Annotated in this window: 88 protein-coding genes and 5 pseudogenes (2 of these 93 only partly in view); 31 read left to right on the top strand and 62 right to left on the bottom strand. The window is 63.8% G+C overall.

Translation table 11 applies throughout. The features are described 5' to 3' along the window. The 8 genes in view from pcaF to pobA are tightly spaced (at most 4 nt apart) and all read right to left on the bottom strand, a layout consistent with a single transcriptional unit that may run on beyond the window. Positions 1-303 carry the 5' end (the start) of a 3-oxoadipyl-CoA thiolase gene (gene pcaF / locus GQR91_RS00710; RefSeq protein ID WP_149682401.1) on the bottom strand. It extends 900 nt beyond the left edge of the window, so 303 of the gene's 1203 nt are visible here — the first part of the coding sequence; it begins with the start codon at positions 301-303; its stop codon lies off the left edge, out of view. Continuing rightward, positions 303-1481: a bifunctional 3-oxoadipate enol-lactonase/4-carboxymuconolactone decarboxylase PcaDC gene (gene pcaDC / locus GQR91_RS00705; protein WP_149682402.1), complete on the bottom strand. Its 1179-nt coding sequence runs from the start codon at positions 1479-1481 to the stop codon at positions 303-305. Before pcaDC ends, pcaF begins: the two co-directional genes overlap by 1 nt. A gap of 4 nt (positions 1482-1485) precedes the next feature. Beyond that, the gene (locus GQR91_RS00700) at positions 1486-2631 is read right to left on the bottom strand and encodes a lyase family protein (protein ID WP_149682403.1); all 1146 of its coding nucleotides are present in this window, start codon (positions 2629-2631) and stop codon (positions 1486-1488) included. Next, positions 2628-3287, bottom strand: coding sequence for a protocatechuate 3,4-dioxygenase subunit alpha (gene pcaG / locus GQR91_RS00695; protein WP_149682404.1), 660 nt, complete (start codon positions 3285-3287; stop codon positions 2628-2630). Before pcaG ends, GQR91_RS00700 begins: the two co-directional genes overlap by 4 nt. Beyond that, positions 3277-3978 (bottom strand): protocatechuate 3,4-dioxygenase subunit beta, encoded by a 702-nt coding sequence (pcaH, locus tag GQR91_RS00690; RefSeq protein ID WP_149682405.1) that lies wholly within the window; start codon positions 3976-3978, stop codon positions 3277-3279. The genes pcaG and pcaH overlap by 11 nt, the downstream gene beginning before the upstream one ends. Continuing rightward, complete coding sequence (locus GQR91_RS00685; RefSeq protein WP_149682606.1) at positions 3975-4604, bottom strand: 3-oxoacid CoA-transferase subunit B; 630 nt, start codon at positions 4602-4604, stop codon at positions 3975-3977. Before GQR91_RS00685 ends, pcaH begins: the two co-directional genes overlap by 4 nt. Continuing rightward, positions 4604-5314 carry a CoA transferase subunit A gene (locus tag GQR91_RS00680; protein WP_149682406.1) on the bottom strand — a complete coding sequence of 237 codons (711 nt, stop codon included), beginning with the start codon at positions 5312-5314 and terminating at the stop codon, positions 4604-4606. The genes GQR91_RS00685 and GQR91_RS00680 overlap by 1 nt, the downstream gene beginning before the upstream one ends. Continuing rightward, the gene (pobA, locus tag GQR91_RS00675; RefSeq protein WP_149682407.1) at positions 5311-6498 is read right to left on the bottom strand and encodes a 4-hydroxybenzoate 3-monooxygenase; all 1188 of its coding nucleotides are present in this window, start codon (positions 6496-6498) and stop codon (positions 5311-5313) included. The genes GQR91_RS00680 and pobA overlap by 4 nt, the downstream gene beginning before the upstream one ends. Before the next feature lie 122 nt (positions 6499-6620). Between pobA and GQR91_RS00670 the strand changes: the two genes are divergently transcribed. Then, positions 6621-7502 (top strand): helix-turn-helix domain-containing protein, encoded by an 882-nt coding sequence (locus GQR91_RS00670; protein WP_149682408.1) that lies wholly within the window; start codon positions 6621-6623, stop codon positions 7500-7502. 8 nt (positions 7503-7510) lie between these two features. Here GQR91_RS00670 and GQR91_RS00665 read toward each other — a convergent pair whose 3' ends face one another. From GQR91_RS00665 to GQR91_RS00620, 10 genes are all read right to left on the bottom strand, one after another. Further along, positions 7511-8533: a nucleoside hydrolase gene (locus GQR91_RS00665; RefSeq protein ID WP_149682409.1), complete on the bottom strand. Its 1023-nt coding sequence runs from the start codon at positions 8531-8533 to the stop codon at positions 7511-7513. 175 nt (positions 8534-8708) lie between these two features. Beyond that, positions 8709-9173: a hypothetical protein gene (locus tag GQR91_RS00660; protein WP_149682410.1), complete on the bottom strand. Its 465-nt coding sequence runs from the start codon at positions 9171-9173 to the stop codon at positions 8709-8711. Beyond that, positions 9170-12499 carry a glycosyl hydrolase gene (locus GQR91_RS00655; protein WP_218570827.1) on the bottom strand — a complete coding sequence of 1110 codons (3330 nt, stop codon included), beginning with the start codon at positions 12497-12499 and terminating at the stop codon, positions 9170-9172. Before GQR91_RS00655 ends, GQR91_RS00660 begins: the two co-directional genes overlap by 4 nt. Beyond that, the gene (locus tag GQR91_RS00650) at positions 12496-13803 is read right to left on the bottom strand and encodes a family 1 glycosylhydrolase (protein WP_149682607.1); all 1308 of its coding nucleotides are present in this window, start codon (positions 13801-13803) and stop codon (positions 12496-12498) included. The genes GQR91_RS00655 and GQR91_RS00650 overlap by 4 nt, the downstream gene beginning before the upstream one ends. Next, positions 13800-14687, bottom strand: a complete 888-nt coding sequence (locus GQR91_RS00645; protein ID WP_235904020.1) for an alpha/beta hydrolase — start codon at positions 14685-14687, stop codon at positions 13800-13802. Before GQR91_RS00645 ends, GQR91_RS00650 begins: the two co-directional genes overlap by 4 nt. A 14-nt stretch (positions 14688-14701) precedes the next feature. Further along, positions 14702-17074, bottom strand: coding sequence for a TonB-dependent receptor (locus GQR91_RS00640; protein ID WP_235904021.1), 2373 nt, complete (start codon positions 17072-17074; stop codon positions 14702-14704). Between the two features lie 45 nt (positions 17075-17119). Further along, positions 17120-17965 carry a fumarylacetoacetate hydrolase family protein gene (locus GQR91_RS00635; protein ID WP_149682411.1) on the bottom strand — a complete coding sequence of 282 codons (846 nt, stop codon included), beginning with the start codon at positions 17963-17965 and terminating at the stop codon, positions 17120-17122. After that, positions 17965-18372 (bottom strand): GlcG/HbpS family heme-binding protein, encoded by a 408-nt coding sequence (locus tag GQR91_RS00630; RefSeq protein WP_149682412.1) that lies wholly within the window; start codon positions 18370-18372, stop codon positions 17965-17967. Before GQR91_RS00630 ends, GQR91_RS00635 begins: the two co-directional genes overlap by 1 nt. Further along, a complete protein-coding gene (locus GQR91_RS00625) occupies positions 18369-19925 on the bottom strand; it encodes a bifunctional 3-(3-hydroxy-phenyl)propionate/3-hydroxycinnamic acid hydroxylase (protein ID WP_149682413.1) in 1557 nt (518 codons plus the stop codon). The genes GQR91_RS00630 and GQR91_RS00625 overlap by 4 nt, the downstream gene beginning before the upstream one ends. A gap of 150 nt (positions 19926-20075) precedes the next feature. Then, positions 20076-20969, bottom strand: coding sequence for a LysR family transcriptional regulator (locus GQR91_RS00620; RefSeq protein WP_149682414.1), 894 nt, complete (start codon positions 20967-20969; stop codon positions 20076-20078). A gap of 98 nt (positions 20970-21067) precedes the next feature. Here GQR91_RS00620 and GQR91_RS00615 point away from each other — a divergent pair, with 98 nt between their 5' ends. Genes GQR91_RS00615 through rhaT form a run of 3 tightly spaced genes read left to right on the top strand, consistent with a single transcriptional unit; the run spans position 21068 to position 24081 of the window. Next, positions 21068-21964 carry a VOC family protein gene (locus GQR91_RS00615; RefSeq protein ID WP_211368526.1) on the top strand — a complete coding sequence of 299 codons (897 nt, stop codon included), beginning with the start codon at positions 21068-21070 and terminating at the stop codon, positions 21962-21964. Between the two features lie 17 nt (positions 21965-21981). Beyond that, the gene (locus tag GQR91_RS00610; RefSeq protein WP_160146764.1) at positions 21982-23007 is read left to right on the top strand and encodes a cupin domain-containing protein; all 1026 of its coding nucleotides are present in this window, start codon (positions 21982-21984) and stop codon (positions 23005-23007) included. 18 nt (positions 23008-23025) lie between these two features. After that, entirely contained in the window at positions 23026-24081 is a 1056-nt protein-coding gene (rhaT, locus tag GQR91_RS00605) for an L-rhamnose/proton symporter RhaT (protein WP_149682416.1), read from the top strand. A 429-nt stretch (positions 24082-24510) separates the two neighbouring features. Here rhaT and GQR91_RS00600 read toward each other — a convergent pair. Continuing rightward, a pseudogene (locus GQR91_RS00600) lies at positions 24511-25669 on the bottom strand (IS3 family transposase). A 457-nt stretch (positions 25670-26126) separates the two neighbouring features. Here GQR91_RS00600 and GQR91_RS00595 point away from each other — a divergent pair. Continuing rightward, positions 26127-28991, top strand: coding sequence for a TonB-dependent receptor (locus GQR91_RS00595; RefSeq protein ID WP_149682417.1), 2865 nt, complete (start codon positions 26127-26129; stop codon positions 28989-28991). Between the two features lie 88 nt (positions 28992-29079). Next, positions 29080-31293: an alpha-galactosidase gene (locus tag GQR91_RS00590; RefSeq protein ID WP_149682418.1), complete on the top strand. Its 2214-nt coding sequence runs from the start codon at positions 29080-29082 to the stop codon at positions 31291-31293. Between the two features lie 337 nt (positions 31294-31630). Here GQR91_RS00590 and GQR91_RS00585 read toward each other — a convergent pair whose 3' ends face one another. Then, positions 31631-32539 carry a LysR family transcriptional regulator gene (locus tag GQR91_RS00585; protein WP_149682419.1) on the bottom strand — a complete coding sequence of 303 codons (909 nt, stop codon included), beginning with the start codon at positions 32537-32539 and terminating at the stop codon, positions 31631-31633. Positions 32540-32684: 145 nt separating this feature from the next. On the opposite strand from GQR91_RS00585, the gene GQR91_RS00580 reads away from it, so the two are divergent. Together GQR91_RS00580 and GQR91_RS00575 are read left to right on the top strand one after the other, a co-directional pair. After that, positions 32685-33602 carry an NmrA/HSCARG family protein gene (locus GQR91_RS00580; protein ID WP_149682420.1) on the top strand — a complete coding sequence of 306 codons (918 nt, stop codon included), beginning with the start codon at positions 32685-32687 and terminating at the stop codon, positions 33600-33602. Positions 33603-33937: 335 nt separating this feature from the next. After that, positions 33938-34147 (top strand): annotated as a pseudogene (locus GQR91_RS00575) (transposase); the annotation flags it as partial. Between the two features lie 304 nt (positions 34148-34451). Here GQR91_RS00575 and GQR91_RS00570 read toward each other — a convergent pair. Next, positions 34452-35234: a methyltransferase domain-containing protein gene (locus tag GQR91_RS00570; RefSeq protein WP_149682422.1), complete on the bottom strand. Its 783-nt coding sequence runs from the start codon at positions 35232-35234 to the stop codon at positions 34452-34454. A gap of 30 nt (positions 35235-35264) precedes the next feature. Continuing rightward, a complete protein-coding gene (locus GQR91_RS00565; RefSeq protein ID WP_149682423.1) occupies positions 35265-37646 on the bottom strand; it encodes a TonB-dependent receptor in 2382 nt (793 codons plus the stop codon). Between the two features lie 144 nt (positions 37647-37790). Between GQR91_RS00565 and GQR91_RS00560 the strand changes: the two genes are divergently transcribed. Then, positions 37791-39941 carry a TonB-dependent receptor gene (locus GQR91_RS00560; protein WP_149682424.1) on the top strand — a complete coding sequence of 717 codons (2151 nt, stop codon included), beginning with the start codon at positions 37791-37793 and terminating at the stop codon, positions 39939-39941. A gap of 48 nt (positions 39942-39989) precedes the next feature. Here the strand turns inward: GQR91_RS00560 and GQR91_RS00555 are convergent, their stop codons facing one another. The 12 genes from GQR91_RS00555 to GQR91_RS00495 form a co-directional block, all read right to left on the bottom strand. Beyond that, the gene (locus GQR91_RS00555) at positions 39990-40304 is read right to left on the bottom strand and encodes an STN domain-containing protein (protein ID WP_149682425.1); all 315 of its coding nucleotides are present in this window, start codon (positions 40302-40304) and stop codon (positions 39990-39992) included. A 1017-nt stretch (positions 40305-41321) separates the two neighbouring features. Then, the gene (locus tag GQR91_RS00545; RefSeq protein ID WP_149682427.1) at positions 41322-42245 is read right to left on the bottom strand and encodes an autotransporter outer membrane beta-barrel domain-containing protein; all 924 of its coding nucleotides are present in this window, start codon (positions 42243-42245) and stop codon (positions 41322-41324) included. Further along, complete coding sequence (locus GQR91_RS00540) at positions 42242-44431, bottom strand: ATP-binding protein (protein ID WP_235904022.1); 2190 nt, start codon at positions 44429-44431, stop codon at positions 42242-42244. Before GQR91_RS00540 ends, GQR91_RS00545 begins: the two co-directional genes overlap by 4 nt. Before the next feature lie 82 nt (positions 44432-44513). Continuing rightward, positions 44514-44699 (bottom strand): twin-arginine translocase TatA/TatE family subunit, encoded by a 186-nt coding sequence (locus GQR91_RS00535; protein WP_149682429.1) that lies wholly within the window; start codon positions 44697-44699, stop codon positions 44514-44516. 48 nt (positions 44700-44747) lie between these two features. After that, positions 44748-45755, bottom strand: coding sequence for a P-type DNA transfer ATPase VirB11 (gene virB11 / locus GQR91_RS00530; protein ID WP_149682430.1), 1008 nt, complete (start codon positions 45753-45755; stop codon positions 44748-44750). Next, positions 45752-46870 carry a TrbI/VirB10 family protein gene (locus GQR91_RS00525; protein ID WP_149682431.1) on the bottom strand — a complete coding sequence of 373 codons (1119 nt, stop codon included), beginning with the start codon at positions 46868-46870 and terminating at the stop codon, positions 45752-45754. Before GQR91_RS00525 ends, virB11 begins: the two co-directional genes overlap by 4 nt. Before the next feature lies 1 nt (position 46871). Beyond that, positions 46872-47627, bottom strand: coding sequence for a TrbG/VirB9 family P-type conjugative transfer protein (locus tag GQR91_RS00520; protein ID WP_149682432.1), 756 nt, complete (start codon positions 47625-47627; stop codon positions 46872-46874). Between the two features lie 203 nt (positions 47628-47830). After that, positions 47831-49006 (bottom strand): TrbL/VirB6 family protein, encoded by a 1176-nt coding sequence (locus tag GQR91_RS00515; protein ID WP_149682433.1) that lies wholly within the window; start codon positions 49004-49006, stop codon positions 47831-47833. Then, positions 49003-51423, bottom strand: coding sequence for a VirB4 family type IV secretion/conjugal transfer ATPase (locus tag GQR91_RS00510; protein ID WP_149682434.1), 2421 nt, complete (start codon positions 51421-51423; stop codon positions 49003-49005). Before GQR91_RS00510 ends, GQR91_RS00515 begins: the two co-directional genes overlap by 4 nt. Positions 51424-51435: 12 nt before the next feature. Continuing rightward, the gene (locus tag GQR91_RS00505) at positions 51436-51720 is read right to left on the bottom strand and encodes a VirB3 family type IV secretion system protein (RefSeq protein WP_149682435.1); all 285 of its coding nucleotides are present in this window, start codon (positions 51718-51720) and stop codon (positions 51436-51438) included. A gap of 2 nt (positions 51721-51722) precedes the next feature. Next, on the bottom strand, positions 51723-52037 hold the full coding sequence (locus GQR91_RS00500) for a TrbC/VirB2 family type IV secretion system protein (RefSeq protein WP_149682436.1): 315 nt from the start codon (positions 52035-52037) through the stop codon (positions 51723-51725). Between the two features lie 2 nt (positions 52038-52039). Continuing rightward, on the bottom strand, positions 52040-52651 hold the full coding sequence (locus tag GQR91_RS00495; RefSeq protein WP_235904023.1) for a lytic transglycosylase domain-containing protein: 612 nt from the start codon (positions 52649-52651) through the stop codon (positions 52040-52042). 164 nt (positions 52652-52815) lie between these two features. On the opposite strand from GQR91_RS00495, the gene GQR91_RS00490 reads away from it, so the two are divergent. After that, positions 52816-53580, top strand: a complete 765-nt coding sequence (locus GQR91_RS00490) for a response regulator (RefSeq protein WP_174236643.1) — start codon at positions 52816-52818, stop codon at positions 53578-53580. A 960-nt stretch (positions 53581-54540) separates the two neighbouring features. On the opposite strand, the gene GQR91_RS00485 is transcribed toward GQR91_RS00490, so the two are convergent. Continuing rightward, on the bottom strand, positions 54541-55470 hold the full coding sequence (locus GQR91_RS00485; protein WP_235904024.1) for a dioxygenase family protein: 930 nt from the start codon (positions 55468-55470) through the stop codon (positions 54541-54543). Between the two features lie 263 nt (positions 55471-55733). Between GQR91_RS00485 and GQR91_RS00480 the strand changes: the two genes are divergently transcribed. Together GQR91_RS00480 and GQR91_RS00475 are read left to right on the top strand one after the other, a co-directional pair. Next, a complete protein-coding gene (locus GQR91_RS00480; protein ID WP_160146769.1) occupies positions 55734-56678 on the top strand; it encodes a GHMP family kinase ATP-binding protein in 945 nt (314 codons plus the stop codon). Continuing rightward, complete coding sequence (locus tag GQR91_RS00475) at positions 56662-57780, top strand: pyridoxal phosphate-dependent aminotransferase (protein ID WP_149682439.1); 1119 nt, start codon at positions 56662-56664, stop codon at positions 57778-57780. Before GQR91_RS00480 ends, GQR91_RS00475 begins: the two co-directional genes overlap by 17 nt. 133 nt (positions 57781-57913) lie before the next feature. Here the strand turns inward: GQR91_RS00475 and GQR91_RS00470 are convergent, their stop codons facing one another. From GQR91_RS00470 to GQR91_RS00435, 8 genes are all read right to left on the bottom strand, one after another. Beyond that, positions 57914-59380, bottom strand: coding sequence for a metallopeptidase TldD-related protein (locus GQR91_RS00470; RefSeq protein ID WP_211368525.1), 1467 nt, complete (start codon positions 59378-59380; stop codon positions 57914-57916). Positions 59381-59399: 19 nt separating this feature from the next. Then, positions 59400-60794, bottom strand: a complete 1395-nt coding sequence (locus GQR91_RS00465) for a TldD/PmbA family protein (protein WP_164727716.1) — start codon at positions 60792-60794, stop codon at positions 59400-59402. A 37-nt stretch (positions 60795-60831) separates the two neighbouring features. Further along, complete coding sequence (locus tag GQR91_RS00460) at positions 60832-61686, bottom strand: hypothetical protein (RefSeq protein ID WP_149682441.1); 855 nt, start codon at positions 61684-61686, stop codon at positions 60832-60834. Beyond that, entirely contained in the window at positions 61683-62018 is a 336-nt protein-coding gene (trxA, locus tag GQR91_RS00455) for a thioredoxin (protein WP_164727715.1), read from the bottom strand. The genes GQR91_RS00460 and trxA overlap by 4 nt, the downstream gene beginning before the upstream one ends. A gap of 16 nt (positions 62019-62034) precedes the next feature. Next, on the bottom strand, positions 62035-62862 hold the full coding sequence (locus GQR91_RS00450; RefSeq protein WP_149682443.1) for a hypothetical protein: 828 nt from the start codon (positions 62860-62862) through the stop codon (positions 62035-62037). Continuing rightward, a complete protein-coding gene (locus GQR91_RS00445) occupies positions 62849-64633 on the bottom strand; it encodes an ABC transporter ATP-binding protein/permease (protein ID WP_149682444.1) in 1785 nt (594 codons plus the stop codon). Before GQR91_RS00445 ends, GQR91_RS00450 begins: the two co-directional genes overlap by 14 nt. Next, a complete protein-coding gene (locus GQR91_RS00440; RefSeq protein ID WP_164727714.1) occupies positions 64634-66928 on the bottom strand; it encodes a TonB-dependent siderophore receptor in 2295 nt (764 codons plus the stop codon). 284 nt (positions 66929-67212) lie between these two features. Further along, positions 67213-68340: an acetyltransferase domain-containing protein gene (locus GQR91_RS00435; protein WP_149682446.1), complete on the bottom strand. Its 1128-nt coding sequence runs from the start codon at positions 68338-68340 to the stop codon at positions 67213-67215. Positions 68341-68643: 303 nt separating this feature from the next. Here GQR91_RS00435 and GQR91_RS00430 point away from each other — a divergent pair, with 303 nt between their 5' ends. The 5 genes and pseudogenes from GQR91_RS00430 to GQR91_RS19380 all read left to right on the top strand — a co-directional run. Continuing rightward, the gene (locus GQR91_RS00430) at positions 68644-69339 is read left to right on the top strand and encodes a response regulator transcription factor (protein ID WP_149682447.1); all 696 of its coding nucleotides are present in this window, start codon (positions 68644-68646) and stop codon (positions 69337-69339) included. Further along, on the top strand, positions 69336-70625 hold the full coding sequence (locus GQR91_RS00425) for a HAMP domain-containing sensor histidine kinase (protein ID WP_149682448.1): 1290 nt from the start codon (positions 69336-69338) through the stop codon (positions 70623-70625). Before GQR91_RS00430 ends, GQR91_RS00425 begins: the two co-directional genes overlap by 4 nt. Positions 70626-70740: 115 nt before the next feature. Beyond that, a pseudogene (locus GQR91_RS19385) lies at positions 70741-70994 on the top strand (IS481 family transposase); the annotation flags it as partial. A 6-nt stretch (positions 70995-71000) separates the two neighbouring features. After that, a complete protein-coding gene (locus tag GQR91_RS19210) occupies positions 71001-71192 on the top strand; it encodes a hypothetical protein (protein ID WP_211368524.1) in 192 nt (63 codons plus the stop codon). Continuing rightward, a pseudogene (locus GQR91_RS19380) lies at positions 71174-71819 on the top strand (IS3 family transposase); the annotation flags it as partial. The gene GQR91_RS19210 and the pseudogene GQR91_RS19380, both read left to right, overlap by 19 nt. A gap of 64 nt (positions 71820-71883) precedes the next feature. Here GQR91_RS19380 and GQR91_RS00405 read toward each other — a convergent pair. The 4 genes and pseudogenes from GQR91_RS00405 to GQR91_RS00390 all read right to left on the bottom strand — a co-directional run bounded on the left by GQR91_RS00405 (position 71884) and on the right by GQR91_RS00390 (position 80962). After that, on the bottom strand, positions 71884-74244 hold the full coding sequence (locus tag GQR91_RS00405) for a GH92 family glycosyl hydrolase (RefSeq protein ID WP_149682618.1): 2361 nt from the start codon (positions 74242-74244) through the stop codon (positions 71884-71886). A 149-nt stretch (positions 74245-74393) separates the two neighbouring features. Further along, positions 74394-77441 carry a TonB-dependent receptor plug domain-containing protein gene (locus GQR91_RS00400; RefSeq protein WP_311732272.1) on the bottom strand — a complete coding sequence of 1016 codons (3048 nt, stop codon included), beginning with the start codon at positions 77439-77441 and terminating at the stop codon, positions 74394-74396. A gap of 1075 nt (positions 77442-78516) precedes the next feature. Further along, a pseudogene (locus GQR91_RS19725) lies at positions 78517-79665 on the bottom strand (Tn3 family transposase); the annotation flags it as partial. Between the two features lie 826 nt (positions 79666-80491). Continuing rightward, a complete protein-coding gene (locus tag GQR91_RS00390; RefSeq protein WP_174236644.1) occupies positions 80492-80962 on the bottom strand; it encodes a cupin domain-containing protein in 471 nt (156 codons plus the stop codon). A 149-nt stretch (positions 80963-81111) separates the two neighbouring features. On the opposite strand from GQR91_RS00390, the gene GQR91_RS00385 reads away from it, so the two are divergent. The 5 genes from GQR91_RS00385 (at position 81112) to GQR91_RS00365 (ending at position 88736) form a co-directional block, all read left to right on the top strand. After that, entirely contained in the window at positions 81112-82311 is a 1200-nt protein-coding gene (locus tag GQR91_RS00385) for an AAA family ATPase (protein WP_112382948.1), read from the top strand. Positions 82312-82361: 50 nt separating this feature from the next. Then, positions 82362-83408 (top strand): ParB/RepB/Spo0J family partition protein, encoded by a 1047-nt coding sequence (locus GQR91_RS00380; RefSeq protein WP_149682466.1) that lies wholly within the window; start codon positions 82362-82364, stop codon positions 83406-83408. A gap of 22 nt (positions 83409-83430) precedes the next feature. Continuing rightward, complete coding sequence (locus GQR91_RS00375; protein WP_149682621.1) at positions 83431-84612, top strand: replication initiator protein A; 1182 nt, start codon at positions 83431-83433, stop codon at positions 84610-84612. Positions 84613-85978: 1366 nt separating this feature from the next. After that, positions 85979-87808, top strand: a complete 1830-nt coding sequence (locus tag GQR91_RS00370; protein WP_149682467.1) for a putative bifunctional diguanylate cyclase/phosphodiesterase — start codon at positions 85979-85981, stop codon at positions 87806-87808. A 247-nt stretch (positions 87809-88055) separates the two neighbouring features. After that, positions 88056-88736 carry an acyloxyacyl hydrolase gene (locus GQR91_RS00365; RefSeq protein WP_235904032.1) on the top strand — a complete coding sequence of 227 codons (681 nt, stop codon included), beginning with the start codon at positions 88056-88058 and terminating at the stop codon, positions 88734-88736. A 4-nt stretch (positions 88737-88740) separates the two neighbouring features. Here the strand turns inward: GQR91_RS00365 and GQR91_RS00360 are convergent, their stop codons facing one another. From GQR91_RS00360 to GQR91_RS00340, 5 genes are all read right to left on the bottom strand, one after another. Next, positions 88741-90168, bottom strand: a complete 1428-nt coding sequence (locus GQR91_RS00360) for a porin (protein ID WP_149682469.1) — start codon at positions 90166-90168, stop codon at positions 88741-88743. A gap of 73 nt (positions 90169-90241) precedes the next feature. Beyond that, entirely contained in the window at positions 90242-92053 is a 1812-nt protein-coding gene (locus GQR91_RS00355) for a DUF885 domain-containing protein (RefSeq protein ID WP_149682470.1), read from the bottom strand. 92 nt (positions 92054-92145) lie between these two features. Continuing rightward, positions 92146-92436, bottom strand: a complete 291-nt coding sequence (locus GQR91_RS00350; protein WP_112382958.1) for a hypothetical protein — start codon at positions 92434-92436, stop codon at positions 92146-92148. 64 nt (positions 92437-92500) lie between these two features. Beyond that, on the bottom strand, positions 92501-92908 hold the full coding sequence (locus GQR91_RS00345; RefSeq protein WP_112382959.1) for a DUF4383 domain-containing protein: 408 nt from the start codon (positions 92906-92908) through the stop codon (positions 92501-92503). 73 nt (positions 92909-92981) lie between these two features. After that, positions 92982-93491, bottom strand: a complete 510-nt coding sequence (locus GQR91_RS00340; protein ID WP_149682471.1) for a TspO/MBR family protein — start codon at positions 93489-93491, stop codon at positions 92982-92984. 93 nt (positions 93492-93584) lie between these two features. Here GQR91_RS00340 and GQR91_RS00335 point away from each other — a divergent pair, with 93 nt between their 5' ends. After that, entirely contained in the window at positions 93585-94043 is a 459-nt protein-coding gene (locus GQR91_RS00335; RefSeq protein WP_149682472.1) for a YaiI/YqxD family protein, read from the top strand. A 167-nt stretch (positions 94044-94210) separates the two neighbouring features. Here the strand turns inward: GQR91_RS00335 and GQR91_RS00330 are convergent, their stop codons facing one another. From GQR91_RS00330 to GQR91_RS00320, 4 genes are all read right to left on the bottom strand, one after another. Next, positions 94211-94837 (bottom strand): DUF4198 domain-containing protein, encoded by a 627-nt coding sequence (locus GQR91_RS00330; RefSeq protein ID WP_235904033.1) that lies wholly within the window; start codon positions 94835-94837, stop codon positions 94211-94213. A gap of 71 nt (positions 94838-94908) precedes the next feature. Further along, complete coding sequence (locus GQR91_RS19720; protein WP_260173186.1) at positions 94909-95031, bottom strand: hypothetical protein; 123 nt, start codon at positions 95029-95031, stop codon at positions 94909-94911. A 10-nt stretch (positions 95032-95041) separates the two neighbouring features. After that, positions 95042-98167, bottom strand: coding sequence for a helicase-related protein (locus tag GQR91_RS00325; protein ID WP_149682473.1), 3126 nt, complete (start codon positions 98165-98167; stop codon positions 95042-95044). A 135-nt stretch (positions 98168-98302) separates the two neighbouring features. Further along, on the bottom strand, positions 98303-98554 hold the full coding sequence (locus tag GQR91_RS00320; protein WP_235904034.1) for a DUF3253 domain-containing protein: 252 nt from the start codon (positions 98552-98554) through the stop codon (positions 98303-98305). Positions 98555-98824: 270 nt separating this feature from the next. On the opposite strand from GQR91_RS00320, the gene GQR91_RS00315 reads away from it, so the two are divergent. Continuing rightward, on the top strand, positions 98825-99043 hold the full coding sequence (locus GQR91_RS00315) for a hypothetical protein (protein ID WP_149682474.1): 219 nt from the start codon (positions 98825-98827) through the stop codon (positions 99041-99043). Between the two features lie 10 nt (positions 99044-99053). Here GQR91_RS00315 and GQR91_RS00310 read toward each other — a convergent pair whose 3' ends face one another. From GQR91_RS00310 to GQR91_RS00295, 4 genes are read right to left on the bottom strand one after another with little or no spacing between them, the layout of a single operon-like run. Next, a complete protein-coding gene (locus GQR91_RS00310; protein ID WP_311732271.1) occupies positions 99054-99494 on the bottom strand; it encodes an HIRAN domain-containing protein in 441 nt (146 codons plus the stop codon). A gap of 42 nt (positions 99495-99536) precedes the next feature. After that, on the bottom strand, positions 99537-99929 hold the full coding sequence (locus tag GQR91_RS00305; RefSeq protein WP_112382970.1) for a carboxymuconolactone decarboxylase family protein: 393 nt from the start codon (positions 99927-99929) through the stop codon (positions 99537-99539). Then, positions 99926-100234 (bottom strand): DUF1330 domain-containing protein, encoded by a 309-nt coding sequence (locus GQR91_RS00300; protein ID WP_149682475.1) that lies wholly within the window; start codon positions 100232-100234, stop codon positions 99926-99928. The genes GQR91_RS00305 and GQR91_RS00300 overlap by 4 nt, the downstream gene beginning before the upstream one ends. Before the next feature lies 1 nt (position 100235). Beyond that, positions 100236-101273 (bottom strand): LLM class flavin-dependent oxidoreductase, encoded by a 1038-nt coding sequence (locus GQR91_RS00295; RefSeq protein ID WP_149682476.1) that lies wholly within the window; start codon positions 101271-101273, stop codon positions 100236-100238. Between the two features lie 124 nt (positions 101274-101397). Between GQR91_RS00295 and GQR91_RS00290 the strand changes: the two genes are divergently transcribed. The 6 genes from GQR91_RS00290 (at position 101398) to GQR91_RS19855 (ending at position 110257) form a co-directional block, all read left to right on the top strand. Continuing rightward, entirely contained in the window at positions 101398-102843 is a 1446-nt protein-coding gene (locus tag GQR91_RS00290; RefSeq protein ID WP_149682477.1) for a purine-cytosine permease family protein, read from the top strand. A gap of 11 nt (positions 102844-102854) precedes the next feature. Continuing rightward, the gene (ribB, locus tag GQR91_RS00285) at positions 102855-103997 is read left to right on the top strand and encodes a 3,4-dihydroxy-2-butanone-4-phosphate synthase (protein WP_112382974.1); all 1143 of its coding nucleotides are present in this window, start codon (positions 102855-102857) and stop codon (positions 103995-103997) included. A 66-nt stretch (positions 103998-104063) separates the two neighbouring features. After that, a complete protein-coding gene (locus GQR91_RS00280) occupies positions 104064-105356 on the top strand; it encodes a hypothetical protein (RefSeq protein ID WP_149682478.1) in 1293 nt (430 codons plus the stop codon). A gap of 526 nt (positions 105357-105882) precedes the next feature. Next, positions 105883-106401: a YfiR/HmsC family protein gene (locus GQR91_RS19860; protein ID WP_164727713.1), complete on the top strand. Its 519-nt coding sequence runs from the start codon at positions 105883-105885 to the stop codon at positions 106399-106401. 2 nt (positions 106402-106403) lie between these two features. Further along, on the top strand, positions 106404-108449 hold the full coding sequence (locus GQR91_RS00270) for a TonB-dependent receptor plug domain-containing protein (RefSeq protein WP_149682480.1): 2046 nt from the start codon (positions 106404-106406) through the stop codon (positions 108447-108449). A 2-nt stretch (positions 108450-108451) separates the two neighbouring features. Beyond that, positions 108452-110257, top strand: coding sequence for a methyl-accepting chemotaxis protein (locus GQR91_RS19855; protein WP_149682481.1), 1806 nt, complete (start codon positions 108452-108454; stop codon positions 110255-110257). Between the two features lie 105 nt (positions 110258-110362). Here the strand turns inward: GQR91_RS19855 and GQR91_RS00260 are convergent, their stop codons facing one another. Together GQR91_RS00260 and GQR91_RS00255 are read right to left on the bottom strand one after the other, a co-directional pair. Beyond that, on the bottom strand, positions 110363-111559 hold the full coding sequence (locus tag GQR91_RS00260; protein WP_149682482.1) for an acetyl-CoA C-acyltransferase: 1197 nt from the start codon (positions 111557-111559) through the stop codon (positions 110363-110365). A 102-nt stretch (positions 111560-111661) separates the two neighbouring features. Further along, positions 111662-113956: a TonB-dependent receptor gene (locus GQR91_RS00255; protein ID WP_235904036.1), complete on the bottom strand. Its 2295-nt coding sequence runs from the start codon at positions 113954-113956 to the stop codon at positions 111662-111664. A gap of 217 nt (positions 113957-114173) precedes the next feature. Between GQR91_RS00255 and GQR91_RS00250 the strand changes: the two genes are divergently transcribed. Then, positions 114174-115343: the 5' portion of an MFS transporter gene (locus tag GQR91_RS00250; protein ID WP_160146773.1), read on the top strand. It continues 213 nt past the right edge of the window; only the first 1170 of its 1383 coding nucleotides appear in the window; it begins with the start codon at positions 114174-114176; the stop codon falls past the right edge of the window.

Genomic DNA, 115343 nt, shown 5'->3' with positions numbered 1-115343 from the left:
TGCGGCGCTGCCGACCGCGTTCAGGCCCGATCCGCACAGCCGGTTGATCGTGCCGCCGGGTACCGCTTCCGGCAATCCGGCGAGCAGCACCGCCATGCGTGCGACGTTGCGATTGTCCTCGCCCGCCTGATTGGCGCAGCCGAGCAGCACGTCGTCGACGGCTTCCCAATCGACACCGGGGTTGCGCTGGACCAACGCACTTAACGGGATCGCGGCAAGGTCGTCGGCGCGGACGGTGGACAGCGCACCGTTCAACCGTCCGATGGGCGTGCGGATCGCGTCGCAGAGATAGGCGTCGGGCATCAGGCGTCCTGTTCCAGCATGGCGATGATCTTCTGCGCTTCGGCGAAGCCGGTATTCGCGGCCGGTACCCCCGCGTAGATGGCGGTCTGCATCAACACTTCCTTCAGTTCATCGGTGGTGAACCCGCCTTCGCGAAGCCCGGCACGGACGTGCAGTGCGAATTCCTCCCATCGCCCGAGCGCGCAGGTGATGGCGAGGACGAGCAGACGACGGGTCCGGTCGTCAAGGCCGGGCCGGCCCCAGATCTCTGCCCAGGCAATGCGCGTTATCATCGCCTGAAAATCGGCAGTGAACGGGGTTCGCTTGGCCAGGCTGGTATCGACCCACGCATCGCCCAGCACCCGGCGGCGATTGCGAAGTCCCGCTTCGAACAGTGTGTCGGCGGCCGTATTCGCCGCAGCGTCGCCGCACAGGAAGGTGCGCAGCGCCGCCGCCAACGCGCCCGGCGCCTCGATCGGCGGCAGATGCGCGCCATCGACGCCGACGTGCCGTGCGCCGGCAATGGATAGCAGATGCTCGCCATGTCCGGCATAGGGGGTCGAAATGTCGAGTGTCGCGGTCACCACCAGCGTCGGCTGGGTGATGGTCGCGATCCGATGGGCCAGAGCCATGTCGCGGATCGCCGCCCCCGCCCCGGCATAGCCGGCATCGGCCTGTCGCACGATGCCGTCGCGCAGGCTCGCCGCGACCTCCGGGTGGTGCTTCACAAAGCCCGGGGAAAGGAAACGTCCGACTGCCATGTCGGCGATGGCGGCGGTGCCCTGCGCGCGCACGGTGTCGATCCGGCTCTGCCACGCCGCCGGGTCCATGGTGGCCGACGTGCAGATCAGCGCCAGTGCCGACACCCGCGCCGGATGGTCGAGCGCCAATTGCATCGCGACCATGCCGCCCAGCGACACGCCCGCCACCGCCGCCCGTTCAACGCCGACATCGTCCAGGATCGCGACGACATCGTCGGCCAGCATTGACAGGCTGTAGTCACCCTCCGGCGCATCCGACCCGCCCGCTCCGCGCGTATCGATCCTGAGCAGTCGGAAGGCGGAAAGGAGCAGCGGAACCGTGCGGTCCCACAGCGACATGTCGGTGCCGATCGAATTGAGCAGGACCAGCACCGGACGATCGGCCGCCCCCTCCAGCCGCCAGTGCAGCCGTATGCCGTCGCGCATCGTCATGGCCATGGCGTCACTCCCCCATCCCGCCCAGCAATTCGGCAATGATCGCCGCGCTTTCGCCGATATCGTCGCCGACTGCCGCAGCGCCGAGGTTGCGGGCGATGGCGGCGGTGTCGATCTCCAGCCCCTCGGCCACCACCGCCAGCGCGGCGGCGCTGCCCGATGCGAGCAGGAACAGATCGGCCAGCACCGGCCCCTCGGCCTGCCAGCCGCCCAGCCCCCGCTCCTGTTCCTGCGCCATGCCGCCCAGCAGCGACGCGACCAGCCCCGGCGCGCGCGTCGCCGCCGATAGGGCGACCTGGCAACCGGTCGGGTTGCGCTTGTGCGCCATCGCCGACGATCCGCCGCGTCCGGCGACCTGCGGTTCGCGCACTTCACCAATGCCATTCTGCGCCAGCAATGCCACGTCGCGCGCCACCTTGCCGAGCGCGCCGATCAACAGGCCGACCGCGGCGCCGATCGCCGCCACGCCAGTCCGCCGCGCGTGCCACGGCGCGGTCGGACCCAGTCCGAGCGCCTTGGCCATATGCACCGCGACGACCGCCCCCCTGCCATCCAGATCGGCACGGGTTCCGGCGGCGCCACCCAGTTGCAAGCCCGCATGGCGTTCGACCGCGACGTCCAGCATCACCAGAGCATCGTCGATCCCGCGTGCCGCCTGCGCCAGCCGCAGTCCGAACGCCACCGGCATCGCATTCTGCAACAGCGTCCGCCCGATCGCCGGGCGTTCGGCATGGCCCCGGGCCAGTGCCGCCAGCCCATCGCGCACTCGGCGGCCATCGTCTGCCAACAGCCGATGCGCGGCACGGACCTGTCGCATCAGCACGGTATCGGCAACGTCCTGACTGGTGGCGCCACGATGCAGCGCCTTTGCCGCCTCCCCATCCACCACCATAGCCCGCAGCCGCGCGACCAGCGGAATGGCGAGCGTACCGGCCAGCGCCGCCGCCTCCGCCAGTTCGGCCGTATCGATCCGTGCCGGATCGACGCCCGCGACGATCGCCTCCGCCAGCTCCGGCGCGAGGACGCCGTGCGCCGCCTGCGCGCGGGCCAGTGCGATTTCGAAGGCGCAGGCGTGGGCGATCGTCGCGGCATCGTCGAACACCGCGATCATGTCCGCCGTCGCGACGGGGCGCAGGCGCAGCAGGTCGCTCACAGGTCGAAGAACACCGTTTCGCGCTCGCCCTGCAACACGAAATCGAGCGACCAGATGTCGTCTCTCGCGGCGGTCGCGACCAACGTTGCCCGCCGTTCCGCAGGAACCCGTGACAGCGTCGCGTCACCTGCCTCCAGACCGGCAAAATACAGCCGCGTCGCCAGCCGCTTGATGACGCCGCGCGCGAAGATCGACACCGCGATATGCGGCGCATGGTCCGTTCCGATCGATCCCGGCAGGATGGTGCGGAACCGATAGCCGCCATCCTCGGCAGTCGCGGCCCGGCCAAAGCCCACGAAATGCGGGTCGCTGCCCGTTTCGCCATGATAGCGGCCGGCAACGTCCGCCTGCCAGATTTCAAGCATCGCATCGGGAACCGGGGTCCCGTCGCCATCGAGCACGCGACCGACGATCTCGATCACCCGCCCTTGTGGAGTTCCGGTGGGGGCGGACAGGTTCAGCACATAATGCGCCTCGGGAAACAATTCGGGCCGCGCGCCCATGTCCGATTGCCCGACAAGATCCGCGCCCCCCTTCCAAGGAAGGCCATAGTGGAAGAAGGGGCCAACCGTCTGGCTGGGCGTCTGGCCGAACAATGCCGGATCCTGATTGTCCTGCCGAGGGCCGGGGCGACGGTCGGCGACGTCAATGGTCATGGTCGTCCTCCTCGAACGGCGTCTGCTCGCGGCCTTTGAGCACCACATCGAAGCGATAGCCGAGCGCCCAGTTCGGCTCGGTCACATCCATGTCGAACCGCGCGACCAGCCGCTGGCGATACGGCATCGGCACCGCGTTCGCGATCGGGTCAATCTCGATCAGCGGGTCGTCGGGGAAATAAAGCTGCGTCACCAGCCGCGTCGCGAAGGCGGGGCCAAGCAGCGACAGATGGATATGCGCCGGCCGCCACGCATTGCGGTGGTTGCCCCATGGATACGCCCCCGGCCGGATGGTGACGAAGCGATAGCGTCCCTCCGCATCGGTGACGACCCGCCCAGCTCCGGTGAAGTTCGGGTCGTGCGGCGCGTCCCACTGGTCCTTGCCATGGATATAGCGACCGGCGGCGTTGGCCTGCCAGATTTCCAGGACCGTATCGGGCACCGCACGGCCATCCTCGTCGAGCACACGCCCGGTGACGATGATCCGCTGCCCCTGCGGCATGGCGGCATGCTGTGTGGTCAGATCGGCCAGTGCCGATCCCATCAACCGGTCCCAGCCGGCAGGCCCGGTCGTCTCGGTTCGCGTCTGCGGCACACGGAGCGGTGGATGCAGCGGTGCGCGGGTGCGGGTCGCCCCGTAGTCGGGGAACAGCGATGGCGGCGCGCCGGCGTCTTCGCGATGATAGCTCATGCGGCGACCTCCGTGCCGGTCTTGGCCCGCACCTCCTCGACCGACACGCCCGGTGCGCATTCGATCAGGCGCAGGCCCGGCTTGTCGCAGGCGATGACGGCAAGGTCGGTGATGATCAGGTCGACGCAGGCCTTACCGGTCAACGGCAGCGTGCAGTCGGGCAGAATCTTGGGATCGCCATGTTTCGACACATGGTCCATCACGACGACGACGCGGCGGACCCCGGCAACGAGGTCCATCGCCCCGCCCATGCCCTTCACCATCTTGCCCGGAATCGTCCAGTTGGCGAGGTCGCCGGCCTGGCTCACCTCCATCGCGCCAAGGATCGCCATGTCGATATGGCCACCCCGGATCATCGCGAAACTGTCGGCGCTGGAAAAGAAGCTGGATGTCGGCAGCGCGGTGATCGTCTGCTTGCCCGCGTTGATGAGGTCAGGGTCGGCTTCGCCCTCATAGGGGAACGGGCCGATGCCCAGCATCCCGTTTTCCGATTGCAACGTTACCTCGATACCGTCGGGTACATGGTTGGCGACCAGCGTCGGGATGCCGATGCCCAGATTGACGTAGAAACCGTCCTGCAATTCCTGCGCGGCACGCACCGCCATTTCGTCGCGGGTCCAGCCCATCATTTATTCTCCCGGCTGCGCGTGGTCAGCTTCTCGATCCGCTTCTCGTTGATCGTGCTTTGGACGATCCGGTCGACATAGATGCCGGGCGTATGGATGCAGTCGGGATCGAAGCTCCCTTCGGGCACGATCTCCTCCACCTCCGCCACCGTCATCTTGCCGGCGGTGGCCATGTTCGGGTTGAAGTTGCGCGCGGTCTTGCGGAACATCAAATTGCCCGCCGGATCGGCCTTCCATGCCTTCACGATCGACAGGTCGGCGCGCAGCCACGTCTCGCGGACATAGTCCTCGCCCTCGAACGTCTCGACCGGCTTGCCTTCGGCTACCACCGTACCCACCCCGGTCTTGGTATAGAAGGCCGGAATGCCCGCCCCGCCCGCCCGAATGCGCTCGGCAAGCGTCCCTTGTGGGTTCAGTTCCAGTTCGAGTTCACCAGAGAGATATTGCTGTTCGAACAGCTTGTTCTCACCGACATAGGACGAGATCATCTTTGCCACCTGCCGGCTTTCCAGCAGCATCCACAGGCCGAAGCCGTCGGCGCCGGCATTGTTGGAGATGACCGTCAGCCGCTTCACGCCACTGGCCCGGATTTCCGGGATCAGGCTTTCGGGATTGCCCGACAGGCCGAAACCGCCCGACATGATCGTCATCCCGTCGAACAACAGCCCGTCCAGCGCCGCGGCGGGTGTGTCGTAGATCTTGCGCTTCATGCCGCCTCCAGCGGTAAACCGATATAATTCTCGGCCAGGGAACGCTGCGCGGCGGGGGAGCCGCGCAGATAATCGAGTTCGGCGATCTGGATGCGCCGGTCGAAGCCGTCCATGGTCGGGAACCGGTGGGTGACCGAGGTGAACCACCACGAAAACCGCTCCGCCTTCCAAACCCGTGCCAGCGCGCGCGCCGAATAGCCGTCGATGCCGGCATCGCTGCGTTCGCGATAATGTTCGGTCAGCGCCTCGCCCAGCATCGTCACGTCGGAGACGGCAAGGTTCATGCCCTTGGCACCGGTCGGCGGCACGATATGCGCGGCATCGCCTGCCAGGAACAGCCGCCCCCAACGCATCGGTTCTGCGACGAACGACCGCAGCGGTGCGATCGATTTCTCGAACGATTTGCCTCGCGTGACCTTCGCCGCCGTCTCCGGGCCGAGGCGCAGGCATAGTTCATCCCAGAAACGATCGTCGGACCAGTCGTTGATGTCCTCGTCGAGGCCGCACTGGACATAATAGCGGCTTCGCGTCGCGGACCGCATCGACGCCAGCGCAAAGCCACGTTCATGATTGGCATAGACCAGTTCATGCTCGGCGGGCGGCACATCGGCCAGCACACCCAGCCACCCGAACGGATAGACGCGTTCGAAAGTACGCAGCACGCTGGCCGGGATCGCACCGCGGCTGACGCCGTGATAGCCGTCGCAACCGATGACGAAATCGCAGTCGAGCCTCCGCGCCTCGCCACCTTCGCGCCACGTCACGACCGGGTGCACGCCGTCAAGGTCGGAGAGGCTTACATCCGCAGCGTTCCAGCGAATGTCAAGCCCGCGTGCCTCGGCAGCATCGAATAGGTCGCGCATCACCTCCTGCTGGCCATAGACGGTGACCGTCGCGCCACCGGTCAGCGCTGCCATGTCAATACGGAACATCCGCCCGTCGAGCGACACGTTGGTCCCTCCATGGACTAGCCCCTCCCGTTCCAGTCGCGCCGCGATGCCAAGCCGCCGCATCAGGTCGACGGTGCCCTGTTCGAGCACCCCGGCGCGCACCCGCCCCTCGACATAATCACGGTCGCGGCGTTCGATAACGGTCGCGTTGATCCCCTCGGCGTGCAGTAGATGGGCGAGGAATATGCCCGCCGGCCCTGCGCCAATGATCGCCACCTGCGTGCGGTGCCGCATCCTGTCCTCTCCAATCGGCGTGATCCGCCCTTTCTCCACATTGCTGTCTCGCGATCGCCATGGCGATGGACAGCATGATCGAAAAGTTGGACGATCCGCTCGACAGCGGATAGGCTAAGGCGATGGTCGCCGCTTCGATCCCGCGCTTCTACCTGTACGGTGAACCGCATCGATCCGTCGAGGCGAGCTTCGTCCATGCCGAGCGACTAGACGACCGATCGCGGCCCAGCGAATGGACGATCCTGCCCCATGCCCATGCAGATCTGGTACAGGCGTTCGTGCTCGACCGGGGAGGCGGTACGATGCGGGCGGAGGATGCCCGGTTCGACGTCGTGGCACCGGCGCTGCTGCTGATCCCAGCCGGGATCGTTCATGGCTTTTCATGGGACCCGGCGTCGGTCGGATCGGTGGTGACGCTGTCGGTCCGCCATCTCGCGCTGCTCGACGGTCGTTATCCGGGGCTGGCCGGAGTGTTCGCGCGGGCGCAGGTCGTTGCGCTGAGCAGCGAGGCACTAACCGTGCTGCACGGTGTGACCGTAACGCTGATGCGCGAACTGGGGTGGTCGGCGCCGGGGCACCGCGCCGCGGTGGATGCCGCGCTGCTGACCTTCCTGATCGAAGCTGGTCGCGCCGCCGGTCCCGATCCCGGTAAGGCGCAGCCGCCGCCCGGCCAGCATGGCGCATTGGTCGCGCGGTACCGGGCGCGGATCGACGAGCGCTTCCGCCTCCGCGAGCCGATCGCAGTCCATGCGGCGGCACTCGGCACCAGCGAGAGCCGGCTGCGCGTTGCCTGTACCCGCATCGCCGGGATGTCACCCGCGGCAATACTCGATGAGCGCGCGATGCTCGATGCCAAGCGTGCCTTGCTCTACACCAATTTGTCGGTGGCGGAGGTCGGCTATAATGCTGGCTTTGCCGACCCTGCCTACTTCACCCGCTTCTTCACCCGGCATTCTGGTGTATCACCGCGTACCTTCCGTTCGACGGGCAGTGATGGTGCATGAGCCCCGGGTCAGGCATTGTTGCCGAAACGGCGAAATTTGGCAGTCATGTCGCGGAAGGTCAGTTCTGTATCGATCGCGGTATAAACGCGCATCGCGCGTCCCTGCGGGCGTGCGCGATAACCGCCTTCTTTGGTCAGCATCGGTGTGGGTATCGTCACATACCGGCTCGAACTGGGATCGGGTTGCAGCGGTGGCAATAGCCCGGTCAGCGTAACAAGCGGACTGTCGCCGAGGATCATGACATCCGACGCGGGCAATGGCGGGAAGCCGGGGATCGTCGCCAGCTTCGCCTCCATCGCGTCGACTTCGCCGGCGAGGAACCGGCCGATCGGACTATCGACCAATTCGCTCAGGGCATCGCGCGGGAACAGCATCGCACGATAGGCATCGCGAGGTACCTGCCAGATCTCGATGTCCGCCCGGTTGAAGACCAGTTCCGCCGCCACCGGATCGAGCGACAGGTTGAACTCGATCTTGTCCGCGCCGGGCGGGGGAACGGCGATGCCGGGATGTTCTGGACCACCGATCCACACCAATCGAAGCCGCCGTGCGATACGCGGCTCGGCGAGCCATGCCAGCGCCAGGTCGGTCAGCCCGCCGCCGGCGGCATAGAATAGCGGCGTCGACACATCGGTCCGCATCGCCTCTGCAATGATCGCGGCGGTCGCCGGACTGGGCTGGCGGCGGTCCGGCGACACGATCGCCGTCTGCGAACCTTCGACCACGCGGTGCTGGCCGGTCCGGCCCATCACCTCCAGCAGCGCCCGGACCTTCGCCACCGCCGCCGTTGCCGAGGTAGCGCCGCCGAACTGCGGCGGTAGATGCGACCCGATGAGGAGCGGAATCTCGACCGACCGGCACAGCAGATGATGGGCGAGCTGGAACAGCCCGTCGGGATCGCCGGCGAAATCATTGTCGACGATCACCCGTGCGATCGGCGGATGCCGCCGGTCCGCCAACAGCGGCGCGGCCAGCGTGACACCCAGCGACGCAGTCGCGGCACCCAGGAAGCGGCGGCGATCGAATGCCATCCGCCCGTCTCCGACAAGCGGCCTCAGAACAACAGCCCCGCCATCCAGAACGAACCGACGAACGCCGTAAGCGCGGTCAGTGCCATCGCGGTGCACCGCACGTCGGCCAGGATGGCGGCGCGACGGTTCGACCTGTCGTTCATCTGCATCGGTCCTCTCCCCTCTCTCATGGTCATCATACCGGATCGCGAAGCGCCGCCGTTACCGCGAGCCCCGCGACGGCCATGCCCAACACTCCGCCGTACAGGATCTTGCCGGCGAACACGGCGGACAGCGGCCATGCCGACGGCCCCAGCGGCAACAGCGCGGCGTGCAGACCGCCCGCCAGCACCGTGGCGAGGAGGACGAACGCCCCGATCCTGAGCACGACCGCCGCCGGCCAACGGCTTTCCGTCAGCATCGGGGCGATAGCGCCGTGACGGGTGCGCCGACGGGTCAGCAGCGTCGGCACGAGGCTGCTCATCAGCGCGATCATCGCCGTTTGTGGCAGCGCATCGACGATCAGCCCGTTCCAGCCGGCAACCGCCACCTCGGCCTGTCCGCCGAACAGCAGCGCGACAAACACCCCGCTCAACACCGCGCTGATCGCGGCGGCGACCGCCATCTCGATCCGGCGGTAGCGGCGCTGCGCCGCGGTCATCGCGGTTCGCTGACGACGACCGGCCCGATCAGCCCGGCGGGACGCAGCGGCGCATCCGGGCGATAGGTCGGCATCGACGTCCAAGTGACCTTGGTCGCACCGGGCTGCGCATCGCCGATCAAGCGGTTGATCCAGCGATTGGCGACGCGCACTTCAATCCGGTTACGCCCCGGCTTCGCCGCCGCGCCAATATCGATGCGATACGGCGCATGCCACACCGTGCCCACGCTCCGCCCGTTGACCAGCACTTCCGCCAGATCGCCCACCCGACCCAGATCAAGCGTCAGCGACTTGGCCGTCGTCCGCGGGAGGTTGAAATCGGTCGTATAAGTCGCAAGGCCGGAGAAATAGCGGATGCCGAGTACGGCACTCGCATTGAGCGGGGTGAGCGTCGGCAGCGTCGCACCGGCCGGCGCGCCTCGCCCCGGCTGAAACGAGACGATCCACGGCCCATCAAGTTTGACCACCGGCGTGACCGCTGATGGCGCGACCGTCGCGGTGGTCGTGCTGGTCGGGCCGCGGAACACCACGAACACCGACTCCTCCGCCGCCAGATCAAGAGGCACGATCGTCTGCCCCCCTTCGATCCGGTAGGACACCGGCTTCACGCGGCCGGTATCGGCATGCCATAATGCGAGCACCCGCCCGGTCACGCGAAAGCGGGCTTCGGTGCGTTCGGCACGGTTACGGCGGTTGACGACATAATAGATTTCGCCATCCCCCAGCGTCCGGTGCGCGAACAGCAACTCGCTGTCGGGTGCCGCCCTTGCATAGTCGAAGTCGGGCAGGATCGGGATGCTGCTCAACGCCCGCTCAACGTCGCGTCCGGCGATCACCCGGCCCGCACCGACCGGGGTCACCGCCTGCCCACTCCACAATTGCCGGACCAGCGTGGCGAAGGCGGCCGGATCGTCGCCGAGCGACGGCGTACCCACCGGCGCATCGCCGATCACTGTCGCGCCCGCCTGCACCAGCGCCGCGATCCGTTGCAGCGTCGCCAGCGTCATCCGCGCGCTCGATCCGCCCAGATACAGTGCGCGGTAACGCGCCCCGCCCTTCGCGACGATCTGCCCCTGCTCCACCGACAGGATGTTCGCCAGCGCATCGGCGTTGACGAAGTCATAGCCGTAGCGAACCGGTACGTCCTTGAGCGGCGCCTGCGCGTAGAGCGCGGTCAGCGGCGCTTCCTCGCCATGGAAATACGCGACATCGGCGACGTTGCGTCCCTGTTGCAGCATATAGCTCGACCGCGCGATGTAATCGATCCACGGCCGCGCCATGCCCGACCAGCTTTCGTGCCGGTTGAAATACTGGCCGAAGATGGCGAGGCTGAGTCCCGGCACCTTGTCGTCGACCGGTTGATGGACCGATGTATGGATGACCGGGCGATTGACGCCATGGACGAATTCGAAATCGATCACCCGTCGCAAATCGGCGGGCGCGAACGCCCAGGGGGAGAAGCCCGACGTCATTGATTCCGCCGCAACCAAATTCTGCCCGTACAGGTGCGCAACCGATGCCGCGCCGCGAATGTCGCCGACCAATGTCGGACGTGGTGCCTCGTCCGGGCCGAAGGTCCACATCGCCGCCATCGGAATATCGGCATGGGCGCGAAGCGCGATGTCGTCCCCCAATGCCGGGCGGCTATCCTCCAGCGCCTCACCATAGACTTTCAGGCCATTGGCATGGGCGACCTTTGCGATCGTCCCATAATGTTCGCTGGCCATCAGATCGGCCAGCGTGCGGCGATAGTCGTACAGGAAGGCATCGCTGCGCGCCCGGCTGCCGATGACGATGCCGGTCAACGTCGGCAGCCATGGCGTCGGATCATAGCCGCGCAGCCGCTTGAACTGTTCGACCATCCGCGGCGTCCAGTTGGCGTCGCCTGCCTCGAAACTGTCGGTCAGCAGCGCGCGTACGCCCTTCGCACCGATCAGGTCGCTGCCCGCGGCCTCCCGGTACATGCGCAAATATTGGTCGAGATAGCGCGACACCGCCGCACCGTCATATTTGTCGACCTCCAGTCCGGTGGACTCCGCGGTCGCCGGATGATTGGTCGTGCCGAGCAGCGAACTGCCGATGCGCAGAATCCGCCATCGACCGGCAGGCGGGGTCCAGTCGAGGGTCCCGTCGCTGCGCATCCGGGCGGTCAGGTCGACGACGCGCGCCGGATCGACGCCCGCCATGTCGGGCACCCCGGCCGACAGCGCGTGATAGTCGAGCACGGTCGCGAATCCGGCCTTCGCCTCGAACCGATCGATCCTCGCCTCACCTGACAGGCGCAGTTGCGCGACCGAGATGCCGGTATCGGGCCGGTTGGGGAACAGCCCCTCCATCACCACGCCCGGTACCGGTGCGTTCAGCCCGACGCGCTTGGGACCGGTATTCGGCCCCATGACGATGCGGAACGCGCGCGCGGTGACTGGGGCGAACGACACCGTTGTCGGGACGATGCCGAGCGGCAGTTGCGCCAGGGGACGCCAGCCGCCGCCTTCGTGCACCTCCAGCACCGGCAGATAATCGGGATCGCCGAACGGCGGCAGCGCGCCGGGGATGAACAGCGTCGCGCTGGCGATCGTGGTCGGCCTGGCATAGGCGAAGTCGATCGTCGCGGGGCGGCTGGCCGCGCCCTTCGGCAACAGGACGACCGACTTCGCATCGTCATCGGCAAGCGCTGCGGCATTGACCGGCTTGCCGCCGACGGTCGCGGTCGGCAGCGGGGTCGCGTGCGGCGCGACCGGGAACGCCAGCACGGCGACATCGTGATACGCGACCGGCGGCTTGTAGGACGGCCCGCCGAACGCCGCGAGCGGATCGTCGAACGGCAGCGACTGGAACGGACCTGTATTGCCCGGCGGTGCCGGCAACGCCGCCGTGAAGCGGCGCCCCCCGGTCACGTCGGTCTGGCTCCAAACCAGCTTCTTCATGCCATCGGCGGCGGGCACCCAGGGGCCACCCGTCTCGCTCCACCCCGGCGACGCGGCGATGGCCAATTCGAGGTTCAATCGATCGGCGGTGGTCGCGGCGAGGCGGAAGGCGCGTTTCCACGCCGGGTCCATGTAGACGACACGGTCCTTGACCACCTGCGGCGTCATCAGTTGCGCGTCGAAATTCTGGACCCCGCCCAGCCCGATGCGGTGCATCCATTCGAGATCCTTGACGATCCCGTCCTCGCTGATGTTCCCGTTCAGCCAGTGCCACCACGTCCGCGGCCGCGCCTCAGCCGGCGGGTTATCGAACCCTGCCGCCAGCGGGTCGGGCGCGGCTTGCGCGAACGCAGTGGTGGTCGCCAACAGCGCGGCAGTGAACAGCGCGATCCGCTTCACAGCGCGTTCCCCGCGGCGATGCGGCCCAGTACCCCAGCGCTCGGCTTGGGGGTGCGGCGGAAGGTCGTACGATCGACCGCAACCAGTCCGTATTTGGGCTTGTAGCCGAAGATCCACTCGAAATTGTCGAGCAGCGACCAATGAATATATCCCTGCACCGGCACGCCATCGTCAATCGCCTTCTTCAGATCGGCGAGCGCGGCCGGAATGAAGCGGGCGCGGATTGCATCATCGTCGGTGCCGACGCCATGTTCGGTGACGAGGATCGGCAGGCCGGTCGCCTGATGCGCATAGCGCACCGCCCCGGCCAGCGACGGGGCCCACACCTCGTTTCCGCTCCAGTTGCGGACGGCATCGGCCGGTGCGGCGACCTTGCCGTTCTTGTCCCAGCGGGCACGTTCATAATTCTGCACTCCGAAGAAATCGTCGCCGCGCACCGCATCGGTCCATGCGCCATACAGATCGGCGCGGGCGGCATCGCGTTTGGCCTCGCCACCGGGCAACGCCTGATCGTCGAACATGGCCAGGCTGACGCCGACCGGCAGGTCGCTGCGCACCGCCTTGATCGCGTCGCGCCCTGCCTTGTGCGCGGCGACCATGATGGTCTGCATCGTGTCGAGGTCTTCGGCATTGGCGACGTTGCCGGCGACGAATTTGGGCGTCCCCGCCGCCTTCGCCGCCGCCGCCAGCATCGCGCGCTGCGCATCCAGCAATTGCGGCGGCAGGCCGATCGTCTTCAACAACCGCAGCAGGTTCGGTTCGTTCAGCGTTACCGCATGACCGATGCCCGCGCCCAGATGCCGCGTCGCCCGGTCGCAGAAGCGCGCGAACAGTTGCGGCGCCTGCCGGTTGGTCCAACCACCGGCCGCCGAAAACCATCGGGGTGCAGTAAAATGACTATAGGTCACGACCGGCGTCAGTCCACGTGCCCGTGCGCCCTCGATCATCCGCTTGTAATGATCGAGCATCGCGACCGAGAACATGCCCGGTTCCGGTTCGATCCGCGCCCATTCGATCGAGAAGCGATAGCTGTTCAGGCCCAGCGCCTTCACCAGATCGAGGTCCTGCGCCCATAGTTCGAAACTGTTGCAGGCATCGCCCGATTTGTCGGCAAAGACGCTGGGCGTGACGTTTTCCATCAGCCACGTATCGCTGGCGACGTTATTGCCTTCGACCTGATGGCCGGCGGTCGATGCGCCCCACAGGAACCCTTTGGGAAACCCCGTGGCCCGGCGCGGCTGGCCGAGCGCGGGCGATGCGGCAAGCGCAGCACCGGCGGCCAGGATGACGCGGCGGTCGATCAGCATGTCTCTCTCCCGATGATATCATTGTCGGCCAGAAAGCCGAGGATGTCGTCGCTCAGCCGCGTGTCGGCGGTGCCGAGATGCGCGGCGAGGCTGTAGTGGTTGTGACCCGACAGGATTGCGGCCGGGGTCAGGGTGCCGTGGCGTTCCAGACGCTCGGCGAGCAGGGCGATCGTCTCACGCTGGAACCGGGGCGGGTCATATTGCGCACAGGCGAGGAACAGCGGCAGGGTAGTAGCCGTCACCGCCTCGCGCGGCATTCGTGCCGGATAGCCAGTCGGATCGCCGTAATAGAGTGCGTCGCGAGCGTCGATCGGGGTATGGCCGTACAGTCCCGACAACAGCACTGCCGCGGCCACGTCGAGCGTTGCTGCGCGCAGCATCAGCGCGGTGGCAACATGCACCGCGCCCGCCGACGTACCCATGACGACGATCCGCGCCGGATCGCCGCCATGGCCGGCGACATGGTCGCGCAGCCAGTCTATGGCAGCGGCCACGTCCTCGCCGCCTGCCGGCCAGCCATGTTCGGGTGCACGGCGATAGTTCATCACCGCTCCGACCATGCCGTGCCGTGCCGCCCAGCGCCCGACATGCGCGTTGAATGGGTGGTCCGCGCTCCGCTTCTCACCGCGCACGAACCCACCGCCATGGACGAACAGCAGGACCGGCACATGCCCGCCTTCCTCCACCGGCCGGTACAGGTCGATCTGGTGGCGGGGATCGTCGCCATAGGACAGATCGGCGGCGGCAACGGGCAGGTCGCGAGCGATGCGTGCCTGATCGTCGCCGTACAGTGCCTGCACGGCGGCAAGCACGTCCGGCCCGATCGCATTGCCCATCGCGGCGATCGTCGCCCGGTCCATCGACATGCCCGTCCCCGTCACCGCCCCCTCCCCGATCAGAACCGGATCGCCACCTGACCACCGATGGTACGTCGCCCATCGCGCGTGTTCCAGTTCACCGCGCCTGCCCCGGTCGTGAACGGCAGGCCGATGACCGCGGCGTGGAAGCGGGTGTCGAACAGGTTGCGGGCGAATGCGCCGACGCGCCATGCGCCATCGGGAGCGCCGATCCCGATGTTCAGCCCGACCAGGTCGTAGCCCGGCTGCCGTGCATAGAGTTCGCCGGGATCATATTGCGTCTCGCTGCGGTAATAATAGCTGGCCGACGCATCGAGGGTCAGGCGGTTGGTAATCGGCTGTTCGTAATTGACGCCGGCGGTGACGCTGTGCTTGGGCGCTCCCGACAGCGGTTCGCCGCGCGCCTGGAACAGTGGCGTCGTCGCGGTCGATCCCGGTGCGTTGCACTGTGCCGCCACTGCTGCTGCCCCTGCGGCAACGGTCGAGTCCGGGCATGCGGTGACATAATCGGTGAAATAGGTATCCGAATAAGTATAGGCCGCGTTGATCGACAGGTTACGGTTGAAGCGCCACGTCGCCTCCACCTCGAACCCCGCCGCCTCGAACCCGCCGGCATTTTCGGTCAGGAACTCCAGCCCGTTGAAGACCGAGGTCTGCAGATCCTTGTACCGGTCATAAAAGATATTGCCGTTCAGCGTCAGCTTGCGATCGAACAGCTGCGTCTTGGCACCCAGGGTGATGTCGACCACTGTTTGCGGATCGACAGTGACCTGTGCCCCGGTCAGCCCCGAGAAGGTGACCGTCGGCCCTAGATAGCCACGCGCGACCGTGCCATAGAACATGATGTCGCGCGCCGGCTTTACCTCGAATCCGATCCGGCCTGACCAGTCGCCACGCTTGGTCGATCCGGTCGACAGCGGGCGCGGGGTATAGGGGACGGTAAACCCGTTCGCGCCGACCGTGCCCGATGGATAATCGGGATCGGCGACCGAGAAGCTCTGCGCATCGACCCAATCGTAATTGTAGCGGCCACCGGCCAGGATCTTGAACTGGTCGGTCACCCGGACCGACCCGTCGACGAACAGTGCCGCGCTGTCGGTCTGGGTACGGGTGGTCGATCGGCCCGAGGTGATCGACAGCTGCGGCTGCGCCGAAAACGGCAATGCGGGACGCAGCTGCGCGCTGTTATAGCCATCGAGGCCCGTCTTGAGCCGCGACAGGTAGATGCCGGCGACATATTCGACCGGCGCGCCGGTCGGCGACGTTACACGAAACTCCTGCGACACGAAGGTACGGTCGCCATCGCCGGCGGCGGCGGTGTTGTTGTTGCCGGTGAAGATCGGCAGCGGATAGGAATCGATGCCGAAGGTGATCTGCCCGGTATCATAAACGCGATACGCGCTGATCGAGGTCAGGTTATAGTCGCCAACCGCCAGGTTGAGTTCGAGCGATCCGCCGTAATTCTCGTCGCGCATCGTCGTCGCGGTATTTTCCGCCGACTTGTCGTTGCGGAAACCGGGCGTGATGCCGAGCGCGGTGACCGTCGCGTTGCGCGCGGCGGCCAGCGCATTGCCGGTCGGGAAGCGGTTGAACGTCCACAGCGCGCCTGGCCCAACCTGCGTGCCCTTGGCATAGTCACCGATGAGATAGGCGCTGAACGTATCGCTGGGCTTCCACAGCAGCTTGGCGCGCGTTCCCCACACATCGGTCGCGCCCCAATCCTGGTTGTTGACGACATTCTCGACAAACCCGTCATTGCCGCGCGCGAAACCATAGACGGCCAGCGCCGCGGTCTGCCCGACCGGCACATTGAGCGATGCGTTGAAGTTGTAGTCGTTCAGCTCGCCATAGCTGGCAAAGGCGCTGCCGCCGAACCGGCCCAGCTCCGGCTTCCGTGTGGTGATGTTGACCACGCCTGACGACGCATTCTTGCCGAACTGCGTGCCCTGCGGTCCTTTGAGCGCCTCGACCCGTTCAAGATCGCCCAAGCTCTGCATCGGATTGCCGAACGGGATGACAACATTGTCGACGACCGTGCCGACGTTCTGTTCCGACGAGCTGCTGAAGCCGCCCGCCGAGCCGACGCCGCGCAGACGGAAGCCGGAGTCATTGGGCGAACTGCCGAACTGGACGCCCGGGATTTGATACTGGATGTCCTGCAGGTTCTGAAAGCCGCTCTGCGCCAGCTGTTCGCCGGTCAATGCGTTAACCGCCAGCGGCACGTCCTGCAGCCGTTCGGCACGGCGGGTGGCGGTGACAATGATCTCGCCATTATCGACCACGCCCGGCGCCGTGGCGGCCGGGTCGTTCTGCGCCGCCGGATCGGCGGTGGCACCCGCCTGGGCAGAGGCGGGGGTGGCCAATGACAGCGCGCTGACGGTCCCGAACGCTGCAACCAGCATCTTCTTCATCACTACCTCTCCTGTATCTCGTTGTTCCTGTGGGGGTCGGGCGCGTCAGGCGGCGTCGGCCTCGTCCACGACATGGTTCGTCAGCGTACCCACCGGTCCGATCGACACCTCGACCCGGTCCCCGGATTTCATCCACAGCGGCGGGGTTCGTTTCGCGCCGACCCCGCCCGGGGTGCCCGTGGCGATAACATCACCAGGTGACAGGGCCGTGAAGGTCGAAACATAGGCGATGATCCGCGCGATCGGGAAAATCATGTCGCGGATCGGCTGATCCTGCACGACCACGTCGTTTAGCCGGGTGACGACGTGCACGTCACTCAGGTCGCCTGCCTCCGCCGGCGTCACCAGCTTCGGACCGAACGCGCCGGTGCCAGGGAAATTCTTGCCCGGCGCGAACTGGGTCGTATGCCATTGCCAGTCGCGCACGGATGCGTCATTGAAACAGGCATAGCCCGCGACATGCGCCATCGCCTCATCCTCGGCGATTGCCCGCCCGCCACGTCCGATCACCACCGCCAGTTCGCCCTCGAAATCGAGGTTGGTCGACACGCGCGGCCGCAGGATCGGCTGCCGATCGGCGATCAGCGTGTCGGCGAAGCGCAGGAAGATCGACGGATGATCGACCTTAGCCCGGCCGGTCTCCTGCCGGTGGCTTTCATAATTATGCCCAACGCACAGGATCTTGCCCGGGTCGGGAATAACCGGCAGCAATAGAACGTCGCATGCCGCAAGGACCGGACCGTCCTCGATCATATCGAGCGCACCGGCCGTGATCGCGCCTTTCAACGTCGCGGGCGCCCCCGGCACCGCGCTGCAATCCGCGATCCGGTCGCCATGAAGCCGGCCATAGCCGGTGGTGCCGTCCGCGCGGCGGAAGCTGACGAATGCCATTATCGATCTCCGTGAAAAGCGGCGACGCCCGCTTGGGCGCAGGTCGCATCGATGTCAGGGGTATCGCCGCTGACGCCGATCGCACCCAGGATTTGACCGCCCGCACTCCGTATCAGCACGCCGCCCGCCGACAGCGCCAGCGCGCCGCCGGTCGCCACCGCGACGCTGGTGAAAAAGGCCGGGTTGCGCGCGGCGCGATCGGCGATCTCGGCGCTGTCCTGCCCCATGCCGATCGCGCCCAGCGCCTTGGCACGGGCGATGTCGTGCCGGAACAGGCTGGCACCGTCCTGCCGGGCAAAGGCGACCGGATGGCCACCGGCGTCGAGGACGATGGCGGCGATCGGCGCGGCCCGGGCGGCGGCAAGCGTCGCGTCCAGAGCGGCCCGCGCGGCGGCGAGCGGCATCATGCCGCCACCGCCGGGCACAGGTGCAGCGCGCGGTGGAGCCGTTCCAGCAACGCGGCAGGCTCGGCATCGGCCGTGCCGAAGACATAGGCGTCGGGGCGGATCAGCACGAACCGGCTCCCACGCGCCTGCAACCAGTGGCGAAGCGTGCCGTCATCGCCGATCGTCGTGGCATCGACCAACGTCACCGACACCGCAGCGGCAGCGACCGCCGACCGTGCAGCGTCTGCCGCAGCGCGGTCGATCGCGATCAGCCGCCACCCCGATCCGGTCGCGCTGTCGAGAAGTTCTCCGTCGCCGAGCCGCGGTTGGACGAAGCGTTCGCCCGCCCCCGCCGTGTCGTTCGCCACCACCCCGGCGCGATAGGCCGGAATCAGGTCGGCAGCGGTCCCGGTCTGACCGCTGCGCGCCCGTTCGCGCATCGCCGCATCGCGCTCGGCGGCGCGGGTGGGATCGAGTTCGCAAATATAGCGCCCAGCCTCCACCGCCGCCGTCACGACGGCGCGGACATGCGGATCGCGTTCGACCTGATAGCTGTCCAGCAGGTCCGGCTCAGCCCGTCCGCCGATCACCAGCGCCAGCTTCCACACCAAATTGGCGACGTCGCGCATTCCGTGGCACATGCCCTGCCCGAAAAAGGGCGGGGTCTGGTGGGCGGCATCACCGGCCAGGAACACGCGGCCGTCGCGCCACCGTTCGGCGATCAGGCCGTGAAACTGATAGGTCGCGGCCCGCAACAACCGGTGTGGCACCCCGTCGAGATAAGGGGAGAGGAGATCGGCGACGACCTCCGGCCGGGTCATCGTCGCCTCGTCCTCACCCGGCAGCAGCATGAATTCCCAGCGACGTATGTCGCCGCGCCCCGGCACGATCGTCGCCGGACGCGCCGGATCGCACATCATCACAGACAGCTGTTGCAGATCCGCCCCCGCCGGCACACCGGTCAGCGCCGGAAAGCGCACCGGTGCCGCGACCTCGGCATCGACCACCAGCCAGGGTTCCTCGAAATGCAGATCGTCAAGCGCGATGCCCAGCGTCTTGCGCACCATGCTGCGCGCGCCATCGCAGGCAATGACCCAGCGGACCCGGGCAGTGTCGGTCACGCCGTCACGGTCGAGGTGCAGCGTGACGCCCGCACCATCCTGTTCAAACCCGGTCAGTTCGGTCGCGGCACATAGCGTCACTGCGTCGAACCGGGTCAGCCCGTCGCGCAGCAGCGCCTCGAGTTCGGGTTGGTAGAAAAAATAGTCGTTGGCCCATCCGAACGGCTTGGGCCGCCCCGCCGTACCCATGTACCGGATCACGCCGTGATCGGCACCTATATGCAGATGCCCCTCGGTCTCACGCATCGCTGGTGCCAGCACCGTGTCCAGCCCGACCGACTGGAACAACCGCATCATCTCATGGTCCAGATGGACCGCGCGCGGCAGCGGATGGGGTCCCTCGGCCCGGTCGATCACCAACACGCTCAGGCCCGCCGCGGCGGCGAGGTTGGCGGCAAGCGCGCCAACCGGACCGCATCCGATTATCCCGATGTCGTACGACACGCTGCTCATCGCGGCAACGTCGCGCAATCAGGGCATGGGCGGGGTTGGCACGCCATCGGTCAGGTCCTCTCACGCCGCCTGTTTTGGCGGTCGGGTCCTTATTCCGGGCGATCACCAATATTGTAAAATACTGGATTTTGCGATTGCCATAGGAAACATCTATGCTTCGGTCGCTTTCAGTATCGCTTCGACAAACACCCTGCCGATGTCGGACAGCGACCGCTCGGCCAGCATGCGGATGCCGATATTGCGCGTGATCGCAGCGCCTTCGATGGGGAGTGCGCGCAACAATCCCATCGACAGTTCGGCCGCGACTACCCCGCGCGGCAGCACCGTAACCCGCTGGCTGCGCCGAACGATCTCCTTGGATGTCAGCAGCGAATCGCACCGAATGACGTTCAACGGCAACGGCACCTCGGCCGACAGGAACAGCGCCTCAATCTGGCGGCGGAAAGCGCCGCCGGCATGGGGCAATACCCATGGCATCCCGGCGATCTCGTGCAGCGCGACGCTCGGTCCCAGCGTATCATGTGCGCGCCCGACGATCAGGGCGAATGGATCGCGCGCGATGCTGCGTTCGACGATATCCTCGGGCGGCGGTTCGATTCCGGTTGTTACCACCGCCACTTCGATCTCGCCGCGTCGCAACAGGTCGGCAAGGTGCGCGTCCGATCCTTCGAGCACTTGCACTGCGACATGGCCGCCCTGCTCCATCCGCCCCAGCGCTGCCGGTACCAGGCTGACCAGCGCGCCAGGCGTGCCGCCGATTCGCAACGGCCCGGCCACGCCCCGCCGCGCCAGCTTCACCGCCTCCTCGGCTTCGCACAGCAGCGCATCCATGCGTTCCGACCGCTCGAACAGGGCAATGCCGGCGGCGGTCAGCACGATGCCGCGCCGTCCGCGATCGAACAGGCTGCCGCCCAGCGCATGTTCGAGTTGGCCGATCGCCACGGACACCGACGGCTGCGAAATGTTCAGCCGGCGCGCCGCACCGCTGATCGATCCTTCGCGACAGACCGCGAGAAACGTTCGAAGCAGGCGTGGATCAATCATAGACCATTCCTATACATGTCTAGTTATCTATTATTTTACATCTGAAACTCGGGTGCAATAAAGGATGTTTGACCGCGACGACGCGGCGTCGGAGAGGAATGATGGCCCGTTTCCCGGTGACCGCGTTGCGCAGCGTCGACCTCGTCGTTGCCGACCTTGATGCGGCGGTCGATTTCCATACCCGAATCTGGGGCCTGACGCTGGCCGACCGCAGCGCCGCTTCGGCATGGCTGCGTGCAACCGGCGACGATCCGCATGTCGTGGCGCTCCATGCCGGTACCGCTTCCGCGATCCGGTCGATGACCTTGCGGATCGATCCGGCCGCCGACCGCGACGCGCTACTTGCCCGGGCGCTGGCGGCCGGTGCGCGGCTGATCCGCCCGTTCGCGCCTGCCGACGATCATGGCGGCGGGACGATGGCGATCATTGCCGACGGTTGCGACCGGACGATGCGTCTGGTGCAGCATGACGATGTGGTCGCGCCGCTCGCCCCCGCCGCCGATCGGCCCGAACGTCTGGCGCACATCAACATCAACAGTGACGATGTGGCGCGTGACACTGCCTTCTTCGTCGATGCGCTGGGCTTCGCGCTGACCGACCGGTCGAGGATGATGGCGTTCGTGCGGACCAATGACGACCATCATTCGGTGGTGATCGCCGACGCACCGGTCAACACGCTCAATCACGTCGCCTTTCAGCTACCAACATGGGAAGGCGTGATGCGTGCCGCCGGCCGCATGGTCGATCACCGTTTCCCGATCGGATGGGGCCCCGGCCGGCACGGACCGGGCGACAATGTCTTTACCTATTTTGTCGATCCAGCGGGCTTTGTCATCGAATATACCGCAGAGGTGCTGCAGGTCGACGACAGCTACCGCGTCGGCACGCCCGACGACTGGACCTGGCCCCCCGGACGCACCGATCACTGGGGCATCGCCCCGCCCAAGACGGCGGAATGCAAGGCGGCACAGCTCGCCATCCCGTTCGTCCGATAATCGCACAGGAGAGTTCGATGACCGATGCCCCCCGCTTGCCCGGCAACACACCCTATGTCCTGCGCGACGGAACCGGCCCCGCTCATCTGGTCGCCGGGCAAGTCATCCGCACGCTGGCCGGGGTGGAGGAAACGGCGGGCGGGTTCGGCGCGGTGATATGTGACGCGCCACTCGATCGCGGGCCGATCCCTATGCATTGGCACGAACGCGAACACGATACCTGGTATTGCACGCGTGGCCGGTTGCAGGTGTGGTGCGGCGACACGTCGCGGGTGCTGACGCCGGGCGACTTTGCCTATGTCCGCCCTGGCGACACCCATAGCTATCGCAGCGTCGCGCCGCGCACCCGCTTCTTCGGCATCGTCGCTCCGGGTGGATGGGAGGAATTCTTCGTCGACGCCGGTGAAGTCTGGGGCATGACCGGTCTGCCCGAGGACGGGCGGCCGTTCGACTTCTCCCGCATGGGGCCGGCGATGGGCAAGCATCGCATCATGCGCGTCGAAGCGCCCACTTATGCCAATGCCGCGCCGATGGGTGACGCGGACCGGGCACTACCGGACGATCACCGATCCTATTTCCTCGATGCGGGCTACGGCGCGCGGCATCGGCTGCACGGGCATCTCTCAACTCGGCTGTTGGGGAGCGCGGAAAGCAACGACCTGTTCGATATGCGGGTGATCGAGGGCGGGCGCGGCGCCACGCTGCCGACGATCCGGCATGCGACGACGCACCTGTTCCTCTACCTCCTCGACGGTACGCTGGAGGTGACGATCGATGGCGAGGCGCACATCGTCACCGGCGGCGATGCGGTCAATCTGCCGGCGGGCACCGCCTATGCGACGCGCATCGTCGGCGGGACGGCGCGCTGGCTGGCGACCAGTTCGGGCGGCAATGGCGGCACGTTCTGGGACAGCGCCGACACAATCACCGACGGCTTCGCCCATGTTGACGCGTTCGGCGGATCGTTGTCGCCAGCCGCCGGTCTCGACGTGACGATGGACGCCGCGGCGTCCTCACGCACTAATCCCGCGCGCTTCTCCTGAACAGCCTGGTCCTTTGCCATGACCCCTAATCCCCTAACCGGCGTCCTTTATCACTGGCTTGGCGGTTTCGCCTCCGCCAGCTTTTATGTCCCCTATCGCGGGGTGAAACGCTGGTCTTGGGAAATTTACTGGCTGACCGGCGGCATCTTTTCGTGGGTGCTGGCGCCGTGGTTCTTTGCCTTGCTGCAAACCAACGACCTAATAAGCGTGTTCGCCGCGATGCCGATGCCGACGCTGCTTTGGCCGATCTTTTTTGGCATTCTTTGGGGTTTTGGTGGCTTGGGCTACGGCCTCGTCATGCGATACCTTGGGCTGTCACTCGGCATGGCCGTGGTGTTGGGGCTGTGCACGGTGTTCGGCACGCTAATCCCGCCGCTGTTCACCGGCGAGTTCGCCGCCAAGCTGCTCGATACCACTTCGGGCAACATCATCCTGCTCGGCCTTGGTCTTACCATCGCCGGCATCGTCGTTGTGGCGCTTGCGGGGGCAAAAAAGGATCAGGCGCTCTCGCCCGAACAGAAAGTCGCCGCGGTCACGGAATTCGATTTCAGGAAGGGTATCGTTGTCGCAATCTTCGCAGGCATCATGTCCGCCTGCTTTGCCTTCGGCCTTGCCGCCGGCGAACCGATAAAGGCGCTATCGGCGGCGGCGGGCACTGGGCCGCTCTGGACCGGGCTTCCCGTACTGTGCCTCGTCATGTTCGGCGGGCTGCTGACTAATGCGGTATGGTGCATCCACCTGATTCGTCGTAATCGCAGCGCGGGTCAATGGCTGGGGCTGGGCGAGGCGAAAGGCGCGCCGATCGCACTAAACTTCGCCCTTTGCGCGCTCGCCGGCACCACATGGTATTTCCAGTTCTTCTTCTACACCATGGGCGAAAGCCAGATGGGGCAGTATGGCTTCTCGAGCTGGACGCTCCACATGGCCTCGATCATCATCTTCGGTACGCTATGGGGCTTCGCGCTGAAGGAGTGGAAGGATGCCGCGCCCCGCACCCGTTTTATGGTCTGGGGCGGGGTCGCGCTGCTGATCCTTGCCACGATCGTGATCGGCTACGGCAATATGATCGGATGACGAAGTTCCCACAAGACTCATAAGATGGTGGGTCGCGGCGGCTGCATTTTGGCGGGGCTATCGCTATACAGTCACTTCCTCTCTGAAGCAGCAGTGAGGGGAAGCCGGTCATCGATCAGGTTTAGAGTGACAGGATCGGAAATGGGCCACCCTTGATACTCCTTCTTACGGTCGGTTGTGGATCCTAAAGGTTCGAGCTCACAACCGATGTCGGGCGACTCCATGATTTCCCGCGTCGGGGTTTTCGCTGATGACGTGTCCCCCCTGGAATGTGACCACGCCGAGGTAGGGTCCGCCTTAAGAGGAGACGGACAGATGAAGCGGAGCAGGTTTTCGGACGAGCAGATCATCGGAACGTACACGAGCAGGAGGTCTGATCTTTCCTCGGCTTGCCGGACACGCAGGGCTAGCTGGTCATGCGCTACTCGGCTAGCTCGGGAGTAGATACCCGAATGCCGGGTGCATCCGATGCCGGTTGTGGTAGCCTTGGATGTATCCGAACAGCGCCTGTCAGGCTTCTGACTGGGTCGCCTATCGGTATTGATGGATCAGCTCGACCTTCAGGGTGTGAAAGAAACTCTCGATCGGGGCATTGTCGTAGCAATTGGCGGTGCGGCTCATCGAGGGTCCGGCGCGGATCACCGACAGGTAATCGACATCGGTCCCGACGTCATATAGCAACTCGCGATTCGAGTGGCAGATGAGGCCAGGCGCTGAACGCTGCCGCTGAGCGGCCATTATTATGGCAGCCAGTGGCAGTTCGGTCGCATATGGTCCCGCATCGCCCACCGACGATCTCGCAGGTTGCCAGGTCGAGCACGGCCGCCAGATACAGCCAGCCTTCTCCGGTCGCGATCTACCTGATGTCGGCAAGCCACATCAGGTTCGGCGCGGTCGCCACGAAGTTCTGCGCCAAAAGGTTCGGGACAATCGGCAAATAGTGACGGCGGTCGGTCGTGTATGGCCGGAACCGGCGCCCGGCAAGCGCGTAGAAGCGATGCCGGCGCATCAGGCGCTTGACGTGGCCACGGCTGCACGGCCGGCTCTCCGCCCGCAGGGCGGCATGCATCCGCGGAGATCGTAGCACCCCTGATGGCGCGCCTGGAGCCGGCGCATGCCGCCGAGCAGCGCCAAGTTCGCCGTCGTTCGCGCACTCTGTGCCCGGCCATGACAGTCGTAATAGCCGCTGCGCAACACGCCGAACATGCGGCACATGACGTTCACTGGGCCAGGTAGACGCATGCTGCTCGATGAAAGCGAACTTGACCGCGGCATCTCCGCAAAGATGACGACGGCTTTTTTCAATATGTCGCGCTCCATCCGCGCCCGGTCCAACTTGCAAGCGCAACCGCGCGATCTCGGACGCCTGATCCGCTGGCGACGCCATTGTCGATACTGGCGGCTTCGCCGCCGGGCCGGCTGCCGGGGCACTGCTCTCCTGCTGCTTGCGCTGCCAGCGACGCAGCAGCGTGGGAACAATACCTAACCCAGCCGCTATCTCGGCCTGCGGGCGGCCGCTCGTTTCCCACAGCGCCACCGCCTCGCGCTTGAACACGTCCGTGAAACGACCCTTCGGCGTACTTGCCATCAAAACACCTCTTGGCTCCGCAGAGCCTATCATCGGTCCCCGTCAAACAGGGGGTAGATCAGGTACACAAAGACATGTCGTCGGAGGGGATAGGCATCAGAAACTATCGATCATTGCGGGCGCTGCTCGCCACCATCGCAAATCAACGTTCATCGACCGACCTGAATACGGTGCAACGGGGGGCGGAGCGTCCATCGGTATTGACAAGATGCCATGATCATAGACCCGTTGGGCTTGTGCGAAAGAATCAATCTGCAACCCCATACTGGAACGTTCATCAATTCTCAGATAAATGAATTTATGATCACCGTTGCGCTATTACATCTAAACTGCTGATTTAAAGACATATTTCCGAGTTCCATTACATCCAAAATACTAATTGCATTTCATTTGTCCGATATATAAACGGTGGGTCGCGAACCAGACATATATTGGTCGCGTAAAGAGGGGATAGTCAATGAAGGCTTTACTGCTTTGCGGTGCAGCATTGCTTGCCTGTGGCGCGTTGCCGGCAGGTGCGCAGTCCAACGCGAACTCCGTTGCCGATACCGGAACACCGCAAGCTGATAGGCCTGAGCAACCTCGTGGCCCTTCGGAGGAGGCGGCAGACGAGGACATCGTCGTCACGGGCATACGCGCGAGCCTTCGCAGCTCGGTCGCCACCAAGCGCAACGCGGACAACATCGTAGACTCGATCTCGGCCGAGGATACTGGCAAGTTCCCCGACAACAACGTTGCCGAATCCCTGCAGCGCATCACTGGTGTCGCGATCGACCGGTCCGGAGGCGAAGGGCAGTTCATCACGGTTCGCGGTCTCGGGCCCGAATTCAACACCGTGCTCGTCAACGGTCGCATCATGGCGACCGACAACGATGGTCGCGAATTCTCGTTCGACGTATTGTCCTCGAACATGATCCAAAGGACGGACGTCTATAAATCCACTCTCCCGCAGCTGCAGGAGGGTGGCATCGGCGCGACGGTGAATGTCGTCACCGCTCGGCCTCTGGACGGCAAGGCGGGGCTGAACCTAGCGGCCGCCGCCGGCGGGATATACGACGGTCTCGCCGACAAGCTTAGTCCGGATGTGTCGGGTGTGGTCAGTTGGACCAATTCCGCCAAGACGTTCGGTGCAGTGTTCGCCGCCTCGTATACGGATCGCAGAAGCCAGCGCGATTTCGTCGATCTCAATGGCTGGATCCTGGGTTCGCAGCGCCAGGTGAACGCAGCTACTACTGCCACGGGCCTGCAGCCTACGATCGGCACGGTTCTAACCCAAAGCGGACAAATCCACACGCCGCGCAACCTGAACTTCAATCGAGAATCGCAGCAGCGCGAGCGGCTTAACTTGTCCGGGGCGATCCAGGCACAGCTGAACGATGCGGCACTGCTGACCATCGACGGCCTGTACTCGAAGTTCAACGTCAAATCTGTCAACCGGTTCTTCGGCGTCTTCTATACCGAACCGTTTATCGGTCTGACCACTGATGCCAACGGCACCGTCACCGGCTTCAACAGGCCGGGCACGCAATTCGTGAACGCCAATCCGGCACTGAACGCCGCCTCACTGGGCGACAACCGTGTGACGGCGTCGCAGAACGACAACGTCGTGACGTCTGTCGACCGTAGAACCGAAAGCTATCAGTTTGGCGCCAACGTGGCGGTCGATCTCACCGACAGTCTGACGATGAAGTTCGACGCGTCGACGACGAAGGCCACGCGCAACCAGCCACGCCAGTTCCTAGTTGTCGGGTCGCTTGCCCAGACCGCGCCACGCTTCGACCTGACGCCGGAGAACGATCTTCCGACCGCGTCCAATCTTGGCCCGATCACCGATGCCAGCCTGCTGCGCGCGCATTACGGATTGAACGAGTTCGTCCGCGTGAAGGACGAAGGCAGCGAGTTCCACATCGACGGCGAATGGAAGGCGGACGATGGCATCTTCCAAAAGCTGCTGTTCGGCCTGTCGTACAACAAGCGACAGAAGGTCCGGACGGTCGCGAGCAACACCGGCACCGACTGCACCTATTGCGGCTACGACGTCCCGATCCCCAGCAGCCTGGTGCAGGCATTCACGCTCGATGGTTTCCTGAACAAGGCCTCGGGCAGCAAGAACGTTCCGAGCAGCTTCTTCACCTTCAACCCGGCAGACGTTTTCGCCTACATTTCCCAGCCCTCGGTCCTGGCGATCCCACGACAGGGGCGGACGGCTGCCGAGCAGGCAGCGGAAGCAGCCAGGCTGCTGGCGATCGCCGGCGGCCCCTATGGTCTGCGCGATCAACCTGGCCAGACGCTCAACGTGACCGAAAAGGTTGCAGCGATTTACATCAATGCGATGTTCGGGAGCGATAATTGGTCGGCGAACGTCGGCGGCCGACTGGTCGACACCAAGCTCGTCTCGCGTGGCTTCGGTCAATTCGTGCTCGGGATCACGCGAAACCCGGGCGATGACAATCTGCTCATCACGCTCGGCGCAGCCCAGCCGGTCCAGGTCCGCAACAGCTACACCAACTTCCTCCCGTCGGCGAACATCAAGTACGACATTGATGCGCAGACCATTTTGCGCGGTGCCGTGTCTCAGACCGTTACCCGTCCTACGCTGACGTCGCTGGGCGTAGACAACAGCTATGGCGGGCGCGTGACGAATGCGGTTTCCAGTGGCGGCAATGCCACCTTGCGTCCGTTTCGCTCGACGAACTACGATTTGTCTCTAGAGCATTATTTTAACGCCGTTAGCTATGTCAGTCTCAGCGGGTTCTACAAATCCTTCAAAGATTTCCTCGAAACTCAAACTCTGAGCGTGCCGCTGTTCGGGTACAACTTCCAGGATACGCGTACCCGCAACGGTCAATCCGGGTCGATCGCCGGCGTGGAGGTCGGTGGCCAGTATACGCTCGACAGCTTGCCGGGTATCTTGTCCGGCCTCGGCGTGGCGGGCAATTATACGTACGTCTCGAGCAACGTTGACCGCGGCAGCGGCACCGCCAGCAACGCAGGCTGCGGCTACAACGGCCTGTCCCCTCACTCTGCGAATGGCAGCGTCTTCTATGAGAAGTTCGGCATCCAGGCCCGCGCGTCGTATAACTGGCGGTCCTCCTTCTTGCGCGCATGCTTCGGCGCCGCGTCACGTCCGGAGAATAGAGACTCGTACGGGCAGTTTGATGCCAGCATCGCCTATGATGTCACACCGCAGTTGCAAGTTTATGTACAGGGCGTAAATCTCACGAGCGCATACGTGAACGACTATTCAGTCCTTGAGGATCGGTTCCTGCTGCTTCAGAACACCGGCAGCCGCTATCTGTTTGGCGTACGTGCGCGCTTCTGATCCTTCGTCCTTGCTCCCCCCTGCCTTCCCGGCGTCAGTCGGGAAGGGCCCTTTTGTCCAGAAGCGCGTAGCGCGAGAGGCTATCGGAATGACTGTTCACAAGACCATCGCACTCGCAGGCACGGCCTGTTTCAGCATCGCCGTCAGCCCGATCGCCTCCGCGGAAATCAAGTATGATGCCAGCACTAGGATCTTCAGGCTCACGGGTGGTGAAGCCGAATACGACATCGCCATCGACGAGCAGGGGTATCTCCGCCCGGCCTATTGGGGAAAGATGCTTGATGCCGCTGCGCCCATCAAGCTGCCACTGCTGCCGCCGCCCCCGGTCATCGGTGCGATGGATCCGCCCAGCTCAGTCACCGCGCAGGAATATGCTGGACAGGGGGGAGGTATCGTCACTGATCCGGGCATCAAGGTCGCCTTTCCCGACGGTAACCGCGACCTCGTCCTTAAATATCGTTCGCACCGGATCGTCGGCAACGGCCTAACGATCGAGCTGGCCGACATTTCGCGACCGTTCACCGTCACCCTGCGCTACACGGTCGATCCGGCCACGGGGGTCGTCGGGCGATCCGCGGTCGCGCGCAATGGCGGTAACGCACCGGTCCGCATCGATCAGATCGCCGCAGCAACCCTGACGCTGCCTTACCAGCCGAACTACCGTCTATCCTACCTCGCTGGCCGGCAGCTTGCCGAGTTCGGGTTCGACCAGCAGCCGATCGGCCGCGCGCTGACCGTGCTGGAAAGTCGGCGGGGCGGGACCAGTAACCACATGTCACCTTGGTTCGCGATCGACCAGAAGGGGGTGACCGACGAGGAGCATGGCCCCGTATGGTTCGGCACGCTGGCATGGAGCGGATCGTGGCGGATCAGCGTCGGCACCGACCTGATCGGCCGCGTAAGGATCGCAGGCGGCTACAATCCTTATGACTTCTCATGGAGTCTGCGCCCTGGCGAGACGCTGGAGACGCCAGTCTTCTACGTCGGTTATTCCGACGACGGCATGGGCGGCGCGTCGCGGCTTCAGCACCGTTTCCAGATCGCCAGCATCCTGCCCGGCAACGGCCGGCCCAAGGTTCGCCCCGTCCTCTACAACAGTTGGGAAGCGACCGAATTCCACATCGACGAGGCGGGCCAGATCGCGCTGGCCGAGAAGGCGGCGCGGATCGGCGTCGAGCGCTTCGTGATGGACGACGGCTGGTTCGGCAAGCGCGACAGCGACCGCGCCGGATTAGGCGACTGGACGCCCAGCCCCACGAAGTTCCCCAATGGCCTGGGGCCGTTGATAGATCGCGTTCACAAGCTGGGCATGGAGTTTGGACTTTGGGTCGAGCCGGAGATGGTCAATCCTGACAGTGACCTTTACCGAGCGCATCCCGACTGGGTCATCAACTTCACGGGTCGTCCGAGGACGGAAGCGCGTAACCAGCTGACGCTCAACCTGGCCCGCACCGACGTGCGCGATCACGTTCTGATCGTGCTTGACGACCTATTGACCAAGAACGACATCCAGTATCTGAAATGGGACTACAACCGCAGCTTTAGCGAGCCGGGATGGCCGGAGCAGAAGGTCGAAGACCAGCAGCGCATCTATGTCGAGTATACACGCAACCTCTACTACATTCTCGCCGAGCTAAAAAAGCGGCATCCCAAGGTCGAGATCGAAAGCTGCTCCAGTGGCGGCGGACGTGTCGACCTGGGCATCATGCGCTACACCAATCAGGTCTGGACGTCCGACAACACCGATGCGTTCGATCGCCTGACGATCCAGGACGGCTTCACCCATGCCTTTACGCCGGCGATCATGATGGCGTGGACGACCGATGTACCCAATTGGGCGACGGGACGTAATGTTGACCTCTCTTACCGGTTCCTGTCCGCGATGCAGGGAGGACTGGGCGTCGGGAACAACCTCAACAAATGGACCGCGGACGATTTCGGCGTCGCTACCCGGATGATCGCCGACTACAAAACGATTCGCGAGACGGTCCAGACCGGCGCACTTTATCGCCTCGCGCGGCCGGACGGCAGCGGCCCGACGGTGGACACGCTGTACGTGTCGAACGATAGGCGCCAGGCAGTACTGTTCCACATGCTCCAAAATTATCAGGGTGGCGACGACGTGCCCGCGATCAAGCTGCGCGGTCTTGATCCCGACCGCCGTTACACTGCCCGCCTCGCGGGCGGCGGCAAGCTGCCGGAAGGCGTGCCGGCCAGCGCGCTGGGTTCGTGGTGGATGTCGCAAGGTGTTACGATCTCACTTCGCGGCGACTTCCGTGGTGAGGCGCTTATCCTGGAATGAGGCTCTGGAATATTTGGGCGGCACTATCTCTTTATCACCCGCAATTAAGTATTTAGGTGTTTGATGGTGCGGCCCTTTAGTTGAAATGCAAGGAGGCCGTGTGTTACAATTTCGTCACGGGCGCACCACGGCCACATACGCTGTTCGAGCAGCAATACAGCGATCACCAGCATCGCATGCGACGCTGAGCTAAGATTTGTGCACCAAATCAAAAGCGATGACGAAGTTGCGCAAGTGGGGGACTGTCGAGGATCTGCAGACCGGGATAAAAGTCCCTCACCCAACTGCAAGCTTGATTTATCGTTTGTTTCATATATTTGCGTCTAATTCTAGTTTCTTACGTTGCTCTCTCAGCCAGTTCGGCCGTCGCCCACGCGGCAACTGCCTCAACAAACGCTCGCACCTGCGGCGACTGGAACGCTCGATCGGCGTAAACGAGCGCCACCTGCATCTCCGATCCAATGACGCCTTCGAGAACGTGCTCGAGGACACCACTTGTCAGCAGAGGTAGGACAAAGGTCCGTGGCAGGAGCGCTATGCCTAGTCCGTCGACCGCCGCGTCGCGGAGCAGGGCGATCTCATTCGAGAAGAAGGTACCTTCTATCTGAAGCTGCCCTCCAGCGATAAGTGGCCAATGCAAGGTCGACAGTTCGCCGCGGGCGAACCCGAGAAGACAGCGATGATGGCGGATGTCACGCTGTGTGCGTGGAACACCCCTTTTCTCGAGATAGCCTCTCGATGCGACGGCGATCATAGGATCACGAAAAAGCGTGCGTGCGATCAGACCGGGTTGAATTTCGCTACTTGCCCGAAGCGCGACGTCATACCCGCCGTGAAGGACGTCCACGATCAGGCTCGTCGTATGCACGTGAACACGTAAATCCGGATGGCGCGCGGCGAAGGCACAGAGCATCGCGTTGAAGCTCGTGCTCATCATCGGTGGTACCGAGACGCGCAAATCGCCGCGCATCAGGTCGTCTGATCCTCGAACGCTCCGCTCGGCCGAAAGCACGGCCTCAAGCGCCATGGATGCCTGTCGGTAGAATACCCCGCCTTCGTCGGTGAGTGTCAGGCTCCGCGTGCTGCGGCGTAGCAGACGCGTAGCAAGCCGCTCTTCCAACCGGGCAAGGCGTCGGCTTAAGGTGGCGCGTGGGATACGCAACTCCGCTGCAGCCCGCGACAAGGACCTGGCTTCCACCACCTTGGTGAAGGCAACGAGTTCGGCGGTTTCGACAAGCTCTCTCATTTGAATCAAATCCTAGCAGATGATGCCAGCAATTGATGCATTGTTCCGGTTTTCGATCGAACGCAAATACACTCGTGATCATGTCCGGAGGCGCTGTGACACAGTTGCCTGAAGGGGCTTGATGCCAAGTGAGAGAAATAATCCCATGTCATCTGACGCAAAGAAAGTGATCGCCGTGTTCGGCGCAACGGGCCAGCAGGGTGGCGGCGTAGTGCGCGCCCTCACGGCTCGCGGTGACTTCATCGTCCGTGCCCTGACCCGGAACCCGGGCAAATATGACGGACCAGCCGATGAGGTCGCCGAGGCGGACCTCGATCGGCCGGAGACGCTCGCTGAAGCGCTGACCGACGCTTACGGCGTGTTCCTCGTGACCAATTACTGGCAGGAGGGTGTTGACGAACTTCAGCAGGCGACCGCAGCGATTGACGCGGCCAAGGCCGCGGGTGTCGAGCACTTCGTCTGGTCGACCTTACCGAACGCTGAGGCGATCAGCGACGGCAAGTACAAGCTGCCGCAGTTCAGCGGGAAGGCGAAGATCGATCCGATCGTGGGGAAAGCCGGTTTCAAGCATCACAGCTTCGTCGTGCCGCCAGCCTATTACCAAAATTTTTCCGGTCAATTTGGACCGCAGCCTCAGCAGGATGGTAGCCTGGGCTGGACGCTGCCGCTCGATCCAACGGTTCGCTGCTTCCACCTGGGCGACATCGGCGAACTCGGTGACATTGTCGCAGGCGCGTTCGCGCATCCTGAAAAGGCCGGCGACGGTGCTTACCTCCCGCTGGTCGGGGATTTCCTCAGCTTCAACGACATGCTCGAAACGCTGCGGCAGCAGGGGCACGAATTTTCGTTCAATCAGGTTCCCCGCGACGTGTTCGCCGGGTTCTTCCCAGGCGCGGACGCGCTGGTCGAGAACATGGCCTACTACGAGGATTGCACGTACCTCGGCCCGGACCCGCAGGAAGATGCAATTGCTCTCGCCAACGCGGTAGCGGGTCGAACGCCGACATGCTTTGCAGATTGGGCCCGAGACAACTTCCGGATCGCGCCGCCCAAGCAGCACTGATCCGTAAGCAAGGGATGTACCGTCACCCTGGCAGCAAGGTGACGGTACGCCGTATTGAAAATTACGGGATCAGCACCCACCAACGTTAGAAACGGCAAGAGCCGTCTCGTATGGCACCGGTTGTAGCACTAAACCCGGACAGCGATCGTCATTAGAAAACGCTGAACGTCAACTTCAAGAAGCTATGGGCTTTACCGCTTCACGATCCAATTCATTCGGAATCGGCGGTTCGGATTCCACGTTGTGCCGGAACGGTGTAGCCTGCGGGCATGGCATACATTTAAGATCATGCTCGGGATCAGGCGCCGCTATCACCGGCATCGGTCGAGGACTATGTCGTGACAGACAATCCGGTCCGGTCCATCGACGCCTTTGTCAACGACCCGGATATTTGCGGGTTCGGCTTCATGCGATCATGGCCAAGGGCAATGGGGCAGCCCGGCTATGATCCGGCCGACATGCTCAAGCTGTACCACTACAGCTATTTCAACGAGGCACGGTCGAGCGGCGCCTGGCAGCGGACGCAACCCGCAATCTCGAGCTGATCTGGCTGCTGCCGGACTTCCGGATCATTGCTGACTTCCGCTGCGAAAAACCGGGCCGCGTTTAAGACGGTGTGCCGTGAGTTTATGGCGCTATGCCGCAAGTTGGACCTGTTCGGGCGCGGATTGCTGGCAGTAGACGGCACATGACTGAAGCCGATGAACGGGCGGTCAACCACAAGCGGCTTGCGACGTATCTCACGTCCGCCAGCGCGAGACCGGAGCGGTACCTTCCAAGACATTCGGTGCCCAATCACCCGCTTTGAAGTGCAATCGGCCGGCAGGCAACCGCTGGCGGGAGCGAAAGCTATCTGTCGCTTTTGTGGCGTCCGGAGACGAGGAAGGCCAAATCCCAAAAAATCGTACCGTCCGCTGCCCGGTGCTCCTCATCAATGCGGTGGGCAAGCGTGTCCAGATCCAACTCCCCCTTGCGAACGACACCCTTCTCGATCATGCGCGGCAGCATGACCTGCATAAGTGTCGGCAAAAACGATTCCTCCCATGGTTGTATGAGGACGCCTTCGCTGCGCGCATGCTCGATCGCGAAACCGGCTGCGCGGATCAGGCTCGCCAGGCGGTAGCCGAGCGCTACGTCGCCTCCTTCCGCAGCGACGGTGTCCCACGCCATTCTATAGCACTGCCGATGCGCCGGAAGCTCGCCCACGCCGGTTGGCAGATCGGCACGCGCATGTTCCTGAAAAGCAAGGATCGCACCTGGCTTGGCCAGTCGTGCAAGCCGGATCAGCGTTGCGGCGGCGTCAGGAAGGTACATCAGCACCCGTCGGCCAACGATTGCATCGAACTGGCCTAGGTCAGGCAACTCTGCACTCAGATCTGCGGTCTGGTAGCAGATTGGAGCCATCTCAAGATGGAGTGGTGCAGCCTGTGCAGACGCCAGCGCTTCCTCGCTCCTGTCGATACCGATAACTTCACCTGCAGGGCCGACCAACGTGGCCATGGCACGGCTAAGATCACCATTGCCGCATCCCACATCAAGCACGCGCATATCCGCGGTAATTCCGATGTGAGGAAAGAAGCGAGCGCTTGGAACATTGGCGGGATTAGCTGGCGCCGGCGTTTGAAGCGACATAACGTCATCCACTATGAAAAAAGGCGAGGTCTAGAAGGTGCAACGTACCCCAATCACCGTTGTCCGCCCCGGAGCAATCGAGAAATCAAATCGTTCGGATGTTTGATCATGAAGGACGTTATCAATTCGGCCGAACAGTAGCAGGCCAGGGGAGACCTGCTGCTCGGCGCGTAAGTTCAGGCGCCATAGAGCCGGTGCTTCACCAGCAAATTGTAGAATGCGCGGACCAAGAACAAAGGCATTCGCACTAACGGTTCCGCTCAGAACCCGCAGGGTGGTGGTGATTCCGCCGGTATAGTCCGGAACGCTGATCCGGCGGCTTCCCGGGGCGTTCTGTCCTGTTCCAACCAAAGGGCTTATTTTTCTGATTCGATTGTCGATGAGTGTGAAATTGCCGCGCAGCAAAACGGGCCCGAGCGTGGCATTGCCTTCAAACTCCCAGCCCTTGTTCGTGATGATACCGTAGTTCTGGTACTCCCGGATGCGGGGACGGGCGGTTTCATCGACACTGAGCGGCATGATGAGATCGCGGCCTTCCTCATCGAAGTACGTGACCGAGAAGGTGCCTATACCTCGCCAGGTGAAATCGGCACCCGCGTCCCAGCCTTCTTTCACTTCCGGGCCGAGGTTCGGATTAGCGCGGTAGGAGATGCCGCTGGATACGCTGGCGGCGCGAACGTCGGTGATCGGGGCGCGAACGCTGCGGCCCCACTGGCTGCGTAGCTTTACCGTCGCAGGACCGCGATCCAACACATAGGAAAGACCGACGCGCGGCTGAACCTGTCTTTTCTCGGACGGTACGACGTAGCGCAGTCCCTCCTCAATCCGCGCGGCCAGGGTCAGGTAAAGCTGCTTACGAAATCCCAGTTCAGCCATGGCGTAATAACCGAAGTTGCGCCAATTTTCCTCGACCGGATGGTAATCGCGCGCGTTGGCATAATCTGGTCTGCCGTTCACGATTGGGTAGCCGAGCGCCTCGAAGCCATTGGCATCATAGAAGGTAGCGTCTCCGCCTGCGGTTAGAACCGCGGACAGATCAGAATTGATGGTGGCGTTATAGCTCGTGAAATAACGCAACGTGCGGCGGCTGTAGTCGGTATGCTGCTTGTTGTTGCGACCGAGGAACACGCCGTCATAACCAAATGAGTTCCTGTCCTGTCCGATCGTCAGCGTATGCTGCCAGTTGGGTGTGGCCTGATAGCCGAGCGAGAAGGCGAGCAGCGTCTGCGTCATAGGATAGTCGGAGCCCTGACCGGGCACGGGGTCGTTAGGATAGGTGGACAGCGCCAGTTCGCGATGGTTGTGGAACGCGCTCAAGCTCAAGGTGAAATCGCCTCGACGGGCCCGCAGTCCGCCCGAAAGCCCGTAAGACTCAGAATTGTACCTTCGTGCCCATTCCCCCGTTGACTGGTACACTCCCCCCAAGCGGTAGCCAAAATCGTCGTCGCCTCCGAGCAACTGCAGGCTGTGATCCTGAACGATCGGCGTGGCACTATCGGGCTTGTAACGGCTTTCCATGATCCCGACAGAGGCTTGCGCGATCAACTGTGGGCGGCCGGTCGCGCCCTTCTTCGTGACGATTTTCATCAGGCCGTTTGAGCCGTCGGTGCCGTAAATGGTTCCTGCCTGCGGGCCGCGTACCGTTTCGATGCGCTCGATGGTACGCGGATCGATCATCGACAGAAGGGTCGGACGGGAGAGTTCAACACCGTCGATGAAAATCTTGGCATAATCGTTGTTCAGGTCGCTGAAGCCATAATTCCATGAGGTGCTCCCGCGCGAAAAGACCTGCGTGGTCCAATCGTTCACGCCGGGATTGATGACGAACAGCCCGGGGATTTCTCCGCGAAGGAGATCGGTCATGTTGGTGACCTGCTTACGCTCGATGTCAGCCGCGGTGATGACGGAAACCGGGCTTGAACTGCTGCGGACTGCGCCAATCCGCGTGCCGGTCACGGTGACCACATCGGCTTCCGCCCCGGAGATAGGCGCCAGGCTGATGTCAATCACGAGCGGTTTTGCCGCCGAGAGCGTAATTGCGCGCCTTTGCTCGCGCATGGCGGCGTGTTTGGCGACGAGGATGTAATCGCCCGCTGGCACTCCGCTTAACTGAAAGCGGCCAGCGCCGTCCGTGGTGGCGGAAAAGCGCGTGCCCTCCAGATTGATTGTGGTGCCGCTCAGCTCGCCCGCCATCGTCTCAATCGTCACATAACCGGTAATCTGCCCTGTCGTATCGGCCTGCGCATACTGCGACAGGTCGCGGCCGTGCAGGCCACTGGCAACGTCCAATCCCTGCTCCGGGGAGACATTCTGGGCTGATGCCGCTGAGGCCAGAACCGCCGAAAGCACTGCGACGGACGTGCTCAGGCATTGGGAGCGAGCAAACGTCTTCGCCCGCAAGACCGCATTCATAATAGCTTTCCTCGATGTTTTCTTGCGCGCGATCGTTCGCGCATACCGAATTGCCTACGCGGCGATGTGATAGGATAACGTAACATCTTGAGACAGTATCTCATAACGTCTAGGCAGCATCGTGCAAGCCCCCGGGGAAGACAGATGATCCGCCGCCTATTGATGAGTTCCGCCATTTCCGCTCTGACGATCAGCGCTCCCGCCTATGCTCAAAACGAGGTGGAAAGCCGCGAGGCGACGAGTAGCCGTAGCGAGCGCCTACGTCCGCATGATGAGGCTTCGGAGGAAATCCTAGTTACCGCGCCATATCCGCAGAACCAGCTTGATGTGCTGTCTGGAACGTCGGTGCTTTCTGGGCAGGAGCTTACCCGTCAACTCCGCCCAACGATCGCTGAGACCCTCGCCCGGCAGCCTGGCGTGTCGGCAACGAGCTTTGGGCCGAACGCATCGCGCCCGGTGCTACGAGGCTTTCAGGGTGAGCGAATACGCGTGTTGACCGATGGTATTGGCAGCATCGATGTTTCAAACACGTCAGTCGACCATGCCCCGGCGGTCAATCCGCTGACGGCGGAACGGATCGAGGTGCTGCGCGGCCCGGCAGCTTTATTGTTCGGTTCGTCTGCGATTGGCGGCGTCGTCAACGTGATCGACAATCGCATCCCACGCCGAATGCCCGAGAAGCCGGCCCATTTCGACGCGATCGCGGGTTACGGATCCGCAGCTGATGAGACGACACTCAGCGGAGTGCTTGACGTGCCGATCAACGATCGGATCGTGCTTCACCTGGATGGCAGCTATGTGAAGACTGGCGACCTTCGCACCGGCGGCTATCTTTACTCCCGCAACGTGCGGGAAGAAGCGGCCGAGCATGCCGCCGAGCAGAACGAACCTGAACTACTAGTGGAGGCAAATGCGAGAGGACGGCTTGCCAATACTGCAGCTGAAACGTCCGACTTTGGCGGCGGCCTTACCTATATCGGCGAGCGCGGATCCCTTGGGTTCTCGGTCAGCCGCTATGATAGCCTCTACGGGGTGCCTGCCCGTTTCGACGGGCATGGCCACCACGATGAAGAGGTGGAGGACGCTGTTGACGGCCACGCTCATGATCACAGCGGCGTACGTCTCGACCTGCGGCAGACCCGCATCGACGTACGCGGGGAATATCAACTGGAGGGCTTCATTGACCGGATCCGCGTGCGAGCGGCCGGCGCCGACTATCGGCATGACGAACTCGAAAGCCCCGGCGTAGTCGGTACCAGCTTCTTCAACCGAGGATATGAAGGCCGCGTGGAGGCCGTACAGACTAGGCGCGACCGCTGGAGCGGGGCAATCGGTGGGCAGTTTTTTGTTCGCAATTTCCGTGTGGAAGGCGAGGAGAAGTTCCTGCCCAAAAGCAATACCCAGCAATATGGCTTATTCACACTGCAGTCGTTCGACTTCGGCGTACTTCGAGCGGAAGCAGGCGCGCGCGTTGAGCATAGCAGCATCAGCGCCGATGCCGACGCGGACTTGGGCAACGGTAACATCGCCCGCAGCTTCGATGCCTTCTCATTTTCGGCAGGTGCAAGCTATCCGCTAACTAACGGTGTACGCATCGGCTTGAACGCATCGCGCACTGAACGTGCACCCTCGGCTGAGGAGATGTTCGCCAATGGGCCGCATCTCGGCACGCAGGCGTTCGAAATCGGAAATCCTGCTTTCACCAAGGAAGCCAGCTGGGGTCTCGAAGCGACGCTGAAAGGCCGTGGAGAGGGTTACCGGTTTGCAGTGTCTGCTTACCACAATTGGTTCAGCAACTATATCTACGATTACCTGACGGGCACTGAGATCGACGGACTGCCGGTTTATCAATATGCTCAGGCGGATGCTCGCTATTATGGCTTTGAGGGGGAGTTGTCCGCGCGCTTGGCTACAATCGGCAATTTGGAAATTCGAGGTGACGTGCTCGGCGACTATGTCCGTGCAACCATCAAGGGATCTGGTCCGGCGCCCCGCATTCCTCCACTGCGATTGCTCGGCGGTGTCGAAGCCCAGGCAGTGCAGGTCAACGGACGGGTAGAGGTAGAACGCGTATTCGGGCAGGATCGCATTTCTGGCTATGAGACGCCGACTGACGGCTACACGATGGTCAATACGTCTCTCGCCTGGATGCCGTTCAGCGGCAACGCCACCAGCCTCATCCTGTCCGCAAACAATATATTCGATGTCACGGCGCGTCGACATCCGAGTGTTATCAAGGATTTCGCTCCACTCGCAGGGCGAGACATCCGGCTGACCGCCCGGTTCCAGTTGTAGCCTATCAGTCAGGGAGGATCACAACGCTGTGATCCTCCCCGGCAATAATCAGCGGACGCGCGTACGCACAATCTCAAAGCCGCCCTTGATGGGGCGTGATTCGAGGCCGGTTCCATTCAGCATCGCTTGGAGGGCCTCTTCTGGCACCATCGTCCCGACAACCGGTTTTGAACGCTTGCCGCGCGCAAGCTTGGTGCCCGATATCGGACAGCGGGTCGCTAGGCGCAGCTTCTCGATCGACCTGTCAAGTCGGTCGCCAGGGATGGCGATGGCGATTGGCTCATTCTGACAATTGTACTTAAATTCCTGCGCGTTAGCACCACTTGTCGTGACGGCGAGGATTGGAACAAGCATCGAAAGCATTATAGTTCGCATCTAGCTTCCTCGTTTCACCGGCCACATTTGCCGGGTTAATGTGGGCATCTCAAAACGACTATTATTCGATGTAGTTCATTTGCATGAACCTCCAATGACTTTTTTGGGCGCGCGGGCGGAATTGAGTCAGGATCTGGTGGTGGCGGAATGATCATGCCGGGGAAGCTGCTGGCGAGCTGGTTGTAGCGCGTGGCGGCGGCACGGTTTCTATTCAGGTCGTCGAACATGCGCTTGATCCGGTTGCGCTGCTTATGGAGCGCGCGATCACGCTTGATCTCAACCCGACGTTTTGAACAACCATGTATAACGGGTTTGATTTTCCATTTCGCGAAGTCGGCACGGTTTGCCGTTGGCGTCGTTGGCTTCGTCGACAAGCAGAGCTGCTGGCAGGACGATCAGGGCATCGTATGCTTCACAATCGGCCGCCTCTCCGGCCGTAGGTGAAAGGCAGACGGTCGTCCGAAGGCATCAGTCATGCAGTGAAGCTTACCGGTCAACCCGCTCTGCGCGCGGCCAGCAGTGCGTCGATGAGCTCCCCTGCCCCGCCTGCTGACCAGACATAGGCGCGAGCGGTAATGCCGTCGATGCTGTAGTGGCCGCTGTCTGCCATGATCTCGGCCAGTCCTTTAGGGTGCACCACTCCGCGCGGTGAGACCGCCTGCCTCTGAAAGGCAGCGTTGAGTCAATCAATCTGTGCTGCGTCAGATTATCAAGGAATGAGGCAAGGATGGTTGGAACTCTGTTCTTGCGTTGGCGGGATTTGGCTTCTCCGCTTTCACGGTCAACCGACTCTACGTCGGCGTCGGCACACACCATATTAACGTGAATGGCGTGACGTACCCTCCGATCCTCAACCCCGATCGAATATTGGATCGTAATTGTGCTGACCATGGCTGTGTTCGGATTATGCTTCGGCCTCCTGATCACCTGAGCCGGTACCATGATGCTCGTTTGGTAAACGATCTCACGCTGCCTGTGTGGTGAAGCTGGCGTATGGTCGGCGCGTCATGGACCGAAGCCAAGCCGAACGCCTAGGGATAGAACGGCGAAATTGCCTGACCGGGTAGTTATTGTGCGTGTTGCCGAACCATCGATCCAAAGTCGCGGTGCGACACGTACGGAGGCCGATGAACCTAGCACAAACCAGCCATCGGCGACGCTCGTCGTGGTGGTGCCGCCCATTGCCCCGGCGGCAAGTAGGGTGGCGCCGTTCGTCGTCTGAACGCGACTGACCGACAGGCCGGCAAGATGCTGGTTCGCACCACCGAAATACCGATCGACGCGCACTGTAGCGCTCCCTGTCCAAGCTCGCTCGCTCGTCTCATAATCGACCGGGCCTAGCGAGGTCAGCGACGAGCGCAGTGCCCGGTTGGTGCTGAATTGGAGTGAGGCGCTGGGTGTCAGGTAAAGGCGCGGGGAGAGTGCGACGAAGCGGCCGCCGTTCAAGGCGGCGCCATATACCCCACTGCCCTGCCCTATCTGGCTCGCCCTCGTGCCAAGCGGTGTCGTCACGCCACCGTAGCGCTGGCGACCCCCTGAAACATATCCATCAACGAACCAACTGCCGAATGTCCCCCCGGCACCAAGAGACGCGATTGCGTAGGTAGAGGGCAGAACCGCGTCGACTTGGCGTACCACGCTGCGAAAGCCAGTCACCGCTGCCCGCAGATAGCCGCGGCCGATCTTGCGGCTGAGACCGGCAACTACATAGGGTTGCGCTGTATCCCCATCGCGCGTGATGACGCCTGACGTTAGCGTCGCGATCCAGTCAGATGGCACCTGCTGCGCGCTTGGCGCCACGAACGTGCCAGGCGTCTCGTCCGACAGCGCGCCGCTATCCTGCGCAGTTGCAGGAATGGTCCATACGCCGATTAGGGCGTTGAAAGTCACGATCACGGACAGGCCGGGTCGGGTGAGTGATGCCTTCACGCGACGCGGCGATCGTCGCTGAACGCCAGCGGAAGCGTCACGCGGGCGGTAAATCCCTCCGGAGAGCGGAACAGAGCAACGTCGCCACCATGTGCACGAGCGATCGAGCGGCATACGGCCAAACCGAGGCCGCTGCCTTCGCGCCCCGACTGGCGTGCAGCCTCGCTGCGATAGAACGGCTCGAAGATCCGTTCGAGTTCGCTGTCCGGCACCCCCGGACCATCGTCGATGATCTCTGCCACGGCACAGGCGTTCTCGACGTGCAGCGCAACTCGGGCATGTCCGCCGCCATATTTAAGGGCATTGGTCAGGAGGTTGTTGAGGACGCGTCGTATGCCCAGCGGGTCGACATCGACGATGGCGCTATCGACGCGGCCGGCCTCCACACCGCCAAGCAACGTCGCGTCCTCGATCACGTCATCGACGATCTCGGCCAGATCGCGCCGTTCTCGCGCGGCAGGGGTCGATGCATCGCGCATGAAGGTGATGACGGAGGTTATCATCTCCTCCATCTCCACCACTTCCGCTCGCAGATCGTCCTGCTGGTCTTCAGGGACATCCTCGATGCGGAACCGAAGCCGCGTCAGGGGTGTGCGAAGATCATGGCTGATCGCGCCAATCATCGCTGTGCGATCGTCGACGAAGCTCCGCAACCGGCTCTGCATCTGGTTGAAGGCATGGGCGGCACGTCCGATCTCCGCCGGGCCGTCGAGCGGCAGCACGGCCGCGCCCGGATCGCGCCCAAGCACATCGGCGGCATGGGCAAAGTCGTTCAGTGGGCCGACGACACGGCGCGCGAACGCCCACGCGATCGGCGCTACCGCCAGCAACGATAGCAAGAACCACAAAGCGACCCGCCGTTGCCACGCATTCGGGAAACCTTCCGCGCGCGGGCTGACCACCGCCCAGCGCCCATCCGCCAGTCTGAAACCGGCGATGAAATCACCTTCCACGAAAGGTGCGGGAGCCAAGCCGAACAGGCTGGTCCTCGGTCGTTGGATCGGGACGGGGCGACCCATGGGTGAAGGGGCGGCGTTGAGCGCGCCCGTGGCCGGCGCCGCGTCGCCAACGCCGGTGTCAGTTGGATTACCCGACATGACAGGCGACGCTACGGCTTCCGCCGGTATAGCGGGCGCGATCGCGCCTGGATCGCGGGCCGCCTGAACTTCGGCCGGCGGCACGGACCCTCTTGGTGCTTCATTCGCCGGTCTGCGTTCCGGCAACGGCAGGGCCGGTAGCGGCAGCCGGACCGCGGCAGGCGGCTGCTGCGGTAGAATGGCTCCCGGGAATCCGCCCGGTGCCGCTGACGGGCCGCCCGGTGTTGGCTGCGCGCCGTTGGCCGGGAGCGAAGGCACGGGACTGCCCGGACCGCCTTGCGCATTGATGACGGATCCAGGCTGTGACAGCGCCCCTTCCGACGGGGTGGGTGCCTGTACCGGCAGCTGCGGCTGAGGTTGCGCGTTCGGCTGCGCTGGGGGCAAAGGCGAGGAGGGCTGCGGCTGCGCGCGTGGTGGCTGGGGCAAGGATTGCGGGAAACCGCCCCCGGGAAGCCCTGCACCCGGAAACCCGCCACCAGGAGGTCCGCCACCCGGAAAGCCGCCTCCGGGAGGACCGCCGGGCATTTGCTGCAGCATTGCCGTGTGCATGAACCCTGCGGGAGGCCCCACCTCAAAGACTGCCGGCATCGCAAAGGCAGGCGCGGCCATGCTCTCATCGGCATAGGCGCTCGCCACAGTTGGCTGAAGGTCACGTTCCTGCCGGTTGGCAGACGTGAAGGACATGTCCCGGGTGGTGTCCCGACGCGACCCGGTTTGTGGCGGGCGCGCGCGTTCGGCATCCGAAGGCAGCTCCTTCGGTGTGGCGACCGGATCGACCGACCCGCCCACAGGCAGTTGCGTGTAGAAGCCGAGCGCCACCTGCGCGACCGGGCGCTTCAGCAGTCCCGCAAGCTTGGCCCGAGACGTCTCTGACACGAACCAGCCGCGAGCCGACAGGTCCGGAGGCCCCGACTGAACGAGCCGATCGAAGCGGCCGTCGTGAGCGTCTGCGCTGCGCAAGGCGGTCGCTATGTCCGCCAGCGCATACTCCCGCGGCGGAGCCGGCGGGATCACGAGCGTCAGCAGCAGCGTGGCAAGCTGGGCAACGATCAACGCACCGATAACGAGCCCGATGAATTGGACGATCAACGGCGGGCCGGAAAGTCTTCCGAGTCCTTGTTCAGCTCTTCGCCGATCCTTGCCTCTACGCATTGTCACGCTGCCAACGCTATCAGCGGTCGCCCGGCGCTTCCAGCCGTGAAAGTGCTGGTGAACTTTCCACGTCGGCCATCTCCCGCCGGAACGCCTTCAGACCCTTTCCCAGATCACCCATGCTGTTGGCGATCCGACCACCACCGAACAGCAACGCCATGGCAGCAAGCACCACCAGCCAATGCACCATGCTCATCGAACCCATGTCACGTCTCCTTCTTTTGCAATAATGGTCGAAGAGGATCTTGCCTCCTCAAAGGTCTTGCGCGCGCGCGACCGCGGCAATGCCGCGCCGGCCGCCTTGCCGATCGAGTTGAACCACCACGTCGATCACGGACCTGGCGTAGGCGAGCGTGTCCGTCCGGCTGAGCCCGAGGCCCGCCTGCATCACCATCAGCGCGAGTTGGTCGAGCGCTCCACTCGGGCTGTTGGCGTGGATGGTCGAGAACGAACCCGGATGACCGGTGTTGATCGCCCGCAGGAAGCTTACCGCCTCACCGCCTCTCAACTCGCCCAACACGATCCGGTCCGGCCGAAGCCGCAAGGACGCCTGGAGGAGATCATCGGTGGTCACCTTGGCTTCGCCGGTTTCGCCTTTCACGCCAAGCAGGCCGACCGCATTGCCGCCGCCCAAGCGAATTTCGGGCGTGTCCTCGACCACAACAACGCGCTCCCCGACGGGCACCTCGCGCAATAGCGCGTTCAGGAAGGTGGTCTTGCCCGACGACGTGCCGCCGCTGATCAGTACGGTGCGACGCGCTTGGACGCAGAAGCGCAGGAACTCGATCGGATCGGTCTGCGGATCGGGCTCGATCATCGCGAGCACTGATGCGCCCGGGGCGCGCGCATAGGCATCGAGCGTGGTTTCGATGAGCCGATGCCGGCGCATCGCCATCGCCCAATGCCCGCGCGTCGCCGGCGGCCCCGCGAACTGGACACGCGTGCCGTCCGGGAGTGTCGCGGCCAGCAACGGCCGTTCGCGGTTGATGCCCTGATGGCTGACGCGGGCGACCTGTTCGGCAAGACGCCGGATCAACCGGTCGTCGATCGCCGGCACGGTCTGACGGCGCATGATGCCGTCCGCTTCGACCCAGACCTCGCCCGGACCGTTGACGAGGATTTCCGAAACGCTCTTGTCGCCGAGCCACGCGGCGAACGGCGCGAGGTACGCCGATAGATACACATCCGTCGTGCTCCGAAGCGGCAGTACCTCAGCCACGATCGGCTGCTGGTGGATGCGATGCTGTGCGGCCTGATTCATGGCTGGATGCTCCCGGCAATGGTTGAGAAGTTGAGGTCCCGCGCCGTGAACACACGGATCGGCTGACCCTGACGGATGCGGATCGTGGGCGGAATCTGCGCATCACGCTGCGCCGCGACCGAGGCCGCGCTACTGCCGCCGGATAGCACCAGCGAGGTGCCGCCGGTGACAAGTGCACCGAGCCCGCCGATCACCGACAGGAGACCCGCTGCTCCGAAGCGCTTCATGAAGTGGCTGTTGACCTCGCCGGTCAGGCCGGACGCGCCCGAATACTCGATCGCCGGCGAGGCGAGCTGGACCGTGACCCCATCCGGGCGGATCAGCCGCGTCCACATGACGTAGGCGCGGGTCTGCCCCGCGGCGAGGCCGCTCTTGTACTGGCCAATCAGCCTGGACGATCGCGGCACCAGAACCCGACTGCCGTCGAACGAGCGGACGTCGGAGCTGACCACCGCGCGGGCGTATCCCGGAAGATCGCTGTCGATCGCCGTCTCGAGCACGGCGGGGATCAACGTGCCCTGGGTCACCGTGTTGGCCGGGTCCACAATGCGGGTCGCGCTGGCCACGTCGGTACCGGCATCCCCCATGCGACTGGCGAAGGACTCGTTCTCCGACAGAGGCTGCGGTGCCGACACCTTGGCGGGTGCGCCCGCGATCGGGGCGGACGGAGCGGACGTGGCAATCTCCGGTGCGCCTGACGTGTCCCAGACCATGACCGGCGCGTGTGCGGTATCAACCGCGTTGTGCGGTACGGTTGCCGTCTGCGGCGCTTGCGCGATGGCCGTTTCCTGTGCGGGCGTCAGCGGCACGACGGGCGCCGGTCCGGGCGTTAGCGGCACCGCAGCCTTGACTGGTGGGACCGTGCGGGCGGGCGGCGCCTTCACCTGCGGCTCAGGTCCTGCCATCGACCAGAAGGTGATGCCGCCCAAGAGCAATGCCGTGGCGGCACCGGCAGCCAGGCCGGCACGATCCCGTTTGGCGACACGGGTCGCCACGATCGGGAAGGCATTGCGGCTCGCCTCGACCAGCGCGTTGTCATCGAGCGAGCGGCGAGGATCGTCCTGATGGCTCAACGGGATCAGCCCGGTCGACCGGGTCAGCGTATCGGTGGTCATATCAGCGCTCCGCGATCTGCGTGCCGGGCTGGGACGATGCGGCCGGCTTTGGTCGCGATGGCGAAAGGGTCAGCGCAGCTCTGCCCGAGCGCAACACGACGCTGGACGGCACACCCTCGACAACGATGTAGTCGCCGCGCACCGCGAAGTTGGTAGGGCCTTCGCTGCCGTCGGGGCCGATCGTCAGCACCGCCGGCACCGCTCGCTCACGTGGCCAGGACAGGTAGAGCGAGGCGCCGTCGTCAAAGCTGCGTTCCGGCATCAGCGTTTTGTCGCCCTTGGCACCCCATGCGAAGTTGAGCTTCAGCGGCGCGGGGGAGGCTGCGGTTTCGAGAACCGCGGCCGTAAGCGCCGGCTTCTCCTCGACCGGTTGGGGCGGGGGCGGGGGCGGTGGCGGCGCCGGATAGTGGAAGCGCAGCAGATAGGTAGACGGCGCCCGCGGGCTCGCCACCAGCTCGAACAGGTAGGTGCGCCGATCGGTCACGACCGTCATGTTGGTGCGGGCGAGCGCGGTGACCGGCTTGATGAAGAGGAGATTGGCGCGCTTGTTGGGCGTGACCTGCCATCGTGCCGAGTCGCCGATCGCGATATTCTCGATCCGCTCGCCTTCCTCGAAAGCGATGGTGGATTGAAGGTTCGTCCGCCCCTCGAACCGGACGACGCGCGTGTCATCGTAGAAGCGGTTGACGATACGGGCGTCGGAGGCGAGTGCCGGGACCGATGTACTAACAGCAAGCGCGAACAGGATCGATTTCATGCCTGTGCTCCCTCGTCGAGGCGGGTGCGCCTCTCGTGATCTGATGCTGCTTTTTCCTGTCCTGCTTTGTCCCCGGAATTGCTGGCCGGCGGAAATGTTGTGTCTGGTTGCCCGCCAGGATGCCGGTGCGTGGCCGATGCGTGAGCGCCCCCGCACTTGGAAAAGGCGGAGGCGTCATGTCGCCGGCCGGCCGAAGCGGCTGGTCAGCGGGCGCGGGAGGCTCCGCCCATTGCTCTTCCGAGCGCCGCGGCGCGGGCCCGCGGCGCGGTTGCCAGTGGAAAGGGGGTGACGTTCCCGGCTTGGGCAGTGGGCAACCCCGCCAGGCGCTGACGATCGCGCACCACATGCTCCTCGTGCACGGTCGCAGCCGGCCCCGCGAGCGGCCGGGGCGAGGCCGCAGCGGCAATCGCGCGGATGCGGTCATCGCCAGTCGCCATCGGCGCACGGCCCGTAGCAGGGACGAAAACGGTGGGACTGGACGCTACGGTCGTGCCCGCGCCTGCATCACGGGTGACCCGAGCGGGTTCCCCTGCCCCACTTCCCGGCCGCCAGCCCGCGACGAGCTGGCTCGCGACCTTGAGTACCATTGCCATGAGCGTGCAGTAAATCGCCGCACCCAAGAACACGGTCGCTGCTTGCTGCATGGTCGGCTCGGCGCCTAGATTCTCCGCAATGGGAGTCAGGATAACGATCGCACCCCCGCCGATCAGGACGGCGAACAGCGGCACCACCGCGAACAGGATCGCCGCTTTCAGCCATCCCTCGAACAGCCCACGTGTGCCCCGGAAGATCGCGAGCACCAGAAACGCCGGGCCGAGCGCCAACAGCGCCCCGAGCGCGATCCGCGCGGTGATGAGCACACCCGCAGTGCCGAGCAGCAGGAGCATGGTCGCCGCCCACAGGACGTCGGCAGGCTGCCAACCCTTGGCGTCCGCGCCGGCTGCGTTCTGCGCTGCCTGTGCAGCTTCGGCGACCGCCCCGAACAAACGGTCAAGGCGGTCGGCGAACAGCGTTGTCGCCGAGCCATGCGTGCCGAGCAGCAGTCCCGCTACCTGGTCAGGCGCACCGACCAACAGGTTCCAGACGACACTCTGATAGGCGGCCCACGACGTGGCGAACGTCAGCGCTGCACCCAGCGTCAGCATGCGTGGGGTCAAGCCCGACACGCCGATCCGGGCACGGCCGGTCAGCAGCCCGACTGCGGTCCACGCGACATACAGCGTCAGGATCAGCGTGAGGACCGGGAGGAGGCCGCCGTGATGACCGAACAGCCGCTCGAACGCGTGCGCCGTTCCCTGCGCGGTCTGGCAGTCGATGCTGCGCAGCGCCGCACCGATGCCATCGGGGCCGTCCGCCCCGAACGATCTGCACCCGTTCATTCCGCGGCCTCCATGTACCAAGGGCTGTCATCGCTCGTCGCAGGGCCGCCAGGCCATGCCGCGCCGGTCAGCAGCGGATACCAGTGCGCCGGATCGTCGCCGACATGCGCCCGGATCGAATCCAGTCGCCTGACGCTTGCCTCGCGACCCGACAGGACCGCCAGCATCTCGCCTGTACCCGACAGATCGAGCCGGACGACGACCGAGTGGTTGGCGTGCCGCACCAGGAAGCAGCGGCTTTCGGCCGGCAGCGCCCGGATCAGCGCCAGCTCGTGCTCGGTCAGTCCGAAGCCGGTGCAGTAATCCTCCGCCTTCGCCTTGGCGTTGGGCATGAAGATCATGGTCGCGGTCTGCTCGACGATCGCCGACGCGATGCTGCTACCCAGCGCGTCACCGGCCGATTGCGTGGCAAAACCGACCAGCGCATTGCGTTTGCGGAGCGTCTTCAGCCAGTCGCGGATCCGCCCCGCAAACACGGGATCGTCGAGCGCCTTCCAACCTTCGTCGATCAGGATCATGGTCGGCTCGCCGTCCAATCGCTCGTCGATCCGGTGGAACAGGTACATCATGGCCGGCGTGCGCAGGCGCGGGCTGTCCAGCAGCTGGGTCATGTCGAAGCCCAGCGTGCGCGCGTCGAGATGCAGCCGGTCGACGGCATTGTCGAACAGCCAGGCGTTCTCGCCCGATCCGATCCAGGGCTGGAGCCGATGGACAAGGTCGCCAGCTTCCGGGCGGCGTGTGCCGCCCAGTAGCTCTCCCAGATGACGCAGCCGTCGGAACGCCGGATCATGGTCGTAGGCGGCAGCAACAGCGCTCGCGATCATCGCCAGTTCCTCCGCACCGTCGGCCTGCAGCAGCACGGCCAGCCATTCCCTCAGAAACGCCTGATTAGCGGGCGTATCCGGGAGGGCGAGCGGGTTCATGCCGGTCGGCTCGCCAGGCGTCAGCCGGGAATAATGCCCGCCGATCGCGCGCAGGAAGATCTCGGCTCCACGGTCCTTGTCGAAGAAGACCAGCCGGGGGCCGAACCGCTGCGCCTGCGCGGCCAGGAAGTTCAGCGCCACCGTCTTGCCCGACCCCGACGGACCGATGACGGTAAAGTTCCCGAGATCACCCCCGCTCTCCTTGGCGTGGAAGTTGAAGAAATACGGCGTGGCGCTGGTGGTCTCCAGCACGCTGACTGCATCGCCCCAATGGTTGCCGGACGCCCGACCGCCAGGAAAGCCATGCAGCGACAGAAACCCGGCCGCATTGGCGGTCGAGATAAGCGAACGGCGCACGACATAGGCTTCATTGCCCGGAAACTGGCCCCAGAAAGCGGGTTCCATTCCCGTATCCTCGCGGACCGCGACCGCGCCCATGTCGGCAAGCGCTGCGCCGGCCTGCGCCGCCGCACGCTCCAGCTCACCCAGCGTTTCAGCGCGAACCAGCACCGACAGGTGATGATCGCCGAAGCCGACCTGTCCGGCACCGAGGCCGTCGCGGGCGGCCATCATCTCGCTGCGTTCGGCGGCCGCTTCCGCATCGGCCGACTTGAGCCGCCGGATGGCGAGGTCGATGCGCTCGCGCGCGACCTGACGATCGGCGGGTGCGAAGCTCTCCGTCAGGATCAACTCGTGCGGCAACCGCAGCAGGTTGTCGATCAGTCCGGCACGGGTGGCATCCGGATACTCCTTGACCGACAGCATACCGGCGAAACGACGGCCACCGGACAGTCGCGTCTCGATTGCGTCGACGCCGAAGCTGATCCGGGCATAGGGGATGTGGTGGCCGCAATCGGTGGCGTCAGGCGGCGTCAGCACCGGCCGGGTCTCGCCATTGTAGAGCGCCGAGAGCAATTCGAGCGGCTCCGAGCAGCGGCCGACGGCACCATCATAGCCGCCCAGCACCCGCGCGCTATAGGCGGACAGGCCCGCGACGAGCGCGGTGACCGCGGCATCCAGCTCACGGACGGTGGCCGGGTCGATCTCCCCGCGGCCGTTCAAACGGCGCGACAGCTTCTCGGCCCAGCCCGTCTTTCCGCGCGCCGGGCGCCGCAGCACGGTCAGATACTGATCGTTGACATAGAGCCTCCGCGCAGCGCGTGCGGCATCCCAGCGTCGGCCCAGTTCGCGCGAGAAGGGGTCCTCGCCCGCATCGGCCAACGTCGCCTCGACCTGACGGCGGACGACATGGTGATAGATGACGAAGCGGGCATCCAGCGCACTTCTCAGCATCGTCTCCCGAACGGCGAGCATGTGATCAAGCTGTTCTGACTCTTCGGTCTCGAAGGCGATTCCCGGCACCGCGATGACCTGCATGACGCCGCCGTCGCGCAGTGTCAGCGTCTCCTCGTCGAGCAGGCGAGCATAGGGCAACCGGTCGCCGGCCTTGGCTTCGCGTGGACCCCATGCGGCGGGGCCGATCCACTTGCGCATGACATATCCCCTTTAGGGTTCGTAGGAGTTGCAGCCCCACCGCTTCCAGTTGCGGACCCGGGGGGTACGGCTGACCTTGGTCAGCCACAGATCGAAGACACGCGGCTCGCGCAGGCACACGAGATAGCCGACCCCGTGTACGACCAGCGCGATCGGCAGGGCCAAGAAGCTACCCGTCACCAGGAACGCCTCCGTCGTCACCGCCATGTTAACGATGAAGAAGGAAAAGGTGACGCCGCCGAACATCTGCGGTCTGGTAAGCGCCCGGAACACGGGCGCGCGGGACAGGCCGGCCATTGTCAGCCCGCCATGCCCGCGGTCGACTGGATGCCGGCGACGATCGCGGCCGAGCCGAACAGGACGAAGCAACCGACGATGACGGTTGCACCGAACCGCCAGTTGAGACGACCGGTCAGCATCATGAACCCGACCATGGCGACCGCGATCACCGCAACGGTGGTGGCGACATGACCAAGCAGCGTGCCCTGCAGCCAGCCGAGCGCCGCGACGATCGGACCGGACCCTTGCGGATCGGCTCCGGCGACCTGCGCGAAGGCGGCAGTTGGCGACAAGGCGGCCAGCATGGCCGAGACGGCGATCAGATGCTTTTTCATGATCATTTCTCCGAGATGTTGGACAGGCGAGTGAGGATCGCGGCGACGTAGGCGCGCGTCTCAGCGATGGGGGGGATGCCACCGGCGCGAAGCACGCGGCTGGGTCCGGCATTGTAGGCGGCAAGCGCACGCTCGACGTCGCCATCGAAGCGATCGAGCTGCTGGCGAAGGTATCGCGCGCCGCCTTCGATCGCGGCGATCGGATCGCGCGGATCGACGCCAAGGGTACGCGCGGTGCCGGGCATGAGCTGGGTGAGGCCTTGAGCGCCGACACGCGACACGGCGGCCGCCCTCCAGCGGCTCTCTTGCCAGATCAGGGCTTCAAGAAGAGCGGGGCTGATCCCCTGCGCAGCCGACACCCGATGCACGGTTGCGGCATAGGCCGCGGGAATGGCAGGCATCTCCGGCATCGCTGTTGCCGGGTCGGGCCAGGACAAGTTGGACGCGTCATCCGCATCCCAACTGACGACGCCAGCGCCGGCACGGGTCTGGATTGAGCCGTCATCGGCGATCTGCATCACCTGCGCATGGGCTTGGGTGACATACAGCAGCGTCGCGGTGACGAGAAATCCTGCCAAGGCGATAAAGACGGGATGGTCGAAACGGATTTTCATGTCGGTTACTCCAGAACCGACGTGATCGAACCTTTCCGTTGCCCGCAAATGTCCCGGGGTTTTCCGCAACCATCGGAAGGGAATCTTTGCCACGGACATATTCGGGACACGTCCCCGAAAGGCGGGGCTGGCAATCGGACGCCATGCTCGCCAATGTAATCCACATGGACCTCGCCACCCGTATCCTTATCGTCGATGACGATGACGGCATCCGGAAGCTGATCTCCTCCTTTCTGGAGAAGAATGGCTTCCTGACGTCAGTCGCCAGCGATCCCGTTGCGATGCGCGCCTCGATGGCGAAGCAACGCCCTGATCTGATCGTGCTCGATGTTATGATGCCAGGCGAGGATGGGCTGACGGCTTTGCGCGGGCTTCAGGCGCCTGGTGCACCGCCCGTCATCATGTTGTCGGCCGTCGGCAGCGATATCGACCGGATCATCGGGCTGGAGATCGGCGCCGAGGATTATCTCGCCAAGCCGTGCAATCCGCGCGAGCTGCTGGCGCGGATCCGCACCGTGCTCCGGCGCCGTGGAAGAGAGACGGAGACCGCTTCCACCGCCGCGTCCGTCCCGACCGCGATGACAATCGTTGCCGAACCGATCGGTGAGGGTCGTCCCCTCCTCCGGTTCAACCAATGGTCACTCGATCCAGAGGGATTTTCGCTCTACGCGCCCGATGGTGCAACCGTCCCGCTGACCGAAGGCGAGTTCCAGATCATGCGCGCGCTCGTCGAGCATCCGCGCCGCGTCCTGACGCGCGATCAGTTGATTGAATATGCCCGCGGCGGCGATAGTGACAGTTTTGATCGTGCCGTCGACGTCCAGGTTAGCCGTATCCGGCGCAAGCTTGCGGCCAAAGACGGGCAAGAACTGATCCGCACCGTCCGGAACGAGGGCTATATGTTCACGGCGTCGGTGGTCAGGCGGTAGACACGTTTGCCAAAGGGCAGTTCAGCAATAGCCGAACCGTTTCGAAAAAAATTTCTCGGCAATGTCGCCACTATCGCGACATGCCCTCCCTCGAAATTCTTCCGATAAAGCTCGACCGAATGGCGGATCGGGCGATCCCGCTCGGACCAGCCGTCTCTGTCGGATCGGCGACATACGTGGTCGACGTCATGCTTACGGTGGATGTGGCGGTACCGCTTTCTGAACCGCCGACCGAGATGACCGATCAGGTCGCCGCCCCGGACCGCCCGGATTGAGTCAGGGCGCTCGCGGCGCAGCCAGCGAGTATGGCGGTCATGCTGGCGGACGCCAGAAAGTATAGCGCGCGGCGACACTTCCACTACCTGCTCGCCATCGACCTTCAGGCCATAAACCAGCCTGCGGTCATGGTCGTCATCCTCGTCATGACGGCTCGTCGCTGGTCGTCTGAGTTAGAGCGGTTTCCGACCGATCTGCGCCATCGTGACGGAGCCGATTATGGTTCAGGGCAAGAAGCGAGGAGCGGAGCGATGCCGGGGCATCGTGACCGACGAGCGACGTGGCCCTGGGCTAAAAATCGGCCCGCCCCGAAGGGGTTGCATCAGGAAGGCCGCTGGACGTCGTCGCGACGCTCGCAGGGGCAGACCAGCCCCTGCTTCGCGCCGCTCCTAGCCAGCAGCCTTCCTGATGCAATCACGATGACGCAGATCGGTCGGAAACCGCTCTAGTCGCCTACACGAGGTCAGTGAAGCGGGTCTGAGGCGACGCGGCGACCATGTTTTCCGGCTATGTCCCTGTTGTTTGCGGCATTGTTTAAGCAAATGGAGACCCCGGACAGGCATGCGCCTGCCCGGGATCAGCACCGCTGCAGAGGAAAGTCGCCGTGCTTGTAAGCCCCGGCTGGGGGCACGTTGGCCGGGGCAGCTTGGCGACAGAGGGCGCCACGCATCTCGTCAAAGCCGATTAAACCGCGATACCGATAACTGCGGTGGCGACATATCCCGCGCTCGGACTGCCGGTCATGGTCGGTGTCTGCTGCGCGATCTGGGCGGCGGTGTTGTCGCCGAACACGTTGTCACTGGAAATCGTCACCTGCGCGAGATTGCGTGCACTCGTCGGATAAAGCGACGTATCCGCAAACACGGTGTTGCATTCGGCCAGCGGCATCGCGAGTTGCGATGTCAGTACCGCATATTTGCCGCTGATCGCGTTGCTAAGGCTCGAAAACACCTCGAAGTGCATATGGGGGTAGCGACCCGAATAGGCGGCGGGGAAGATGGTGGTGAAGGTGACCTGCCCGTTCGCATCCGTCACCTGAACACCGCGCAGGTAGCTCTCGGTCGGGACGGAATAAAGCGAGTAAAGCCCGTTGCGGTCGCAATGCCAGAGATAGACCGCGTAGCCCGCCAGCGGCGCACAGGTCGCGTTCACGTTCACAACGGTGAGTGTGATCTTAACGAGCACGCCGGTCGCTACCGTAGTCGAGCTGATGAAACTCGGTCGGATATCGCTGCGCACAATCCCGCTAACCGTCAGCGCGTTCGAGGTGGAACCGCTCGCCGAGTTGGTACCGTCGGCCGGATAGGGGCCAGCCGTCTCCGTCGGATCGGCGATGCAGCCGCTCGACGTGGTCGTTGTCGTCGTGGTGGTCGAAGTCGGGGTCGGGGTGGCCGTCGTCGTGGTCGTGGTGGTCGATCCGGTTACGGTGCTGACCGAGCTGGTGTCGCTGTCTGATCCACTGCCACCGCCGCAGCCCGCAACGAGCGCGGCAGTGCCTGCACCAGCGAACCACTGCAACGCTCGCCGCCGTGCGATGAGGGCGTTGAAGCGCGGCAGGTCCTCCGCCATGCCATGGCCGTGGTCGCTGTGATCGTCGTGGTGGTGGGTCATCATAGCCTCCTGTGATCCGATGCCCCTAGTTTTGCGGCGTCGTTTTTCTCCGAAATTGCCGAGCGCCGGAAATGTTATGTCCCGGGCGATCGCGTCAATCGGCGGGTAAGCCAACGGCTACGCTGGTATGGCCTTGAATGGTCCATCCTCCCCTTCGGCTACGTCGATCCGAAGAATGTCGAGCCGCCATGCGGGACATATTCGGGACATTCGCCCGAAAAGGCAGCCGCGCATCTCCGTCACCGGAACAGTCACCGGAGACGACTATGTTTATCGATCTTTCCGAAACACTGAAGTCGGCGTCTCAAACGCGGGGCTCGAGACCGCATACACCAGCGCTGAGCTGGGCCGCCCCCGGCACCTGTGGTGAGTTCGTCCAGGGACGACTCGACGGCATCGACTATCTTGTCAACAGCCCGATCGACCGCTTCTCGACGGCAACGGTACGTCCGGCCCGCCACACGGGGATTCACACTGCCGACCCCGATCGCTACAGCAAGGTGGCGCGCCTGCTGACGATGCTTGGCGCGCATGAAGCCGAGTGCGACGGCCTCGAAATCGAAATGGCCAGCGACCTGCCGACCGGAAAGGGCATGGCGTCGAGCACCGCCGACCTCGTCGCCGCGCTTGGCGCGGCACTGCATCACATGGGGATCACGCCGTCGGTGTCAGATATTTGCCGGTCGCTGATCGCGATCGAGCCGTCGGACTGCACCCACATCCCAGGCGTAGCGCATGTCGGGCACCTATGCGGCCGTGTCTTCCGGTCCTTCCTTCCCCCTTCGTGCCTGCGAGTGCTGATCCTGGATTGCGGGGGTGCGGTCGACACCGTCGGGTTCGACCGCGCGCGCGCGCACCACGTCTATGCGCGACACGAAAAAGAGGTTCGCGAAGCGCTGTGCCTGGCCCGTTGCGGCCTTGCCGCCGGTGACGCCGTGCTGCTCGCGCAAGCCGCGACAATGAGCGCCAAGCTCAGCCAGCAGATTCTCTACAAGGCCCCATTCGACGAGGTCGTCCGCATTGCCGAGGCGACGGGCGCGCTGGGCGTCAATTGTGCGCACAGCGGATCTGTTCTCGGCATTCTCTACCGACCCGACACGGCTCGGGGAACCGTGCTGCACGAGACCGTAATCCGCGAGCTTGCTGGCGCGGTGACGATCGTCGGCGACCACGCTTTCATTTCCGGAGGAATCTATGTCAACCGCCACTGACCTGCTCGCGCGCTCGGCGCACAACCCGTCGTTTTTTGCGGTGCGCAAAACTGCTCCCGCGGATCGCCCGCTTCTCGACTTCTGCGTTCCGGTGAACCTCCACTATCCAAGAGCCGAACTGCTCGCCGATGCTGCCAACCAGCTCGACGAGATCACGAAATACTATCCCGACTATGCCGATGTACATCAGGACCACTTGGCCCGGCTGACCGGCCTTCCCGCCGACTCCATCGTCGTCACAAACGGGTCGACGGAAATCATCACCGAGCTCGTTCGTGCTGCGCAAGGCCCCCTGATGACGTGCGCCCCGACATTTGGTCAGTGGACGGACCTCCCCCGCGAACATGGCAAGGCGTTCGATCTGCTGATGCGCCGGCGGGAGGACGACTTCGTGTTGGACCCGCGCCGGGTGATCAAGCACGTCCGCGCCATCCGGGCTCAAACGCTTATTCTCAGCAATCCCAACAATCCGACAGGGGTCGCAATGCCGCTCGATGAAATCAGATTCATCGTCGAGGCGCTTGCCGACCTGTCGCTGATCGTCATCGATGAATCGTTCATCGACTTTTCGGACGTCGAGAGCGCAAGTGCGCTGACGCTCGATCATCCGAACCTCATCGTCGTGAAGAGCATGGGCAAGACGCTGGGTTTGCATGGTGTCCGGCTCGGTTACGCCGTGGCCTCCCCCCGGTCGGCCGCTCGCCTCCGCCGTCAGATGCCGTTCTGGAATATCAATGGGCTCGCAGCCTTCGTCCTCTCGTGGGTTGCGGCGCGCCCGCAGGCCCTGATCGACAGCCTCGCGGCAACCGCTGCCGATCGCCAGATGATGGAGACGGCTCTGCAGGCGTTGCCGATGCTTCGGGTCTATCCGTCAGCTGCCAACTTCTTGTTCGTCGAGCTGGAGGAAGGCGTGAGCGGTACAAAGCTGCGCGAGAGGCTTCTGACCCGACATGGCATCTTCATCCGCGATTGCGGCAACAAAGTTGGTTCTTCGAGTCGGTATCTGCGCCTAGCTGTTGCGGCGAGCTCTGCCGTCACACGACTCCATGACGCGCTCTCGATTGAGCTTTCTCGGCCAGCCGGATTGCAATGCGAAGCGTGATCCACCTTATTGAATTCATCTATTCTCCGGCGAAATCGGAGACGTGGCGATCGTGCCTCTTCCGACTGCCCCCGTCCCGTCCTACGCCGGAGAACCGAAAATGATTTACCGCGGGCAGATCACGCCTTGAGGATCAGGCAGTGCCGCCAATCACCATCTCGTCGATACGCACGGTCGGCTGGCCTACACAGACCGGTATGGTCTGCCCCTCCTTGCCGCACACGCCGTTTGCCATCGCCAGATTGTTGCCGACCATCGAGACGTTCTTAAGCGCCTCGTGCCCCAGTCCGATCAGCACGGCGCCGGAGATCGGCGCGGTGATCTTCCCGTCTTCAATCAGATAGGCCTCAACCGCGGAAAAATTGAACTGGCCGCTGGTGATGTCGACCTGGCCACCGCCGAAATCGGCCGCGTAGATGCCATGCTTGACCGATGCGACGATCTCCGCGGGATCATAGTCGCCAGCCGCTAGAAAGGTATTGGTCATGCGCGGCATCGGCAAACGGTCGTAGCCGTCGCGCCGGGCATTGCCCGTCAGTCTTTGGTTCAGCAGTCGCCCGCTCGTGCGATCCTGCATCAGTCCGACGAGACGGCCGTCCTCGATCAGCACGTTTCGGGACGACGGCGTCCCCTCATCGTCGATCGCCAGCGATCCGCGCAAACAGGGCAGCGTTCCGTCGTCTATCACGGTGACGCTCGAAGCCGCGATCCGGTCGCCCATCCGATCGATGAAAACCGAGGAGCGCTTGCGATGCGCGTCGCCTTCCAACCCGTGCCCGACCGCTTCGTGCAGCAGGATGCCGGGGAACCCGTTACCAAGCACGACCGGCATCATGCCGGACGGCGCGGGCCGCGCATCCAGATTCGTCAACGCGATCCGGGTGGCAGTGGCGATCAAACGATCCAGCATTTCGCCGGTGAAATCGCTCAGCAGGTGACGCCCCCCAGCGGTTGCGCTGCCCGACGCGCGGCGGTTGCCTTCCTGCGCCAGCACCGAGAGGATCAGTTGAACCTGCGGCCGCGCATCGCCCGCCAAGGTCCCATCGCTGCCAGCGATCAGGATCGTCGAATGCGACGCCTGCAACTCGGCTGAAATCCGTACAATGCGGGAGTCAACTGCACGGCTACGCTCGTCAAGGTCCTTGAGCAGCGCGATCTTCTCTGCTGCACCCAGCGTCTCCAGCGGGTCTTCCATCGGATAGATCAGGCTCGGGGAGCCCAGAGCTCGTACCTCGACACCCCCGGTGCGCGCTGCGTCGTTGCCGTGTAGCCGCATGCTGCGCACGCTGCTGGTAGCCGCCGCGATCGACTGCGGCGAGATGGCACCCGAATAGGCAAAGGCGGTCTGGTCACCGGTGACGCTGCGCGCGCCGAACCCTTCCGAAATCGAATATGCCGCGGCCGAAACGCTGCCATTGGTCAGCCGCCAGTTTTCGGCATGGCCGGTCTCGAAATAAAGATCCGCATAATCGGCGCCGTTACCGATCAGATTCTCGAGCGCGCTGCCGACGGCTTCGCGGGTGAGGTCATTCGGCGCAAGCAGCCGCTGCTCCGCGACGTCGAGCGGCGTTAGCGCTGCCATAAGACCATTAATACCCATTGGATCCTCCTGCACCCGCTCAGCGGCCGGAAATGCGCATGCTGTTCAATAGAATCGAGCCGCTGCGGAACGCCCCGCGCCGGTAGACGTCGCCGCCCACGGTCACGAGTTCCTTCAGCATCTGCGGCAATTCACCCGCAATCGTGGTGTCCTGCACCGGGAAGGCGACCTCGCCGTTTTCCACCCAGAAGCCGGCTACTGCCTTTGAGTAATTACCTGTGACCGGATCGGCGCTGCCGCCTAGGAACTCGGTGACCCACAGGCCCGTATCCAGCTGGCGCAGCAGTTCGGGCGATGTCGCGATCGCATTGCGGCTGGAGAGGGTCAGATTGTTGCAGCCGTCGGCATTGCCCGTCGAGCGCGTGCCGAGCTTGCGTGCATTGAGGCAGTTGAGGAAATAGCCTTCGAGTACGCCGCCGCGGATCACGTGCCGGGCCGTCCCCGCGACCCCTTCATGATCGTAAGGCTTGCTCGTCAAGCCATAAGGCTCGAACGGATCCTCGACCAAGTCGATATGACCGGCAACAGCTTGTTTGCCGAGCATGTCGTGCCAGTAGGTCGCACCTTCAACCTGCGCGGTGCCCATCAACGCGGACGCCATTTCGGCGACCAGCGTCGCAGCGACCGTCGCATCCAGCAGAACCGGGGCAGTCGTGGTCGACAGCGGTCGTCCGCCCACTTTGCGCGTCGCGCGCTGTGCCGCCTTCGCGCCGACCTCATCCGCCGCGGCCAGCCCCGCAACACGCCGATCAATATCCGACCACATGTCCTGCGCCATCATCCCGTTGCGTTCGGCAATCACCGAGCACCACAGACTTTGCCGCGACGTGCGATAGACGCCGCTGAAGTCCCGGCCGATGGCGAGGGCCAAGCAAGCATCTATGCTTGATGCGCCAGCTTCGATCACGCGGACGTCTGCGGCGTCGTTCGCCGCGGATTCGATTTCAAGCGCGATCCGCCCGAGGTCCTGCGCAGTCAGCCCCGACGGCGCAAACAGTGGAACGTCTACCGCGTCCGTGCCGAGCCAAGCGAGCTCTGGCGGCGCCGAGTCTGAATCCGGCTCGACCTGATGAGCGATCAGGATCGCGCGCTCGACCGCGCGTTCGACTGCCATCGGCGAGAGTGCTGAGGTACTTGCCTCACCTGTGCGGCCGCCGACGAACACCTTGATCGACAGGGCCTGCGAACCTTCCCGGGTGGCGTTGTCGAAGTTGCCGCCCCGTGCCCGCATTGTGATACCGCCATTTTCCTTCGCCGAAGCGATGGCTTGGTCCACGCCGGCCCGCAGCGCCTGTTCCGTCGCCGCCTGCGCGATCTGCTTCAGATGGGACGGCTCGTTCAGGAGATAGCCCCCCTCACCCGCAAGTTCATGCGCGGCGTCATTCACGCCGGTTACTGCTGGCCTACTTGCCATAATCATACTCCCGGTCCGCGCGGTTCAAGTCCGCGCATCATGCGTCTGGGGTGGCGGGTGCGGCGGAAATCGCGCGCAACAGCCCGGCACGGCCGCTTTCGTAAACGCGGTCCATCGCCTCGTTCCGCAGCTCTTCCCGCCGGTCGAGATCGGACGGATTGGCAGCGGCATATATGCGGGCACCGCGTTCGAAGGCGTCAGCTTTCAGCCGCTGCGTTTCCGGGTCCTTCGGATCGCGCGACTGCGCCTCCAGCGCCTCGACCGCAGCCTGGCCTGCGCTCATGATTGCATCGAGACGGGCGTCCGCGGTGTCCGACTTTTCGTCCGTCCACTCGATCTGATGATCGATCTCGGCGAAGCGGGCAGCGATCCATGCCTGAATCACGTCGGTCGGCGCGCCGGTCGCGACGTCGATGTCCCACGCGGCAGCGGCGGCGACGTCCGACATGGCATTTGCTACCGGATCGTCACCCTGTGCCGCCGAAAGCGCAGATCGCGCCTGACGCCAGTCCGCACGGGTCGGTGCCGCGCCTCGCAGCGCCTGGAGATGCAGATCCATCACCCGATCGCAGCATTCGCGCAGCTCGGCGGCCCTCACCCCGTCGCGCAGCCCCGTTTCCGGGGCATTCCAGACCCACGCCATCCACTCTCGCACGACGGCACGCGTATCGATGCTCGGCCGGAGGACGTCGGCGACCCGACGCCAATAGGCCAGATCGTACATCGACAGGGCTTTCACCAAATGGACGAAGCTGGTGTGGAGGCCGTGCCGATGCGCGAACGTCTCGATTTCCGTCTGCTGCCCTGGTACGAGCGGCACAGGATTGGGCATCACCCCCGCTTCCGCCGCCGCGATGGTCTGCGCGAAATCGGCCGTGGCGGTTCCGGTCACTTATCGCCCTCGACCACAGCTTCGAGCGCAGCGGCGAGCTTCGACCGGCTCACGCTGCCGGTGAAACGCTGCACCGGCACGCCCTTGTTGAAGATCATGAAGGTCGGAACGCCCATAACCTTGTGCGCCTGGCTCGTCGCTTGGCTGGCATCAATGTCGACGAGGTAGACTGATGCCTCGCCTTCATATTCGCGCGCGACATCTTCGACCGCCGGCGCCATCGCCTTACACGGCCCGCACCAGGCGGCGGTGAAATCGACCAGCACCGGGCGATCGGATTTGAGAACCAGTTCCTCGAACGTCTCGTCCGTGGCGGAAAGGAGATTGGCCATGTTGTCTTCTCTTCCTTCAACAAACATCGAAACAGGAAGCGTCGTTCGATCCCCCGGCGGGGTGACGCGACGGCGCGGGCGATGCCGCAAGCGTGTCGAGCAGCAGCGCACGGAGCGCCTCCCTGCGGTCGAAGCTGCGGCTCATGCTGATCCGGTGCAACTGCTCCCACTGCGCCATCTGCTCGGCGGTCCGGGGGGGCTGCTCGGACAGGGCCTGGTGCAGGCGCTCCGTGAAATCCTCCTCGGATTCCTCGGGTTCTTGTACGATTTGCGGCCGACTGCTGAGAAACTGGTCCCACACCTCGGCATTTTCGAGATAAACATCGCGGGTCCATCCGACGGCCGTGATGGCATCCTCCAGCGAGGCTTCCCGGATCCAGGCATCGGCAACATCGGCGATTGCGCCAGGGACTTTTTCGAGGTCCCACATCGAGGCGCAGAGAGTGTCCCGCCCACTGATCGAGGCCGACAGGGACAGGGCAGCGAGAAACCTCTTGCGCGCTTCTCGCCAGTCCCGGGCAGACACTTCGCGGCCTGCCGCCGCATCGCGGTGCAACCGCATCACGTCTGCCGCCGCCATCCGGTCGCCGGCATCCGCGAACCTTTTGAGGATGGAATCCTCTAAGCCGTCCCACAAGCGAAAGAACCATGTGCGCGCTACATCGTGCGACGCCAACAGGCCCGTTGTCCGCTGCACGTCTGCAACGAACGACGCCGTACCTTCGCTCCGCCGTGCCGGGGGGAGATAGTCTCCTTCGGCCAGGGCCTTGGCGAGCAGGCCCGTCGCGCCACCCGTGTTGGCCAGCGGTCCGGCAGATGCAATGGCCGCGTCAATCACGGCCATCACTCGAATGCGACACAGTTGCCGTGCCGTCCCGAACGGTCAAAACACGGTCGCGGGGCATGGAATTGCGATCGGTGTGGGAGATGGCGACGATGGTCGACGTATCGAGCTGCTTCGCCAGCGCGCCAAGCACATCCCGCTCCGTCTCTGCGTCCATCGAACTGGTTGATTCGTCCAGGAACAGATAAGCCGGCCGTTGCAGCAGCGCGCGGCCTAGGCATAGTCGCTGCTGCTCGCCCGGCGACAGGATCTTCGACCAGGAACGCACGCTGTCCAGGTCCGGAATGAGCCGTTCGAGACGAACATCGATCAACGCCTGACGTAAGCGCTCCTGGCTGAACGTGTCCGGCGTATGCGGATAGCTGAGCAACTCGGCGATCGAGCCCGCCGGCACATAGGGCAATTGCGGCATGAACATCACCGACGCCTCCGCCGGCCGGCTGATTTCACCCGAACCAAAGGGCCATAGGCCTGCCAGCGTACGGAACAATGTGCTCTTGCCGGTGCCTGAACGGCCCCGGATCAGCCAGTTTTCGCCGCGTGGAATACGCAGTTCGTTCATCGCGATCAGCGGCTCGCCGTCCGGGGCCTGGATGATCAGGTTCTTTGCCGCGAATGTGTCGTCGCGCGATGTCGCGCTGGTGAAGCCGACCGCAGGCTCAGTATCCGTCGCCTTTTCCATGAGGCGGATACGCAGCGTCGCCGAACGCAGCAGGGCGAAGCTGGTATAGAGGGTCACGAAAGTGCCCAAGACGAAATAAAGCGCCTGGAAGGACTGGCCCGCAATCTGCAGGTCGCCGAGCTTCATCGTGCCGCGCAGCACCAGCGGAAACAGCAGAACGGTCGGGACCAGCATGGCGAAATAAGTCGACGACATCTGGATCGCCGCCAGGAAGGCGTTGGCGAAGGTGTAGGGCGTCCAGTTCTTCTGGATCAGGCGGAAATTTTGCCCGGCACGCGCCCGCTCGATCCGCTGGCCGTTACTGAGCGCGATCTGCTCGGCATATTCGCGCGCCTGACCAAGATCGTGGCGGAAGCCCGCTTCGAGCCGCTGCCGCACCACTTCGAGGCGCGTGAGCACGCGGCCGATCAGATGCGCGAGCAGGGTAAGCAGGCCGGCGGACAGCAATGCCGCGAAATACAGCGAATGCGGAATCGACACTTGCGATCCGTCCGGCATCGGCAGGGTGAAGGGCGTCTGCAACGCCCACAACGCGCCCGAATAAAGGTAGAAGGATGTGAGCGCGCCCGCGATCATCGGCAGGATGTCAGTGACGAGCAGCGCGAAGCTGTAGGAATCCTCCTGAACGCGCTGTTCGGGATGATCGATGCGCATGCTCTCGTCAGCCGCATAGAGTCCGCGCTTCAACAGCCAGCCATCCATCAGGTGATTTGCGATGAATGTCCGGATGCGGATGCGCAGCGTGAACGTCATCGTGGTGTTGACCACGGCGAGGATCAGCATGCCCGCAAGGATAGTCGCGGTGCCGGTGAGCGCCGCGACCACCGCATTGTAGTCCCCTGCGACCAGACCGTTGGTCGTGTCAGCATTCCGCATCATGAACTGCATGCCGAGCCACGACGACACGGTTGATGATCCGAAGGCGTAGATCCAAAGAAGCCCGCCGCGAAGCGGATCGGACTTGAGGTGCAGGAAGACGATACGAAATATCTGGAGGATATCTCCCCAGACGTTGCGCCCAACATATTCCTTGGGACGCTCGGTCCTAACGACGCGTTCGGCGCCGATGTCGGAAACGCTGACAGTCATTTAACGAGCTCCAGGCAAAGCGAGAGTGAGCACCAGACGCACATCCCGTCCTGGGGCTCGGGCGAGGCTGTCGGCGACTGAGGGATTGTAGAGGTTCAGGCGGTCGAAGATGTTGTCGACCGTCAGGTTCAGCTTGAGCGGCCCTGAGGTAATTCCGATCGCGGCATCGAACCGCAGATAATCGACCGCGACCCGGGGATAGCTTCGCGCGCCGGTTATGAAATCGTCGAACAGAATGCCGGCCTTGCTTTGGTAATTCGCACCGAAGCCGAGATCGAGCGACCGCTTGTCGCCGAGGCCCACGGTCTTGAGGAGCCAGGCATTGGCAACATATTTGGGCTGACCGATCCGCGACACCTCGGTCTTCGGCCGGGTGTAGACGAAGCCGCTCTGTAGGAAGAGCGTTGGCGTAATCCGACCGACCTGCGCCAGTTCGAAACCGTCAACCTGCCGGCCTTCGACGGGGATGAAGATCAGCGGATTTGCGGGATTTGGAAGTGGCTGGTTGCTCGTGGTAGATCGGAAGTAATTGGCAGTGATCGACATTCGGCTGTTGAACAGCTCGAACTTTGCGCCCACTTCATGACCCGTCGTGATGGCCGGCGGCAACAGGTCGCCATTGGCTTGACGCGCGAACTGCTGCGGCGGCGTGATCCCCTTCTGGTAGCTGTAATAGATTGATGCCCATTTGGTAGCGTCGAAGACCACGCCGCCTGTTGGCAGGAGCTTGGATACATTCGTTTCGACGGGAACAAGCAGGGGATCGTCGTTCGTAAGCCGCTCGTGGAACCAGGTCTGCCGCAGGCTCAGGAGCGCGTGGAAGCGGCCCCAGTTGATCTGGTCCTGCACGACAACACCATAGTCGCGGCGGCGACTCTGCGAGAGCAGGACGCCAGGAGTCGACGCGGTCGGTATCGCCAGTGGCGAGGGCGCGGGCAGGCCGAACCCAAAGTCGGAAACGTCGAAGTTCGTCCCCTTAGCTCCGGCATAGTCGAATGCCACGATAAGTTGCTGCTCAAGACGTCCGGTAACGAGCTTCGCGTAAAAATCGGCCGATCCGCTATATTGATCCGACTTGCCGCGATAAGCCGTAACCAGCACCGGAACATCACCGATACAACCGAACAGGCAATTGATATTGGTAAAACTCTCGTTGGCCCTTTGATAGCGTCCGCGTGCGCGCATACGCAATTCAAAATTGTTGCCGGCTACCAGATTTCTCTCGAGCTGAAGCTGCTGAGCGATCGACTCGTTCTGATAATATGTGTCGCGGCTAAAATAATCGTCGACGTCAATGATCCTGTCCTGCGAGGTATCGTTGACGTAACGCCGCGAGAAAGGTGACCGAGTGTTGTAGTATTGCGTGATGGAATCGATCTTCCACCCATCGTTTCGGTAACCGAGCAGGAACGTCCCGGATTTCGTCGACGGCTCATCGCCGCCCTGATTTTTCTGCCGCGCGAATTCCGACAGGCCGACAAAACGCCAATATAGCCGATCTTCCTCGGAGATCGCGCCACCGACGTCGGCGCTGCCGCGTACATAGCCGTAGGTGCCGCCACCGATGCTGATTTCATCGGGCGACACACCCGTCGCCAGCTTGGGTACGATGTTGAGCAAGCCACCCGCAACGGCCGTGCCGCTCAGCACCGATGACGGGCCCTTCAGGACCTCGATCGCGGCAGCGTCCACCACCGGCGATGGCCCGGCCCGGCTGGCGTTGCGTAGTCCGTTGGTGAACGACGTTCCGTTCGTGACGCCTGCGCGGGAGGAAAGCAGGAATGGCGGCCCTGGCGTGAAGCTGATGCCGGGCAGGTTGCGCAGCGCTTCCTCCAGCGACGTCACGTTCTGCGATGCCAGCACCGCTTGGCTGACCGACACCACCGTACCCGGCGTTTGCTTGAGGGGGGTGTCGGAGCGCGTCAGCAGGCTGGAATCCTCCTTGCGCAACTTGCCCCGGAAGGCCGTGACAATGATGTCGGACGAGTTCTCACCAGTGCGTGCGATGCGGACTTGGTCGTTGCCCGCCGCCGCCACATACCACTCTGACCCTGCAAGCGCCTTCTCCAACGCTTCGGCGAGCGTGAAATTGCCTTTGATCCGACCGGTCGCTTCCGAGAGACCCGGTGCATCCGGGTGCGAGAGCGAGACGATCGAGCCGCCAATCCGGGCGATTTCACGCACGACTTCGTCGCGTGGACCCCGCGGTACATCGAACTCGTACCGCGTAACGGTTTGCGCGTCGACTTGCTGCACGCACGTCATGACGGCGACAGCCACAAGAGATGTTTTCATCCAACACATCTATTGTCTCCCCAAAGTAGTTTTACGTTCCCTGCTACTTCTATGGAGCTGCTCCGACGTCCGCAAATCGCCGCGCATCTTCTCGCAGTTATATGTCTTATATTTAATTACGCATTTAACAGGCTTTGTAATTACCGAAATCTATTATTACGGTTTTTCCTGTTAATATCTAATTTTATTAGAGCACCCGCTTTAGTTATCTATAATGGTGGTAAATATAATGCAGTGATATCTTTCTTGTTTGGCGAAATAGCACCCCAATTTCCGGGGCGTCGTCAAATGCTCTTCTTGTCGACGCCAAGAGCACGATCCACGTGACGCATTGCGCGCTCCAACACGTTCAGGCGGAGCGCCCAGACCGCCATGCCCAGTGCAATTGCCCCCACTATGATGATGATCGTGCGACCGGGGATCGCTACTTGGGTAAGCTCGACTCCGCCCAGCGCCAGCCCCCAGGCGACGACGAACTGCGCAGCGTACATCGTCAGCGGTACCCGGCCAATGGTAGAGAACGGCAGCAACGCCGACCGGAAATGTTGTGCCGCCGCAAGGCAAATGCCAACCACGGCGAGTGAAAGACTCAGGCCTGTCAGCGTCTGAAACGTGGAGGCCGTGTGCGGCGCGGACGCGAACAGCATCTGCCAGGGCGCAGGATCGGTATTGTTCGGCCAGGGCGCAAACTGCTTCATCTGCTCAGCCGCCATTGCCGCCTCGGGCGTCATCGACGTGTCCATCAGAGTGACAAGCCACGCCTCGAAACCCTTGGCGAAGCCGGGCAACACCGCTCCGTTAAACCACCACATGACCGCGAAGATCACCGCACCGGGCACAGCCAGCCAACCTGCCGTCCGCACCGCGTTGAGATCGAGACGACCGATGATCATACCCACAACGAACGCAGGCGCCAGCGCCAGACCAGACAGCGGCCCCCCGGCGATGTCGGCGAGCAGACGCGTCTTGCCGAGCAGGCTTAGACCGAGCAGCATGGCGGGCGGTGCGAAGAACAGAAGCAGCACCGCCGAAATCACAAGCGTCCGCGTCGATCGGCCGACCAAGACCAATGCCGCCACGAACAGCACCGCGTAAGCCGGCAGGATGACGCCGAAGGACGTGTTCAGCATGATCAGGAGATAGCCGAGCAGGTCGATGAAGACGGCCCGGCCCAACATCCGGGTGCGGAAATCCTGCGGCGCCCCCGTGAAGCCGGAGCGCTGTGCCATCAGGCTGTAGGCGATCCCGCCGCACAAAACGAACAGCAGCGTCGTATTGCCCGAAACGATGGCGCTAACCGGAAGAGAGTCACCGAAATGCTGCAAATACATACCGATCACCGCGATACCGCGCGCTGCATCGATGCCGGTGAGGCGTGGAACAAGGGAAATTCGGGAATGAGCCTCTGGCATGGTCCTGTCCTAGAATAGGGAAAGTGCGAACACTTGGAGGTGACGTCGGCGCCCTATCGAGGAGCGAACCGCCCGCGTCGTATGATAGCGATCACCGCGCAGGGCGTGGCGCGCCGTTATTTCGCGACTTATATGGCAAACGCGCCTTGGCATGGCGTGATGATTGTTCAGCACGGCTGCCGAGGTTAGCGATGCGTCTACGAAGAGGGTGTAAGGTTTCCGTCAGCGAAGTGAAAATTTTCTGTAAAGACGCTGCCCATGGTCCTTCGCGGCTATACACCTGCATCCCGTTTAGGATCAGCCATGCAACACATCCTCCTGATCGACGACGACGCTGAATTGAGCCACATGCTAGCCGAATACCTTGTTCCGGAAGGATTCAATGTCGCGACAGCGGTAGACGGTGAAAGTGGCCTGACGCTTGCGTTGTCCGGACGCTTTGCCGCGGTCGTTCTTGACATCATGATGCCTGGCATGACCGGGATCGAGACGCTTCGCCGTATTCGGCTATCCAGTGACATACCGGTGATCATGCTGACTGCGCGGGGGGACCATTTCGACCGCATCATTGGGCTAGAGGTCGGTGCCGACGATTATGTCGCGAAACCCTATCATCCACGCGAACTCGTCGCCCGCCTGCGCGCCGTCTTCCGCCGCGTAGAGCCGCACCGGTCGCGGGGTCAGGCAAGGTTGCCGGAACTCGCCGCTGGGCAACTGACGCTGGCGTCCGACAGGCGAGAAGCATCATGGGGCGACACTAGCCTTGACCTCACGGCTACCGAATTCAACATGCTCGCCATGCTGCTTGCCGCTGAAACCGCGGTTCTGACCAAGGACGATCTTTCGCTGACCGTTCTCGGTCGCGAGCGCCAACCCTATGATCGAAGTGTCGACGTCCACATCAGCAATCTCCGCTTGAAGCTGAAGCGTTCGAGCAGAGGCGAAGCGGATATCGAAACCATCCGGGGCGTTGGGTACCGTCTAGCAATCGCCCGATGAAGCACCGCCTCTTTTGGAAAATCTGGCTGAGCTATGTGGTCGCCTTCGTTGCCCTGAGCGCTGCGTCGTCAATCATCTGGTTTCGGCCACCCGAGCCGGCCCAAACGGCCTATGCCAATTTCATGCTCGGCCAGAGCATATTGAGCAACGTTGCCGATACGGTTCGCGCCGAAGGCGCGGCTTCCGCACGACGCAAGATCGACGCTTGGCCAGCAGAAGCTCGTAAACTGGTGAGCATCAAACCGCAGGCGCCGGGCCGGCAATGTGACCCATTCAACGTCAAAGAAGACCTGGCGGTCAGCGTGGAGGGATATTGCCTACGGTATCGGCATCCACCGAATCGCATCCCGTTGACTTGGTGGTCGGCCATCACCGACATGTTCTATCCGCCTAAACATCTGTTCGTCGATCTCGCAGTCGGCTTGGCGTTCAGCATGATGCTAGCCAATTATTTGGCGCGGTCGATTACGCGACTGCGACTTGGCTTCGAGCAACTCGCGCTCGGCAAGCTGGACACTCGGCTCGTTCCGTCGATGGGAAGGCAGCGCAACGAAATCGCCGATCTGGCCCGCGATTTCGATGCCATGGCCAGTCGCTTGCAGGCATTGGTCGAACTACGCGATCGGTTGCTGCACGACGTGTCCCACGAAGTACGATCTCCGCTTGCTCGGATGCGCTTGGCCGGCAACCTGCTTCGCCGTAACCCTTCGCGGCTCGAAGCCTCTCTTGACCGGATAGAGGCTGAAACGGACAGGATCGACAGGCTCGTCGGCGAACTCTTGACGCTTGCGAGACTTGAAAGCGGAAGCGGTCATCAAGATACAGAAGTGTTCGACCTCGCGGCTATTCTCCAATTGGTGATAGCCGACGCGGCATTCGAAGCATTTGATCGCGGTGTCGGCGTGAGCGTAGTCATGCCCGTTCTTGGTCCGGCAGGCTGTCTTACGCGCGGCAGCGGCGAGTTGATCCACCGCGCCATAGAGAATATCCTGCGAAATGCCCTAAAATTCTCGCAAACGAACCAAGAGGTGAAAGTTGTTCTTGCGGAAGATCAAGGTCGGTGGATGATGACAATTGAAGATCAGGGACCAGGCATCGTCAATCTGCCTATTGCCGACGTCCTACAACCATTCGTGCGTGGGACCGCTGGGACTGGATATGGGCTGGGTCTCGCTATCGCACACCGTGCGATCACTGCCTGCGGCGGTTCCTTGCAAATCGAGAATCGTCAACCCGCCGGGCTACGCGTCGCGCTTTCGTTTCCGATCTACTCTCACGAACTCTAATTCCGGTTTTCAGCCGGTTGGTGACAATTGATACACGTAAAGCTCCGGGCTCGGCTGGGTGTCTGATCCCACAATTTGAGGGTGTGATCCTTTCGTTCAAATGGAAGGAAATCCTATGGGACAGGTACGTCAGGGGAGCGCCACGACCACGCACGCCGTCCGGGCGGCGATACAGCGATGGCAGGCTTCGCTCACGACGCTGAGCCGTGAAGTGGGGCAAGCGCGCAACCGTGGAGGATCTGAAAGACTTGGTCGAAGGCTCCTCATTCTACGACACTGACGGAAGCCGGGGAAGCAATGGTTGTGGCGTCCCGACGCCATACATCGCTACCGCTCGACGATTGCCTCTACGCCTTGCAGTCGTGGATTCTGCAGGTGAACACCGCGTGGACGTCCCTCGAACACCTGCTGAAGGCTGTATCTTATCGCATCAACACGATCCTGACTGACAATCCTGTCCTGAGCGAAGTCCAAGAGGCCATTCAGTTCGCCGAGCATCCGCGCAACTGCAACACCGCCTGGTCGCGTCTGACGTGCGTCGATATGATCTGCGAGGCGAAGGCGTAGAGATCGGCCGGCTGCATGTCGCAACGCTGATGACGCGGATGAGGCTGGAGGCGCTCTACCGCCGCGCGAACACGTCGGGGCCGGCACCGGGGCATAATGTCTGTTCGCACCTGCTGCGCAATCTGGCGGTGACGAGGCCCAAGCAGGTCTGGGCGACGGGACATAACATACCTCCCGATGACGCGCGCCGTCGTCTATCTCGTCGCCGTCATGGACTGGTTCACCCGGCGCATACTGGCGTGGCGGGTGTCGATCTCGCTGGGTGCCGACTTCCGTATCGAGGCGCTGCAGGAAGCACCAGCCCACTGCGGCAGACCGGCGATCTTCAACAGCGATGAGAGCTCGCAGTTCACCAGCACCGCGTTCACCGCCGTCCTCCTGTGCGAGAAGACCGTCATCAGCATGGACGGCAAAGGCTACTGGCGCGACAACATGTTCGTGGAGCGCCTTTAGCGCTCGGTGAAATACGAAGTAGTCTACCTCAACGCCTGCGCTTCGGTCCCCGAAGCCCGCGCCGGCATCGGCGGATACACGGCCTTGTACAATGCCGTCAGGCCGCATGCCGCGCTTGGCGGCCGCACGCCCGACCGGATATATCTCGACCAGCCGCTACTCGCAGCGGCATGATCAACCAGCGGCAATCCACTTGTCCATGCCGCGAGCCTGTGCAGACAAACCTGGCCAGCTCTATTCAACGGGGGGCGCTCATCGAGAACGGCACTGCCGATGGCGATGCCCCCCAATGCGAAGGGGTCGGTCCCATCACGAACCTCAGCGTGCCGCCCGCCTGCAGCGCCTCGCGCGTCAGGAACGTCTTATCATATGCTCGATCGTTGAAAGTGACCGACTGAATGTAGACATTCTTGGGTGCGTTGTTTTCCGCCTCGATCGTCAAGGTCTTACCGTTGGGCATGACGAGCCGCATGCTTCGAAACAGCGGACTGCCGATCGCGTACTCTCCCATCGTAGGCGCCACCGGGTAGAAGCCCATCGCCGAGAAGACGTACCAGGCGCTGGTCTGGCCGTTGTCCTCGTCGCCTGGATAACCGTCGGGCGCCGACGAGTAGAGGCGCCTCATCACCTCGCGGACATGATATTGGGCTTTCCACGGCGCTCCGACCCAATCGTAGAGATAGATCATGTGCTGGATTGGCTGGTTGCCGTGCGCATATTGCCCCATGTCAACGATCTGCATCTCGCGTATCTCATGGATCGTCTGGCCATAGTAGCTGTCGTCAAAGAGCGGCGGCATGGTAAAGATGCTATCCAGCTTCTGCACGAACTTCTCGCGTCCGCCCATTAGATCGGCAAGCCCTTGCACATCCTGCATTACCGACCAGCTATAGTGAAGCGCATTGCCCTCGGTAAACGCATCGCCCCATTTGAACGGGTTGAACGGCGTCGCCCAGCTGCCGTCTTGATTGCGCCCCCGCATCCAGCCTGAGCTGGCGTCATAGAGCTTGCGGTAGTTCTGGGCTTGTGTGGCGTACTTCTTCGCATCCTGCGTCTTGCCGAGCGCGGCAGCGAGGCGTGACAGAGAGAAATCGGCTGTGGCGTATTCGAGTGTTCGTGCGGCATTCTCGTTGATGCCGGCATCATATGGCACGTAGCCCAGACGGTTATAATATTCGACCCCCTCGCGTCCGACCGCGGTCAGGGTATGGCCCCGATCGTCCTTGGGACGGCCCTGCGAGGTGGTCGCGTTCTTGACCATCGCTTCATACAGCGTCTCGACGTCGAAACCGCGAACGCCGTTGAGGTAGGCGTCGGCGATGATGTTGGCCGAGTTCGACCCGATCATGACGTTACGATACCCTGGACTTGCCCATTCAGGCAGCCAGCCGCCCTCCTTGTAGGTGTTGACCAGCCCCTGCATGATCTGCCCATCAAGCTCGGGATACATCAGTGCAAAGAAGGGAAACACCGCCCGCCATGTGTCCCAAAAGCCGTTGTCGGTGAACATCGGTCCGGGGTGCACCTTACCGTCATAGGGGCTGTAATGAATCTGGCCTCCGCGCGCGTCGATTTCATGGAACATACGCGGAAAAAGCATCATGCGGTAAAAGGCCGAATAGAAGGTCCGTCGATTGTCGAGGTCGGGATCGCTGACCTGAACACGGGCGAACTCACGCTCCCACGTCGCCTTCGCCTTGGCTCTTGTGCGATCATAGCTATCGGCGCCAATCTCGGTTGCCAGATTGCGCTCTGCCTGTTCCAGGCTGATGAAGGAGGAAGCGACCTTGATGCCGACCTGCTCGCCCTTTCTGGTCTTGAAGCTGACGACGGCGCCGACATGTGTGCCTTCGCTGGTCGCACCCGCCTTCGTCCCGCCGTCACGGAGCTGCCAATTCTCGTCCCAGGTCCGACTGATAGTAAAGGGACGATCGAATTCGAGCACGAACCAGTTGCGGAAGTTTACTGGCACGCCTCCAGAGTTGTTGCGGACATAGCCTGTGATCCGTCGGCGGCGTGCATCGACGCTGACCATCGAACCTTCGTCATAGGCATCGAGCAAGATATGCGCGTCATCGCTGTCGGGAAAGGTAAAGCGGAACTGCGCCGCGCGTGCGGTCGGCGTCACCTCCGCGGTCACATCATAGTCGGCGAAATAGACCTGATAGGCGTAAGCCTTAGCGGATTCGGCCTTGTGGCTGAACCAAGATGCACGATCCTGCTGCTTGAGGCGGAGCGGTCCGGTCATCGCCATGATCTCGAACGCGGCATAGTCGTTCATCCACGGGCTTGGCTGGTGCGTCTGCTTAATGCCGCTCAGCTTGTGAGCGTCATAGGTATAGCTCCAGCCATTTCCCATCTTGCCCGTAACAGGACTCCAGAAGTTCATCCCGAAAGGCACTGCTACCGCCGGATAGGTGTTGCCGTAGGACAGCTCGTAGCTGGAGGCGGTGCCTATTAGCGGATTGGCGAGATCAACCGCTACCGCGTCCGCGACCCTATCATGCCTCTTTTGTGCCGGTAGTGTTACGGGAAGAATGAGAGACACCGCGATCGTCGATGACGCTGCTGCACGTAGCGCGCTCGCCCTAAACCTCATGTACCTGCTCCTCATGCCGTTTAGCTGAGTGCTCTCAAAAAATGACGGCTTTGACGTAAGCCGTCCAAGTTGTGGAACCTTCAAATACGTATGAATGTCGATCATGGACGATCCACCCGAAGCCTTGCTCCGAGTGGATCAAGCAAATCCTACATCCGCAACGACACGCTCGCAACGATCTGCCGGCCGAGAAGATCGTAGCCCATGATGCTATTCGATCGCAGCAGGCCGATGACCGAACGGCTATCAGGTACAATTGGCGGGTCACGATCGAGGATATTGTTCGCAGTCAGTCGGAATGTCATCTGCTTGCTGACGTCGAACGTGAAGCCAAGATCAAACCAGTTGAATGATCCGATCTGGGGATATTGATCACGGCGTGCGTTCGGAGATGCAGCAGGAATGCCAGTATCGGTAGGTGCGTAGACATCAAGGGGCATCGGACCACGATGACGCCAATTGACCGAGACGCTGGCCACTCGATCAGGCGAACTCCACGTCGTACGCAATTGATGCGCCCAGCGTGGCAGGCTTTCACCGCAGGTTCGACCGTAATAGCCTACGCAGTTGCGCGGCGTGACAGTCGGGGCTTCTTGTGCACCCACCCGGGTAGTGAGCGTACCGTTGAAGCCGAAATCGAGGCGGCCAGCCGACCCTAGACCAAGATTGTACTGGCCCTGGAAGTCCCAGCCATAGGATTGCTCCTTGAACCCGTTTGAAGATCCACGGACTACCCATCCAGCTGCCGGTTCACCTTCCGGCGCGCTATTCAGCGTAAATGTGCCGGGGTTGCGCACGATGCCACGACAAAAGAAGTCGTTTCCTGTTCTGAGGCACTGTTCGATAAGGTTTTGTGGCTGCAGGAAAATCAATTGATCCTGAAGATCGATCAGAAAGCGATCGATCGATATGGTGAGGCCAGGAACAAAGCTTGGGCGCAGCACAACACCGAACGTCTTGGTATAGGCGGTTTCCGGTACGAGGTTGAAGCCGCCATTACGCACTGTGCAGGCTCCGGCACAATCGAGTGTGTCGCTGCCATACAAGTTATCAGGCAAGCCAGTGTTGCGGCATTGTGCAAGGGTCGCCTCCGGCGCAAGACGAGGGCCACCGGTATTCGCCGGATTCACCCGCGATGCACATGGATCATTATAGAAGCCTTGATTGAAGAAGATGTTGGCAGCCCCTTGGGCGGAACCGACATCAGGTGCACGTTGAGCCCTATTGATAGAACCTCGGAAAGTGATGTCGCGGATCGGCCCCCATATCCCTTCTACCTTCCATGTATTAAAATAGCCTTCCAGGCGATTATATCTGGATATGCGATAGCCGCCATTGATCTGAAGCTGATCAGCCCAAGGACGCTGATCCGCGATTGGCAACTGCACCTCAATGTTCGACTCGAGGATATTCTGAGTGAATCGACCATTGGTTGACTGCTGCTGCGCATTGAAGGTGTCGTTGCCATTTACGTCAAGCAACTCATCACGGTATTCGATTCCTAGTGCGACAGCGACGCCTTGATCGGCCCATGGCGACTTGATGCCAAAATTGGTAAGATCTCCGCTGATCGTGCCCACGACCTGCCGCATCCGTGAGTCCGTGACCTGATTCGGTGCGGCGGTATTACCGTAGATGTAGTCGTACGCAGCACGGTTATTGTTGTACGGGATGAAGGGGTTGAACGGTATGCAGGATGGATCAGTGCCGTTGACGACCGAGCGGCAGGTCGGCACGCCGTTAACACTTACCACGTCTATCGAGCGCTCGTTGCGGAGACGATCCGAAACAGGTGTTCCGAAGTTCGTGTTGATCTTGCCTTGCGACAACATGCCAGCAAGGTCGTACGACCAGATTCCATCCTCCGTGCGCCCACGGATCCCGGCGACAAAGCGATATTGCTGGTTCACCGAGCGAATCTGAAGCGGACCGATGCCATCGAACCGGTAGCGCACATCCAGAGGTACGATCGTCGAACTTCCAAGCGAGGGGCAACCAAGGTCGGCCGCTTGAGAGGCGGACAAAAACGGATTGTTGCAACCGATCTGATACGGCGTGCCTGGGGCCAATTGAACGGACGCCAGGAAACGGTTGAGGATTGGGCTACTCGACCGATCGCGATAGTAGAGACCGTTTCCGTAGAGTTCCATATCCTCTGCCAGCTTCGCGGTCAGGAAGCCCCCGACGTTGATGCGGTTGAACTCGCGCTGGAATGCCCAATCGTCATAGGGGCTCCCCGAAGTGCCAGGAACGGAACCATAGGGAACGAGCCGACCGCTACCGCTGGGATCGTTGACGAGGGTTTGGTTCGCGCGCGGACCGGTACGGGGAATGATCACGCCGGCAGCGAGGAAGGTCGATGGATTACAGGACAGCGGCGACGTGTTGGTCGGCTGCGTGACTTCACAAACTGCATGCGAACGATCGCCAATCCGCAAAAAGTCCGAATGGCGATAGTTTACGAAGCCGGTGATATTGACGCGCTTGTCAAAAAGGTTAACGCCGGCCGCTACGGAAACGTCCGATCGTCCTCCGTCATTGGTCATGCCCAATGGCACCGACAGATTGGCGCGCCGCGCTGCGTCCGTAATCGCGTTTTCACGATTGTTATGGTTGAAGAAGCTGTACTGCGCATCCGCGCGGATACCTTCGAAATTCTTCTTCAGAATGAAGTTTACCACGCCGGCAACGGCATCCGATCCATAGACCGACGAAGCACCACCGCTTAGTACGTCGATCCGCTCGACCAGGGAGTTTGGGATGATGCCGACATCAATCGTGTTCGGCAGACCAAAGCGCAAACCGTCGATAAGACTGAGCGTTCGCTCGTAGCCCAGCGTGCGCAACTTGATACGTTGACGGCCGGTGGAATCGCTGAAATTTTGTTCGGAATTTTGCTGCACCTGCGGCAGTCGGTTCAGCACTTCCTCAATTGTGGTCGCGCCCTGAGCCTGGATATCATTGGCGGTGACCGTAACGATCGGAGCGGCGGACTTGTTGTTCGGGCGCTGAATACGCGTCCCCGTCACGATGATATCTGTGCCACTGCCGGATGAACCGGTGCGACCTGAGATAATGGCGCTGCGTGTGTTCGCAGCCTCATCCTGGTCTTCTGTCGTAGTCTGCGAAGCTTCCTGATCGGCGCTCTGTCCAAAAGCTGGCGAAATACTGCTCATAACCGCGACAACTGCGAGCACGGAGGTGCTACTAGTAAAACGCATAATGTCCCCACTCCCTGTTGCGGAGCCTCGTGGTGCGCCGCTGAACGGAAGGTCGCATTATTATTATCAATTGGTCAAGGCGAGAGGACTCGTTTTGGTATTGTTGAAAAATTCTATGTAGTTCAATTACATGACCATTTTTCTTACAATCAATTACTAACAAACTTACCGTGTTGGCGCACAATTGTGACATTTCTGCTATACCAGGGATCGGACTTATCCAAAGCCACAAGGCTAGGACTGTTGCGAGGGCCACCCCTGGAAGGAAGTTGGCGGCGAGCTTGTCGGAGCGGGTTGCGACGCGGCAAAACGCCTTGAGGGGCAGAAGGCGTTCGTGCTGAGGTGACGGGGGCGGTAGCGGTCCTTGTCATAGCGGATCAGCCGGGAATGACGGGGACGCCCCCCGCCTTGCGCAATCAGCCGCGCAGCCGGTCAGCATCGTAGCCCTTGTCGGCCAGCAGGCAGCGCATGGTTACACCTGAAGAAGACGAATTGATCGACATCGTCGTCCGCTGCCGCGCAAGGGGTCAGAGACACGCTGGTTTCCGCCCTTATTCCCAGACTGACCTGGACGATCGCCGCCTGTGGGACGCCAGGCGCTTCTGACCGGTCGATGCCGGCGAACCGTCTGCTTCAACGGCGTCCGCTTCTGCGACCTGAGCTGGTACATAATGTTGGAGCTCTACGTCGCGCCTCCGCGAGCATCGGCATTTCTCCCGTCTCACAACTCGGCAAACTGAGCGGCGGATCGACCGCGACGGCGTTGCGCCATATCGAGCATCTCGAGGCACTTGGCTATATCGGCCGCGGATCGGATCCCGACGACAGACGCCGCGCGAATGTTACGATGCTCGCACCATTGTTTGAGGCCGTGGAACACTTGCTTGACGTGCACTTGGCGGCGTCGCGTATCGATGCTTGAACGGTGCGTCCCCCAAGCTCGTCGGCCGCGGAACCGACGATCGCCGGTCAGGCTCGTCAGGGAATATTCGGATTTCGTACGCGAAAGCACGAATTAAGCAACTTGGGATCGGTTCCGGTCATGCTAAGCCTCGACGGTGCGGTCGCGGATCTCACCCTGACGGCCGATGCGCAGGGCGTTTTTAAGCGCGTGATGCGCTTCGCCCTTGTGAGACCGACATGAACACGGCGCTGCATCCCGGTCTCGAGGATCCACTCGATGATGAACAGGGTGCGTTCGATCCGGTCGACCTCGTGCAGCGCGGGAGCCGGGTCTTTCTGACGCGGATAGGCGGCGAGCTTGCGCAGGATGCGGCTCGCCACGACCGACCCTGCACTCACAGTGGTGGCGCAGCGGAACAGGTCGGGACAGTTGGACACGATCAGGGACTAGCGCGCCTTGCCGCCCATCAGCGGGCGCAGTTCTGCCGGCGTGCGGCGGGGTCGAAGACGTACCGGCGCTTGGACGGCAGGGCGCAGATGCGCAGCACGAAGCGGTAGCCAAGCATGGCACTGATCACGATCAGAAGGTTGGTGAATTCGTCGGCGTCGGCACATTGCTCCTCTATCCGCCGCCCCGCCTCATTCATCGTCAGCCCCTCGAGCAGAATAGGGCGCCTCGCCGACGGTCGCGGGGATGGCGCGCGATGAAAGTGGCACGAACCTGTCGTTGACGTGGGTGTAGGCCTTGATGCCGTGGTCTTTCCCGTAACGGGCATTGACCGTGTTCATCGCCTCGCCGGGCGGCGGGATAGAACCGATCATCGGCGGACGCGGTGGCGCCCATGCCCCAGGCTCGCCATCAGCAGGTTGCCTTCGGCGACGACAGCGGGCATCGCTCCGTCGATCACCTCGCTTTCGACATGCCGGCCTGCGAGGCGGGAGAGTTGCCAGTAGTCGTGGGTGTCACAAGCGTCTGCCATCTTGCGCAGGCCGAGGTTCCCCCCTCGGTGAGCAGGGACGTTGAGCGAGCCGATCCAGTCGCCGCACAGTATGGCGGTGCGCGGATGGGTGTAGCCATCGGTGGAGCCGAGCGCGACATCGACTTTGAGCAGCAGGTCTGATGCGAACGGGCGGCAGGCGACGATTAAGGTCGAGCGTCAATTCCCCCCCCCCCCCGCGACCGTGAGACGGTCGATGCGCAGCGTGCCGTCCTCAATGCTGCCGTGCGGGATCGTCCCGTTCGGTGCGGCGCGCCGGGGTCGCGAAGGCCAGCGGCGAGCCGAGCCTTACGATCGGCCTACTGAGCATGCGGTTTGGACAGGAACCGCTCGAACCATCGTCCGAATAATCCAGTACGTCCATCACGACTGGAACATCGACCATCTGATAGCGCCTCGTTGTTACCATAATATTGCATTATCACTACTGTTTTTAGCGACCTAGCTTGTTCGGTTAATAATTGCTCCGTTGCTCACGGGGATCGCCGGTCTGTGATAAAAACGGCAGCCTTGATCTTAGCTAGGCCTCGCCCAGTTCCGCTCCGTTAGAACCAGGCGCGGCAAGGTGGGCGAAACAGATGAAGTGGACGGTTCGGCGGTCGTAGCGGCTCGCAAAGCGGTCGTGCGGGGGGCACGGCTGAAGCGCCAGTGCGCCGTCTTACGGCTTGCCGTATCGTTGCGGCAAATTGCGCCGGGATTCGCCAAGGCGCAACACCCAGAGACGTCCATCCACGAACAGGCGGTTATCCGTACCCGTCCGGGCGATCAGCCACATTGCCCGGGACCAGCAATGAGACCGTTGCGCCGTGCTCAACGCGTATCCCTTTATTGCCATCTCACACTGCGCAGCTGACACAGATACCTATGAACTGGTCTTCAGGCCGCTGGAGGATCAAGTGTCGATCAGGTTTGGTTCGATCGAGTCGGACATGGCACTGTAAAGGCGGAACGGCGGAGACGCCGGCACGGCTGATCTACGAATGCAACATCCATCTACGCCACCGGTATCCGCAAAATTGAACCGCCCGACAGCCTATCGTGCTGATCCGAAACCGGCGTTTTTACGACAATAACCTGATTGCGCTTCCATAGCCAAACGCCGCATCCCTTGCGGCAATCCGATATCTACCGACCGTCAACGTCATTTGCGGACGGCGGCAGCTTCATACCGAGCAACACCAGCTTGCCGCCGGTGACGCCAAACCAATGCGGAACACCCGCCGGTACCAGGATAACATCACCGGGGCGCAGGTCACGCGTCGCGCCCCCTTCGATCCGCCCGCCTTCCACCAACCCCGGTCTTGTCTCGCGGGCGTCGACCATCGTCCCTCCCGAGACCAGTGTACCGGCGCCTTCGATCACCACGGCATATTCGGCCTCGGTTGGATGCATCGCCGGCCGCCCGGGTGCCGTCCAATATTCGAGCGCGGCCACCGTCCGGCCGTCACGCAGCAGCGGTCGATAATGAAACCCCTGCCCTTCCCGCATTTCGGCGGCCATCTGCGCTATCGCCGTGCGGATCTCCGCACTGTCCGCCATGGCGGCGGGGGGGCTGGCGCCTTGCGCGGCAGCGGCGATCAGCAACAGGGAGAGCATCGGCAATGTCCACCATCTTCTTGTTATCGCAGCAACCTGTGCCCCTCACCGCGTTTCACAACAAGGTCTGCCTTGCAGCGCTTGTGTGTTTGAATGTTTTCCGTCATCAGTTTGCCGGATAATATTCAAAACAGGCTTGGGCAGCTATCATGCAATCAGTGGTGAACCAGATCGGCGATCTGGCTGGTGCCGGCGAGCGAATGATCGAGCGCCTCCGGCGTAAGGCCTTCCTGCCCGAGAGTCGCAAGGGGCTCAACGTCCGCTTCGGCATAGCGGAAGCGGCGCATCTGCTCGGTTGTTCGACCAACCGCATTCGCATGGCGGAGGAAGATGGCCGCCTGCCCCCAGCGCCTGCCTCTGAAAACGGGCGGCGGATCGGCTACAGCGTGCAGGAGCTGCTCCACATGCGTGACGTGCTGGGCGCTTCCCCAGTACGCGCTCCGCTCGATATTCCCGCCATCATCGCGGTACAGAATTTCAAGGGCGGCGTCGGCAAGTCGACGGTAACCACGCATCTTGCGCATTATTTCGCGGTGCAAGGATACCGCGTGCTGGTGGTCGATTGCGACAGCCAGGCGACGACCACGACCCTGTTCGGCTTCAATCCGCATTTCAATATCAAGCGGGACGAAACGCTTTATCCTTATTTGTCGATCGATCCGACGCAGACCGACCTCGCCTATGCGATCCGGCCGACACCCTGGCCCAATGTCGACCTCATCCCGTCCAATCTCGAGCTTTTCGACGTCGAGTATGAACTTGCGGCGGCGGGCAGCGATGGCGGGTCGGTGTTGGCGGCGCGCTTCCGCAAGTTGAAGCGCGGCTTGTCGGAACTGGCCCGCAATTACGATGTGGTCCTGCTTGACCCACCGCCCGCGCTCGGCACCATCAGCCTGGCCGTCATGCAGGCGGCTAATGCCTTGCTGGTCCCATTGGCAGCGACCACTCCCGATTTCTGCTCGACGGTGCAATTCCTGTCGATGATGGATCAGGTCCTTCATCAGCTCACCGACGCCGGGATCGAGGTGGATTACCAGTTCGTCCGGCTGATCTGCTCCAAATATGACGCGAATGACCCCAGCCACGCGATGGTACGCGCGATCATGGAACAGAGCTTCGGGCCGGCCCTGCTCCCGGTTCCGATCCTCGAGTCCGCAGAGATCAGTCATGCGGCGATGCGCATGATGACGGTCTATGAACTCGACAAGCCAATCGGCACGCCCAAGACCCACAAGCGATGCCGCGCCAATCTGGATGAGGCGATGCGGCAGGTCGAGCAGCTCGTCCGCCAAAGCTGGGGCCGCGTCGAGGCGGCGAGCGAGGAGGCCGTCATCCATGCCGCGGCATGAATGGTCTATTTTGTACATGTTCGTGATATGTTCTGATTTAAAGGTGTTCCATGGCGCGTAAGCAATCCGATTACCTCGCAGCGTTGCTGGCCGAGGATGAAGCGGTCGCCAATGTCGAACCGCCCCCTGCCCCTCCGGAACGTGCCGTCGAACGCGCACGCGGTACCACTTTGCTCGGTCGTGAGTCGGCGCTCGCCCGCGTGGCAAGTGGCGAGGTTCGCCAAGTAACCCAGTTGCTGCTCGACCCCGCTCGCGTACGCATCTGGCCCGGTAATGCCCGTAGCTATGCGCATCTGTCGGAAGAAAACTGTCGCGAATTGATCGACTCTTTGATCGCGGAGGGCGGCCAGAAAGTACCTGCCGTCGTACGCCGGATCGAAGGAGACCCGGAGCATGAATATGAGGTGATCGCCGGCACGCGTCGCCACTGGTCGGTGCGCTGGCTACGCGCAAACAGTTACCCGGATATGCAGTTTGTCGCCCAGGTCGCTAACCTGGACGACGAGGCCGCGTTTCGGCTCGCTGATATCGAGAACCGTGCGCGCAAGGACGTGTCCGATCTTGAACGCGCGCGCAACTATGCGGAGGCACTGCGAACGCACTATGGCAATCATCAAACCCGCATGGCGGAACGGCTGAAATTGTCGAAGGGCTGGCTTTCGAAGATGTTGAAGGTTGCGGCGATCCCTGATGGCGTGGTTGCCGCCTTTGCCTCTCCCGCCGATATTCAATTGAAGCCCGCCTATGCCTTGGCGCAGTTGCTAGATACGCACCGCTCGCAGGTGACTGGTGTTGCGAAACGGCTGGTCGAGGAGCAGGCCGATCGTCACCGGCGCGGGCTGATCCCATATGCCGCGGCAGAGGTGATGCGGCGCCTGATGGAAGCGCCCTCATTCGGCAGCGTGACGGAGCCGGTCGAGCGATATCGCTACACCAATGCATATGGCAGGACGATCTTGTCGCTCCAGTCCGAGAACCGTCAGGGGGTCACGATCCGCCTGCACGCTGGCTCCGGCGCCGATACCGAGACGGTCGTCGACGCGGTGCGCAATCTTCTCGATCATCTTGAGCGCAGCGGGCGTGGGATACATCAATGATGTTTCCCCGGGGAAACACGCCATGACGCGGGGGCAACGCAGGGAAGGATCGTCGGAGCAATTCGACATGTTCCTCCCCTATCTGGCAGACATGCCGCTGCGCGATCAGCGCGAGATGATGGAGCGGCCCTTCTTCAGCCTCGCCAAGTCCAAACGCGTGAAGCCGATCGATTACCGCTCGCCCGACGGCAAGTTATGGGTCCATGTCTCCGCCAATCCCGATTATGGGATGGCGACGATCTGGGATGCCGACATCCTGATCTATTGCGCCAGTATGCTCGCAGACATGGCGAGGCGCGGCATCAACGACGTCCCACGCAAGCTGCATCTGATGCCCTATGACCTGTTGCGCGCCATCGGCCGGCAGCCGACCGGGCGCGCCTATGAACTGCTCGGACAGGCCTTGGACCGGCTGGTCGCCACCACGGTCAAGACCAACATCCGCGCCGAAAATCGCCGTGAGGCCACGTTCAGCTGGCTCGACGGTTGGACGCAGTTGGTCGATGAAAAAACCGAGCGGTCGCGCGGCATGACCATCGAGCTTTCCAACTGGTTCTGGGAGGGCGTGATGATGACGGGCGGTGTCCTGTCGATCGACCGCGCCTATTTTGATATCTCCGGCGGTCGTGAGCGATGGCTCTACAAGGTTGCCCGCAAGCATGCCGGAGGAGCAGGCGAGGCGGGATTCGCCATTTCCATGCCGACCTTGTTCGAGAAATCTGGCGCAGAGGGCCAATATCGGCGCTTCAAATTCGAGATCGCGCGGATTGCCGACCGCAACGAGCTGCCCGGCTACGCGCTGACGATCGAGCAGGTGGAGGGCAAGCGCGAACCCAATCTGCGCATGCGCAGGCGTGACAGCAGCGATACGCGCCCTACGGCCAAACCGTCGCCGCGCGCCCCCTCCCCTGCTCCGCAACCCGAAACAGCGCTGGATGTCGCAGAGCCTGCCGTCGACGCCGCCGCGATGATCAGGCGCAGCATCAAGAGCCTTTCCACGCGCACCACCTTCGGCGAAATCACCGAAGCGACACTGGCGACCCTGCGCGCCGAGTGCCCCGGCTGGGACTATCAGACGCTTCACGCCGAATTTCGCACATGGGTTCAGGCCGATCCCGCCCGCACCCCGGTAAGCTATCAGAACGCTTTTATCGGTTATGTCCGGCGCTTTGATGCCAAGAACCGGCATCTGTTAGGCCGCTGAAATCAAGCCCGCTCGCACAGGGCCAGTCGGGTTTGATGAGCCATTTGCACCACTCCCCCGATCCAAACGGTCATATAGGACCCGGCTACCGTTGCCATCAATTCGGTACTGGCTACGCAATGCAGCCGTGGTCGACTACGCCCGGCCCAAGTATCGGTTGCGGTTCCACACCCTGAATGCCGACACGTGGCAACCTTGCCCCCCACGCGTCTTGCTCGAATTATGTCGCAAGCCTGACGCCCTGATTCCTGCATCACCTCCCGACAGTGGCTCACATGCTGAAATGGTCGATGCCCATGCGTTGCTTATCAACGCTCATCGGGTCGGCACCACTCTGCTTCCCGAAGCGACCTATCCCGAGATGTTAGCAAGTCGAGCCTTGAGCGGCGAAAACCATCGGGCATACCGTTTCATCACGTTGTGCCGCCTTCCTGTGCCCGGACCGAACTCAGACCTGCCGCGCTTTGACAGGGAAAGCCCCCGGTAAAATCGAACCTCCGCCTGAAGCACAGGCGGAAAATTAAGCAGGAATTTATTACCTTATTCGAACGGCTCTGCACTGCTCTCGCTTGTAGCGGCAAGATCCAAGCGTTCCCGATGTATCGGTTATGACCGCGAGGCTACGACGCAGCAAAATCTTGGGCCACCGATTTGAACGTCCCCGCTCACGATCCCGCAAAAACTGATTCAATCTCGCGTCCGATTTTTACGATTGATCTGGGTTCTCGACACATCGGGAACGGCTGACGGCATTTCAGGAACGATAGGACGATATATCCGGAACGCCCGAACGAACTATCGGGAACGCAAGAACGATATTTTGGGAACAGCGCGCCCATCGCGAATCGCGGACTCATGCCGATTAATGGCGGCCCGGCCTCTTCTTAACCTTCTAACCTAGAATCAAACCGTCTAAGCTTGATGGTATAGATATGATTTTGAGAGGAGAGAGAAAGTCCGACGCCGATGGCGGGACGACCTCAGTCGTTATCCCCCGAAGGGCGTCTGGCTCCACGTTTGACAGGATCGAGCACAGCCACCGCCCAAGCCGGGCCGTGTAACAGTATCGGGATGTATCATACCCAAGGCACGTTCGCTGACGCCACATCCCGAGACACCTTCGAACGTCAGATATAATATGTTATACTGTATTAGATAAGCTGACACGGTATTGGAAACGGCTGCAATGTCTGCGGCGACGGCTTCTCCGCTCAACAGCACAAAGAAAGCGACAGCCCACGACCTGTAAAAAGATGCAGGCCAACATACCCGCCCCGAAATAGTCGAACCCAGATCGGGTCTTTAACGACTTCGGCGTCGATTATCGTACTAATGGCAGGGGGACGGTGCTTGATAGAGAACGCCAATGCTGCATCTTCAGAACATTATCCTGGAGATGATCGCCACCGGCGAGCGTCTCGATACGACCATGACGCGGCTGTGTCTGGAAGTGGAGAAGGAAGCGCCTGACGCCCTATGCTCGGTCCTTCTGGTCGACGGGGAAGGGCGGCTGCACCCACTCGCCGCACCCAGCCTGCCGCCCGCCTATTCGGCCATGCTGGACGGTATCGCGGCCGGTCCCGATGTCGGCTCGTGCGGCACGGCCGCCTATCTGCGCCAGCCGGTCATCGTCACCGATATCGCCAGCGACCCTCGCTGGGCTCGCTATCGCCATCTGGTGCTGCCGCTCGGCTACCGCGCCTGCTGGTCGTCCCCGATCCTCGACGCACGCGGGCGGGCGATCGGGACATTCGCCTTCTACTATCGCGAGCCGCGCGGTCCGACCCCGATGGAGCAGGCAATCGTGCGCCACTGTCTTCATCTGGGCACCATCGCGATCGAGCGTCACCAGCGGGTGGAGGACCGGGAGCGCCGCGCCTCCACCGACGCCCTGACCGGCCTCGGCAATCGTGCTGCCTTCAACACCGCACTTGCGGCCCTCGACTGCGCGACGCCGGGCGCCTGGGCGCTGTTTCTCGTCGATCTCGACAATCTGAAGGTCGTGAACGACACGCTCGGTCATAGCGCAGGCGATTGTCTGCTGACCTGTGCTGCCCACCGTATCGCCGGTGCAACGGGAGGGGAGCGCGTATTCCGTGTCGGCGGAGACGAATTTGCCGTGCTGCTCCGTACGCCGGCCATGTTGCGCGATCTGGAGCAGAGTGCGCAGCACATCCTGAGCGCGCTTGCCCATCCCGCCGATTGCGGCGGGCAGATCGTCGTGCCGCGCGCGACGATCGGCGCGGCCGTGGTCGCGCACGGCGACCGCAGCACCGAACGCGTGCGCCAGAATGCCGATTTCGCGCTGTATCACGCAAAGGAGACGGGGCGGGGGGGCTTTGTCCGCTACTGGCCGGGGCTTGGCACCCGCATGACCAGCCGGCTGGACGCGATCCGCGACGTCGATGCTGCCCTGCGCGAGGACCGCATCGAGGCCTTTTACCAGCCCATCGTCCGCCTCGACACGCGAGAGGTCGTCGGTCTGGAGGCGCTGTGCCGGATGCGCATCGGCAACAACATCGTCTCCGCCTCGGCCTTTCACGAGGCGACGATCGATATTCACATCGCCGCGGCCCTGACCGAGCGGATGATCGCGCTGGTCGCGGCCGATGTGCGCGACTGGCTGGCGATGGGCATTCCGTTCCAGCATGTCGGGATCAACGTGTCCTCCGCCGACATCCATGGCGGCGCCCTGAACACGATCCTGGCCACCGCCTTCGAACGCGAAGGCGTACCGCTGCGCCACGTCATCCTGGAGGTCACCGAATCCGTCTACATGGACAATGACGGCGGCATCGTCGCCCGTGAGCTGGCAAGATTGCGGGGCCGTGGCCTGCGCATTGCGCTGGACGATTTCGGCACCGGTTATGCCTCGCTGACGCACCTGCTGTCGGTGCCGGTCGACGTGATCAAGATCGACCGATCCTTTGTCGAGCGGCTGGACACCCATGCTCCCAGCATCGCCATCGTCGAGGCCCTGATCGGCATCGCCCGCAAGCTGGATATCCGGCTGGTGGCCGAGGGCATCGAAACCGAGGCACAGGCGCGCGCCCTGCACGCGATGGGCGCGGTGCTGGGGCAGGGTTATCTGTTCGCCCGGCCCGCCAGCCGCGACGCCACGACCGCCCTGCTGCAAAGCCGGGCCCAAGGCGCGGTCGGAAGCGCGCCGTCGCAAAGTGCAAGACCTTCGAAGTAGATATTTCGAAGATACGAAGTTCTTACCTGACATATTTCTGATTTTACGCCCGTCGGTATGGCATCAATATTGGCATTGTCCAAAATACGACCGACGACTAAAAGATAGCGTTGGAAGTATAGCCGGTGTCACGAAGAAGCGCTGTCAGAAAGCACTTGCGTTGACGCCGTAATACGGTGGGGGAAGGTCTTTGCATAAAATGATGACCCGCGTTTGCGGAATGGCTCGCGGCGCCGTGAAACGACGCGTGCACAGGTCCGGCCGTCTGGTGGCGCTGCTCGGCGCGGCGTCCGTCCTGACGGGCACGCCGCTGGCCGCACAGGGCAGGGAAGGGGAGGGGGAGTCCCCGTCATGGCAGAAGCCGGAGGTGACCCTCGGCCTGTTCGATCATAGCTCCAACTTCCACCCGCTGGGCGGCCGGTTGGTCTTTCCTGCCGCGCCCCCCGGTCAGATCTACGAGGGGGACGAAGAGGACGGCACCGTCGACATCCAGATCGGCTATCGCAGCGCGCCGGTCCACGGCCCGCTAAAGCCGCGGCTGACCGCCAAGGCGCAGATCAACACCGGCGGTCGCACCAGTTTCGCCAGCCTGGGGGCCGAATGGCGCCAGCATGTCCTGCGCGGGCGCGTCTATGGCCAGTTCGGCCTCGGCGTGACCATCCATGACGGATACCGCTTCACGCCCGATCCCTTTGCCCCCGGCCTGTCCGCACGCGAGGCCGGCCGGCGGTACGAAACCTATATCGAACGGACCTCCTGGGGGTCGCGCATCCTGTTCAATCCCAATGCCGCGCTGGGCGTCCGGATCGGCGATCGCTGGGCGGCCGAACTGGCCTGGGAGCATTTCAGCCACGGCCGGATCTTTTCCGATCAGAATCCGGGCATGGACAGCCTGGGCCTGCGGCTGGTGCGCCGGCTAGGCAGATGATCGTTCAATAATTCCACTGCAATTGCGTGCGGATCAGATTGCCCTCCGCACGCCCGTCGCGGCGTTCGTCGGCTTCACGCCGCTCCATCCGCGACCAGGCCAGCGTCAGCTCGATCGGGGGGATCGGCTGGAACTCAATACCCAACTCCCATTCGTCGGTTTCCAGCCGCGGCGCATTGGTCAGCGCCTTCCAGCCGCCACGGTAACGCTGCCACCGCGCATAGGGCATGAACGGCCCCAGGGGCGAGCGTCGCACCCGCGCCATGCCCTGCACATAGCCGCCGTTCAGCCGCCGGGTGACGATCGAACCGAGCACGGGGTCGAACTCCGGGCCGCGCCCCCAATTCCATTCGGCCTGCAGGCCAAAGGGTTGCGGATACAGGATCGCATGGAAACCGACCCGCTCGTCGGCATAGGAAACCGGGCTGACCCCGCTCGGGCGGATTTCCGGCTGCACCCGATTGCGCAGTGCCGCGCCGCCCACCTCCAGCACCTGTCCGCGAAAGGCAGGCCCCAACGCATCAAGCTCGAACGGCCAGGTCGCCATCGCCACCGTCATCAGCCCGTCATTGGTCTCGGTCCGGTTGGTGCCCTGTCCGTTAAACGCACCGATGCCGAACGCGCCGTAATTGCCGAACAGCTTCTGCCCGTCCGCGATCAGCCGGTCCCAGATGCGATCGACGGCGGGCGGCGTGTAATAGGCGACGATGCCCAGGTCGCGCTCGCTGGGCACCGCGCTGTTGATCCCGTCGCTGCGGTCCAGCGTCAGCCGGTTGGACGAGGATTGCATATTTTCCCACCCGAACGGCACCTTGGACTGGCCGAAGCGCAACCGAAAGGTGCGCTCCCGGTCCAGAAACGCATCCACATAGGCGTCGCGCAGCTGGCCAAAGCCTTCGCGTCGTTCGCCGCCCACCTGATTGCTGACGTTGGTTGCGAAATCGGGCTGGAAATACAGCGATATGCGGTCCGACACATCGCCCTGCAGGATCAGGCGGATGCGGCGAAAGGTGAAGTTGCTGTTGTCGCCGATCCCGGCATCATGCACCGATCGCAGCCGCGACCGTCCGGCCGGCGCGTTGCGGTCGCCCGACACGATCTCGTTCAATCGCAATTGCGTATAGCCGCGCAGGGTCAGGCGGTCATACCAGGCGCGGGGACGCTCCGCGGACTTCTCGACCGCCGGGGCAGGGGGCGCTGCGGGGGCCTGTGCCACCTGCACCGGGGCAGGGGAGGGGCCTAGCGGGGTCGCGGCGAGCGTGGCCGGCGCCGCGGGCGCACGCTGCGCCTTCAGCTCCGCAATCGTCACCTTCAGCTCGTCGATCTGGCGTTGCAGGTCGGCGATGCTGGGCTGGGCCTCCTGCGCTGCGGCCGGGCCGGGCAGGGATGCCACCGCGCAGGCGGTGGCCGCCAGAAGGAAGTGCTGCACCATCGCCGGCCCTTTGTTACGAACGCGTGACGCCCTTGGCCCAAGCGGCCGCGGGCGGCAAGCGTCGGCGCGCCGCCTATCCCCGCTTGGCCGCGATGTAGCGGGTCACCTGTTCGTCGAGCACGTCCAGCGGCAGCGCACCCTGGCTCAGCACGGCTTCATGGAAATCGCGAATGTCGAACCGGTCGCCCAGTTCACGCTCGGCCCGCGCACGCAGTTCCGCGATCTTCAACTGGCCGATCATGTAGCTCGTCGCCTGACCCGGCCAGTTGAAATACCGGTCCACCTCGCGCGCAATGTCGCTGTCCGCGACCGAGCTGTTGCCCCGGAAATAGGCGATCGCCTGCTCGCGCGTCCACCGCTTGGAATGGATGCCGGTATCCAGCACCAGCCGGATCGCGCGCCAGACTTGCAGCGACAGCATGCCGAAGCGCGCATAGGGGTCCTTGTACACCCCCATCTCGCCCGCCAGCCGCTCCGAATACAGGCCCCAGCCCTCGACATAGGCGCCGTAGCCGCCGAACTTGCGGAATTTCGGGATGCCGGTCAGCTCCTGTTGCCGCGCGATCTGAAAATGGTGGCCCGGCGCGCCCTCATGCGCGGCGATGGCGGCGACCTGCACCTTCTGCGTCTGATTCATGTCGACCAGGTTGACGTAATAGATGCCCGGCCGCGATCCGTCGGCGGATGGCGGGTTGTAGAAGGCGGTGGGGGCGGTGCCCTCGCGCCATTTCTCCACCGCGCGCACCTCCAGCGGCGCCTTGGGCAGCACGCTGAACCAGCGCGGCGCGGCGGCCATCACGGTGGCGATCACGCCGCGCGCATCGCGCAAGTAAGCCTCGCGCCCCGCCTCGTCATTGGCGTATTTCAGCGTCGGGTCAGTGCGAATATGGTCGAAGAACTGCTCCAGCGTGCCGGCAAAGCCGACCTCGCGCTTCACCGCCTCCATCTCCTGCCGGATCGCGGCGACCTGGCGCAGCCCGATCGCGTGGATCTCGTCGGCGGACAGGTTGGTGGTGGTCGAGCTTTTCAGCCGGTCGGCATAATAGGCCGCGCCGTTCGGCAGGCTCCATGCGCCGAAATTGCCCTTGGACAGCGGCTCGATCGCATCCAGCGTCGCGAACAACCGGTTGTAGCCGCGCAGGAACGGCCCGGTCAGCGCCGCCTTCGCCTCGTTCAGCAGCGCAGTCTTGGTGGCGCCCGGCGCATCCAGCCCTGCGACCTTCTTGGAGAAATCGGCGAGCAGCGTGGAATCGGGCCCGCTGTCGAACGGCGCCCCGGTCACCACCTTTCGCGCATCGGCCCGCGCCGGTGCGAAGTTCACCGTGTTCGGGACGATCCCCGCCGCCGCCTGTTCGCGCATCAGCGCGGTCACCTCGCGCATCACCCGCTCGGTATCGCGCAGCCGGGCGATATAGGCGCGCGCATCGGCGACCGTGTCCACCTTGTGGTTGTTGATCAGCAGCACGGGGATCGCGCCCGCCGGACTGCCGTTCGTCGACACCGGAAAGCGCAGTTTGCGGAAGGGGAAGGACGCGCGTCCGCGCTCCACCTCATATTCGAACAGGCGATAGCTGACCCGCGCGCTCTCGCCCAGTTGCTCGGGCCGGAAGCGCGCCCGCATCTCGGCCAGTTGCCGCTCCGCCAGCGCCCGTTCCCGGCGTGCCGCAGCGTCGGTATAATCGTCCAGCCGGTCCTGATCGGTCTTCAGCCCCAACTGCGTCTGCCCTTCCGGGCTCAGGCGCAGTTGCGCATCATACGCCGCGTCCAGAAACGTCAGCAGGGCCGCATCCTGCGACGCCGTCGCGGCGGTGGGCGGCGTTTGCACCATCGCCACCGGCGCATTGGCGGGCAGCAGCAGCAACATCAGGGCATAAGCGGGGCGCATGGGTTCTCCTCGGGATTACCGATGCTTGTCGCCCGTCTCGCCGGCCGGCGCAACCGGGTGGCCCCTCCCCGGCAGGGGAGGGGGCGCCACCCTCAGCCCATTCGTTCGATCAGGATGATCTCGCCCTCGACCTCGATATCCTCATCGTCATTCTCGTCGAAATCCTCGGGCAGTTCGAATTCGGCGCGCCAGTCATACACCTTCTCGCGGCCGCCTTCCTGCCACACGCGAACCGCGCCGCTGGTGATCTCGCCGCCCATCGCACCGACAAAGTCGGTGATCAGCGTGTCGGCCGCATCCTCATGATCGGTCGCGCCGGGGATCTTGCTGGCCTCGATCTCCTCGTCCAGCTCGATCAGCTGCGCCCAATATGCCTTGGCCATGTCGTCCTCGTCTCGGTGGTGGTCTTTGGCGGGGCGTGGACCGGATGGCCGCCCCGCGCAAGCGTTACGCGGTACGACGGGTTGCGCGGGCGAACCCGAAATAGGCCGCGACCAGCGCCAGTGCGGCATGCAGCCAGATGTCGTTGCCATAGATCGGCACCAGCCCGAACGTCGTGTTCGTCGCCGGGATCAGACCCAGCAGCGTCAGCAGGCCATAGATCACCGCCACGCCCTTGCCATAGAAGCGCGCGCCGGCCACGCTGCGTGCGGCGGCCAGACCCCAGACGCCAAAGGCGATATGCACCAGATTGTGGAGCACGTTGACCGGAAACAGGCCCAGCGCCAGCCGCGATCCGGCCGTGACGTGCAGGTCGGGATGCGCATGGACGGGCGACAGGCCGGGAATGAACCCGGCCACCCCGGCGAGCAGGAAGACCACCCCGAAAACGGTCGCAAAGGTGCGGATCGACATGGCTTTTCCTTTGAATGAACGATGATCGCCCAAGCGCGGGGCCGCACGGGATGTTCCCGCCCCCTCCATAAGATCAGTCCGGGTTGCGCCGCTGGATCTCGCCGGCCAGCACGGTGGCGAAGCCCAGCCAGCCGGCCAGCGGCACCGCCGTCGCCGCGGCGGGCCGATCCACCCGCCATGCCGTCGCCGCCAGCGCGGCGGTGGTCACCGCCATGGCGCCCGCCGCGACCGCACTCGGCCCGGTCATGCGCTTGCGAAAGAACAACTCGGTCCACCCCCCGATCATCGCGCTGTTGCCCAGCCACAGGGCGACCGCGGTGTTGCGCGCCGGGGAGGGGGGCTGGCGAAGCAGTCGGTATCCCCCGACGGCGGTCAGCGTTTCCAGCACCGGCCACACCGCGCCGAACACCGGATCGGGGGGCGTGAAACCGGGCTTGTCCAGCCGGCGATACCAGCGGCGGATGCGCGGGTGGGACGGGTCGGGGGCATTGCGCCGGCCGAGCAGCGCGGCCAGCCCCAGCACGCCCACCGCCACCCCGCCGGCGGCCAGGGGCGACAGGCCGGCGCGTCGTTGATCGCTCATCTCTTGATCCTTCCCAATATCGAAAAGGCATAACCGCCGGGGCTTCGCGATGTTCAGCGTGCGTGGCGGCGCGCACCGTGGCATGGCGCCCGCATGGCCCAACCCTTACGCATTCTGGTCGATGCCGACGCCTGCCCGGTGAAGGACGAGATCTACCGCGTCGCCTGGCGCACCGAGGTGCCGGTGACGGTGGTCAGCAACGCGCATCTGCGCGTGCCGCCGCATCCGCTGATCGCGCGGGTGGTGGTCGGCGACGGCTTCGATGCGGCCGACGACTGGATCGCGGAGGCGACCGATGCCGGCGCGATCGTCATCACCACGGACATACTGCTGGCCGATCGCTGCCTGAAGGCGGGGGCAGGGGCGGTCATCGCCCCGAACGGCCGCCCCTTCACCAGCAGCTCGATCGGCAGCGCGGTTGCGGTGCGCGCGATCATGAGCGACCTTCGCGCCGGCGGCGACCGCATCGGCGGCCCGCCCCCCTTTGCCCGCGAGGACCGCTCCCGCTTCCTCTCCGCCCTCGACGCCGCGATCACCCGCCTGCGCCGTTAGGGCAATTGCGCCTACCAGAGGCGGGATCACAGAAGGGAGGTAATTTCCTTTCTCCCCCCCCTTCCGTTCGTCTCGAGTAGTCGTCGAGTAGCGGCAAAGCCGCGTATCGAGACGACGTATCGAGAGACCCGTCACTACGAGCCCCGATGTCTCGACCCCTTCGCCCGTTACGGCACCACGAAGCTGGTCGTCGTGATCCGGTACAGCGTCTTCAGCGCCTCGCCATTCGCCGCGCGCGCACCCGCGTCCTTCACCGTCGCGACCAGCAGATACCGTCCCTTGGCGCCCGGCATGGCATCGACCATCCCGCCGGCGTCGGTCGTCCGCTTCACCACCGACCTGTCCGGCGCGATGATCGTCACCTCGGTATCGGCCACCGCGCGTCCATCGCGCATCAGCCGGAAGCGGTCGCCATTCGCCGCGACCGGCGCCAGCTCCAGCGGCAGGCCGGCCTTGGCCTCACGCCGCCCCGCGCGCGCATAATAGACCACGCCCTCGCGCGCATTCGCCTCGCCCCAGGGCGCGAACACCGCATCGTCCCAGGCGCGCACATCGCCCGCCGGCACCGCCACCTCCAGATAGCCAGCCCGCCGCTGCAACGGCGCCTTGGCGGCCGGCAACAGGTGCGGCGCCTTCAGATGCTTGAACTCCGGATCGCCGCCCGCCGGCACGGGTTCCGCCGGCTCGCCCAGATAGATGCGCGCCGGACCATTGCCGTCCCGCTCGATCCACACCTCATGCGCCTGTCCCGCCGCAGACAGCGAACACAGCGCCGCCAACATCCAGAGTCTCACCGCCTGCTCCTACAATAACCGGAGGCAAGCCTATCGCATCCGCTACTGCAAGTCATTGGCAATCTAGCGGATCAGCTTCGCCAGAATGCCACGCCCAGTGCCAGCATGCCCGCGATCGCCACGAACAGCAGCACCATGACGGTGGCGATCACACGGCGGACGAGGCGATCGCGGGCATCGGGGGTCATGGTCATGCCGCCCCCACTAGGCTGCGTCCTGCAACTCGTCGAGCAGTTCCCGGATGCGCTCCCCGCGGGCGAGCGGGTCGGCGATCGCCTCGCGCACCACCCAGCGGTCCTTGGACGCGGCGAACGGCTTTGGCGGCTTGGCCTTGGCATCCTGGGGAGTGAAGGCGATGGCCGTCGGCCCCGCATCGATCTGGCGGATGCCCGCCGCGCAGGCCAGGATGCCGATCCGCACCACCTCCAGCAACTGCACCGCCGCCTCGGGCAAGGCGCCGAACCGGTCCTCCAGCTCGGCGGTGAACGCCTCCAGCGCGGCCACGTCGTCCAGATGGGCAAGCTGGCTGTACAGCGTCAGGCGCACATCGGTTTCCGGGATCCACGCCTCGGGCAGCGACCCGGCCAGCCCCAGGTTCAGCACCGGCTGCCAGCGATCCGCCGCCTGCCCCCTTGCGGCCTTCAGCGCTTGGGCGAGCAGATGCTGGTACAGGTCGACCCCGATCAGCTTCATGTGCCCGGCCTGTTCCTCGCCCACCAGATCGCCGGCCCCGCGCATGTCCAGGTCGCGGGCGCTGATCGCAAAGCCCGCGCCCAGCCGGTCGAACGCCTGTAGCGCGCGCAGCCGCTTCATCGTGCCATCCGCGATCTCCGCGCCAGGCGCGGTCAGCAGCATGATCTGCCCGCGCCGCCCGCCACGCCCCACCCGGCCACGCAGCTGGTGCAGCTGCGACAGGCCGAAGCGGTCGGCATGATGGACGATCATCGTGTTGGCGCGCGGCACGTCCAGCCCCGCCTCGATGATGTTGGTCGCCAGCAGGATGTCGCCGTCGCCCGCGGCAAAGCCCGACATGGCCTCGTCCAGGTCCAGGGCGTCCATCTTGCCATGCGCCTGCACCACGCCCAGTTCCGGCACCAGCCTGGCGAGCGTCTCGGCAAGCGGCGCGATATCCTCGATCCGCGGCACCACGACGAAGCTTTGCCCGCCGCGCGCCCGTTCGCGCCGCAGCGCCTTGCGCACCGTTTCGTCCTCGAACGTGCCCATGGTGGTCCGGATCGGCTGGCGCCGCGCCGGGGGCGTCGCGATCACCGACAGCGCCTGCAACCCGACCATCGCGGATTGCAGCGTGCGCGGGATCGGCGTCGCGCTCAGCGTCAGCACATGGCCGGCGCCCAGATCGCGCAATCCCGCCTTGGCTCGCGTCCCGAAACGCTGTTCCTCGTCGATCACGACCAGCGCCAGATCGTGGAAGGTCACGCCCTTGCCCGTCACCGCGCTGGTGCCGACCACGACCGCGATCGATCCGTCGGCCAGTCCGGCACAGACCCGCTTGCGCTCCGCCGGGGTCGACAGCCGCGACAGGCCGGCGACCTCCAGCCCGGTGCCCGCGAACCGCTTGCGGAAACTGTCCAGATGCTGGCGGACCAGCACCGTGGTCGGCGCGACGATCGCCACCTGCCGCCCCGCCAGCGCGACGATCGCCGCGGCACGCAGGGCGACCTCGGTCTTGCCATAGCCCACGTCGCCCACGACCAGCCGGTCCATCGGCCGCCCGCTTGCCAGGTCGGCGCGTACCGCGGCGATCGCGCGGGTCTGATCGGGCGTCTCGGTAAAGGGGAAGGTGGCGGCGAACGTCTCATAGGCGGCGGTGTCCGCCACGATCGGATCGGTGGTCCGCGCATCGCGCTCGGCGGCCAGCGCCTGCAACGCGCGTGCGCTCTCCGCGATGGCCGCGTCGATCCCGGCGCGGCGCTTGATCCAGCTTCCCCCGTCCAGCGTGTCATAGGTCACCGCATCGGCGTCCGCGCCGTATCGCCAGATGCGCCCCGCCTCCGCCACTGGCACCAGCCGCCGTGCCCCCTTGGCATATTCCAGCACGATCGCGTCGCCGGCACCCGTGCCCTCGTCCAGCGCCTCGATCCCCGCCACCGCGCCGATGCCGTGATCCTCGTGCACGATCAGGTCGCCGACGCGCAGGTCGGCACCGCCCTCGAAGGCGGAGGCGGTCGGCGTCGCCATATCGTCCAGCCGCGCCCGGCTGCCCAGCAGGTCGGCCGCGGCGACGATGCTCAGGCCATCATGCGCAATGCCCTGGTCGACGGGCGCGCACAGCAGCGACACCATATCCCTGTCGCCGTGCGCCGCCTCGTCCAGCGACGCGGCATTCTGCGCCGGCAAACCGATCCGCCCCGACAGGAAGCGCAGGTCGCGGGCCGATCCCGCGATCGCCAGCCGTCCTTCGCTCATCGCCGCGCGGGCGAACCGGCGAAACGCGCGCAGGGGGTCGCGCCGCTCCACGAAGCGCGGGGTCGCCTCGGTCGCAACGTTCAGCACGGTTGCGGCGTCGCCCAGCGCCTTGGTCCATTCCGCCTCGGGGACCAGTTCGGCTGCCGATCGCTGTGCGCCACGCCCGTCCGTCGCCAAGGAGAGGAAACGTGCCCGGCGCCCGGCCGCACCGGCGTCCAGAAAGATCGCCGCACCTTGCAGGTGTGCGGTGATCGGCACGCCTTCGCCCAGCGGCGGCTCGCTGGCCCGGCCGATCGTCACCGACTCGATCTCGTCCAGGCTCAACTGCGTCACCGCGTCATAGCTGCGGATGGCGGTGATCCGTCCGTCGGCGAACTCCAGCCGTACCGGGCACAGCCGGTCGGCGGGGAAGATGTCGATCACGCTGCCCCGCACCGCGATCTCGCCGGGTTCGTCCACCCGGTCGTCGGCGGTGTATCCCATGTCGCTCGCCAGCGCCGGCAGCGCGTCGCTGTCGATCGCGTCGCCGACCCGGAAGATCGGCGGCACCTCGTCATAGGCGGCGGGCACGGCGTAGCGCACCGCGCTCGCCTCCGCGGACAGGACCAGCATGATGCGGCCCTCTGCCGCGCGCAGGCGGCGCAGCGCTTCTACCCGCTGGCCGATATTGGCGGCACTGGCCGGCGCGGCGTCGCCGGGCAGCGCATCGCTCGCCACCAGATGGACGACGGTCACCTCGGGCGCCAGGGCGGACGCCACCCGCGCCACCGCCTCGGCCCGCGCCTCGTCCTCCGCCACGACCATCACCCGCTCCGCATCCCCGGCCAGCAACTGCGCCGCCACCGCGGCCGTCGGGGCAGCCTCTCCACCGGCCACCACCCCATCCTCGCTACGCTTCAACATCGCCGCTCCCAAAGAACCACCTGGTCCTTCCACAATGAACGGCACCGCACACACCGTCGTTCCACGAAGAAGCCATGCGAACCCGGTATCCCGGCAAAAAATTAACGGGATCCAGCGGGTTGAACGGCGGTTCGACTAACCCACCCATCCTATGCGATAGGGGCCGGCCCGCCGCGCCATGGGTACGGCCTTCCAGCTCAGCCGGATCGTGCCCGCTGCCACCAGTCCATCCACGCCGTCATGGACGACGGGCATCATCGCGCGCCAGTCGCCGCCGTCGCCCGCCAGCATCCGGGCCACTTCGCTGGGACAAATGGTGGCGGTGGCCGACCGCGTGGAAAGCAGGCGCAGCGTCGCCTCCTGCGCATCGGCCGGGCCGATCGCCACCGTCCGTCCCTATTGGTAGCCGCGATTATTCTCGCGTTCCTCCGCGGCCTCTTCCTGTACCGTCTCCATTTCCTCGGCCTCGCGGTCGTCGGTGCCGTCCTGCTGATCGGGATCGATGGTCATGTTCGCCTCCATATCGTCCAAACGCGGAACCGGTCCGTCCGGGCGCAAGCCTATGGGTCCGCCGCGTCGATCCGGCGCGTCATGCGTTCTGTTGAACCGATCGACAGCCGCGAAGCCCCCTCGCGGCGTTCAACTCTGGAGACGGCGATGCGCTTCGTTCAAATGGAAATGCTCCCCTCGGGCACGGCGCTGGTTGATATCGACAAGCTGACCCATGCGATCCCGGAAGGGGAGGGCAGTCGGCTGTTCCTGGGCGCGCAGCATATCGATGTACCGCACAGCCTGGCCGAACTGGAAAATATCCTTGCCGGACGCGACCGCCGGGACAATGGCGAAAACAGCCGCGCCGGCTTCGGCATGCGCTGACCCCGGCGGGTCAGGCGCCCCATTCCGGGCCGTCGTCATCGGGATAGAAACCGTCAGGGTCGTCAGCCACCGGCTTGTCGATCGACGATGAGCCCGGCGCCTTTGTCGGCAGGGTGGGCATGCCCCCGCCAAACCGGACGCGGATATAGGCGCAGGCTCCGGCCAACCCCTGGAACACGGCCGACACCTCTTCGCCGCGGCCGATCCGCGCGCCGATCAACGGCGCTCGCTCGGCGCTAAGATAGCCGATCTGCACGCCGCGCGATCCGATCACGGCGATGGCGTTGGCATCATGCCTGTTCTTCGGCTCCGGCTTCAGCGACACAGGCTCGCCGGGCAGCGTCATCATCGCTTCGGATCGGCGATTGCTGCCATCCGCATTGGGAAAGTCGATGCCGACAACGGTCAGGGTCAGTTCCTGCATCACCGCGATGTAGGTCGACCCCCGCACCACGCCAATGCGGTCGCGTTGGGCGGGGGCCGGACAGGTCCGTCACGCCGCCGCGTCGATCTCCGCGAACACCTCTCGCGCCAGCCGGAAGCTGTCGACGCCGGCCGGCACGCCGACATAGACCGCGATCTGCAACAGGATTTCCTGAATCTCTTCGCGCGTCAGCCCGTTGGCCAGCGCGCCGCGGATATGCGCCTTGAACTCATGACCACGGTTCAGCGCCGCGATCATGCCCAGGTTCAGGATGCTGCGGCTGCGCCGGTCCAGTCCCGGCCGGTTCCAGATATGGTCCCAGCAATATTCCGTGGTGAGCTGCTGCATCGGCCAGTTGAAGTCGTCCGCACCGTCCAGCGCCTTGTCGACATAGGCGTCGCCCAGCACCTCGCGACGCGTGGCGAGGCCCCGTTCGAACGCCTCGCTGCGATCCCTGCTCATTCGTCCAATCCTTCCACGATGACGATCTCGACCTCGGCGGCGCCCTCCCGCCTGGCACGCGCCGCACGATAAGCGGGCGAGGCGTGACAGGCGAGCGCGGCCTCCATGCTGTCGAATTCGATGACCACGGTGCGCTCGCGAGGCGGCGGGCCCTCCAGCGCCACCGCCCGCCCGCCGCGCGACAGCAGGCGACCGCCGCCCGCGACCAACGCGGCGGGCCCCAGCGCCATATACTCGGCATAAGCGCCCGGGTCGGTCACATCGACCCGGGCGATCCAGTAGGCTTTCGGGCCACGGCCGGTCATGTCAGGCGAATGCCGGCATGACATGGTCGATGAAGAGCTGGATCGACCGGCGCTTCTCTTCGTAGGACAGGCTGTTGTCGACCCAGATGCTGTATTCGTCGACGCCCATCGCCTCATAGGATTTCAGCCGGGCGACGATGTCCTCGGGCTTGCCGACCATCATGTTGCGGCGGACCGCGTCGGGCGCGAGATCGGGAAACTTCTCGACGTTCAGGTCGGGAATGTCGTGGTGGAAGCCGTTGACCGGCGGCTTCTTGTTACCGGCCCATGCGCCGAATGCCCGGAAGAAGAACGAGATGCCCTCGGCCGCCCGCTGCCAGTCATCGTCCCCGGTGTGGACATGCGCATGTTGCAGGATCATCAGTTCGGGCCGCGCCACGTCCGGGCTGGCGGCGCATGCCTCGTCGAATTTGCGCGCGAGGTCCTTCACCTCGTCGTCGCCCTTGAACAGGGGCGTGGCCATCACGCTGCATCCGTTCGCCACCGCGAACTTGTGCGAATCGGGATCGCGGGCGGCGATCCAGATCGGCGGGGTGGGGGATTGAACGGGCTTGGGCACGCTGGTCGAGACCGGGAACTGCCAGATCTCGCCGTCATGCGCATAATCGCCTTCCCATAGCTTGCGGATGACGGGCACCATCTCGCGCAGATACTTGCCGCCGTCATTGGCCGAGACGCCGTTCAGCATCCGATCGAACTCGAACTGGTACGCCCCGCGCGCCAGACCGATTTCGGCGCGGCCGTTCGAAATCACGTCGAGCATCGCCGCTTCGCCCGCCATGCGGATCGGATGCCAGAAGGGGGCGATAAAGGTGCCGGCGCCCAGCCGGATTCGCTTCGTCCGCTCCGCCACCGCCGACAGCAGGGCGATGGGGTTGGGCGAGATGGTGTATTCCATCGCATGGTGCTCGCCGATCCACACCTTGTGGAGCCCGCCCTCTTCGGCGAGGTCGCATAGGGCCAGGAGTTCTTCGTAGAGCTGCCGGTGCGAGATCGCCTCGTCGTAGCGCTCCATGTGCAGGAAGAGCGAGAACTTCATCCGTCGATCCTTTCCTCTTGGTTCGGCGCCATGCCCGTTTCCGGCCCATTTTTGGGGTTGCATGCCGCGACCATCAAGCATACCGTCCTATGGTATACCATAAGAATATGAGGATTTGCTGGTCATGGCAACCCCCGGAGAGGCGACAGGCGGCGGCGAGACGCGCAGCGCCATCGAGGAAAACAGCATCGGGTTCGTGCCGCTGGATCAGCGTCAGGGCCGGGTGCGCGATCTGTTCACCTTGTGGTTCACCACCAACATCGCACCCTTGCCGGTCGTCACCGGCGCCATGGCGATCCAAGTGTTCGGCCTGTCGCTCGGCTGGAGCATCTCCGCGATCATCCTGGGCCATCTTGTCGGTGCCGCGGTGCTGGGCGCCTGCTCGGCGCAAGGGCCGCAAATGGGACTGGCGCAGATGATCCAGAGCCGCGGCCAGTTCGGCCGCTACGGCGCCCTCCTGGTCGTCACCTTCGCCACCCTGCTCTATGTCGGCTTCTTCACCTCCAACATCGTCCTGGCCGCACGATCGGTCCACGCTCTGTCCCCCGGTATCGGCCTGCCCCTGGGCGCGGTCCTCTGCGCGATCGCCGCGGCGGCCATCGGCATCCTCGGCTACAACGTCATCCACCTGCTCAACCGCATCGGCATGTGGTTCATGGGTCTGGGACTGCTCTACGCCGCCATCCGCCTGACCGGCGCCCTGCCCGATGGCGTGTTGTGGCGGGGTGGCTTTTCCATGGTCGGCTGGCTGTCCACCTTCTCCCTGGGTGCGGTCTGGCACATTTCTTATGCCTGCTACACGTCTGATTATTCCCGCTATCTGCCGCCCAGCGTCGGCGTGCGCGGTCCGTTCCTGGCGAGTTTCGCCGGTGCGGCGCTGGGGGCGGCCGCGTCGTTCCTGCTCGGCGCGCTGGCGGTGGCGGGCGCCGCGGCAAACGCCGATCCGATGACGCAGGTGGGACAGGCGGTGGGCGTGCTCGGGCCGGTCCTGATGCTGCTCTTCGTCCTCAACATCGTCAGTCACAATGCGCTCAACATCTACGGCGCGGTGCTGTCCCTCATCACCATGGCGCAGACCTTCGTGGTGTCGTGGATGCCGGGGCGGCGGGCTCGCGTCATGCTGTCGGTGCTGGTCCTCGGCGGTTGCCTGACCGTCGCCACGCTGTCGGCGGACACGTTCGTGCCGCGCTTCATCGGCTTCGTTATCGGATTGATGGTCGTGCTCGCCCCCTGGGCGACGATCAACATCCTCGACTTCTACGTCATCCGCAAAGGCCGCTACGACATCGCCTCCTTCTTCGAAGCGGACGGCGGCATCTACGGCAGACTGAACGGCAAGGCGGCCGCCGCCTATCTGGCCGGCATCGCGGTACAGCTGCCCTTCCTCACCTCCGCCCTCTACACCGGCCCCCTCGCCAAGGCCCTTGGCGGGCTCGACATCGGATGGCTGATCGCACCGATCGTCACCGGCGGGGTCTACTTGGCGCTGCTCGGCGGAAGAGCGGCTGTGCCCCCGCGAGCGGATGACCATCGTCGCCACACGGCGCTGAACCCGTCCACTTCCGCATAAGGAACCTCAGCATGGCATCCCTTGCGCTCGCTCGTACCCGCCCCGCCTTCCTGTCCTCGCCCGAGGAGATCATCGAGGAGGCCCGCAACGGCCGGATGTTCATCCTGGTCGATGATGAGGACCGGGAGAATGAAGGCGACCTGGTCATCCCGGCCCAGATGGCGACGCCCGAGAAGATCAACTTCATGGCAACCCATGGTCGCGGGCTGATCTGCCTGGCAATGACGGCGGATCGCATCGGCCAGCTTGGCTTGCAGCCGATGTCGCCCAAGAACGGCACTCGGCATGAAACCGCCTTTACCACCTCGATCGAGGCGCGCGTCGGCGTGACGACGGGTATTTCCGCCAATGATCGCGCCCGCACCATTGCCGTGGCGATCGACGCCGCGAACGGCCCGGCGGAGATCGTGACGCCCGGCCATGTCTTTCCGCTGATCGCGCGCGAGGGCGGGGTGCTGGTGCGGGCGGGTCACACCGAAGCCGCGGTCGATGTCGCCCGGCTGGCGGGTCTGAACCCGTCCGGCGTGATCTGCGAGATCATGAACGATGACGGCACGATGGCCCGGCTGGACGACCTGATCGGCTTTTCGCAGCGTCACGGCCTGAAGGTCGGGACGATCCGTGACCTGATCGCCTATCGACGTCGCCACGATCATCTGGTGGAGCGCCGCGCGGAGGCAAGCTTCACCAGCCGCTGGGGTGGCGATTGGCGCGCGATCACCTTTCGCAACCGGGCGACGGGCACCGAGCAGATCGCCTTGGTCAAAGGCAGGCTCGATCCCGAGACACCGACCCTGGTCCGCATGCACGCCATCTCGACGCTGACCGACATCTTTGCGGGCGACGGGCCGGGAATGGACGTGCTGGAACGCTCGATGCGGATGATCGCCGAGGAGGGGGCGGGGGTCGTCATTGCCATCAATCGGTACCGTGACGATCGCTTCTCGATGGCGCTCAAGGCACGCGCGGGAGCGTTGTCGCCATCCGACATGGACGAGCTGCGCGATTACGGCGTGGGTGCGATGATCCTGACCGAACTGGGCGTCGAACGGATGATCCTGCTGACCAATACCCATCGCACGCTCGTCGCGCTGTCCGGCTACGGCCTGTCGGTCGTCGGTGAGCGCCGGCTGGACGATCCCGCCACCGCCTGACGCAGGCGCATCGATGAACGCGAACAAGGACCGCAGCCACATGTTGACTGCGGCCAGGGAGATTGCATGCTCTGGCTACCCCCGACCCCCATATCCGTCGTCGCGATCTGCGCTGATGGCGCCGCATCCTGCCCGCAGGGAAGCCAGGCGGTCGCTGCGGGCTCCGGTCAGGACGCGCCCGACACCGATCCCGCCACAAAGCCCGATATCGAACCCGTGCCCCCACCCGCAGGTGGCCTGAAGATCGGCGCCACGCTGCGCGGACGATATGATTTGCGCTTCGATGATGTCGGCAGCGCCGGGCAGCGGCGCACTTCCAGCCACCTGTCGTTCGATACGCTTGCGCTCACCGCGGATTACACCTCCGATCGCTTCTTCGGCTCCGCGCAGTACCGCTTCTTTGGCGGCAACTTCATCTATGGCAAATCAGCCGGCTACGATGTCTATCCGGGCGAGGTGAACTTCCTGATGTACGCCTATGCGGGCGCCAGGTTGACGGAGCAGGACAGCCTGACCGCAGGGGTGCAGCCGGTGCCGTTCGACGACCGCTATTGGGGATCGTCGATCCTGAACGATCTCGCCTTCGTGTATGGCATGGAGGAAGTGTATAATCTGGGCGTAAAATATCGCCGCGAAACGCCGAGTTACCGGATCGAGCTCGGCTTCTTCCCCTCCGCCGGCCCGGCCGGCTTCGGCATCAGCCGGGATTCGTCACGCTACTCGACCAACATCGTCAGGGCCGACGCCTATGTGCCCGATGGATCGAACAATGACGAGCGTGACATGCTGATCGGCAATGTGCGCTACACGCTGGCGGACCGCGACGGCACGACGCTGCATGCGACGGTATCGGGATGGCTCTCCACCATCCGCAATGCGGACACCCGACGCAATGGCAGCAAGCGTGTCTTTGCCGCCAGCCTGACCGCCGCCAACGGCCCGTGGCATGCCAAGGCATTGGTCGCGCGGCAGGATATCGATCCACGCAATCCCGGACGCAACGACATCATCTCGGTCGGCGGCTTCGACTCTTCCTATAATATCGCCGCCAAGGGGCACTATGTCTTTGCAGAGGCGGGGCGTGCCATCGATACCGGATCGCTGCCGGTAGAGGTGACCCCCTATGTCAATTACGGCCGCTTCTTCAAGGAGAACGAGACTTTCAACGACAGCGAGCGCCTCGACATCGGCGCTGTCTGGACGTCGAAGGGGCAGAAGCGAGTCAAAGTCTATACGGAGATGATGCTCGGCCGGAACGACCCTTATGTCGGGGCAGGGCAATTTGCGTCGGGCGCAGCGCAGGGCGGCGACAATCGTTGGAAAGCCTCGTTCATGGCGATCTTCGGATATTCGTTCTGACGGATATCTGCTGATGCCCGCCATAACGCCGCGAACGCCTGCCGCGTGACGGAAGCTGACCGATGCTGGGTCACCGATCGACGACGGATCGCGCCGCCAGTTTTGCCGAGGCCAAGTCACGCAGGTCATTGCATGATTGTCGACAATAACAGCCACGGCCCAAGCCCGATCAGCCGGTTGAGGTAGGTTGGCGTTTCTGATTCCGAGGGCGATGTGATCGTGGGAGTGCAGGAAGGGCGCTGTTCCGGTGCTCGAACGAGACAAGGGCAGCGATTGCGTACAAGCCTCTCGCGGCCAGTGGCCCGGTCACCCGGTTCTTTGAAATCACGCATGGAAGATTTTTTCATCCATGAACCTTGATCGTCGGAAGAACGCAAACACAGCATTATCGAATTAACTCAAATATTTGTCAGATCAACGACGCAGCATCCTTAATCTCGATCAATCGACGCCGACTTCTCATAGAAGTGCGGTTTAACAGATTGTAGATGAGCCGCTCCTTACGTCACCCTCATGAGGGTAGAACGTGATTAGATACGCAACGACAGCAATCATCATTGCTGCCATTGGTGTGGCAGCGACAGCGCGTGCCGAGTTGAACGTGCCCATTGCTGCGCGCGTACTTCCATTTCTACTGCCTCCGCCTACAGGGCAGGTGGTGGCTGCAATCATTGTTGCGCCGGATCGGCCAGCGTCGCTGGCCGAGGCGGCGGGGATCGAACGAGCTATCGGGAACGGTATGCCTGTCGGTGGCGCCGTGATCCGGACCAGGCGGGTCCCGGTCAACGCGTTGGCCGATCTGCACGGCATGCGCTTTGCCTTCGTGACGGCAGGCCTGAAAAGCGAGCATGATGCGATTTCGGCAGCCGCGACCCGCGAAGGCGTTTTGACCATCACGTCCGACCGGACGTGCGTCCAGACAGGGCGGTGCGTGGTGGCGGTGGAATCGGCCCCCCGCGTGCAGATCACCGTCAATCGGGCAGCCGCCCGTGCCGTGAAGGCCCGCTTCGGTTCGGCCTTCCTGATGCTGGTCAAGGAGATCTGACCGTGCAGCCTATCCGTTATCTTCCCGCCATGGCCGCCACGCTATACGCGTCCACGTCTCCGCTTGCGGCGCAGGTCATCGATTATCCCGCGCTTGAGGCGGTGATGGGAGAGCCGGTCACCACCAGCGTGACGGGCAAGCCGCAACGGGCGTCCGAACTGCCGGGATCGGCCATCATCATCACGGCCGAGCAGATCGCCCGTTCCCCCGCGCGTGACGTTCCGGGCCTGTTGAAGAGCTATGCGGGCATCGACGTCAATCGCTGGACCGCGGGACAAAGCGACGTCGCGGTGCGTGGCGGCGTGCAGACCTTCAACGCGCGCCTGCTGGTGCTGGTCGATGGACGGCAGGTCTATCTCGATCATTACGGTATGACGAACTGGAACCTGCTGGGCGTCGCCATCGAGGATATTCAGCAGATCGAGTTGGTGCGCGGCCCGGCGAGCGCCTTGTTCGGATTCAATGCCGCCAGCGGCGTGGTAAAGATCATCACCCGAAAGGCCGGCAAAGTTGCAGAAATGCGCGCGGTGGCAGCCGCGGGCAATCGCGGCATGAGCCGGCTGGCGGCATCGCTCTATCTGCCGGTTACCGAAACCGTCGGTGCCAAGCTGACTGCAGGACGCCTGCGTGAGGATGAGCGGCGTACCCCGGCAAACATCCTGGGGCGTCCCCGCGTCGACGTAGAGGCCGATCATGTGTCCGCTGACGTCAACGCCGACATCGGCACGGTCGCCGCGATCATCGGCGGCGGTTATGCCACGACGCGCCAATTGGAGTTCCTGCCGACCCAATTGCTGTCTAATCAGTTGTATCGCAGCGGCAATGTTCATGCGACGATCACCCATGATACGCCCTGGGGCGGACTGTCGCTCAACAGCTTCGTCAACTGGCTGGATGCCGATTACGGAACCGATGGCAGCATCGGTGGAGTAACGCGAGGGTTGTCGCTCGCCAATCGCACCATGGTGAGTCGCGCATCTGCCCTGTACCAATTGGGGCACGACAATACGCTGCGCATGGGTGTCGAGTATCGCAACAACCGACTGACCGGCGACGCGCAATATTCCGATGTCATCTCGTACAACGTGGCGTCGGCCAACGTCATCGCCGATCTGCACCCGGCAGAACGGATCGCCGTCACTGCCGCCGCCCGGATCGATCGGCTATGGCTGCGGCAGTCCGGGGCGATCAGCCTGCCGGCGGTGAGCGATCCGGCCGACTATGACCGCGCGTTCAATCGGGTCAGCCTGAATGCCGCGATACTTGTGCGAACGAGCGAAAACGGCCTGTTGAGGATCAACGGCGGCCGCGGGTACCAGCTTCCCTCCTTGGTCACTTACGGTTTCCGACTGGAGTCACCGGCTCCTCCACCGTTTCGTGCGATCATTGTCGGATCGCCCATGATCGATCCGGTGCGCACCTGGAGTGGCGAACTGGGCTATGGCTACCGGTTCGCCGCCATCCGGGCCGAGGCTACCGCATTCTATACGCATACCGCCGGTACGATCGCGTCACCGGTGCAGGCCGCGCCGACGCGCACGGAGCTGATCCTGACGGCACAGCCCATGATCGTTCAGCGCTACTATGCCGCGGGCGATTACGCGACCTACGGCACGGAGTTTTCGCTGTCCGGCCGAGAGGCGATGGTCAGCTGGCGGGCCAATTATACATGGACCCGGACCCGCGAGGATCTTGACGATCTCGGCTCGCTGGCCCCCATGCCGCTGTCGCCTCAATCGACCACGCCGCGGCACAAGGCCAATCTCGAACTCGGCTATGACGATGGCAGCCGCTGGTATGCCACGGCCGTCGCGCGTTACACATCCGCCACGCGGCAGTTCGCCTTCGTGCCGGTGGCGCCCCTCCCGCAAGTCGCGTCCTTCGCGGTGGATGACGCCGTGGCGGTGGATGCCCGATTGGGCCTGCGTTTGTCCCGCCAGGTGGAACTGTTCGTTGCAGGAGAGAACCTGACCCTTGCCGGGGGCGCGGCCGTGTCCACCATCCCCGCCGATCGCCGCCTGCGCGGCGGACTCCGCACGAGCCTTTGACCGTGGCGATCGGCAGCCTGGCGCGGTGGACGCCCTTTGTGACCGGGTGGGCAGACCGGATCGAGCAACGCGCGCGTCTGGCCGACCGGCCTATCGTCGCAAAGGTTGCGGCAACGCCGCTCCTGATGCTCGGCCTGGTCGCGTTCATCGTCGCGTTCAGCACGGCGGCACTGGTCGTGACCGATCGCAGCATCGAGCGGATCGTGCACAGCGACATGCGCGACGTCGGCGACCTGAACGCGGTTGCGTTGCGGTTCGCGACGGTCGACTCCTCGGTCTATCGTCTGCTGGTGGCCCGGGCGGCCCGGCAGGACGTGGATGTCGCGAAGCGGTCCGCGGCCATCATCGACGATCTGGACGTGGTACGACGGGATCTGATCGCGTTTCGCGACGACCATGCCGCGGACCGTGCTGCGGTGAACGCGGTACTGGCCGATCTCGATCGCTACCGCGCGACGGTGACCGTCATCGCATCGATGCTCGAAGTCGATTTTGCCAGCAGCGCGGCGATGGTGGCGCCATTTCGCGAACATGCCCGCCGGGTGGACCAGCGCGTTCGTGCAATGGCGGCGGCCGGCGTGCGCCGCGCTGATGCGGATGCGGCCGAGGTGTTCTTCGCCACCCGCACCACCGTGCTGCTCCTCATCGTCGGATCGATCATCGTCGCGGTCTTCGGGATCATGATGGCTTATGTCGTCAGCCGTTCCACCGTCCGATCGATCACCAGCATCGCGGAGGCGACGGATGCGGTGATGCGGGGCGAGGAACCGGATTTCGCCGCCCTGCGCCGTGCCGACGAGATCGGTCGCATGGTCAACGCCTTGCAGGGTTTCCACAAGCATCGCTGCGAGGCGGAGCGTTTGGAGGCCGAAGCGACGGCATTGCACCAGGAGGCCAGGCGGCAGGAGGCGTTGCGCGCCGAGGCGGTTCAACAGACGCGCGAAGAGGCGGAAGCGAGGCGCAGGCACGATTTGGCGGCACTGGCGCGTACCTTCGAGGACAAGGTTTCCGGGGCGATCCATCAGGCGCAGGAAACAATGGTTCATCTGGACCGTCATGCCGCCAATCTGAGCAGTGCCACCGATGGCGACCGGCGCCTGGCCGCGGACCTGGACACGATCGCGCGGCTCTTCACCGACGAGATGCAGGAGGCAAGTGGTGCGACCCGTTCGCTTGCGCTGACCTTCGACCATATCGACCGTCAGGTGGAGGGTACGCGGCAAGCGGCGCGGTCCGTCACGCTGCATGCCCAAAGCGCGGCCGAGGCGGTTGCCGGCTCCCAGGTCAAGGCGGTGGCGATCATGCAGGTCGTGGACGTGATCGACAGCATCGCCAAGCAGACCAATCTCCTCGCGCTCAACGCGACGATCGAGGCAGCGCGCGCAGGAACGGCCGGACATGGGTTTGCGGTGGTGGCCGCCGAGATCAAGTCCTTGTCGGGCCGGACCGGTGTGTCGACGCAGGATGTGCACGAGAAGATCGAGGCGATGCAACGACAGATCACCGCGGTCGTATCGAATACCCAGAGTCTCGCCACGCTGATCGCCGGCATGGACGACGTGACCGAGCGCGTCGCGGCCTTGTCGCGTGGCCAGACGCAGTCGATCGACGAACTGAACAGCCGGATCAAGCGGGTGCGTCAACGGACTGGCGCGCTGTCCGATGCCAGCGAGCGGATCGGTGCCTCGGTACAAGGCAACCTCGCCGCCATCTGCGAGCTTCGGGCCGCCAGCACGGCGCTGGATCACGCCTTGGCGACGCTTTCAACCGACGCCCAGGATTTCACCCGCCGGCTGCTCGCGAGCTAAACGGGCAGTGAAGCCAGTTACCATCGCGGACCGAGCCGGCTGAAAACTGCCGGGACGCCCTTCCGGGAGGCGCCGGCTCTGGCCGACCGGCGCTTCCAGCCTGGACTAAACGATCTCGAACAAGCCCGCGGCACCCATGCCGCCGGCCGTGCACATCGATACGACCACCCACCGGACCCCGCGTTTGCGTCCCTCGACCAGCGCGTGGCCGACCATGCGGCTTCCGGTCATGCCGAAGGGGTGGCCCACCGCGATCGCGCCGCCATTGACGTTGTACCTCGCCGGATCGATGCCGAGCCGGTCGCGGCAATACAGGCATTGCGAGGCGAACGCCTCGTTCAGTTCCCACAATCCGATGTCGTCGACCGACAATCCCGCGCGATCGAGCAGCTTGGGGATCGCCAGCACCGGACCGATTCCCATCTCGTCGGGCGCACAGCCCACGGACTGGAAACCGCGATACGCGCCAAGGATCGGCAAGCGCTCCGCCTCCGCCATCGATCGATCCATCACGATCTGTGCGGCGGCGCCGTCGGACAACTGGCTTGCATTGCCGGCGGTCACGTAACGGCCCGGCCCGCTGAATGCCCCGCCTGGCCAGACGGTCGGCAGGGCGGTGAGTGCTTCCAGCGTCGTACCCGCGCGAATCCCCTCGTCGTGCGAGACGGTGACCGTTTCGTGGCCGGTGACGGTGCCCGCCTTGTCGATGATCGCCCGCTCGACGGTGACCGGCACGATCTCGTCGGCAAAGGCACCCGCCGCCAGCCCGGCCGCCGCCCGCTGCTGGCTCTCCAGGGCATAGGCATCCTGTGCGGCGCGGGTGATGCCATAGCGCTCGGCGACGATCTCGGCCGTTTCGATCATCGGGATATAGGCGGCGGGGACGTTGGCCACGACGCTGGGGTTCACGACGCGCGGGGCGTCCTTCGTGACCGTCTGGCTGATCGCCTCGGCACCACCGGCAAGCGCGACATCGATATCGCCGGCGATGATCGACCGGGCGGCGAGCGCCACGGCGTTCAACCCGGAACCGCATTTCCGGTCCACCGTGACGGCGGGCACCGTCAGCGGCAAGCCGGCGGCGAATGTGGCCATGCGTCCGGCATTGCCGCCGGTCGTACCCCACTGGTTGCCCACGCCCCAGAACACATCGTCGATCCTGTTCGGGTCGATGCCCGCGCGTTCCACCGCGGCGTTCATGACATGCGCGGACAGGAAGGATGCGTCGGTGTTGTTGAACCAGCCGCGATAGGCTCGCCCGATGCCGGTCCGGGCGGTGGAAACGATGACGGCTTCGCGCATCCGCGCTCTCCTTGATGCCTTTGAAACGCGGATCAACGCGCGGTCGGTGGCGTCTGACCGTTGGGGACGTTGCACCGAACCCCTTCGCGGGGTCGCGGATGATCAGAACTTGAACGCGATCTCCGCGCCGTACACACGGCCCTTGTTGAGCGAGGAGAAGGTGGAGCCGGCAAAGAACGGCAATGGCGCCTCGGTCCCGAACGTGGCTTCGTCCAGCAGGTTGGTGGCATATAGCGACAGGCTGTACGGCCCGTGCCGCAGGGTCAGGTTGGCATCCACCATCGTGGCCGCGCGAAGCAGGCCGGTGTTCTGATCGTTATACCAATCGGCATCGCGGTGATTGGCGCTGACCCGCGCATCGACGTTCACCACGTCGAAATCATGCGCCCAGGCGACCGACCCGCCATAGGTCCATGGCGCGAGCCGCGGCAGTTGCAGTGCGAAGTCCTTGGCGTCGATGACGCGGTCGCCGTTCAGGTCGAAGAAGACGTCGGTATATTTGCCCTCGGTATAGCCGAACTGACCGGTCAGGGTGAAGCCGTAGCCGGGGCGCAGCGTCACCTCGCCCTCCACGCCGCGCACCCGCGCATTGGCGGAATTGGTGATGATCTGGGCGGTGCCGACGCCGGCGACCGGCGTCTGGATCTCGCGCTGCACATTGTCGATCTGGTTCCAGAATCCTGCGACGTTGAACCGCAGGAAACGCCCGATATCCTGTTTCAGACCGATCTCGTAGCTGCTCTGCACCTCGTCATCGAACGGTCCCGGCGCAACGGCGGCATTGACGTTGCGGAAATTATAGCCGCCGCTGCGGAAGCCGCGCACCCAGAAGCCGTAAAGCTGGGTACGGTCGCTCGGCTGCCATTGCAGGCCGATCCGCGGGGTCAGGCCGTCCCACGTATTCTTGTCGCGAAAGGTGAAGTTGCACCGTTCCGCGGCATAGTCGCATCCGCCGGGCACGAGATTGGCCACGGCCACCTTCTTGGTCTCGGTCGAGTAGCGCGTGCCGAGGTTCAGGGTCAGGGTGTCGGTGAAATGCCAGTCGACCGACCCGAAGATGCCGTAGGTTTCCTGCTGTTGCCGGCCCCCGCCCGCGATGGTGGTGGCGCCTAGGTTCAGGACACGCTGTTCGATATAGTTCAGGTTCTGGGTGAAGAAGTAGAGGCCGGTCGTCACGTCGAAGCGGCCGAAGGTGCCGGCGTAGCGCAGTTCCTCGCTCATCTGCTTCTGGTGCGTCTTGTTGTTGCCGTTGAAGCGCAACTCGGGCGAGGCGTCCACGTCGTTGCCGACATTGGAGTTATAGGCCCGGTATGCCATCAGGTTGGTGATCTTGCCGTTGCCGAACGCCGTGTCGATATTGGTCTCGGCCGAGGCCATGTTCCAGTAATTGTGCGCAAAGCCTTCATTGTCGATGCGTACGCGGAAGCTGTCGCGCGGGAACAGGCCGTGGTTGGACGCGACTGCGCCGTCGCCGTCATATTTCCCGTGTTCGTAGCGCAGGATCATCTCGAAGTCCTCGACCGGCGTCAGTCGCAGGGCGGGGCGGATGATCAGCGTGCGGTTCTGGCCGAGGTTGTTGTTGCCGTTGAACTCGTTGGTGAAATAGCCATAGTCCTTGTCATAGAGGACGGCGAGCTTGGCCTGGACCTTGTCCTTGATGATCGGCCCGGTGACGGTGCCGCTCAGTCGTACCTGCGGCCCGGACGACACCTGCGCGCGCACATCGGCATGGAAGGTGTTGCTGGGCGTGGTGGTACGGAGCACCACTGCGCCACCGGTCACGTTGCGCCCGAACAGCAGGCCCTGCGGCCCGCGCAGCACCTCCAGCCCCTCAAGGTCGAAATTGCCGAACACGACGCCCGCGCTGATGCCCAGATACATGCCGTCCACGAACACGCCGACGGTTGGGTCGATCGAGGGGATCGAACTGTTGATGCCGAGCCCCCGGATGGAGAAGTTGGCATAGCCCGGCGTCGTGCCGACCTGCGACAGTGACACGTTGGGGATGTTGTAGCTCAGGCTTTGCAGCGTCTGGAAATTCTGTTCGTCCAGTTGCGCAGCGCCGAACGCGGTGACCGCGAAGGGCACGTTCTGGACGTTCTGCGCCTCGCCGCGTTTGGTGGCGGTGACCACGATGTCGGCCAGACCGTCGGACGGTTGGTTGCGGAACGTGCCCTGTTCCTCCACGGCGGCTTCGGTTTCCTCGGGAGAGCCGGCCTGTGCGGACTGCGGTGCAGGTGCCTCCTGCGCCATCGCGGCAACCGGCGTGACGACCCCGGCCATGCCCGCCCCGAGCAGCAGCATCGTCTTCAATGTGGCAGAACCCTTCACATCATCCTCCCGTCGCTGCGCGTCGATGCGCGCCGATCCGCCTGTGCCGCCGGCCGGTGCTGCCAACGGCGCGCCGGTCTCCTGCGGTCTCCTGGCCCCAACAAGCGACCCAGGCGGACGCTTTATCAATCGCGAGCAGCGTGGCCGTCGCGGAAATCACGATGCCGATTTTCGCAGCGCGCGTTGCCGGCATTGGCCCATGGCGGCAAAAAACGCGCATCGTCCGAAGCTGGATGAAGCGGGGTCAACCCGCGCGCCCGGGACAGGAGAGTTGAGATGCCGCATGTCGAGGTTCACCGGCGTACGCACCATGGAGCGGCCTGACGTGGCGGCGATCCCGATCGAGCTGCCCCCTGCGGCACCCGCGTCGCCGGGCGTGCCCACCGGTTATGACTGGTATGTGGTCGCGACCCTGTTCGCGGTATCGGTGCTCGGCTATGTCGACCGCGTCATCCTCAGCTTCCTGGTGGAGCCGATCAAGGCGGATCTGGCGCTGAGCGACAAACAGGTCGGTCTGGTGGTCGGCACGGCCTTTGCCGTGCTCTACGTGATCGGCGGCATCTTTCTCGCGCGGGTGCTGGACGGGCGACGGCGGATGCCTGTGCTTGCCGCATGCATCATCGTGTGGTCCGCGGGGACGCTGGTCAGCGGGCTGGCCGGCGGCTTCGCGCTGCTGTTCGTCGCGCGGATGCTGGTCGGCGTGGGGGAGGCGGGGCTGAACCCAGCCGCGGTCAGCATCATTTCCGATCGGTTCGACGCCACGCGCGTGCAGCGGCCTCTCGGCCTGTTCACCACCGGCCTGTACGTCGGCGGCGGGCTGGCGATGATGGGCGGCGGCAAGCTGCTCGCCGAACTCGCCGCGCGGCCGCCGCAGCAGCTGCCGCTGGTCGGGGTGCTGGAGGGATGGCGCATGGTCTTCGTCCTGCTCGCCATACCCGGCGTCGTGCTCGCCGTGCTGCTGCTCGCCACGGTGCGCGATCGGCAGCGTGCATCGCCCGATGCGCCCGCGCCGGCGCATGGCGGTGCCTGGCGCTTCGTGCGGGCCAACGCCGCGCTCGTCACGCTGCTCGCCACATCGGTGGTTGCCTGGAGCATGAACAATTATGGCCTGCTTAACTGGTACCCGGCGATGTTGATGCGCTCGCACGGCATGACCGCGCAGGACGTGGCATGGACCTATGGCCCGGCCTTCCTCCTGGGCGGCATGGCTGGTTGTCTGGGCGCCGCGCCGGTGCAGCGGGCGCTGGGCCGGCGCTTCGGCATGGTGCTGTCGCCGTTCGCCCTGACACTGGGTTGCATGGCGACGCTGGCGGTGACCACCTTTGCCGGACCGCTGATGCCCGACCGCGGCAGCGCGGTGGCCTTTGCCGCGATCAACATGTTCGTGTCCGCCATGTCGGTGACCAGCGTGTTCATCCTGATCGTGGCGGTGGCACCGCCGCGGATGCGCGCG

It is taken from the genome of Sphingomonas carotinifaciens (assembly GCF_009789535.1).
Lineage (GTDB): Bacteria > Pseudomonadota > Alphaproteobacteria > Sphingomonadales > Sphingomonadaceae > Sphingomonas > Sphingomonas carotinifaciens.
This window is presented reverse-complemented; position numbering and strand designations above follow the sequence as displayed.

What these genes read in the sequence shown, in the direction of transcription:
- GQR91_RS00680 (WP_149682406.1), bottom strand. Translation starts at nt 5,314, where the DNA reads ATGAAGCGCAAGATCTACGACACACCCGCCGCGGCGCTGGACGGGCTG.
- GQR91_RS00670 (WP_149682408.1), top strand. Translation starts at nt 6,621, where the DNA reads ATGGTCGCCGCTTCGATCCCGCGCTTCTACCTGTACGGTGAACCGCAT.
- trxA (WP_164727715.1), bottom strand. Translation starts at nt 62,018, where the DNA reads ATGGCCAATCTCCTTTCCGCCACGGACGAGACGTTCGAGGAACTGGTT.
- GQR91_RS00295 (WP_149682476.1), bottom strand. Translation starts at nt 101,273, where the DNA reads ATGAAGTTCTCGCTCTTCCTGCACATGGAGCGCTACGACGAGGCGATC.
- pcaH (WP_149682405.1), bottom strand. Translation starts at nt 3,978, where the DNA reads ATGAGCTATCATCGCGAAGACGCCGGCGCGCCGCCATCGCTGTTCCCC.
- GQR91_RS00280 (WP_149682478.1), top strand. Translation starts at nt 104,064, where the DNA reads ATGCTCTGGCTACCCCCGACCCCCATATCCGTCGTCGCGATCTGCGCT.
- GQR91_RS00345 (WP_112382959.1), bottom strand. Translation starts at nt 92,908, where the DNA reads ATGTCGATCCGCACCTTTGCGACCGTTTTCGGGGTGGTCTTCCTGCTC.
- GQR91_RS00485 (WP_235904024.1), bottom strand. Translation starts at nt 55,470, where the DNA reads ATGATGACCCACCACCACGACGATCACAGCGACCACGGCCATGGCATG.
- GQR91_RS00565 (WP_149682423.1), bottom strand. Translation starts at nt 37,646, where the DNA reads ATGAATGCGGTCTTGCGGGCGAAGACGTTTGCTCGCTCCCAATGCCTG.
- GQR91_RS00375 (WP_149682621.1), top strand. Translation starts at nt 83,431, where the DNA reads ATGACGCGGGGGCAACGCAGGGAAGGATCGTCGGAGCAATTCGACATG.
- GQR91_RS00305 (WP_112382970.1), bottom strand. Translation starts at nt 99,929, where the DNA reads ATGAGCAGGGATCGCAGCGAGGCGTTCGAACGGGGCCTCGCCACGCGT.
- GQR91_RS00390 (WP_174236644.1), bottom strand. Translation starts at nt 80,962, where the DNA reads ATGCTCTCCCTGTTGCTGATCGCCGCTGCCGCGCAAGGCGCCAGCCCC.
- ribB (WP_112382974.1), top strand. Translation starts at nt 102,855, where the DNA reads ATGGCATCCCTTGCGCTCGCTCGTACCCGCCCCGCCTTCCTGTCCTCG.
- GQR91_RS00340 (WP_149682471.1), bottom strand. Translation starts at nt 93,491, where the DNA reads ATGAGCGATCAACGACGCGCCGGCCTGTCGCCCCTGGCCGCCGGCGGG.
- GQR91_RS00405 (WP_149682618.1), bottom strand. Translation starts at nt 74,244, where the DNA reads ATGAGGTTTAGGGCGAGCGCGCTACGTGCAGCAGCGTCATCGACGATC.
- GQR91_RS00385 (WP_112382948.1), top strand. Translation starts at nt 81,112, where the DNA reads ATGCAATCAGTGGTGAACCAGATCGGCGATCTGGCTGGTGCCGGCGAG.
- pcaG (WP_149682404.1), bottom strand. Translation starts at nt 3,287, where the DNA reads ATGACCATTGACGTCGCCGACCGTCGCCCCGGCCCTCGGCAGGACAAT.
- GQR91_RS00610 (WP_160146764.1), top strand. Translation starts at nt 21,982, where the DNA reads ATGACCGATGCCCCCCGCTTGCCCGGCAACACACCCTATGTCCTGCGC.
- GQR91_RS00505 (WP_149682435.1), bottom strand. Translation starts at nt 51,720, where the DNA reads ATGGCCGGCCTGTCCCGCGCGCCCGTGTTCCGGGCGCTTACCAGACCG.
- GQR91_RS00515 (WP_149682433.1), bottom strand. Translation starts at nt 49,006, where the DNA reads ATGAACGGGTGCAGATCGTTCGGGGCGGACGGCCCCGATGGCATCGGT.
- GQR91_RS00560 (WP_149682424.1), top strand. Translation starts at nt 37,791, where the DNA reads ATGATCCGCCGCCTATTGATGAGTTCCGCCATTTCCGCTCTGACGATC.
- GQR91_RS00450 (WP_149682443.1), bottom strand. Translation starts at nt 62,862, where the DNA reads ATGGCCGTGATTGACGCGGCCATTGCATCTGCCGGACCGCTGGCCAAC.
- GQR91_RS00640 (WP_235904021.1), bottom strand. Translation starts at nt 17,074, where the DNA reads ATGAAGAAGATGCTGGTTGCAGCGTTCGGGACCGTCAGCGCGCTGTCA.
- GQR91_RS00590 (WP_149682418.1), top strand. Translation starts at nt 29,080, where the DNA reads ATGACTGTTCACAAGACCATCGCACTCGCAGGCACGGCCTGTTTCAGC.
- GQR91_RS00665 (WP_149682409.1), bottom strand. Translation starts at nt 8,533, where the DNA reads ATGGCATTCGATCGCCGCCGCTTCCTGGGTGCCGCGACTGCGTCGCTG.
- pcaDC (WP_149682402.1), bottom strand. Translation starts at nt 1,481, where the DNA reads ATGGCCATGACGATGCGCGACGGCATACGGCTGCACTGGCGGCTGGAG.
- GQR91_RS00370 (WP_149682467.1), top strand. Translation starts at nt 85,979, where the DNA reads ATGCTGCATCTTCAGAACATTATCCTGGAGATGATCGCCACCGGCGAG.
- GQR91_RS00360 (WP_149682469.1), bottom strand. Translation starts at nt 90,168, where the DNA reads ATGGTGCAGCACTTCCTTCTGGCGGCCACCGCCTGCGCGGTGGCATCC.
- GQR91_RS00595 (WP_149682417.1), top strand. Translation starts at nt 26,127, where the DNA reads ATGAAGGCTTTACTGCTTTGCGGTGCAGCATTGCTTGCCTGTGGCGCG.
- GQR91_RS00555 (WP_149682425.1), bottom strand. Translation starts at nt 40,304, where the DNA reads ATGCTTTCGATGCTTGTTCCAATCCTCGCCGTCACGACAAGTGGTGCT.
- GQR91_RS00325 (WP_149682473.1), bottom strand. Translation starts at nt 98,167, where the DNA reads ATGTTGAAGCGTAGCGAGGATGGGGTGGTGGCCGGTGGAGAGGCTGCC.
- GQR91_RS00440 (WP_164727714.1), bottom strand. Translation starts at nt 66,928, where the DNA reads ATGAAAACATCTCTTGTGGCTGTCGCCGTCATGACGTGCGTGCAGCAA.
- GQR91_RS00435 (WP_149682446.1), bottom strand. Translation starts at nt 68,340, where the DNA reads ATGCCAGAGGCTCATTCCCGAATTTCCCTTGTTCCACGCCTCACCGGC.
- GQR91_RS00430 (WP_149682447.1), top strand. Translation starts at nt 68,644, where the DNA reads ATGCAACACATCCTCCTGATCGACGACGACGCTGAATTGAGCCACATG.
- GQR91_RS00425 (WP_149682448.1), top strand. Translation starts at nt 69,336, where the DNA reads ATGAAGCACCGCCTCTTTTGGAAAATCTGGCTGAGCTATGTGGTCGCC.
- GQR91_RS00465 (WP_164727716.1), bottom strand. Translation starts at nt 60,794, where the DNA reads ATGGCAAGTAGGCCAGCAGTAACCGGCGTGAATGACGCCGCGCATGAA.
- GQR91_RS00315 (WP_149682474.1), top strand. Translation starts at nt 98,825, where the DNA reads ATGCGCTTCGTTCAAATGGAAATGCTCCCCTCGGGCACGGCGCTGGTT.
- GQR91_RS00520 (WP_149682432.1), bottom strand. Translation starts at nt 47,627, where the DNA reads ATGAAATCGATCCTGTTCGCGCTTGCTGTTAGTACATCGGTCCCGGCA.
- GQR91_RS00475 (WP_149682439.1), top strand. Translation starts at nt 56,662, where the DNA reads ATGTCAACCGCCACTGACCTGCTCGCGCGCTCGGCGCACAACCCGTCG.
- GQR91_RS00630 (WP_149682412.1), bottom strand. Translation starts at nt 18,372, where the DNA reads ATGATGCCGCTCGCCGCCGCGCGGGCCGCTCTGGACGCGACGCTTGCC.
- GQR91_RS00470 (WP_211368525.1), bottom strand. Translation starts at nt 59,380, where the DNA reads ATGGGTATTAATGGTCTTATGGCAGCGCTAACGCCGCTCGACGTCGCG.
- GQR91_RS00585 (WP_149682419.1), bottom strand. Translation starts at nt 32,539, where the DNA reads ATGAGAGAGCTTGTCGAAACCGCCGAACTCGTTGCCTTCACCAAGGTG.
- GQR91_RS00350 (WP_112382958.1), bottom strand. Translation starts at nt 92,436, where the DNA reads ATGGCCAAGGCATATTGGGCGCAGCTGATCGAGCTGGACGAGGAGATC.
- GQR91_RS00525 (WP_149682431.1), bottom strand. Translation starts at nt 46,870, where the DNA reads ATGACCACCGATACGCTGACCCGGTCGACCGGGCTGATCCCGTTGAGC.
- GQR91_RS00570 (WP_149682422.1), bottom strand. Translation starts at nt 35,234, where the DNA reads ATGTCGCTTCAAACGCCGGCGCCAGCTAATCCCGCCAATGTTCCAAGC.
- GQR91_RS00490 (WP_174236643.1), top strand. Translation starts at nt 52,816, where the DNA reads ATGGACCTCGCCACCCGTATCCTTATCGTCGATGACGATGACGGCATC.
- GQR91_RS00500 (WP_149682436.1), bottom strand. Translation starts at nt 52,037, where the DNA reads ATGAAAAAGCATCTGATCGCCGTCTCGGCCATGCTGGCCGCCTTGTCG.
- GQR91_RS00685 (WP_149682606.1), bottom strand. Translation starts at nt 4,604, where the DNA reads ATGGGCTGGACCCGCGACGAAATGGCGGTGCGTGCCGCGCAGGAATTG.
- pobA (WP_149682407.1), bottom strand. Translation starts at nt 6,498, where the DNA reads ATGCGGCACCGCACGCAGGTGGCGATCATTGGCGCAGGGCCGGCGGGC.
- GQR91_RS00355 (WP_149682470.1), bottom strand. Translation starts at nt 92,053, where the DNA reads ATGCGCCCCGCTTATGCCCTGATGTTGCTGCTGCTGCCCGCCAATGCG.
- GQR91_RS00260 (WP_149682482.1), bottom strand. Translation starts at nt 111,559, where the DNA reads ATGCGCGAAGCCGTCATCGTTTCCACCGCCCGGACCGGCATCGGGCGA.
- rhaT (WP_149682416.1), top strand. Translation starts at nt 23,026, where the DNA reads ATGACCCCTAATCCCCTAACCGGCGTCCTTTATCACTGGCTTGGCGGT.
- GQR91_RS00335 (WP_149682472.1), top strand. Translation starts at nt 93,585, where the DNA reads ATGGCCCAACCCTTACGCATTCTGGTCGATGCCGACGCCTGCCCGGTG.
- GQR91_RS00625 (WP_149682413.1), bottom strand. Translation starts at nt 19,925, where the DNA reads ATGAGCAGCGTGTCGTACGACATCGGGATAATCGGATGCGGTCCGGTT.
- GQR91_RS00290 (WP_149682477.1), top strand. Translation starts at nt 101,398, where the DNA reads ATGGCAACCCCCGGAGAGGCGACAGGCGGCGGCGAGACGCGCAGCGCC.
- GQR91_RS00300 (WP_149682475.1), bottom strand. Translation starts at nt 100,234, where the DNA reads ATGACCGGCCGTGGCCCGAAAGCCTACTGGATCGCCCGGGTCGATGTG.
- GQR91_RS00615 (WP_211368526.1), top strand. Translation starts at nt 21,068, where the DNA reads ATGATGGCCCGTTTCCCGGTGACCGCGTTGCGCAGCGTCGACCTCGTC.
- GQR91_RS00380 (WP_149682466.1), top strand. Translation starts at nt 82,362, where the DNA reads ATGGCGCGTAAGCAATCCGATTACCTCGCAGCGTTGCTGGCCGAGGAT.
- GQR91_RS00495 (WP_235904023.1), bottom strand. Translation starts at nt 52,651, where the DNA reads ATGAAAATCCGTTTCGACCATCCCGTCTTTATCGCCTTGGCAGGATTT.
- GQR91_RS19720 (WP_260173186.1), bottom strand. Translation starts at nt 95,031, where the DNA reads ATGACCATGACCCCCGATGCCCGCGATCGCCTCGTCCGCCGTGTGATC.
- GQR91_RS00620 (WP_149682414.1), bottom strand. Translation starts at nt 20,969, where the DNA reads ATGATTGATCCACGCCTGCTTCGAACGTTTCTCGCGGTCTGTCGCGAA.
- GQR91_RS00580 (WP_149682420.1), top strand. Translation starts at nt 32,685, where the DNA reads ATGTCATCTGACGCAAAGAAAGTGATCGCCGTGTTCGGCGCAACGGGC.
- virB11 (WP_149682430.1), bottom strand. Translation starts at nt 45,755, where the DNA reads ATGAATCAGGCCGCACAGCATCGCATCCACCAGCAGCCGATCGTGGCT.
- GQR91_RS00480 (WP_160146769.1), top strand. Translation starts at nt 55,734, where the DNA reads ATGTTTATCGATCTTTCCGAAACACTGAAGTCGGCGTCTCAAACGCGG.
- GQR91_RS00535 (WP_149682429.1), bottom strand. Translation starts at nt 44,699, where the DNA reads ATGGGTTCGATGAGCATGGTGCATTGGCTGGTGGTGCTTGCTGCCATG.
- GQR91_RS00445 (WP_149682444.1), bottom strand. Translation starts at nt 64,633, where the DNA reads ATGACTGTCAGCGTTTCCGACATCGGCGCCGAACGCGTCGTTAGGACC.
- GQR91_RS00635 (WP_149682411.1), bottom strand. Translation starts at nt 17,965, where the DNA reads ATGGCATTCGTCAGCTTCCGCCGCGCGGACGGCACCACCGGCTATGGC.
- GQR91_RS00510 (WP_149682434.1), bottom strand. Translation starts at nt 51,423, where the DNA reads ATGCGCAAGTGGATCGGCCCCGCCGCATGGGGTCCACGCGAAGCCAAG.
- GQR91_RS00660 (WP_149682410.1), bottom strand. Translation starts at nt 9,173, where the DNA reads ATGACCGCGGCGCAGCGCCGCTACCGCCGGATCGAGATGGCGGTCGCC.